The sequence below is a fragment of the Mesorhizobium sp. WSM4832 genome (assembly GCF_055811115.1).
Genome location: NZ_JBVVQH010000015.1, coordinates 55,303 through 164,992, shown reverse-complemented (window position 1 = coordinate 164,992; position 109,690 = coordinate 55,303). Strand labels below are relative to the sequence as shown.

At 62.5% G+C, this 109,690-nt stretch carries 112 protein-coding genes, 1 tRNA gene and 3 pseudogenes (1 of these 116 cut by a window edge); 59 read left to right on the top strand and 57 right to left on the bottom strand.

Annotated features, from left to right (window positions below):
• Positions 1 to 268: hypothetical protein (locus tag AC0L2L_RS21585; RefSeq protein ID WP_473580988.1), on the top strand; the 268-nt coding region annotated here is incomplete at its 5' end.
• Positions 256 to 1,935 (top strand): formate--tetrahydrofolate ligase, encoded by a 1,680-nt coding sequence (locus AC0L2L_RS21580; protein ID WP_473580986.1) that lies wholly within the window; start codon positions 256 to 258, stop codon positions 1,933 to 1,935. The genes AC0L2L_RS21585 and AC0L2L_RS21580, both read left to right, overlap by 13 nt.
• Before the next feature lie 67 nt (positions 1,936 to 2,002).
• On the opposite strand, the gene AC0L2L_RS21575 is transcribed toward AC0L2L_RS21580, so the two are convergent.
• Both AC0L2L_RS21575 and AC0L2L_RS21570 read right to left on the bottom strand, forming a co-directional pair.
• Positions 2,003 to 3,316: a hypothetical protein gene (locus AC0L2L_RS21575; RefSeq protein WP_473580984.1), complete on the bottom strand. Its 1,314-nt coding sequence runs from the start codon at positions 3,314 to 3,316 to the stop codon at positions 2,003 to 2,005.
• A gap of 394 nt (positions 3,317 to 3,710) precedes the next feature.
• Positions 3,711 to 4,352: a cysteine hydrolase family protein gene (locus tag AC0L2L_RS21570; protein ID WP_027165014.1), complete on the bottom strand. Its 642-nt coding sequence runs from the start codon at positions 4,350 to 4,352 to the stop codon at positions 3,711 to 3,713.
• 130 nt (positions 4,353 to 4,482) lie between these two features.
• On the opposite strand from AC0L2L_RS21570, the gene AC0L2L_RS21565 reads away from it, so the two are divergent.
• Complete coding sequence (locus AC0L2L_RS21565) at positions 4,483 to 5,469, top strand: helix-turn-helix domain-containing protein (protein ID WP_473580982.1); 987 nt, start codon at positions 4,483 to 4,485, stop codon at positions 5,467 to 5,469.
• Here AC0L2L_RS21565 and AC0L2L_RS21560 read toward each other — a convergent pair.
• Positions 5,456 to 6,013, bottom strand: coding sequence for a sugar O-acetyltransferase (locus AC0L2L_RS21560; protein WP_473580980.1), 558 nt, complete (start codon positions 6,011 to 6,013; stop codon positions 5,456 to 5,458). The two genes, AC0L2L_RS21565 and AC0L2L_RS21560, sit on opposite strands and share 14 nt — an antisense overlap.
• Before the next feature lie 134 nt (positions 6,014 to 6,147).
• Between AC0L2L_RS21560 and AC0L2L_RS21555 the strand changes: the two genes are divergently transcribed.
• The 4 genes from AC0L2L_RS21555 to AC0L2L_RS21540 all read left to right on the top strand — a co-directional run bounded on the left by AC0L2L_RS21555 (position 6,148) and on the right by AC0L2L_RS21540 (position 10,424).
• Positions 6,148 to 6,609, top strand: a complete 462-nt coding sequence (locus tag AC0L2L_RS21555) for a DUF4126 domain-containing protein (protein ID WP_473580978.1) — start codon at positions 6,148 to 6,150, stop codon at positions 6,607 to 6,609.
• The gene (locus AC0L2L_RS21550; RefSeq protein WP_473580976.1) at positions 6,606 to 7,982 is read left to right on the top strand and encodes an FAD-containing oxidoreductase; all 1,377 of its coding nucleotides are present in this window, start codon (positions 6,606 to 6,608) and stop codon (positions 7,980 to 7,982) included. Before AC0L2L_RS21555 ends, AC0L2L_RS21550 begins: the two co-directional genes overlap by 4 nt.
• A 122-nt stretch (positions 7,983 to 8,104) precedes the next feature.
• Complete coding sequence (locus tag AC0L2L_RS21545; RefSeq protein ID WP_473580974.1) at positions 8,105 to 9,277, top strand: MFS transporter; 1,173 nt, start codon at positions 8,105 to 8,107, stop codon at positions 9,275 to 9,277.
• A gap of 91 nt (positions 9,278 to 9,368) precedes the next feature.
• Positions 9,369 to 10,424 (top strand): M14 family metallopeptidase, encoded by a 1,056-nt coding sequence (locus tag AC0L2L_RS21540; RefSeq protein WP_473580972.1) that lies wholly within the window; start codon positions 9,369 to 9,371, stop codon positions 10,422 to 10,424.
• Between the two features lie 30 nt (positions 10,425 to 10,454).
• Here AC0L2L_RS21540 and AC0L2L_RS21535 read toward each other — a convergent pair whose 3' ends face one another.
• Genes AC0L2L_RS21535 through AC0L2L_RS21505 form a run of 7 tightly spaced genes read right to left on the bottom strand, consistent with a single transcriptional unit; the run spans position 10,455 to position 16,467 of the window.
• The gene (locus tag AC0L2L_RS21535; protein ID WP_473580970.1) at positions 10,455 to 10,736 is read right to left on the bottom strand and encodes a UxaA family hydrolase; all 282 of its coding nucleotides are present in this window, start codon (positions 10,734 to 10,736) and stop codon (positions 10,455 to 10,457) included.
• Positions 10,733 to 11,779 (bottom strand): NAD(P)-dependent oxidoreductase, encoded by a 1,047-nt coding sequence (locus AC0L2L_RS21530; protein WP_473580969.1) that lies wholly within the window; start codon positions 11,777 to 11,779, stop codon positions 10,733 to 10,735. The genes AC0L2L_RS21535 and AC0L2L_RS21530 overlap by 4 nt, the downstream gene beginning before the upstream one ends.
• A complete protein-coding gene (locus tag AC0L2L_RS21525) occupies positions 11,670 to 12,902 on the bottom strand; it encodes an ABC transporter substrate-binding protein (protein ID WP_473580968.1) in 1,233 nt (410 codons plus the stop codon). Before AC0L2L_RS21525 ends, AC0L2L_RS21530 begins: the two co-directional genes overlap by 110 nt.
• 22 nt (positions 12,903 to 12,924) lie before the next feature.
• Entirely contained in the window at positions 12,925 to 13,725 is an 801-nt protein-coding gene (locus tag AC0L2L_RS21520; RefSeq protein WP_473580966.1) for an ABC transporter ATP-binding protein, read from the bottom strand.
• Entirely contained in the window at positions 13,722 to 14,474 is a 753-nt protein-coding gene (locus tag AC0L2L_RS21515; protein ID WP_473580965.1) for an ABC transporter permease, read from the bottom strand. Before AC0L2L_RS21515 ends, AC0L2L_RS21520 begins: the two co-directional genes overlap by 4 nt.
• Positions 14,471 to 15,268 carry an ABC transporter permease gene (locus tag AC0L2L_RS21510; protein ID WP_473580964.1) on the bottom strand — a complete coding sequence of 266 codons (798 nt, stop codon included), beginning with the start codon at positions 15,266 to 15,268 and terminating at the stop codon, positions 14,471 to 14,473. Before AC0L2L_RS21510 ends, AC0L2L_RS21515 begins: the two co-directional genes overlap by 4 nt.
• A gap of 2 nt (positions 15,269 to 15,270) precedes the next feature.
• Positions 15,271 to 16,467: a UxaA family hydrolase gene (locus AC0L2L_RS21505; protein WP_473580963.1), complete on the bottom strand. Its 1,197-nt coding sequence runs from the start codon at positions 16,465 to 16,467 to the stop codon at positions 15,271 to 15,273.
• Positions 16,468 to 16,607: 140 nt separating this feature from the next.
• Between AC0L2L_RS21505 and AC0L2L_RS21500 the strand changes: the two genes are divergently transcribed.
• Complete coding sequence (locus AC0L2L_RS21500; protein ID WP_051333843.1) at positions 16,608 to 17,267, top strand: GntR family transcriptional regulator; 660 nt, start codon at positions 16,608 to 16,610, stop codon at positions 17,265 to 17,267.
• Complete coding sequence (locus AC0L2L_RS21495; protein ID WP_473580961.1) at positions 17,264 to 18,145, top strand: SMP-30/gluconolactonase/LRE family protein; 882 nt, start codon at positions 17,264 to 17,266, stop codon at positions 18,143 to 18,145. The genes AC0L2L_RS21500 and AC0L2L_RS21495 overlap by 4 nt, the downstream gene beginning before the upstream one ends.
• Before the next feature lie 12 nt (positions 18,146 to 18,157).
• Here the strand turns inward: AC0L2L_RS21495 and AC0L2L_RS21490 are convergent, their stop codons facing one another.
• Positions 18,158 to 18,991: an SDR family NAD(P)-dependent oxidoreductase gene (locus AC0L2L_RS21490; RefSeq protein WP_473580959.1), complete on the bottom strand. Its 834-nt coding sequence runs from the start codon at positions 18,989 to 18,991 to the stop codon at positions 18,158 to 18,160.
• Positions 18,992 to 19,460: 469 nt separating this feature from the next.
• Here AC0L2L_RS21490 and AC0L2L_RS21485 point away from each other — a divergent pair, with 469 nt between their 5' ends.
• The gene (locus AC0L2L_RS21485) at positions 19,461 to 21,650 is read left to right on the top strand and encodes an anthranilate synthase (protein WP_473580957.1); all 2,190 of its coding nucleotides are present in this window, start codon (positions 19,461 to 19,463) and stop codon (positions 21,648 to 21,650) included.
• Between the two features lie 5 nt (positions 21,651 to 21,655).
• Positions 21,656 to 22,603: a cation diffusion facilitator family transporter gene (locus AC0L2L_RS21480; RefSeq protein ID WP_473580955.1), complete on the top strand. Its 948-nt coding sequence runs from the start codon at positions 21,656 to 21,658 to the stop codon at positions 22,601 to 22,603.
• 45 nt (positions 22,604 to 22,648) lie between these two features.
• Here AC0L2L_RS21480 and AC0L2L_RS21475 read toward each other — a convergent pair whose 3' ends face one another.
• Positions 22,649 to 23,749 carry a hypothetical protein gene (locus tag AC0L2L_RS21475; RefSeq protein WP_473580954.1) on the bottom strand — a complete coding sequence of 367 codons (1,101 nt, stop codon included), beginning with the start codon at positions 23,747 to 23,749 and terminating at the stop codon, positions 22,649 to 22,651.
• A gap of 100 nt (positions 23,750 to 23,849) precedes the next feature.
• Here AC0L2L_RS21475 and AC0L2L_RS21470 point away from each other — a divergent pair, with 100 nt between their 5' ends.
• From AC0L2L_RS21470 to AC0L2L_RS21450, 5 genes are all read left to right on the top strand, one after another.
• A complete protein-coding gene (locus AC0L2L_RS21470) occupies positions 23,850 to 24,284 on the top strand; it encodes a DsrE family protein (RefSeq protein ID WP_473580952.1) in 435 nt (144 codons plus the stop codon).
• Positions 24,285 to 24,353: 69 nt separating this feature from the next.
• Positions 24,354 to 25,127, top strand: a complete 774-nt coding sequence (locus tag AC0L2L_RS21465) for an SDR family NAD(P)-dependent oxidoreductase (RefSeq protein WP_473580950.1) — start codon at positions 24,354 to 24,356, stop codon at positions 25,125 to 25,127.
• Positions 25,128 to 25,178: 51 nt separating this feature from the next.
• Positions 25,179 to 25,487, top strand: coding sequence for a putative quinol monooxygenase (locus AC0L2L_RS21460; protein WP_473580949.1), 309 nt, complete (start codon positions 25,179 to 25,181; stop codon positions 25,485 to 25,487).
• A gap of 117 nt (positions 25,488 to 25,604) precedes the next feature.
• A complete protein-coding gene (locus AC0L2L_RS21455) occupies positions 25,605 to 25,850 on the top strand; it encodes a type II toxin-antitoxin system Phd/YefM family antitoxin (protein ID WP_473580947.1) in 246 nt (81 codons plus the stop codon).
• Positions 25,847 to 26,233 (top strand): type II toxin-antitoxin system VapC family toxin, encoded by a 387-nt coding sequence (locus AC0L2L_RS21450; protein ID WP_473580945.1) that lies wholly within the window; start codon positions 25,847 to 25,849, stop codon positions 26,231 to 26,233. The genes AC0L2L_RS21455 and AC0L2L_RS21450 overlap by 4 nt, the downstream gene beginning before the upstream one ends.
• A 24-nt stretch (positions 26,234 to 26,257) precedes the next feature.
• Here AC0L2L_RS21450 and AC0L2L_RS21445 read toward each other — a convergent pair whose 3' ends face one another.
• Positions 26,258 to 27,145, bottom strand: a complete 888-nt coding sequence (locus tag AC0L2L_RS21445; protein WP_473580943.1) for a LysR family transcriptional regulator — start codon at positions 27,143 to 27,145, stop codon at positions 26,258 to 26,260.
• Positions 27,146 to 27,288: 143 nt separating this feature from the next.
• On the opposite strand from AC0L2L_RS21445, the gene AC0L2L_RS21440 reads away from it, so the two are divergent.
• From AC0L2L_RS21440 to AC0L2L_RS21430, 3 genes are all read left to right on the top strand, one after another.
• Positions 27,289 to 28,824, top strand: coding sequence for an MFS transporter (locus tag AC0L2L_RS21440; protein ID WP_473580941.1), 1,536 nt, complete (start codon positions 27,289 to 27,291; stop codon positions 28,822 to 28,824).
• 191 nt (positions 28,825 to 29,015) lie between these two features.
• Positions 29,016 to 31,127, top strand: a complete 2,112-nt coding sequence (locus AC0L2L_RS21435; RefSeq protein WP_473580940.1) for a TonB-dependent siderophore receptor — start codon at positions 29,016 to 29,018, stop codon at positions 31,125 to 31,127.
• Positions 31,127 to 32,344 (top strand): MFS transporter, encoded by a 1,218-nt coding sequence (locus AC0L2L_RS21430; RefSeq protein ID WP_473580938.1) that lies wholly within the window; start codon positions 31,127 to 31,129, stop codon positions 32,342 to 32,344. The genes AC0L2L_RS21435 and AC0L2L_RS21430 overlap by 1 nt, the downstream gene beginning before the upstream one ends.
• Before the next feature lie 12 nt (positions 32,345 to 32,356).
• On the opposite strand, the gene AC0L2L_RS21425 is transcribed toward AC0L2L_RS21430, so the two are convergent.
• The 4 genes from AC0L2L_RS21425 to AC0L2L_RS21410 form a co-directional block, all read right to left on the bottom strand.
• The gene (locus AC0L2L_RS21425; protein WP_473580936.1) at positions 32,357 to 33,430 is read right to left on the bottom strand and encodes a siderophore-interacting protein; all 1,074 of its coding nucleotides are present in this window, start codon (positions 33,428 to 33,430) and stop codon (positions 32,357 to 32,359) included.
• A gap of 159 nt (positions 33,431 to 33,589) precedes the next feature.
• The gene (locus AC0L2L_RS21420; RefSeq protein WP_473580934.1) at positions 33,590 to 33,904 is read right to left on the bottom strand and encodes a nuclear transport factor 2 family protein; all 315 of its coding nucleotides are present in this window, start codon (positions 33,902 to 33,904) and stop codon (positions 33,590 to 33,592) included.
• A 64-nt stretch (positions 33,905 to 33,968) separates the two neighbouring features.
• On the bottom strand, positions 33,969 to 34,745 hold the full coding sequence (locus AC0L2L_RS21415) for an esterase family protein (protein WP_473580932.1): 777 nt from the start codon (positions 34,743 to 34,745) through the stop codon (positions 33,969 to 33,971).
• Positions 34,746 to 34,749: 4 nt separating this feature from the next.
• The gene (locus AC0L2L_RS21410) at positions 34,750 to 35,916 is read right to left on the bottom strand and encodes an ATP-grasp domain-containing protein (RefSeq protein ID WP_473580930.1); all 1,167 of its coding nucleotides are present in this window, start codon (positions 35,914 to 35,916) and stop codon (positions 34,750 to 34,752) included.
• Positions 35,917 to 36,383: 467 nt separating this feature from the next.
• On the opposite strand from AC0L2L_RS21410, the gene leuA reads away from it, so the two are divergent.
• The 4 genes from leuA to AC0L2L_RS21390 all read left to right on the top strand — a co-directional run bounded on the left by leuA (position 36,384) and on the right by AC0L2L_RS21390 (position 42,204).
• Complete coding sequence (leuA, locus tag AC0L2L_RS21405) at positions 36,384 to 38,114, top strand: 2-isopropylmalate synthase (protein WP_473580928.1); 1,731 nt, start codon at positions 36,384 to 36,386, stop codon at positions 38,112 to 38,114.
• A 418-nt stretch (positions 38,115 to 38,532) separates the two neighbouring features.
• On the top strand, positions 38,533 to 40,317 hold the full coding sequence (locus AC0L2L_RS21400; RefSeq protein WP_473580926.1) for a tetratricopeptide repeat protein: 1,785 nt from the start codon (positions 38,533 to 38,535) through the stop codon (positions 40,315 to 40,317).
• A 311-nt stretch (positions 40,318 to 40,628) separates the two neighbouring features.
• A complete protein-coding gene (locus AC0L2L_RS21395; RefSeq protein WP_473580925.1) occupies positions 40,629 to 41,432 on the top strand; it encodes an alpha/beta fold hydrolase in 804 nt (267 codons plus the stop codon).
• Positions 41,433 to 41,586: 154 nt separating this feature from the next.
• Positions 41,587 to 42,204 carry a hypothetical protein gene (locus AC0L2L_RS21390; protein ID WP_473580923.1) on the top strand — a complete coding sequence of 206 codons (618 nt, stop codon included), beginning with the start codon at positions 41,587 to 41,589 and terminating at the stop codon, positions 42,202 to 42,204.
• Positions 42,205 to 42,459: 255 nt separating this feature from the next.
• On the opposite strand, the gene AC0L2L_RS21385 is transcribed toward AC0L2L_RS21390, so the two are convergent.
• Positions 42,460 to 43,401: a metallophosphoesterase family protein gene (locus AC0L2L_RS21385; protein ID WP_473580921.1), complete on the bottom strand. Its 942-nt coding sequence runs from the start codon at positions 43,399 to 43,401 to the stop codon at positions 42,460 to 42,462.
• A gap of 68 nt (positions 43,402 to 43,469) precedes the next feature.
• Between AC0L2L_RS21385 and AC0L2L_RS21380 the strand changes: the two genes are divergently transcribed.
• Complete coding sequence (locus AC0L2L_RS21380; protein ID WP_473580919.1) at positions 43,470 to 43,973, top strand: NUDIX domain-containing protein; 504 nt, start codon at positions 43,470 to 43,472, stop codon at positions 43,971 to 43,973.
• 67 nt (positions 43,974 to 44,040) lie between these two features.
• Positions 44,041 to 44,523: an ABZJ_00895 family protein gene (locus tag AC0L2L_RS21375; protein ID WP_473580917.1), complete on the top strand. Its 483-nt coding sequence runs from the start codon at positions 44,041 to 44,043 to the stop codon at positions 44,521 to 44,523.
• Between the two features lie 6 nt (positions 44,524 to 44,529).
• Here the strand turns inward: AC0L2L_RS21375 and AC0L2L_RS21370 are convergent, their stop codons facing one another.
• Positions 44,530 to 45,516: a glutathione S-transferase family protein gene (locus AC0L2L_RS21370; protein WP_473580915.1), complete on the bottom strand. Its 987-nt coding sequence runs from the start codon at positions 45,514 to 45,516 to the stop codon at positions 44,530 to 44,532.
• 300 nt (positions 45,517 to 45,816) lie between these two features.
• Here AC0L2L_RS21370 and AC0L2L_RS21365 point away from each other — a divergent pair, with 300 nt between their 5' ends.
• From AC0L2L_RS21365 to AC0L2L_RS21340, 6 genes are all read left to right on the top strand, one after another.
• Positions 45,817 to 46,422: a GNAT family N-acetyltransferase gene (locus AC0L2L_RS21365; RefSeq protein ID WP_473580913.1), complete on the top strand. Its 606-nt coding sequence runs from the start codon at positions 45,817 to 45,819 to the stop codon at positions 46,420 to 46,422.
• 27 nt (positions 46,423 to 46,449) lie between these two features.
• On the top strand, positions 46,450 to 47,211 hold the full coding sequence (locus AC0L2L_RS21360) for a 3-hydroxyacyl-CoA dehydrogenase (protein WP_473580911.1): 762 nt from the start codon (positions 46,450 to 46,452) through the stop codon (positions 47,209 to 47,211).
• A 5-nt stretch (positions 47,212 to 47,216) separates the two neighbouring features.
• Positions 47,217 to 48,404 (top strand): CaiB/BaiF CoA transferase family protein, encoded by a 1,188-nt coding sequence (locus AC0L2L_RS21355; protein WP_473580909.1) that lies wholly within the window; start codon positions 47,217 to 47,219, stop codon positions 48,402 to 48,404.
• Positions 48,405 to 48,440: 36 nt separating this feature from the next.
• Complete coding sequence (locus AC0L2L_RS21350) at positions 48,441 to 49,211, top strand: HugZ family pyridoxamine 5'-phosphate oxidase (protein ID WP_473580907.1); 771 nt, start codon at positions 48,441 to 48,443, stop codon at positions 49,209 to 49,211.
• A 158-nt stretch (positions 49,212 to 49,369) separates the two neighbouring features.
• On the top strand, positions 49,370 to 49,708 hold the full coding sequence (locus AC0L2L_RS21345; protein WP_027165048.1) for an ArsR/SmtB family transcription factor: 339 nt from the start codon (positions 49,370 to 49,372) through the stop codon (positions 49,706 to 49,708).
• Positions 49,709 to 49,761: 53 nt separating this feature from the next.
• Entirely contained in the window at positions 49,762 to 50,568 is an 807-nt protein-coding gene (locus AC0L2L_RS21340) for a TrmH family RNA methyltransferase (RefSeq protein ID WP_473580904.1), read from the top strand.
• Positions 50,569 to 50,691: 123 nt separating this feature from the next.
• Here AC0L2L_RS21340 and AC0L2L_RS21335 read toward each other — a convergent pair whose 3' ends face one another.
• Both AC0L2L_RS21335 and AC0L2L_RS21330 read right to left on the bottom strand, forming a co-directional pair.
• Entirely contained in the window at positions 50,692 to 51,834 is a 1,143-nt protein-coding gene (locus AC0L2L_RS21335) for a coiled-coil domain-containing protein (protein WP_473580902.1), read from the bottom strand.
• Between the two features lie 134 nt (positions 51,835 to 51,968).
• Positions 51,969 to 52,505: a DUF1134 domain-containing protein gene (locus AC0L2L_RS21330; RefSeq protein ID WP_473581025.1), complete on the bottom strand. Its 537-nt coding sequence runs from the start codon at positions 52,503 to 52,505 to the stop codon at positions 51,969 to 51,971.
• 386 nt (positions 52,506 to 52,891) lie between these two features.
• Here AC0L2L_RS21330 and chpT point away from each other — a divergent pair, with 386 nt between their 5' ends.
• Both chpT and AC0L2L_RS21320 read left to right on the top strand, forming a co-directional pair.
• Positions 52,892 to 53,521, top strand: a complete 630-nt coding sequence (gene chpT, locus AC0L2L_RS21325) for a histidine phosphotransferase ChpT (RefSeq protein WP_027165052.1) — start codon at positions 52,892 to 52,894, stop codon at positions 53,519 to 53,521.
• A 230-nt stretch (positions 53,522 to 53,751) separates the two neighbouring features.
• A complete protein-coding gene (locus tag AC0L2L_RS21320; RefSeq protein WP_473580901.1) occupies positions 53,752 to 54,120 on the top strand; it encodes a response regulator in 369 nt (122 codons plus the stop codon).
• Positions 54,121 to 54,188: 68 nt separating this feature from the next.
• Here AC0L2L_RS21320 and ctrA read toward each other — a convergent pair whose 3' ends face one another.
• A complete protein-coding gene (gene ctrA / locus AC0L2L_RS21315) occupies positions 54,189 to 54,884 on the bottom strand; it encodes a response regulator transcription factor CtrA (RefSeq protein ID WP_006203583.1) in 696 nt (231 codons plus the stop codon).
• A 449-nt stretch (positions 54,885 to 55,333) separates the two neighbouring features.
• On the opposite strand from ctrA, the gene AC0L2L_RS21310 reads away from it, so the two are divergent.
• Positions 55,334 to 55,711 (top strand): flagellar export protein FliJ, encoded by a 378-nt coding sequence (locus AC0L2L_RS21310; protein WP_027165054.1) that lies wholly within the window; start codon positions 55,334 to 55,336, stop codon positions 55,709 to 55,711.
• An 83-nt stretch (positions 55,712 to 55,794) separates the two neighbouring features.
• Here the strand turns inward: AC0L2L_RS21310 and AC0L2L_RS21305 are convergent, their stop codons facing one another.
• Complete coding sequence (locus AC0L2L_RS21305; RefSeq protein ID WP_473580899.1) at positions 55,795 to 56,193, bottom strand: winged helix-turn-helix transcriptional regulator; 399 nt, start codon at positions 56,191 to 56,193, stop codon at positions 55,795 to 55,797.
• 90 nt (positions 56,194 to 56,283) lie between these two features.
• Here AC0L2L_RS21305 and AC0L2L_RS21300 point away from each other — a divergent pair, with 90 nt between their 5' ends.
• Positions 56,284 to 57,210, top strand: a complete 927-nt coding sequence (locus tag AC0L2L_RS21300; protein WP_473580897.1) for an NADP-dependent oxidoreductase — start codon at positions 56,284 to 56,286, stop codon at positions 57,208 to 57,210.
• Between the two features lie 63 nt (positions 57,211 to 57,273).
• Here the strand turns inward: AC0L2L_RS21300 and sciP are convergent, their stop codons facing one another.
• On the bottom strand, positions 57,274 to 57,549 hold the full coding sequence (sciP, locus tag AC0L2L_RS21295) for a CtrA inhibitor SciP (protein WP_006203587.1): 276 nt from the start codon (positions 57,547 to 57,549) through the stop codon (positions 57,274 to 57,276).
• 252 nt (positions 57,550 to 57,801) lie between these two features.
• On the opposite strand from sciP, the gene mnmA reads away from it, so the two are divergent.
• Positions 57,802 to 58,992 (top strand): tRNA 2-thiouridine(34) synthase MnmA, encoded by a 1,191-nt coding sequence (gene mnmA / locus AC0L2L_RS21290; RefSeq protein ID WP_473580895.1) that lies wholly within the window; start codon positions 57,802 to 57,804, stop codon positions 58,990 to 58,992.
• Between the two features lie 135 nt (positions 58,993 to 59,127).
• Here mnmA and AC0L2L_RS21285 read toward each other — a convergent pair whose 3' ends face one another.
• The gene (locus AC0L2L_RS21285; RefSeq protein ID WP_027165058.1) at positions 59,128 to 60,093 is read right to left on the bottom strand and encodes a Gfo/Idh/MocA family protein; all 966 of its coding nucleotides are present in this window, start codon (positions 60,091 to 60,093) and stop codon (positions 59,128 to 59,130) included.
• Positions 60,094 to 60,347: 254 nt separating this feature from the next.
• On the opposite strand from AC0L2L_RS21285, the gene AC0L2L_RS21280 reads away from it, so the two are divergent.
• Positions 60,348 to 60,424, top strand: a tRNA-Met gene (locus AC0L2L_RS21280).
• On the opposite strand, the gene AC0L2L_RS21275 is transcribed toward AC0L2L_RS21280, so the two are convergent.
• Both AC0L2L_RS21275 and AC0L2L_RS21270 read right to left on the bottom strand, forming a co-directional pair.
• Positions 60,381 to 62,063, bottom strand: a complete 1,683-nt coding sequence (locus AC0L2L_RS21275) for a recombinase family protein (protein WP_473581023.1) — start codon at positions 62,061 to 62,063, stop codon at positions 60,381 to 60,383. The genes AC0L2L_RS21280 and AC0L2L_RS21275 overlap by 44 nt on opposite strands.
• Positions 62,064 to 62,452: 389 nt before the next feature.
• Positions 62,453 to 63,190, bottom strand: coding sequence for a hypothetical protein (locus AC0L2L_RS21270; protein ID WP_473580893.1), 738 nt, complete (start codon positions 63,188 to 63,190; stop codon positions 62,453 to 62,455).
• Between AC0L2L_RS21270 and AC0L2L_RS21265 the strand changes: the two genes are divergently transcribed.
• On the top strand, positions 63,189 to 63,563 hold the full coding sequence (locus AC0L2L_RS21265) for a helix-turn-helix domain-containing protein (protein ID WP_473580891.1): 375 nt from the start codon (positions 63,189 to 63,191) through the stop codon (positions 63,561 to 63,563). The two genes, AC0L2L_RS21270 and AC0L2L_RS21265, sit on opposite strands and share 2 nt — an antisense overlap.
• Before the next feature lie 76 nt (positions 63,564 to 63,639).
• Here the strand turns inward: AC0L2L_RS21265 and AC0L2L_RS21260 are convergent, their stop codons facing one another.
• Both AC0L2L_RS21260 and traA read right to left on the bottom strand, forming a co-directional pair.
• The gene (locus AC0L2L_RS21260) at positions 63,640 to 63,843 is read right to left on the bottom strand and encodes a helix-turn-helix transcriptional regulator (RefSeq protein ID WP_140581367.1); all 204 of its coding nucleotides are present in this window, start codon (positions 63,841 to 63,843) and stop codon (positions 63,640 to 63,642) included.
• A gap of 131 nt (positions 63,844 to 63,974) precedes the next feature.
• Positions 63,975 to 67,019 carry a Ti-type conjugative transfer relaxase TraA gene (traA, locus tag AC0L2L_RS21255; RefSeq protein ID WP_473580889.1) on the bottom strand — a complete coding sequence of 1,015 codons (3,045 nt, stop codon included), beginning with the start codon at positions 67,017 to 67,019 and terminating at the stop codon, positions 63,975 to 63,977.
• Between the two features lie 172 nt (positions 67,020 to 67,191).
• Between traA and AC0L2L_RS21250 the strand changes: the two genes are divergently transcribed.
• The 3 genes from AC0L2L_RS21250 (at position 67,192) to AC0L2L_RS21240 (ending at position 68,826) form a co-directional block, all read left to right on the top strand.
• Positions 67,192 to 67,518, top strand: coding sequence for a conjugal transfer protein TraD (locus tag AC0L2L_RS21250; protein ID WP_473580887.1), 327 nt, complete (start codon positions 67,192 to 67,194; stop codon positions 67,516 to 67,518).
• Position 67,519: 1 nt separating this feature from the next.
• On the top strand, positions 67,520 to 67,768 hold the full coding sequence (locus tag AC0L2L_RS21245) for a conjugal transfer protein TraD (protein WP_473580885.1): 249 nt from the start codon (positions 67,520 to 67,522) through the stop codon (positions 67,766 to 67,768).
• Between the two features lie 527 nt (positions 67,769 to 68,295).
• Positions 68,296 to 68,826: a Ros/MucR family transcriptional regulator gene (locus tag AC0L2L_RS21240; protein ID WP_473580883.1), complete on the top strand. Its 531-nt coding sequence runs from the start codon at positions 68,296 to 68,298 to the stop codon at positions 68,824 to 68,826.
• Between the two features lie 84 nt (positions 68,827 to 68,910).
• On the opposite strand, the gene AC0L2L_RS21235 is transcribed toward AC0L2L_RS21240, so the two are convergent.
• Positions 68,911 to 69,231: a DUF736 family protein gene (locus AC0L2L_RS21235; RefSeq protein ID WP_473580881.1), complete on the bottom strand. Its 321-nt coding sequence runs from the start codon at positions 69,229 to 69,231 to the stop codon at positions 68,911 to 68,913.
• A gap of 334 nt (positions 69,232 to 69,565) precedes the next feature.
• On the opposite strand from AC0L2L_RS21235, the gene AC0L2L_RS21230 reads away from it, so the two are divergent.
• Positions 69,566 to 69,793 carry an SOS response-associated peptidase family protein gene (locus tag AC0L2L_RS21230; RefSeq protein ID WP_473580878.1) on the top strand — a complete coding sequence of 76 codons (228 nt, stop codon included), beginning with the start codon at positions 69,566 to 69,568 and terminating at the stop codon, positions 69,791 to 69,793.
• Positions 69,794 to 69,957: 164 nt separating this feature from the next.
• On the opposite strand, the gene AC0L2L_RS21225 is transcribed toward AC0L2L_RS21230, so the two are convergent.
• The 13 genes from AC0L2L_RS21225 to AC0L2L_RS21165 form a co-directional block, all read right to left on the bottom strand.
• Positions 69,958 to 70,245: a hypothetical protein gene (locus AC0L2L_RS21225; RefSeq protein ID WP_027168526.1), complete on the bottom strand. Its 288-nt coding sequence runs from the start codon at positions 70,243 to 70,245 to the stop codon at positions 69,958 to 69,960.
• A gap of 282 nt (positions 70,246 to 70,527) precedes the next feature.
• A complete protein-coding gene (locus tag AC0L2L_RS21220) occupies positions 70,528 to 70,776 on the bottom strand; it encodes a cytochrome C oxidase subunit IV family protein (RefSeq protein WP_473580876.1) in 249 nt (82 codons plus the stop codon).
• Positions 70,773 to 71,408 carry a cytochrome c oxidase subunit 3 gene (locus tag AC0L2L_RS21215; protein WP_473580874.1) on the bottom strand — a complete coding sequence of 212 codons (636 nt, stop codon included), beginning with the start codon at positions 71,406 to 71,408 and terminating at the stop codon, positions 70,773 to 70,775. The genes AC0L2L_RS21220 and AC0L2L_RS21215 overlap by 4 nt, the downstream gene beginning before the upstream one ends.
• Positions 71,405 to 73,045 carry a cytochrome c oxidase subunit I gene (gene ctaD, locus AC0L2L_RS21210; RefSeq protein WP_473580872.1) on the bottom strand — a complete coding sequence of 547 codons (1,641 nt, stop codon included), beginning with the start codon at positions 73,043 to 73,045 and terminating at the stop codon, positions 71,405 to 71,407. The genes AC0L2L_RS21215 and ctaD overlap by 4 nt, the downstream gene beginning before the upstream one ends.
• On the bottom strand, positions 73,042 to 73,995 hold the full coding sequence (coxB, locus tag AC0L2L_RS21205) for a cytochrome c oxidase subunit II (protein WP_473580870.1): 954 nt from the start codon (positions 73,993 to 73,995) through the stop codon (positions 73,042 to 73,044). Before coxB ends, ctaD begins: the two co-directional genes overlap by 4 nt.
• Entirely contained in the window at positions 73,992 to 74,732 is a 741-nt protein-coding gene (locus tag AC0L2L_RS21200; protein WP_473580868.1) for an SCO family protein, read from the bottom strand. The genes coxB and AC0L2L_RS21200 overlap by 4 nt, the downstream gene beginning before the upstream one ends.
• Before the next feature lie 8 nt (positions 74,733 to 74,740).
• Positions 74,741 to 75,187, bottom strand: a complete 447-nt coding sequence (locus AC0L2L_RS21195) for a hypothetical protein (protein ID WP_473580866.1) — start codon at positions 75,185 to 75,187, stop codon at positions 74,741 to 74,743.
• Complete coding sequence (locus AC0L2L_RS21190; RefSeq protein ID WP_473580864.1) at positions 75,180 to 76,292, bottom strand: hypothetical protein; 1,113 nt, start codon at positions 76,290 to 76,292, stop codon at positions 75,180 to 75,182. The genes AC0L2L_RS21195 and AC0L2L_RS21190 overlap by 8 nt, the downstream gene beginning before the upstream one ends.
• Entirely contained in the window at positions 76,289 to 76,825 is a 537-nt protein-coding gene (locus tag AC0L2L_RS21185; protein WP_473580863.1) for a c-type cytochrome, read from the bottom strand. The genes AC0L2L_RS21190 and AC0L2L_RS21185 overlap by 4 nt, the downstream gene beginning before the upstream one ends.
• Positions 76,822 to 77,349 carry a DUF3341 domain-containing protein gene (locus tag AC0L2L_RS21180; protein WP_473580861.1) on the bottom strand — a complete coding sequence of 176 codons (528 nt, stop codon included), beginning with the start codon at positions 77,347 to 77,349 and terminating at the stop codon, positions 76,822 to 76,824. The genes AC0L2L_RS21185 and AC0L2L_RS21180 overlap by 4 nt, the downstream gene beginning before the upstream one ends.
• Entirely contained in the window at positions 77,346 to 78,704 is a 1,359-nt protein-coding gene (nrfD, locus tag AC0L2L_RS21175) for an NrfD/PsrC family molybdoenzyme membrane anchor subunit (RefSeq protein WP_473580859.1), read from the bottom strand. The genes AC0L2L_RS21180 and nrfD overlap by 4 nt, the downstream gene beginning before the upstream one ends.
• A complete protein-coding gene (locus AC0L2L_RS21170; RefSeq protein WP_473580858.1) occupies positions 78,697 to 81,672 on the bottom strand; it encodes a TAT-variant-translocated molybdopterin oxidoreductase in 2,976 nt (991 codons plus the stop codon). The genes nrfD and AC0L2L_RS21170 overlap by 8 nt, the downstream gene beginning before the upstream one ends.
• Positions 81,656 to 82,312, bottom strand: a complete 657-nt coding sequence (locus AC0L2L_RS21165; RefSeq protein WP_473580857.1) for a cytochrome c3 family protein — start codon at positions 82,310 to 82,312, stop codon at positions 81,656 to 81,658. Before AC0L2L_RS21165 ends, AC0L2L_RS21170 begins: the two co-directional genes overlap by 17 nt.
• Before the next feature lie 197 nt (positions 82,313 to 82,509).
• Here AC0L2L_RS21165 and AC0L2L_RS21160 point away from each other — a divergent pair, with 197 nt between their 5' ends.
• The 3 genes and pseudogenes from AC0L2L_RS21160 (at position 82,510) to AC0L2L_RS21150 (ending at position 86,347) form a co-directional block, all read left to right on the top strand.
• Positions 82,510 to 84,966, top strand: coding sequence for a membrane-bound PQQ-dependent dehydrogenase, glucose/quinate/shikimate family (locus tag AC0L2L_RS21160; protein ID WP_473580855.1), 2,457 nt, complete (start codon positions 82,510 to 82,512; stop codon positions 84,964 to 84,966).
• Between the two features lie 304 nt (positions 84,967 to 85,270).
• A pseudogene (locus AC0L2L_RS21155) lies at positions 85,271 to 85,794 on the top strand (FAD-dependent oxidoreductase).
• Positions 85,709 to 86,347: an FAD-dependent oxidoreductase gene (locus AC0L2L_RS21150; protein ID WP_473580854.1), complete on the top strand. Its 639-nt coding sequence runs from the start codon at positions 85,709 to 85,711 to the stop codon at positions 86,345 to 86,347. The pseudogene AC0L2L_RS21155 and the gene AC0L2L_RS21150 overlap by 86 nt, the downstream one beginning before the upstream one ends.
• A 30-nt stretch (positions 86,348 to 86,377) precedes the next feature.
• On the opposite strand, the gene AC0L2L_RS21145 is transcribed toward AC0L2L_RS21150, so the two are convergent.
• A complete protein-coding gene (locus AC0L2L_RS21145; RefSeq protein WP_348631184.1) occupies positions 86,378 to 86,545 on the bottom strand; it encodes a hypothetical protein in 168 nt (55 codons plus the stop codon).
• Positions 86,546 to 86,865: 320 nt separating this feature from the next.
• Here AC0L2L_RS21145 and AC0L2L_RS21140 point away from each other — a divergent pair.
• Positions 86,866 to 87,305: pseudogene (locus tag AC0L2L_RS21140) on the top strand (PPC domain-containing DNA-binding protein).
• Positions 87,306 to 87,314: 9 nt separating this feature from the next.
• Here AC0L2L_RS21140 and AC0L2L_RS21135 read toward each other — a convergent pair.
• Entirely contained in the window at positions 87,315 to 87,923 is a 609-nt protein-coding gene (locus tag AC0L2L_RS21135; protein ID WP_473580852.1) for a cysteine hydrolase family protein, read from the bottom strand.
• 177 nt (positions 87,924 to 88,100) lie between these two features.
• Here AC0L2L_RS21135 and AC0L2L_RS21130 point away from each other — a divergent pair, with 177 nt between their 5' ends.
• The 4 genes and pseudogenes from AC0L2L_RS21130 (at position 88,101) to AC0L2L_RS21115 (ending at position 92,341) form a co-directional block, all read left to right on the top strand.
• Positions 88,101 to 88,523 carry a GFA family protein gene (locus AC0L2L_RS21130; protein WP_473580850.1) on the top strand — a complete coding sequence of 141 codons (423 nt, stop codon included), beginning with the start codon at positions 88,101 to 88,103 and terminating at the stop codon, positions 88,521 to 88,523.
• Positions 88,517 to 89,524 carry an ATP-dependent DNA ligase gene (locus AC0L2L_RS21125; protein ID WP_473580848.1) on the top strand — a complete coding sequence of 336 codons (1,008 nt, stop codon included), beginning with the start codon at positions 88,517 to 88,519 and terminating at the stop codon, positions 89,522 to 89,524. Before AC0L2L_RS21130 ends, AC0L2L_RS21125 begins: the two co-directional genes overlap by 7 nt.
• Positions 89,525 to 89,597: 73 nt before the next feature.
• Entirely contained in the window at positions 89,598 to 89,876 is a 279-nt protein-coding gene (locus tag AC0L2L_RS21120) for a hypothetical protein (protein WP_027168543.1), read from the top strand.
• 157 nt (positions 89,877 to 90,033) lie between these two features.
• Positions 90,034 to 92,341 (top strand): annotated as a pseudogene (locus tag AC0L2L_RS21115) (FdhF/YdeP family oxidoreductase).
• A gap of 410 nt (positions 92,342 to 92,751) precedes the next feature.
• On the opposite strand, the gene AC0L2L_RS21110 reads toward AC0L2L_RS21115, so the two are convergent.
• Together AC0L2L_RS21110 and AC0L2L_RS21105 are read right to left on the bottom strand one after the other, a co-directional pair.
• Positions 92,752 to 92,979 carry a hypothetical protein gene (locus tag AC0L2L_RS21110; RefSeq protein ID WP_473581021.1) on the bottom strand — a complete coding sequence of 76 codons (228 nt, stop codon included), beginning with the start codon at positions 92,977 to 92,979 and terminating at the stop codon, positions 92,752 to 92,754.
• Between the two features lie 296 nt (positions 92,980 to 93,275).
• Positions 93,276 to 93,923, bottom strand: a complete 648-nt coding sequence (locus AC0L2L_RS21105; protein WP_473580846.1) for a hypothetical protein — start codon at positions 93,921 to 93,923, stop codon at positions 93,276 to 93,278.
• 324 nt (positions 93,924 to 94,247) lie between these two features.
• Between AC0L2L_RS21105 and AC0L2L_RS21100 the strand changes: the two genes are divergently transcribed.
• Entirely contained in the window at positions 94,248 to 95,165 is a 918-nt protein-coding gene (locus AC0L2L_RS21100; protein ID WP_473580845.1) for a DUF4142 domain-containing protein, read from the top strand.
• Complete coding sequence (locus AC0L2L_RS21095) at positions 95,048 to 95,578, top strand: hypothetical protein (RefSeq protein ID WP_473581020.1); 531 nt, start codon at positions 95,048 to 95,050, stop codon at positions 95,576 to 95,578. The genes AC0L2L_RS21100 and AC0L2L_RS21095 overlap by 118 nt, the downstream gene beginning before the upstream one ends.
• A gap of 393 nt (positions 95,579 to 95,971) precedes the next feature.
• Here the strand turns inward: AC0L2L_RS21095 and AC0L2L_RS21090 are convergent, their stop codons facing one another.
• Positions 95,972 to 96,235 carry a hypothetical protein gene (locus AC0L2L_RS21090; RefSeq protein WP_473580844.1) on the bottom strand — a complete coding sequence of 88 codons (264 nt, stop codon included), beginning with the start codon at positions 96,233 to 96,235 and terminating at the stop codon, positions 95,972 to 95,974.
• A gap of 389 nt (positions 96,236 to 96,624) precedes the next feature.
• Positions 96,625 to 97,647, bottom strand: coding sequence for an alpha/beta fold hydrolase (locus AC0L2L_RS21085; RefSeq protein ID WP_473580842.1), 1,023 nt, complete (start codon positions 97,645 to 97,647; stop codon positions 96,625 to 96,627).
• A 16-nt stretch (positions 97,648 to 97,663) separates the two neighbouring features.
• On the opposite strand from AC0L2L_RS21085, the gene AC0L2L_RS21080 reads away from it, so the two are divergent.
• Positions 97,664 to 99,424 carry a thiamine pyrophosphate-dependent enzyme gene (locus AC0L2L_RS21080; RefSeq protein WP_473580840.1) on the top strand — a complete coding sequence of 587 codons (1,761 nt, stop codon included), beginning with the start codon at positions 97,664 to 97,666 and terminating at the stop codon, positions 99,422 to 99,424.
• 207 nt (positions 99,425 to 99,631) lie between these two features.
• Here the strand turns inward: AC0L2L_RS21080 and AC0L2L_RS21075 are convergent, their stop codons facing one another.
• A complete protein-coding gene (locus tag AC0L2L_RS21075; RefSeq protein ID WP_473580839.1) occupies positions 99,632 to 99,976 on the bottom strand; it encodes a hypothetical protein in 345 nt (114 codons plus the stop codon).
• A 155-nt stretch (positions 99,977 to 100,131) separates the two neighbouring features.
• Here AC0L2L_RS21075 and AC0L2L_RS21070 point away from each other — a divergent pair, with 155 nt between their 5' ends.
• Positions 100,132 to 100,497: a DUF2934 domain-containing protein gene (locus tag AC0L2L_RS21070; protein WP_473580837.1), complete on the top strand. Its 366-nt coding sequence runs from the start codon at positions 100,132 to 100,134 to the stop codon at positions 100,495 to 100,497.
• 23 nt (positions 100,498 to 100,520) lie between these two features.
• On the opposite strand, the gene AC0L2L_RS21065 is transcribed toward AC0L2L_RS21070, so the two are convergent.
• Positions 100,521 to 101,123, bottom strand: coding sequence for a diguanylate cyclase (locus AC0L2L_RS21065; protein WP_473580835.1), 603 nt, complete (start codon positions 101,121 to 101,123; stop codon positions 100,521 to 100,523).
• A gap of 444 nt (positions 101,124 to 101,567) precedes the next feature.
• Between AC0L2L_RS21065 and AC0L2L_RS21060 the strand changes: the two genes are divergently transcribed.
• Positions 101,568 to 102,113, top strand: coding sequence for a response regulator (locus AC0L2L_RS21060; RefSeq protein WP_473580834.1), 546 nt, complete (start codon positions 101,568 to 101,570; stop codon positions 102,111 to 102,113).
• A gap of 61 nt (positions 102,114 to 102,174) precedes the next feature.
• Here the strand turns inward: AC0L2L_RS21060 and AC0L2L_RS21055 are convergent, their stop codons facing one another.
• Positions 102,175 to 102,600 (bottom strand): hypothetical protein, encoded by a 426-nt coding sequence (locus AC0L2L_RS21055; protein ID WP_473580832.1) that lies wholly within the window; start codon positions 102,598 to 102,600, stop codon positions 102,175 to 102,177.
• A gap of 226 nt (positions 102,601 to 102,826) precedes the next feature.
• Complete coding sequence (locus AC0L2L_RS21050) at positions 102,827 to 103,189, bottom strand: response regulator (protein ID WP_473580830.1); 363 nt, start codon at positions 103,187 to 103,189, stop codon at positions 102,827 to 102,829.
• 623 nt (positions 103,190 to 103,812) lie between these two features.
• Between AC0L2L_RS21050 and AC0L2L_RS21045 the strand changes: the two genes are divergently transcribed.
• A complete protein-coding gene (locus tag AC0L2L_RS21045) occupies positions 103,813 to 104,133 on the top strand; it encodes a hypothetical protein (RefSeq protein WP_473580828.1) in 321 nt (106 codons plus the stop codon).
• Positions 104,134 to 104,414: 281 nt separating this feature from the next.
• Here AC0L2L_RS21045 and AC0L2L_RS21040 read toward each other — a convergent pair whose 3' ends face one another.
• The 4 genes from AC0L2L_RS21040 to AC0L2L_RS21025 form a co-directional block, all read right to left on the bottom strand.
• Positions 104,415 to 105,452: an AI-2E family transporter gene (locus tag AC0L2L_RS21040; RefSeq protein WP_473580826.1), complete on the bottom strand. Its 1,038-nt coding sequence runs from the start codon at positions 105,450 to 105,452 to the stop codon at positions 104,415 to 104,417.
• Between the two features lie 678 nt (positions 105,453 to 106,130).
• The gene (locus AC0L2L_RS21035) at positions 106,131 to 106,400 is read right to left on the bottom strand and encodes a DUF3606 domain-containing protein (RefSeq protein WP_473580824.1); all 270 of its coding nucleotides are present in this window, start codon (positions 106,398 to 106,400) and stop codon (positions 106,131 to 106,133) included.
• Positions 106,401 to 106,546: 146 nt separating this feature from the next.
• On the bottom strand, positions 106,547 to 106,789 hold the full coding sequence (locus tag AC0L2L_RS21030) for a hypothetical protein (RefSeq protein ID WP_027168558.1): 243 nt from the start codon (positions 106,787 to 106,789) through the stop codon (positions 106,547 to 106,549).
• A gap of 187 nt (positions 106,790 to 106,976) precedes the next feature.
• Positions 106,977 to 107,249: a hypothetical protein gene (locus AC0L2L_RS21025; RefSeq protein ID WP_027168559.1), complete on the bottom strand. Its 273-nt coding sequence runs from the start codon at positions 107,247 to 107,249 to the stop codon at positions 106,977 to 106,979.
• 186 nt (positions 107,250 to 107,435) lie between these two features.
• Between AC0L2L_RS21025 and AC0L2L_RS21020 the strand changes: the two genes are divergently transcribed.
• The 3 genes in view from AC0L2L_RS21020 to AC0L2L_RS21010 are tightly spaced (each overlapping or abutting the next) and all read left to right on the top strand, a layout consistent with a single transcriptional unit that may run on beyond the window.
• Positions 107,436 to 108,542 carry an NAD-dependent epimerase/dehydratase family protein gene (locus AC0L2L_RS21020; protein ID WP_027168560.1) on the top strand — a complete coding sequence of 369 codons (1,107 nt, stop codon included), beginning with the start codon at positions 107,436 to 107,438 and terminating at the stop codon, positions 108,540 to 108,542.
• Entirely contained in the window at positions 108,539 to 109,612 is a 1,074-nt protein-coding gene (locus tag AC0L2L_RS21015; RefSeq protein WP_036259371.1) for an NAD-dependent epimerase/dehydratase family protein, read from the top strand. Before AC0L2L_RS21020 ends, AC0L2L_RS21015 begins: the two co-directional genes overlap by 4 nt.
• Positions 109,609 to 109,690: the beginning of a TIGR04295 family B12-binding domain-containing radical SAM protein gene (locus tag AC0L2L_RS21010; RefSeq protein WP_473580821.1), read on the top strand. 1,211 nt of this gene lie beyond the right edge of the window; the window shows 82 of its 1,293 coding nt (coding positions 1-82); its start codon is at positions 109,609 to 109,611; the stop codon falls past the right edge of the window. Before AC0L2L_RS21015 ends, AC0L2L_RS21010 begins: the two co-directional genes overlap by 4 nt.

Here is a 109,690-nt window from a genome sequence, read left to right as displayed (position 1 = left end):
TGTTTTAAAATTTTTTTCATTTAATTTGCCCCCCGGGCCTGCCACTGTTTTAAAACAGGCCGGTTTGGGTTTTTTATTTTTCCGGGGGGTACCCCCTTTAATTTTTAACCCGCCTCCAAATCAAAGAGAGAGCATGATGTCGTCCGAAAACCGCTTCACACTTTTCGGCATCATGCTCTGGCCCGCGCGGCGTTTCGAACATGCACAGATGATCAAATCCGTCCCTTCCACCGCCCAATCCAGAGGAAAGCCGTCATGGCCGAAGTGAAGTCCGACATCGAGATCGCGCGCGCCGCCAAGAAGAAACAGATCCAGGAGATCGGCGCCAAGATCGGCATCCCTACCGAGCATCTCCTGCCCTATGGCCATGACAAGGCGAAGATCTCGGCCGAGTTCATCAAGTCGGTGAAAGGCAACAAGGACGGCAAGCTGATCCTGGTCACCGCCATCAACCCGACGCCCGCCGGCGAAGGCAAGACGACCACCACGGTCGGCCTCGGCGACGGCCTGAACCGCATCGGCAAGAAGGCCATCATCTGCATCCGCGAAGCCTCGCTCGGCCCGAATTTCGGCGTCAAGGGCGGTGCCGCCGGCGGCGGCTACGCACAGGTCGTGCCGATGGAGGACATGAACCTCCACTTCACCGGCGATTTCCACGCCATCACCACTGCGCATAATTTGCTTTCGGCGCTGATCGATAACCACATCTACTGGGGCAATGAGCTCGGCATCGACACCCGTCGCGTGATGTGGCGCCGCGTCATGGACATGAACGACCGCGCGCTGCGCGAAATCATCTGCTCGCTCGGCGGCGTCGCCAACGGTTATCCGCGCGAAGCCGGCTTCGACATCACCGTCGCTTCGGAAGTCATGGCGATCCTCTGCCTGTCCACCGACCTCAAGGACCTCGAGAAGCGCCTCGGCGACATCATCGTCGCCTATCGCCGCGACAAGTCGCCGGTCTATGCCCGCGACCTCAAGGCGGACGGCGCCATGGCGGTTCTGCTAAAGGATGCCATGCAGCCCAACCTGGTGCAGACGCTGGAGAACAACCCGGCCTTCGTGCATGGCGGCCCGTTCGCCAACATCGCGCATGGCTGCAACTCGGTCGTCGCCACCACGACGGCGCTGAAGCTCGCCGACTATGTCGTCACCGAAGCCGGCTTCGGCGCCGACCTCGGCGCGGAAAAGTTCTTCGACATCAAGTGCCGCAAGGCGGGATTGAAGCCGTCGGCGGCGGTCATCGTCGCCACGGTGCGCGCCATGAAGATGAATGGCGGCGTCAAGAAGGAAGACCTTGGCAAGGAAAACATCGAGGCGGTGAAGAAGGGCTGCGCCAATCTCGGCCGCCACATCGAAAACATCCGTCAGTTCGGCGTGCCGGCGGTGGTCGCCATCAACCACTTCTATTCCGACACCGATGCCGAGATCCAGGCGATGAAGGACTATGTCGCCTCGATGGGCGAAGAGGCGATCCTGTGCAAGCACTGGGCCAATGGCTCGGCCGGTATCGAGGATCTCGCCAACAAGGTGGTGGCGCTGGCCGAATCCGGCGCCTCGCAGTTCGCGCCGCTCTACCCCGACGCCATGCCGCTGTTCGAGAAGATCAACACCATCGTCCAGCGCATCTATCGCGGCTCGGAAGCGATCGCCGACAAATCGGTGCGCGACCAGTTGCATGCCTGGGAGCAGGCCGGCTACGGCAACCTCCCGGTCTGCATGGCCAAGACCCAGTACTCCTTCTCGACCGACCCGAACCTGCGTGGCGCGCCGACCGGTCACACCGTGCCGGTGCGTGAGGTCAGGCTCTCGGCCGGCGCCGGCTTCGTCGTCATCATCTGCGGCGAGGTCATGACCATGCCCGGCCTGCCCAAGGCGCCGTCTTCGGAAAAGATCTTCCTCAACGAACAGGGGCAGATCGAGGGGTTATTCTAAGCATCCACCAGGCTGGGAGAGATCAAGGGCGTCGCGCTATCGCGGCGCCCTTTTGCTTGCCGGATCCTTACGCCACCGTGGGCGAACCGAACTTTTTGATGGCTGCGACCGACATAGAGACGAACTGGTCGAGGATGGCGAAGAAGATGTCCAGGCTGAAGCCGAACAGGAACGCGAAGGTGAACAGGCTGAAGCCTATGCCGGTGACCTCGCCGCCGAGCTTGGTGCCGGGCGCCATGAACCAGGCGAGGATCATGCCGGCAAGCCCGCCGAGCGCGATGCGGTGAATGAGCCGGGACAGCGGCGGGTTGGGCAGCAGCGGATTGAGGATCATACGCATGTGGAACATGATGCCGCCAAGCGCGCCGTAGAGCGCGGGCAGGATCCACAGTGCATAAGGGCTGAGAACCTCGCTGAGCGTCTTGGCCTGCAATGTCAGCGTCGAAATCGAATTCGGCGTGATCGTGATGACACCGTCGCACTGCAGGTTGCGTGTCGCCTCATCGAAGTCGGCGTTCACGTCTTCCGCCTGGCCGGACATGCCGGTGGCACTGACGACTTGCGTGCCGCCTTGAGCATTGCCGTTGCTCCTGCAATCGAAATCGGACTGCTTGAGCGGTTGGCTGTTCTCAGCCCCGCCTTGCTGTTGCGCCAGCGCGACCTCCTGGCCACAGAACTGGTCTATGGCCATCTGCCGGGGGTTCGAGAAATCAAGCGGCGCGCCGGCTTTTGCCGAGGAAGCCGAAAGCTTGCAATAGGCCCATTGCATGCCCCAGAACGGAAATGGCGCCTCCTGCGTCATGAACCCCTGCGCCCTCACCAGCAGCGAGGAAAAACGCTGATCGAGCGAATGCAGGCTGTCGACGGAATTGTAATAGGCGTCCTTCAAGAGCGTAAGGTCGGTCGCTGACGCCTGCTGGGCGGTGGCCGAGCTCAGTTGCTTCTTCGTCGCCCAGACCTGCCTGATCGACTGCCCGAAGCGGGCGCTGAAATCATTGTTGTCGATCTCCTGCAGCTCGGTGCTGATCGCGATGCCTCTGTTGTAGACATAGGTCAGCTTGCCGATGACGATCATCATCGTCACCGACAGGGCTATGAGAAAATAGGTCGCGAGCGCGGTCCGCCGTGACATGTCGCCCGGCGACCAGCCGGTTCGCAGGGCAGCCAGGGTGGAAAACGGCACGGTGCCGGAACAGTCGTTGAGCACCGTCTGCAGTTTGACGACCTCGGGCTGGCTTGCCGTCGCATCTTGGAGTTTTTCCGCATCGCCGATCGCGGCGAACAGCGCGCTGTCCTTGAACACGCCGTAGCGGCCATAACCGGCGACCAGCTTCGCATCTGCCAGCAACCCGGAGACAAGGGGATCGTGGGATGTCGTCATCGCGCGCCCCTCCGAAGACTAACCCAGGTAACCCGGCACGAAGCCATATTGCGACGGGCATCCGCAGGCATAGCCGGGAGGCCCGGGCGGCTGCGCCCAGCACCAGAAGAATTGCGTGAAGCAGATCGTTCCGGGTGCGTGCGGCGGGACTTGCGCCAAGGCGGGCCAGGGCAGCAGCGCCGCGCCGACGGCGAGAGCCAGGACAACCAAGCTTCGTGCAACGCGCGCTTTCAATTCAGCCCCCAGCCAACCGCGCTTATTCACATGCGCGGTGACTCTCCGGAAGAACCGGGACGACTTCCGTGAAATGGGTCACGCTGTCCTGGATAATTTCGTCGCCAAAGCAAAGGCGCCGCATCCTGGCGGCGCCTTTGCCGTTCGAAGGTGGGCCGAGCTACGCGGCGTTGCGGGCAAGCGCCCGCTGGTTCGATGCGTAGATCGTGTCGCGTTCCGGCAAGGCGCCGGTTTTCAGGCAATCGACCCATTCGGCGGTCTTCAGCACCGCCGCGAAGCGCGACTGCAAAACGACGCTCACCACCCGGTGGATATCCTCTGCCGACGCATAGCCGGCACTGTTGGCGTAAGGCACCGAGCCGCTGGCATCCGAAAGGAACTCGACGGCAAAGCCCATATGCACGGCGTGGATGATGGTCGACAGATCGCAATTGTGGGTCATGTAACCAACGACCGCGATCGTATCGATGGCATTGGCGCGCAGCCAGGCCTCCAGATCCGTGCCGGTGAAGGCCGACGGCAGCGTCTTTTCGACATAATGGTCGCGTGCGCGCCTGGCGATCTCGGGATGCAGTTCGCCGCCATGGCTGCCCTTGGCGAAGATCGGCGAGGTCTCCGGCGCCATCTGCTTGACGACGACGACCTTGATGCCGGCCGCGGCGGCCGCATCCATGGCGCGCGCCACGTTGGCGACACTGTCGGTGAATGGCGGATGTTGGATGGCGAGATTGCCACCGTTGTAGTCGTTCTGGACGTCGACGACGACGAGCGCGCGGCGTGGCTGGATGGCAGGTGCTGACATGGCGGTTTCCTTTCGATCGGGTTGATGGGCCAAAATTAGGCGGATGCTTCGCGAGTCGAAAGTGTCCCGATTGACATCATTCGAAAGAATTGGGACATTCATCAATCAATCAACCCAAACGATGTCTGCCATGAAGAACCCGATCATTGCCGCTGTCGCCTTCGATGGCATCAGCCCGTTTCACCTCTCCGTCCCTTGCCTGGTGTTCGGCGCGGACCGCACCAAGCTTGGCCTGCCGCGCTTCGACTTCCGCGTCTGCGCGATGGAGGAAGGACCCATTCACACCGATGCCGGACTGAGCATCCTCGTGCCGCATGGACTATCCGCGCTCGACGAGGCCGACATCGTCATCATTCCAAGCTGGAAGGACCTCGAGGCTCCGCTGGCCGCGCCGTTCAAGGACGCGCTGCAGCGCGCGCATCGGCGCGGCGCGCTGATCGTCGGCTTGTGCCTCGGCACCTTCGCCATTGCCGGCGCCGGCTTGCTTGCCGGGCGGAAGGCGACGACCCACTGGGCCTATACGGATCAGCTGCAGGCGCTGCATCCAGACGTAGAGATCGACGCCGACGTGCTCTATGTCGACGAGGGCGACATCATCACCTCCGCCGGCGTCGCCGCCGGTCTCGACTGCTGCCTGCATATCGTGCGCGCCCGCTATGGAGCCGAGGCAGCGCTTCGGCTTGCCCGCCACGTCGTGCTCTCGCCGCACCGGCAGGGCGGCCAGGCGCAGTTCATCGAGCGCCCGCTTGCGCCGACGCCAAACGCTGACCGGTTCACGCAGGCTCTCGACCAGGTGCGGGCAACACCCGGCGAACCGCACAGTCTCGACAGCGTAGCCGACATGGCCGGCCTCACCCGCCGTACCTTCACGCGCCGGTTCCAGAAATCGATCGGCACCAGTTTCGGCGACTGGCTTGTCGACCAGCGTGTCGCGCTGGCGCAAAGGCTGCTGGAGCAGACGGACAAGTCCATGGACATGGTGGCCTTCGAAGCCGGCTTCGGCAGCGCCACGTCGCTGCGCCAACATTTCGCCACGCGGCTCAGAACCTCGCCGATGCAATACAGGCGCGAGTTCTCAAGAGTTGTTCAAACCGCAGACGCGCTCAGTGGCGCTTAACCGCGCGCGCCGGATTGCCAACCACGGTCGTGTTGGCCGGGACATCGCGCGTCACCACTGCGCCCGCACCGACGATAGCACCCTCGCCTATGCTGACGCCGGCCAGGATCACCGCGCTGCCGCCGATCCAGGCATTGTCGCCGATCGTCACCGGCCTGGCGACCTCCAGTCCAGCCAGCCGGCCGGAGGCTTCGCGGTGATGCTCGGCGCAGTAGATTTGCACGTTGGGGCCAAGCAGCGTCCCGTTGCCGATGCGCACCGGCGCCGTGTCGAGGATGGTGCAGCCGGCATTGAGGAAAGTGCGATCGCCAAGGAACAGGTTGAAGCCATAGGCGCAGTGGAACGGCGCCTCGATGCGCGCGCCTTCGCCCACGCCGCCGAGCAGCGCCCGCAAGGCAGGACCCATATTGCCACGCTGCCGGGGCGGCAGGCCGTTGTGCTCGAACACCGCGTCGCGGGCCGTCACGCGCAGCGCCTCCAGCTCTTCGTCGATGCAGCTGTACCATTCGCCCGCCGCCATCTTCATGCGTTCGCTTGTCGTCACGGCGGCGCCACCAGATTTTCTCTGCTGCCAAAGCATAATCGATTGTCAGACAAAAGCCCCGTAGCCAAAAGCTTGGCTTGTGCTAGCCTGCCGTTGCGGGACCATGCGACGGTCTTAATTTGAGGGGGTCGATCATGCTTTACATCCTTGCACTGCTGATAGGTGTCGTTGCCGGCCTGCGCGCCATGACCGCGCCGGCGGCCATTGCCTGGGGCGCCTGGCTCGGCTGGCTGCCGGTTGCCGGCACCTGGGCAAGCTTCATGGGCCACTGGATTGCCGTCGGCATCTTCACCATCCTGGCGATCGTCGAGCTGATCACCGACCAGCTGCCGTCGACGCCGAGCCGCAAGGTTCCGCAGCAGTTCGGCACGCGCATTGTCGTCGGCGCCTTCTGCGGCGCGGTGATCGGCGCCACGGCCGGCGCCACCATCGGCGGCCTGGTCGCCAGCGCGATCGGCGCGGTGATCGGCACGCTGGGCGGCGCCGAGGCGCGCGGCCGGCTGGCCGCCGCCTTCGGCAAGGACCCGCCCGCCGCCTTCATCGAGGATGCCGTCGCCATCATCGGCGGGCTGCTGATCGTGGCCGCGGTCGCATGAGCGCAAAGACCTTCGACGCCATCGTCATCGGCGCCGGCCAGGCCGGCCCGCCGCTGGTCGGGCGGCTCGAGGCCGCCGGCATGAAGGTTGCGCTGATCGAGCGCAAGTTCATCGGCGGCACCTGCGTCAACACCGGTTGCATGCCGACCAAGACGATGGTGGCGAGCGCCTATGCCGCGCATCTCGCCCGCCGCGCCGCCGATTATGGCGTCACGCTCTCAGGCCCCGTCGGTGTCGATTACAAACGGATCAAGGCGCGCAAGGACAAGGTCACCAACGACGCCCGCGGCAATCTCGAAAAATGGATCGCCGGCATGCAGGGCTGCACGCTCTATCGCGGCCACGCGCGTTTCGAATCCGCCGACACCGTGCGCGTCGGTGACGAGCTGCTCACCGCGCCAAAAATCTTCCTCAACACCGGCGGCCGCGCCTCGGTGCCCAACCTGCCCGGCGTCAAAGAGGTGCCCTACCTCACCAACGCCTCGATGATGGATCTCGATGTGCTGCCCAGCCATCTGATCGTTGTCGGCGGCAGCTATATTTCGCTCGAATTCGCCCAGATGTTCCGCCGCTTCGGCTCCGAAGTCACGGTGATCGAGAAGGCGCCGCGGCTGACCGGCCGCGAGGACGAGGACATTTCCGCGGCCATTCTGTCGATCCTCGAAAACGAAGGCATAACCGTTCATGTCGGCGCCGGCGATATAAGCTTCGCCAGAAAGGGCAGCGATATCGCCGTCAGCTTCGCCGCCGGCAGGCCGGCGGCGGTGGGCTCGCATGTGCTGCTGGCGCTGGGACGCACGCCCAACACCGACGATCTCGGTCTCGACAAGGCCGGCGTCGAGGTCGACCAGCGCGGCTTCATCGTCGTCGACGACCACCTGCGCACCAATGTGCCCGGCATCTGGGCGATGGGCGACTGCAACGGCAGGGGCGCCTTCACCCACACCTCCTATAACGACTTCGAGATCGTCGCCGCCAACCTGCTCGACAATGATCCGCGACGGGTGAGCGACCGCATCGAAGCCTACGCGCTCTATATCGATCCGCCGCTTGGACGCTGCGGCATGACGGAAGCCGCCGTGAAAAAATCCGGCCGCCGCGCCCTTGTCGGCCAGCGGCCGATGACCCGTGTTGGTCGCGCTGTCGAAAAGGGCGAGACGCAAGGCTTCATGAAGATCCTGGCCGATGCCGATACCGGCGAAATCCTCGGCTGCTCCGTGCTCGGACCGGGCGGCGACGAGGCGATCCACAGCGTGCTCGACCTTATGTATGCCAAGGCGCCGATCTCGACGCTGGCGCGCGCCATGCACATCCACCCGACCGTCTCGGAGCTGCTGCCGACCATCGCCCAGGAGCTGAAGCCGCTGGCTTAGCTAGGTTCCGTCCGCAAAGCCGCTCTCGCCTTTCTGCATTGCTGCGTTGCAACAATGGCGCTTGTGCGCCCGGCGCATCCAGAGCCAGTCTCGATTTTGAACCGATTCAGTCCGGACACCCCATGCCGCTGCCGATCCTAGCGCTTGCCATTGCATCCTTCTGCATCGGCACCACCGAATTCGTCATCATGGGCCTGCTGCCGGAAGTCGCGGCCGACCTCCGCGTCTCGATCCCCTCGGCCGGCCTTTTGGTGACCGGCTACGCGCTGGGCGTCGTGTTCGGTGCGCCGATCGTGGCCATGGCAACAGCGCGCCTGCCGCGCAAGCCGGTGCTCGTCGGCCTCGCCACCCTCTTCGTCATCGGCAATCTCTTCTGCGCCCTCGCGCCGAACTATTGGCTGCTGATGGCGGCGCGCGTCTTCACCGCTTTCGGCCACGGCGCTTTCTTCGGCATCGGTTCGGTGGTTGCAGCGAGCCTGGTGCCGCGCAACAAGCGGGCGAGCGCCATCGCCCTGATGTTCGCCGGCCTGACGCTTTCCAACATCCTCGGGGTTCCCGCCGGCACGGCGCTCGGCGAGGCTTTTGGCTGGCGCGCCACATTCCTCGCAGTGGTCGGCATCGGCCTGATCTCGGTCGCGGCTATCGCCTGGCTGGTGCCGTCGGATGTCGCGGAACCCAGCGGCGGCGGTCTGCTCGGCGAATTGCGTGTGCTCGGCAAGCTGCAGGTGTGGCTGGCGATGCTGATCGCCTCGCTCGCCTCCGCCAGCCTGTTCGCGGTCTTCACCTACATCAAGCCTTACCTGACAGACGTCTCCGGCCTCTCGACGGCGACCGTCACCTGGGTGCTGCTCTTGTTCGGCGCCGGCATGACCATCGGCAATATCATCGGAGGCAGGCTGGCCGACTGGAGGCTGATGCCGACAGTGATTGCCACGCTGCTCGCCATGGCCTTGCTGTTCGTCGTCTTCACCGGGTTCGGCGCCATCGCAAGCGTAGCCGTGGCGATCGTCTTCCTGTGGGGTATGCTGATCTTCATCGTCGTGCCGCCGTTGCAGATACGCGTCGTCGAGGCGGCTTCCGAAGGGCCTAATCTTGCAGCCACGCTCAACCAGGGCGCCTTCAATGTCGGCAATGCCGGTGGCGCCTGGATCGGCGGCCTCGCCATCTCCTGGGGCGTATCCTACGCCAACCTGCCGCTGGTGGGCGCCGCGCTCGCCCTTATGGCCGTCGCCGTAGCCGTGCTGTCTCAGGCGCTCGACCGCAGAACGGTCCTGCAGCCGCAGCCGGCCGAGTAGTCGCACCCAGCGCCGACAGCACGCGGCTGGACCACTCGACAGTCCGATCGCAAAAATGCATGGGTGAAACCTCTTCAGGCGGAGATGTCCCATGCAGAAAACGATCGAACGCATCGCCGGCGACAGCGAGGGCGTCGCTTACGAATTTCCGGTCTTCCGCTTCGAGGGCAAGGACAAGGCGGCCCCTTCCGCCTATCTGCAGGCGGCGCTGCATGCCGGCGAACTGCCGGGCGTCGTCGCCATCGACGCGCTGATGCCCATGCTGGTCAAGGCGGAGGCCGAGGGCCGCATCAAGGGCGCGATCGCGATCGTGCCCTGGGCCAATCCGATCGGCCGAGCGCAATATCATTTCGGTGAGCATCAGGGCCGCTTCAATCTCGGCACAAGGACCAATTTCAACCGCTCCTTTCCGCTGCTTGCGGCGCCCGACGCCAGGCTCTTGCCGAATGTCAGCCTTGGCGGCGCCGATCGCCGGCTGAAGAACCGGCTCGTCCAGCTCTCGCTCGGCAACGACATCGTCCTTGACCTTCACTGCGACGATGAGGGCCTCGCCTATCTCTACATCCACACCAGCCTGTGGCCGCATATGGCCGACTGTGCCGCCGCGATGGGCGCCGAAGCCGTCTTGCTGTGGAGCGAGGACAATACCGGCACCTTCGAGGGCGCTTCGATCATGCCCTACCAGAACGTGCCCGCAGGCGTCGCGCGCTTCGACCGGCGCGTCGCCACCACGGTCGAATATCGCGGCATGCTCGATGTCGATGGCGCCCTGGCTGCGTCCGATGCCGCGGGACTCTACCGCCTGCTGGTGACGCGTGGCGTGGTTCAGGACCCGTCCGTCCCGAAATTCGAGAAGTTTTCAGGCTCTGTCGTCCCGATCGAGAACATCGACATGACGCCCTCGCCTCGGGCCGGCGCAATCCTTTACGACGTCAAGCCCGGCGACCGCGTCAGGAAAGGCGATAGGCTGGCGACGATCGTCCATGCGCCCGGCGAGGCCGGCGGCCGCACGGAAGTGTTTGCCCCGCAGTCGGGCTTCATCTTGACCCGCCGCTCGCGCCGCATCATCCGCGCCGGCGAGGATCTCTTGAAGCTCGCCGGCGACGGCAGGAGCAGCGATGCGCGCTCGGGCACGCTGGAGGACTGAGGCCCTCATCCGTCGACGGGAAGCCTCGGATCAAAGGCCGCGCAGGCTTTCCAGATTGTGCACATGGACATGGTCGCCGGCGGCGACGGGTGCCGTCAGCCGGCCGATGACTTCGCCATATTTGCGGATGCTGGCACCGGCCGGCAGATCGCGCAGCGCCAGCTTGTGCCCGGCATCGAGCGATGCGCCGGCCGTAAGCAAGAGCCCTTCGTGGGCGCCGCGCGTCGCCACGCCGGCCCCTGCTTCGACCGGCCCGACCAGCACCGCGACATCGTCGTCGGCATGCAGCACGATGGCACCGGAGACGGTCATGCGCTTGCCAGCCGAACCTGCACGCCGGCCGCGTCTTCCCTGAGTTTCAGCACCGCGCCGACATCCTTGCCGGCCATGCCGGCGTCCATCGTCTCAGCGAGCACCGCAAGCGTGGCGGCGCCGACCGGCGCTTCCAGGCCGAGCGCCTGGTTCATCGCCAGCGCCAGGCGGCAGTCCTTATGTGCCAGCTTGACCATGAAGCCGGGTTCGAAGTCGCCCTTGAGCGCGCGGTTGTGCATGGCGACCGCGAGCTGCTGGTTCCAGGCCATCGTCGTCTTCAGAACGCTGATCATGGTGTCGAGCGTCAGCCCCGCCTTGGCGCCGGCGACCAGCGCCTCCGAGCTAGCGGTGATCAGCACGCTGGCCAGAAGATTGTTGGTGAGCTTCATGGCCTGGCCCATGCCGAGCGCACCGCAATGGATGAGGTCCGTGCCCATCGCCGACAGGATGGGACGGGCGCGCTCCAGCACCGCGGCATCGCCGCCGATCATCAGCGTCGACGTGCCGGCAATCGCGTGCTCGACGGTCTTGCCCACCGGGCTGTCGATCATGTCGACGCCGCGCGCGGCGAGCCACGCCCCGATCCGTTGCGTGGTCTGCGGGTCGATCGTGCTCATGTCGACATAGAGGCTGCCGGATTTCAGCCCATGACCGATGCCGTCGTCGCCGAGCACGGCCGCCTCGACGTCGGGCGCGTCCGGCAGCATCGTGATGACCACGTCCGATCGCTCGGCCACCTCACGCGGCGACGCCGCCGCACGGGCGCCCGCGTCCACGAGCTTCGCCACCGACGCCGGATTGAGATCGAAGACGGTGAGCCCAAATCCCGCCTTGAGGACATTGCGGGCCATCGGAGCGCCCATGGTTCCAAGCCCGACAAAACCTATTTCGGTCATCAATGTTTCCTTTTCCCGGAATTTCTGGGTACGCGCCTCAGGAAGGCGCTTTCCACCGGTCGAGCTGCCAGGCCGGCAGGCCACGCAGGTCCTTGGCGCTCTTGTCGGTGAAGCCGCTCTCGTCCGGCACCTTGCCGGTCCCCTCATAGGCCTTCTGCAGCAGCGGAGCCGCCTTGCCGAAGGCGGCCTTGACCTGATCCCAGCTCAGCGCTTCGGGGATCATCTTGCCGGCGACCATGAACTGGGAGATCTGGCTGACCGCGGCCGCATCGCCTTCCGTCGGCCAGATCCAGCCGCGCTGGAAAAGCACTTCGTCGCCGATGACCTTGGCGCCAAGCGCGGGGTCGAGCCCCCAATATTTGTTGACCGATTGCGAAATGTCCTTCGGATCGATTTTCTGCAGTTCCGCCAGCGCCCGCTGCGCGGCGACCAGGAAGGCTTGGCCGATCGGCGCGTCATCGCCGACGATGCGGTCGCTGCAGATCCAGAAGGAACGGTGCAGATAGTAGCCGTCGGGGTAGAATTTCGACTTCTTGACGCCCGGCAGCAAGTGCCCTTCGCCCTCGCCCGCCGGTCCGCTGTAGCCGGCCTCGGTGTAGCCGAAGGAATTCATGATGCCCGTCAGCCCGGTCTCGGCATTGGCCTTCAAGAAGGCCGGATAGATCACGACCGACGCGTCCATGCCTTCCGGCAGGGATGCGGCCACCGCCTGCGTCGGCGTGTTGACGATGTTGATGTTGAAGGCGCGCGGATCGGCGTCGCCCAGTTCCTGCAGCAGCATCTGCGAGAGCGCGTTGTAGGGGTCGCCGCCGACCAGCGCGCCGACGGTCTTGCCCTTCAGGTCCTCGATGTTCCTGATCGGCGAGCCCTTGCGGGTGGCCAGCACCATGCGCATGTGGCCTTCGCCCACGGTCAGGATGTTGATCGGCTGCGCCTGCGATAGCAAGCGCACGATCGGCGTGTTGCCCCACATGCCGATGTCGAGATCGCCCGAGACGAAAGCCTCGACCATGGGCAGGGCTGAAGGATAGTCGCGCCAGTCAACCGTCAGGTCATAGCCGAGTTCGGCCGCCGCCTTCTCCAGCATCTTCTCGTTGATCATGCGCTGTGTCAGCGGCGAATTGCCGGCGGCGTAGGGCTGGCGGCCGATCGAGACTTTCGCCGCCTTGCGGTCCTGCGCCCGCACGATCGCGGGCATGGCCAAGGCGCCTGCGGCGGCGCCCGCAAGGAACATGCGCCGGGTGAAGATGCTCTGTGTAAATCTTGTCATGACATTCCTCCGTCCTGTCGTGTCAGTTCATCGTTGCGCGATATGCTTCTTCGCGGATCAGCTCCCAGATCGACTGGCAAAGCCTGGCGAAATCGCCCGAGCGGCGGGTCGCGTCTCCACGCGGCCTCGGCAGGTTGATGTCGACGATCTGCTTCAGCCGGCCGGGATGGCTGCTCAGCACCGCCACCCGATCGGCCAGGAACACGGCCTCGTCGATGGCATGGGTTATGAAAACGACCGTGCGCCGTTCCGTCGCCGGGCGGTCCTGCCCCCAGATCCGCAGCAATTCGTCCTGCAGGATCACGCGCGTCTGCGCGTCAAGCGCGGCCAGTGGCTCGTCCATCAAAAGGATCTCCGGCTCGCTCGCCATCAGCCGCGCCAACGCGACGCGCTGGCGCATGCCGCCTGACAATTGGTGGGGATATTTCTCCTGCGAGCCCGTGAGCCCGACCATCTCGATGGTGCGCTCCACGCGCTCGGTGCGCTCGGCCGGCGAAAGCCCCTGCCCGGCCGGCCCGTAGACCAGTCCGAACTCGACATTGCCGCGCACCGTGCGCCACGGAAACAGCGCGTAGTCCTGGAACATCACGCCGCGCTCGGCGCCTGGTCCTTCGATCGGCTTGCCGTTCAGCGTCATAGTGCCGGAGGTCGCAGGCTCGAGGCCGGCCAGCATGTTGAGGACCGTCGTCTTGCCGCACCCCGAGGGTCCGACAATGGCGAGGAACTCGCCGTCCCTGATGTCCAGCGACAGCTTCTCGACGGCGACGACCGAGCCGCCGAAGGACTTGCTGACCGCATCGAGCCGGATTTTCGGCGTGCTCATATCCGGCTCCACGGTACGGTGATGGCGAGTGCCCAGCGCAAGGCGCGGTCGAGGGTGAAGGCGACGATGCCGACCGCTATCATGCAGACGACCATGCCGTTCAGATCGATCGAGTAGGCGTAGAAGACGAACATCATCTGGCCGATGCCGCCGCTGCTGCCGGACTTGGCACCGACCGCAAGCTCGGCGGCTATGATCGCCGTCCAGGCAATCCCCAATCCGATGCGCATGCCGACGAGGATCGATGGCAAGGCCGCCGGCAGCAGCACCACGCGCATGCGCGTGAACGGCGTGAGCCCCATGGTGAGCGCGGCGCGCATCAGGCTGGGTTCGATGCGCTTCACGCCCGAGATGGCGTTGATCAGGATCGGGAAAAAGGCGGCATAGGCGACGATCGCGACAGCGGCGCCCGAGCCCGAGCCCAGCCAGAGGATGACGAGCGGCAGGATGGCGAGGGCGGCGATCGGGCGGAACGTCTCCACCAGAGGATCGAGATTGCGCTCGACCGTCGGCATGCTCCCCATGGCAATGCCGAGCGGAACTGCCAGGCACGCGGCTATCGCAAAGCCGGCAAAGACGCGTCCGAGACTGGTGGCGAGGCCGGAGAGGAGATCGCCCGTCCGCACCATGGCAATCGCGGCTTCGAGCACGGTGCTGGGGCGCGGCGCCTGGACCGAGCCCGAAGCGAGAAGCTGCCAGCCCACAAGGAGCAGCAGCGGAACGAGGAGGCGAAGCGCCACGCGTTTCATCGCGCCGCTCCCGTCTGCGCCCACGGGGTCAGGACCCTCGAAAGCTGGCGCAGGCCCTTGTCGGTCAGGAAGCCGAGCAGGCCGATCGTAACGATGAAGGCCATCACCGTCGGTGTGGACAACATGCTGCGATAGTACTCGATCGCATAGCCCAGTCCGTTCGGCGCGCCGACCAGCTCGGCGGCGACGACGGCGGTCCAGGACGCCGCCACCGCAAGCCGCGCCGAAACAAGGATCGCCGGCAGCGCCGCCGGCACGATGACGCGCCGCATGATCGTCGACCCGGACAGGCCCATCGTGCGCGCAGCGGCGATGAGGCGCCTGTCGACGGCGGCGGCGCCCGCGGCGGTGCCGATCAGCAACGGAAAGAACGCCGTGTAGAACATGATGAACAACGGCAGCCGATGGCCGATGCCGAAGAGATAGAGCGCAAGCGGTATCCACGCGATGCCGGCGATCGGCCGCAGCATCTCGACCGGCAGTTCGAGCAGGTCGTTCCACAGGCGGCTGCGGCCCATCAGCAGACCGAGCGGGACGGCAATGGCGGCCGCGGCCAGCAGGCTGGCGGAAAGCCTTGCCAGGCTGATCAGCGCATTGCCGAACAACTCGCCGTTGAGCGCGGTGTCACGAAGCGCCGCAGCGACGGCCAGCGGCGACGGCAGCAGGAGTTTCGATGGCACGAGCAGCGATCCGGCGTACCAAGCAAGCACGAACAGTGCCATCGTGCGCAGATAGACCAACACTCCACCCAGCCGCGTGGGGCCGGCCGCCTTCACGTTCGTTGAGGAGACCACGCTCAAAGCGAACCCCGTATCCGGGTCGGAACTTCCAGTCCCTCTCCCAATATCTCGCCGAAGGTGAGCGTGCCGCCGGCGACATTGAATATCGTTGCGAGCAGCCGTCGAGCGGCCTCGTCTATCGTCTCGGCTCCTTCCGAGACCGGGCTGGCGTCGAAATCGATCTGCTCGAGAAGCCGGCGCGCAGTCTCGCGCCTGGCCGTGATCTTGATTGTCGGCGCGAGCGCGCTCGCGGTGCTGTTGCCGGGCCCGGTGGTGAACAGCATGAGCTGGGCGCCGGCCGCGGTGAAGCCGGTCATCGATTCCGGCGAGAAGGACGGGCCGTCCATCAGATAAAGCCCGCCGGCGGCCGGTGGCTCGGCGACGGCGAGCATCCCGTCGATGCGGCAGCTCCCTGTCTTTGCCACCGCCCCGAGCGATTTTTCCTCGATCGTGCTCAGCCCGCCCCGAATATTTTCCTCGCCGGGATTGTTGCCGGTCAGGCTGCGGCCCGACGAGCTGGCAAAGCCTTCCCTGCGCTCCACCGCCCGCAGGATTTCTTGCGCGATCGACGGATCGCGGGCGCGACCGGCCAGGATGTGCTCGGCACCCAGCCACTCGACTGTCTCGCCGGCAATGACGGTCGCGCCATGCGACACCAGGAGATCGACCACGGCGCCGACGACCGGATTGCTGATCAGACCGGAGGTTGCGTCGGAATGACCGCATTCGACGCCGACGACCAGTTTTGTCCCCGGCAGAGTTTCGCGACGGGCGCGGGAGGCCTCGCGCAGCAGCGCGGCACCTCGCCTGATGCCCTGCTCCAGGACCGAAAGCATGTCTTCCTCCTGCTCGGCGAAAGAGACGCTGGCGGCCGGCTTGCCGCTCTTTGAGATGCGGGCCGAAACCACCGCGGTCGTCGCCGCGTCGACACCAACGACCAGCACCGCGCCCACGTTGGGGTTGCAGCCAAGGCCGACAAGTTGATCAACGTGCAATCCGAGATCCGGTTCGACATGGCCCCTGCCGCTACTCGTGGCTGCCAGGAGCGCGCCCTCTAGGCTGGCGGCGATCCGCTCGCTGACCCGCAGCGCAAGCCCGTTGATGCACAGGATGAGCACGTGATTGCGGATTCCGGCGCTGCCATCGGGCCGCTTGAAGCCGCAGAAGGACGGCAGGCGATCGATTTCCCCGTTATCGGAGGCAAATGGAGGCATCTGGCGTTTCCATGATGTCGCTCAGGGCGATCTGTTGGCAAATCTCATATTTGATCAAATGTTCCGTTGGCAAGGGCAAAATTGACTTCTCTTGACGGCCATGCGAGCAATATTTGCTCAAATCCGGGTAGCGGGGACATATGGCGCGGATTCCCGACGTTCAAAAACTGCTTCGTGACGACATCATCTCCGGAGTCATTCCGTTCGGTTCGCGGCTGAGGATCGACGAGTTGGCGAGCCGCTACGGCGTGAGCCACATGCCCGTGCGCGAGGCACTGCGCGCGCTGAGCGGCACCGGTCTGGTGGTGCTGGAGCCAAATCGCGGCGCCCGCGTCAGAACTGTCCACATGTCCTTCGTTGTGGACCTTTTTGACATCCGCAGCGCTATCGAGACCATGCTTGCGCGGCGCGCCAGCGAGCGCCGTACCGCCGAGCATTTGCGCGACTTGAAAGCAGCCGAGGAATTGCTGGAGGCACGTGTGGCGAGTGAGGACTTTCTTGCCGTCCCCCATGCCAACAACATCTTCCACGGCGTCATCAATGAAGCCGCCGGCAATCCCGGCGCCCTGTCGATGGTGGATCGCAACTGGCTCCTGGTGGCGGCGATCTGGCAGCGCTACGGCTATGACGAGGCGCGCTTCCACGGCGTCATCGACGACCACCGCCACATCATTCACGCCATCGAGCGCCAGGATGCGGGCTCGGCCGCCTTGCTGATGGGAGCGCATATCGAGAAGGCCAAGCACGACCTTCTGGACAGGATCGCCGTCAATCCCAAGCCAGACATCGGCCTGCAATGACTGTCGCCACAGAGTTCGACGTCGCCGCGAAGACCGGCGACACGCTGGGCGAAGCGCCGACCTGGCATCCGCATACCGGCGAGTTCTTCTGGATCGATCTGCGCCGCCCTTGCCTGCATAGACTGCAGCCGGAAAGCGGGAGTGTGACCTCATGGCCGATGCCGGACGTGATCGGCTCCGTCGTGCCGCGGGCGACGGGCGGCGTGGTCGTCCCGCTCGGCCAGAGCCTTCGCCTTTTCGATCCGGACAGCGGCCGGCTCACCCCGTTGACCACGGTCGAATACGGGCCGCCGCAACATCGCCTGAACGACATGAAGTGCGATCCCGCCGGCGGCATAATCTGCGGCAGCATGTGGGACTACGGATTGCATCCATCGGGCGCGCTGTACCGGGTCGACGCGACAGGGCGCCCGACTCTGCTCCGCGAGCGGATCGCCGTGCCCAATGCGCTCGCTTTCAGCCCGGATGGACGCACGCTCTACTTCGCGGATACCAGGAAGGGCGACATCGAGCGCGCGGATTTCGATCCGGCGAATGGGCGCGTCGGCCAATGGTCGAAGTTCGTCGCCGCACAGGCGGCGCCGGGCCGGCCCGACGGCGCGACGGTCGATGCGGAGGGCTTCCTGTGGAATGCACGTTACCAGGGCGGCGCTCTCGCACGCTTCGCGCCCGACGGCACGCTCGACAGGCTGGTGCACCTGCCGGTCAGCCAGCCGACGTCATGCGCCTTCGGTGGCGAGGGACTGCGAACCCTTTATGTGACCACCGCGACCCAGACGCTGAATGAGATGGAACGAGCAGAACAGCCGCTTGCCGGCGCGCTGCTGGCGCTCGACGTCGGCGTGGCGGGTCTGCCTGAGCATAACTTCGCCGGCTAGAGCAAATCGCCGCTATTGCCAGCCGAGGTGACGTCCGCCGGTTGCCTGGAGGTCGATGCCGGTGATGAAACTGCCGGCATCGGAGCACAGAAGCAGTGCCGCTCCAGCCATCTCGCTTGCCTCCCCCGCCCGCTGCATCGGCGCTGAATTCTTCTGGATGTCCGCCCACTTTGCCGCATCCTGGCGCCGCCAGCGATTGCGCTCGGTGATGACAAGGCCCGGCGACAGATTGTTGATCGTCACGCCGTGCGGTGCGTAGTCCTTGGCGAGATTGAAAGACAGATTGTGCTGCGCGCTCTTCAGCGCGGCATAGACGGCAAGGTCGGATTCGGGGCGGGTCTGGTTGATGCTTCCAATCGTCAGCACCCGGCCCCAGCCATTGTCCTTCATAGCGGGCAGCGCAGCCTGGAAGAGTTCGATCGTCGCTCTGAAATTGATCTGGATCTGGCGCTCGACCTGATCGGCCGGCAGTTCGAGAAAAGGCGTCCGGTACTGGATGGAGGCGCAAACGACGAGCACGTCGATGCCGCCGAGCGCCTTGATCGCATCCTGGACGCAGCGTGTCGCCTCGCCGGGCTCGGCGAAATCGGCGTCGATCGCGGCCCCTTGCCGGCCCTTTTCATGGACTTCACGCACCGCGTCGGCGGCCGCCTCGGGTTGTCCGAACGCAATGTCGGCGGCGCGGGCGGAATGGACGGCCACATCGGCGCCAGCCTCCGCGAAAACCCTGACGATCTCGCGGCCGATGCTGACGCTGCCGCCGGTGACGAGCGCGCGTCGCCCCGCCATCGAGAAGCGGCGGGCCAGGAGCAGCGCGTTTTGAGTATCGATTTCGTCGTGCGGCATTCCAGTAGGCCCTTCGATGATTTGATCATACCTATTCGTCGAACGTCACAGGACGCGCCGAGATGTCAAGGACGTATAATCCAGCTTTTCATATTTTTGATCAAACTTGCGCCTCATGAGCTCGCATGCGGTCGATTGCTGGTCCGACCGCGAGGATCGGCTGACCGCCCATCTCTGCCGGCCGCGTGAGATATCGAAGCCTGCTTAAGCTCTCTTGCGCCTCGCACCGCAGGCGATTGCCTCGTCCGACGAGTTCCCTGATTCCGCTTGCCGATCCAGTCATTCGCCGCTATGGGAGTCGCCATGAACATGCGTTCGAACAAGACCGTCTGGTGGTGGGCTCGCTGACAGCGGCCGGTTCGAACGCGCGTGCGTAAAGAGAGGGTGGCCGCAGCGGAATGTCCGGGCGGCCATTTGTTTTTTCAAGCCATTCCCGGGTCCGTTGCCCAAAACGCTGATGGAGACGGCAATGACGACTAAAGTTCTGGACAACGGGGCGGAGCGCTTCGTCACCGCGGGCGGCGTGACGATCACTCGTGAGCGGCATGGCAGGCCCTATGAAGGCGCGATCGATGCCTATGTCGACGGCCTGAATTCCCGCCGCGGCGCGGTGTTCTCCTCCAACTACGAGTATCCGGGCCGCTACACGCGTTGGGATACCGCCATCATCGATCCGCCGCTGGTGATTTCGGCGCGCGGCCGCACGATGCGCATCGAAGCGCTGAACAAGCGCGGCGAAGTGTTGCTGCCGGTGATCGGCAAGGCGCTGGCCGGCTTGAGCGAAGTGACGATCGCCGAGACCTCGAAGACGCTCATTCGTCTCGATGTCGCCAAGCCAGGCCGTGTCTTCACCGAGGAGGAGCGCAGCCGCGTTCCATCGGTCTTCACCGTGCTGCGTGCCATCACCGCTTTGTTCAAGACCGCCGAGGATGCCAATCTCGGCCTTTACGGCGCCTTCGGCTATGACCTCGCCTTCCAGTTCGACCCTGTCGACCACAAGCTCGAACGCAAAGAAGGCCAGCGCGACCTGGTGTTGTTCCTGCCCGACGAGATCCTCGTCGTCGACCATTATTCGACCGCGGCCTGGACGGACCGCTACGACTATTCGGGCGATGGTTTTTCGACCGAAGGCTTGCCCCGCGACGCCCATGCCGAGCCGTTCAAGACCGCCGACCGCATCCCGCCGCGCGGCGACCACGAGCCGGGCGAATACGCCAAGCTGGTGCGCCGCGCCATGGAGAGCTTCAAGCGCGGCGACCTGTTCGAGGTCGTGCCCGGCCAGATGTTCTACGAGCGCTGCGAGACCCAGCCCTCCGACATCTCGCGCAAGCTGAAATCGATCAATCCCTCGCCCTATTCCTTCTTCATCAATCTCGGCGAAAACGAATATCTGATCGGCGCCTCGCCGGAGATGTTCGTGCGCGTCAACGGCCGCCGCGTCGAGACCTGCCCGATCTCGGGCACCATCAAGCGTGGTGACGACGCCATCTCCGACAGCGAGCAGATCCTGAAGCTGCTCAACTCCAAGAAGGACGAGTCCGAGCTCACCATGTGCTCGGACGTCGACCGCAACGACAAGTCGCGTGTTTGCGAGCCGGGCTCGGTGCGCGTCATCGGCCGCCGCCAGATCGAGATGTATTCGCGCCTGATCCACACCGTCGACCATATCGAGGGGCGGCTGCGCGAAGGCATGGACGCGTTCGACGCGTTTCTCTCGCACGCCTGGGCGGTCACCGTCACCGGCGCGCCGAAACTGTGGGCCATGCGCTTTATCGAGCAGAACGAGAAGAGCCCGCGCGCCTGGTATGGCGGGGCGATCGGCATGGTCAATTTCAACGGCGACATGAACACCGGACTGACGCTGCGCACCATTCGCATCAAGGACGGCATCGCCGAGGTGCGCGCCGGCGCCACGCTGCTTTTCGACAGCGTTCCCGAGGAAGAAGAAGCCGAAACCGAACTGAAGGTATCCGCCATGCTCTCCGCCATCCGCGACGCCAAGACCGGCAACGCCACCGGAACCGAGCGCGCCACCGCGCGCGTCGGCGACGGCGTCAACATCCTGCTGGTCGACCATGAGGACTCCTTCGTCCACACGCTGGCGAACTACTTCCGCCAGACCGGCGCCAACGTTTCCACGGTGCGCTCGCCGGTGCCGGAGGAAGTCTTCGAGCGGCTGAAGCCGGACCTCGTCGTGCTGTCGCCCGGCCCAGGCACGCCGAAGGATTTCGACTGCGCCGCCACCATCAGACGAGCGCGCGCCCGCGACCTGCCGATCTTCGGCGTCTGCCTCGGCCTGCAGGCGCTGGCCGAGGCCTATGGCGGCGAGCTCAGGCAATTGCACATCCCGATGCACGGCAAGCCGTCGCGCATCCGCGTCTCCAAGCCCGGCATCATCTTCTCTGGCCTGCCCAAGGAAGTGACCGTCGGCCGCTATCATTCGATCTTCGCCGATCCGGTGCGCCTGCCCGACGGCTTCGTGGTCACCGCCGAGACCGAGGACGGCGTCATCATGGCTTTCGAGCATCGCAAGGAGCCGATCGCGGCGGTGCAATTCCATCCGGAATCGATCATGACGCTCGGTCACAATGCCGGCATGCGCATCATCGAGAACATCGTCGCGCATCTGCCGCGCAAGGCCAAGGAAAAGGCCGCGTAGGAAACATGGCCGCAACGCGGGACACGACGGCGGCCGCGGCGAAAGCCGCGAGCCGGGAGAAGGTTGCCAGGCTCGCCTTCTGGTCGATCCTCGTCGCCTGCGTCGTGCTGGTCTTGAAGCTTGCCGCCTGGTACATCACCGGTTCGGTCGCGCTCTATTCGGACGCGGCGGAATCGATCGTCAACGTGATTGCTTCGGCGGCCGCGTTCTGGGCGATCCAGGTCAGCTACAGGCCCGCGGACCAGGACCATCCCTTCGGCCATCACAAGGCCGAATATTTCTCGGCCGTGCTCGAAGGGGTGCTGATCGTCGTCGCGGCATTGCTTATCCTCAACGAGGTCTGGCAGTCCTGGCAGCATCCGGCCCCGATCGAGCAGCCCTGGAAAGGTCTTGCCGTCAACGGTGTGGCGACGGTCATCAACGCGATCTGGGCCTGGACGCTGATCCGCGCCGGACGGAACGCGAGGTCACCGGCGCTTGTCGCCGACGGTCAGCACATCATGACCGACGTGGTGACCTCCGTCGGCGTTTTTGCCGGCCTTGTCGGCGCGGTGCTTACCGGCTGGCAGATCCTCGACCCGGCGCTTGCCGTGATCGTCGCGCTCAACATCCTGTGGCAGGGCTGGCATGTCATCGGCTCGTCGATGAACGGGCTGATGGACCGCGCCGTCGACAGCCAGGAGAACATGCAGATCCGCGACATCATCTCGGCCAATTCGAAGGGCGCGCTGGAGGTGCATGATCTCAAGACGCGCATAGCCGGGCGCGCCACATTCATCGAGTTCCACCTGGTCGTCGACGCCGACATGACGGTCGGCGCCAGCCATGTCATCTGCGACCGCATCGAGGACGCGCTGAAAGCCGAGCTCCCCTCGGTGCGCGTCACCATCCATGTCGAGCCGGAGGACGAGGCGAAGCTGCCGAAAGGCACCACGGCGGTGCCTTTCGCGTGACTGTGCTAGCATGGCGGGTCGGCTGGAGCCTCCCAACTTCGCTAGTTACGGCGTGCAGGCCGACTGCGGCATCGGATTGAGCCGGTAGACCTTGTCGTCCGACTTCGTCTTGCCGTCTGCGGTCTTCGAGCAGAGATCGACGACCGCGACCGCATTGTTGGGATTGGCCAGCATCATCATGCCACCAGCGCCGCGCTTCAGGAAAATCTCCTTCTGCGAGATGTCGCAGGCAAAATCGCTCATCTTCGAGCTGGCCGAGCAGCGCCACTGGTCCGCCTCGCCCTGGCAGGAATAGGTCTGCGTGACCTTGGCCCCCTTCCCCCTGGTCGTCACCGACACGGCGATGTCCGCCCCGTCCGGCCAGTTTGCGATATCCCCGCTTGCGGCAAAAGAGGCGAGCTCGACTGACCTGCGGAAGACGCGGATCGATTGCGTCAGCTGGTTCGGATGCGACTTCAGATGCGCATCGTCGTAGTCACGGCCAAAGCAGAAGGGCTGGTCGGGCCTAAGCCGCACGCGCAACGGGTCGCCGAGCGCCGGGTCGATCGGATCGATGCGCGCGAACTCCGCCTTGCAGCTCTCGGCCGGCATGGGATCGAGCTTGAAATTGTCGTCCTCGCTGCCCAGCGCCTGCTCGTTGTATTTCGCCTTGCCGATATCCTCCTCAGCGCCTGCGTCAAGATACACGTCAGGCTGTACGTTGGTGAGGATCAGCCGGCCCCTGTCGTCGACCTTGAGCGAGGCCAGCGTGCGGTCGCATTCCATGCCGCAGCGGATGCCGCTCGACGGATCGCTCGGGTCGTTCTTGTTGCACCAGCCGCTGGCCCATTCCGGCGCCTTGGCGCCGCGCACCGTGGTGGTGAGAAAGCCGTTATAGGAGCTGTCGGCGTTGGTGGCCGGCTCCTCGTTCGGCCGGCTGACCGGGTCATGACCATAGAAGAAGAAGATGCGCGCCACCTTCTGTTGCGGATGCGCCTTGAGATGAGCGGCGTCGTAGACGCGGCCGAAGCAGGCGTCCGCGCCGTTGGAGCTGAGTTCTTTAAGGCCGAGCGCGTCGTCGGCGCGCGCCGCCCCGGCAAAAATGGCAAGGGCAGTGCAAAGCGCCGCGCCCGCCGCGGTTCTCGCTACCACGCTCCACAATGTCATGTGATCCTCCTCCCGCCTACAGGACTGGCATTATGCTAGTCTAGGAGTGCCGCCCGGACCATGCGAAATTGCGCGAGCGGGTGAGCGAAGGGAGGATACCATGCTGCGCCGTGATATTTTTCGCGCCGGTCTCGCAGGCGCTGCAAGCCTTTTCGGCCTGAGCCGGGCAAATGCGGCAACAGCCGAGGAAAGGCTGAAAGTCGCCTATCACCTCAGCGACGCGGACAAGGTCAACTTTGTCCTCGGCAACATCAAGAACCACTATGAAGGCACCGGCGGCAATGTCGATATCGTGCTTGTGGTGCACGGTCCGGCTCTCGCAGCCTTCAAGTCCAAAGGCGCTTCCGGCGCGGTTTCCAGCCGCTTTGCCGGCCTTGTCCAGCAGGGACTGGTCCCGCAAGCCTGCGGCAACACCCTGCACGGCATGGACATCACGCTGACCGACCTGCTGGCGGGCTTCGAGGTCGCCGAGAAGGGTGGCGTCGTGAAGCTCGCCGAGCTGCAGCACCAGGGCTATGTCTATCTCAGGCCCTGAATACGCTCGGACTTGAATGGCAGGCCGGCAATGGCCTACGAAAGACGCCAACCCTGGAGGCCAGCCGACATGACGACACTTGCCATCCCCGATCTTGCCGGCAAGGCGGTGCTGGTCACCGGCGCTTCTACCGGCATAGGCGCGGCACTTGCCCGTGCCTACGCGGCGCAGAAATGCCTGGTCGCGCTGCACTACAATGCGAGCCGCGAGGCCGCCGAAAGCCTGGCCAAATCGATCCGCGACGATGGCGGCGAGGTGTTCCTGACCCAGGGCGACTTCTCGATCGCCGCCGATGTCGGGCGGGTTGTCGAGGAAAGTGCGACGCATTTCGGCCGGCTCGACGGCCTCGTCAACAATGCCGGCGGCATGCTCGGCCGCGTCGCCTATGCCGACCAGACCGAGGCGCATTACGACGCCGTGATGGACCTCAACGCCCGCTCGGTGCTGACCGCCTCGCGCAAGGCGATCCCGTGGCTGAAGCGCCAGGGCGGCTTCATCATCAACACGTCCTCGATTGCCGCCCGCAACGGCGCCGGCGGCGGCGCCGGCCTCTATGGCTCATCCAAGGCCTTCGTTTCCAACGTGACACGCGGCATGGCCAAGGAGCTGATCGGCTTCGGCATCCGCGTCAACGCGGTGGCGCCGGGCACTATCCTGACGCCGTTTCACGAACGTTATTCGAACGCCGAGCAGATCCAGGCCATGGTCGCCACCATTCCGCAGGGTCGCGCTGGCATGGCGCAGGATTGCGTCGGCGCTTATCTGTTCCTGTCGTCCGATCTGTTGAGCGGCTATATCATCGGCCAGGTGATCGAGGTGAATGGCGGCCAGTTGATGCCGTGAGCCGGCGATTGCATACTTGATGCAGCCTGCAACCTGGAGGGAGATCAAGGCATGTACGGACTGATCGGCAAGATGCGGGCGGCGCGTGGCCAGCGCGATGCGGTCATGGATGTGCTGCGCGAAAGCACCGGCGCGCTCCCCGGCTGCCTGAGCTACATCATCGCCATCGATCCGGTCGACGCCGACGCGATCTGGGTCACCGAGGTGTGGACCGACCAGGCGAGCCACAAGGCCTCGCTGCAATTGCCGGAGGTCCAGGCCGCGATCGCCAAGGCGCGTCCCTTCATCGCCGGCTTCGAATTCCAGATCGAGACCCAACCGGTTGGCGGTTTCGGGCTTCCCGAAGCCAAAACCGCCTGAGCTGAGAAGCTGCTTTTACAGCGCACGCGCTAAACTCGAAACCGTCGCCGGTGGCATCTTGCAATGTCGCCAGGTATGAACTAAGTCTGATGAACTAAGTCTGTCTGGAGAACCTTGATGCAGACTGTGAACATCCACAATGCGAAGACCAATCTTTCGCGCCTTGTCGACCGGGCCGCCAAAGGCGAGCCGTTCATTATCGCCAAGGCAGGCAAGCCGTTGGTCAAAGTCGTACCCTTCGATCAGCCGACCACGGCACAGATGCGGCGGGTGGGCTTTATGGCCGGCCAGTTTTCCGTCCCCGATGATTTCGACCGCATGGGTGACGATGAGATCGAGCAGCTATTCGGCACGAACTCGTGAAGCTGTTGCTCGACACCCATCTGCTGCTGTGGGCAGCCGGCGAACCGGACCGGCTGCCACTTTCGGCCCTTGCCGAGATCGAGGATCCGTCGAACGAGTTGCTGTTCAGTCCTGCCAGCCTTTGGGAGGTCGCAATCAAGCGTGGCCTTGGCAGGGACGGCTTTACCGTGGATCCTCGTTTGCTGCGGCGCGGCCTTCTCGACAACGGTTATCAAGAATTGCCCATTACCAGTGAACACGCCGTGGCCATCGACGTGCTTCCGGCGATCCATAAGGACCCATTCGACCGCATCCTCGTTGCTCAAGCCATTGTCGAGGGCGTTACCTTGCTTACGGTGGATGAGGTAGTGGCCGACTATCCTGGCCCGGTTCGAAAGCTCTGACGGACCGGCAACGCTAGAGCTGGACTATCGCCCTGCCGCAAGCCGCTCTGGGAGGAAATCGACGAAGACGCGGACCTTCGGCGAAAGGTGGCGATTGGATGGCCACAGCATGCGGAACTGGCCACGGCCGTCGACATGGTCGTCAAGCACCGTGCGCAGCTTTCCGTCATGCAACGCCTCGCGCACCAGGAAATCGGGCATGCAGGCAATGCCGAGACCGGCGAGCGTGGCGCCCTTCAACGCTTCCATGTTGTTGCAGGTCAGCATCGAGCGGATCTGCGGCGCGGCGCTCCCGGCAGTGAACGGCCAGTGCAGCAGCCTGCCGCTGTTGAGAAAGCGGAAATGTATGCCGAAATGCGCCGCGAGATCCGCCGGCGTGCCAGGCGTGCCATGGCGATCAAGGTAGGAAGGGGCCGCGCATAGGATCATTCGAAAGGGCGCAACCGGCCTCGACACCAATCGTGAATCGGGCAGCTCTCCGCTTCTGATCGCGACGTCGATACCCTCTTCGATGACGTCGACGATGCGATCGTTGAAATCGATGTCTAGCTCGATCTCGGGATAGCGGGCCATGAACTCCGACAGCACCGGCAAAAGCAGATGATAGGTGACGATCGGGGTCGAGATGCGTAGCCGGCCATGCGGTGTTTCGCGTGTCCGCGACAGCATCGCCTCCGCGTCTTCGATGTCGTCGAGGATACGGCGCACCCGCTCGTTGAACAGCTTGCCCTCCTCGGTCAGGCCTATGCGCCGCGTGCTGCGTTGCAGGAGCCGTACGCCGAGCTCCTGCTCGAGCCTGGCGACGCTCTTGCCGACTGCGGAAGCGGAGATGCCGAGCGCTCGCCCAGCGGTGACGAAACTGCCGAGCTCGGCGGTACGGGCGAAAGCCAGAAGGCCGTTCAGACGATCCATGGTGAGCCTATTCGAGCATTTCAGTCCGGGATGACTGGAGATCTAATACTATTTTGCTGGAAATGTCGCAGCCCTATCTTGTCGTTGCGATCGGCGCCGTCATCCGCGGCACGCCAAAAATTCCGCCTCAGATAGGAAAATCCATGACTTTGATGACCAGAACCGGCTCCGCCGGCAGATGGCTTGTGTTGCTGTCGGTTTGCCTTGCCGCCATGACGATGCCGTTGAGCTTCACCGGTCCCGCCGTGGCGCTCTCGCGCATTGCCGCCAATCTCGGCGGCAGTCCGATCGAGCTCAATTGGGTGACGAATGCCTTCATGCTGACCTTCGGCGCCGGCCTGATGGCTGCAGGAGCGCTGGCCGACAACCATGGCCGCAAGCGGATCTTCCTCGCTGGCCTCGCCACCTATGTCCTTGCCGCGCTGGGCTCCACACTGGCGCCCGGCATCGTCTGGTTCGACATTTTCAGGGCCTTGCAAGGCATCGGCGGCGCTGCCGCCTTCGCCGGTGGCGCCTCCGCGCTTGCCCAGGAATTCGACGGGCAATCGCGGTTGCGCGCCTTCAGTTTCCTCGGCACCAGCTTCGGCATCGGCCTCGCCTTTGGCCCCGTTGCCTCCGGCCTGCTCATCGACGCATTCGGCTGGCGCGCGATCTTTCTTCTGGTGGCGGTGCTTGGCGTTGCCGCCGCCGCCCTCGGTCTGCGCACCATAACCGAATCGCGCGACCCGGATGCAACCGGGCTCGACTGGGCGGGAGCCGGCACCTTCACGATCGCGCTTGCTGCGCTGACCTGTGGCGTGCTGCAGGCGCCGCAGAGCGGCTGGGCCGGTCCTCTCGTTATCGCGCTTCTCGGCCTGGCTGCCGTCGGCTTTGCCGCCTTCGTCATTGTCGAGCGGCGCATGCGCCGGCCGATGCTGGACCTGACGCTGTTTCGCTTCCCGCGTTTCGTCGGCGTGCAGTTCCTGGCCGCCGCGCCCGCCTATGCCTTCGTCGTCCTGCTTGTGCTCTTGCCGATCCGTTTCATCGGCATCGAAGGAATGAGCGAGATCAAGGCGGGGCAATTGATGATCTGCCTCTCCGGACCGCTGCTTGTATTGCCGCTGCTCGCCGGCCAGGCGGCGCGCTGGATCGCTCCGGCCACGATCTGCGGTGTTGGCCTGCTCGTCGCGGCGGCCGGCCTTGTCTGGCTGAGCCGCGTGCCGGCGGCGGACGGCGCGCTGGTGGCCCCGCTGATCCTGATCGGTATCGGCATCGCCTTGCCCTGGGGACTGATGGACGGACTTGCAGTCAGCGTCGTGCCGAAGGAGCGCGCCGGCATGGCGGTAGGCATCTTCAACACCACCCGTGTCGCCAGCGAGGGCGTGGCGTTGGCGATCGTCATGGCGACGCTGTCGGGCTTCACCGCCACGCAGCTCGGCGCCCAGGGATTGGCCGCTCCTGCCGAAGCGGCCGCGGCGGCCCAGCTGCTTGTCACCGGCAGTATCGGCGAAACGGCGCAGCATCTGCCCACGGCCGGCGCTGCCTTGCTGGTCCATGCTTACGAGACAGCTTTCGACCGGCTGCTCCTGGTGCTGGCGACGATCACCGTGATTACCGCCGTCATCGTCTTTGTCGGCCTGCGTCGCGGATCGGCGGCGGAACAAGACGTCACTCCTCTCCCGGCATCCCAGGAAGGTTAGCCGCAGCCAAAGCGAGGCATCGCTGCCGGCCTCTCCGGCGGGCATCCAGCCCATCGGCCGCGACCGACCCGTGCCGACTGACGTAACGCGATGTCATCAACTTTGGCGCGGGCAACGGAAAATACTTGACTCTCTTACTCATATTTGAGAGCGCGAGCGCGCAGTAAAACATGATAACTGGAGGCAAGTTTATGCGCGAGCGGTCGAGGACATGGCGCCGGGGACTATCATTGCTGGCGGGCACCGCCGTCCTCGGCCAGACCTGGCCGGCGATCGCGCAGGATGGCGGCGATGCTACCGTTCTCGACAGGATCGAGGTTACCGCCGAGAGCAACGAAATCCTCGTCCAGGACGGCTACGTCGCCAAGAAGGACCGCATCGGCACCAAGACCGACACGCCGATCGCCAAAATCCCGCAAGCGGTTTCGGTCGTCACGCAAAAGCAGATCGAGGACCAGAAGCCACGCACGCTGAACGATGCGCTGGGCTATACGGCCAGCGCCAATCCCAACAGCTTCGGTTTCGATACGCGCTACGACGCCTTCTTCCTGCGCGGCTTCCAGGCCTTCTACAACGGCATGTTCCGCGACGGGCTGCGCCAATACAACGGCCCCTCGGCGTGGTTCAAGACCGAGCCTTACGGCATCGAGGGCGTCACCATCCTGAAGGGCCCGGCCTCTTCGCTCTACGGCGTCAGCGGTCCGGGCGGCATCGTCAACGTCGTCACCAAGCGGCCCAAGGACGAGCCGTTCCACGAGATCGAGTTGCTGGCCGGCGAGCACAACCGCTTCCAGGCGGCGCTGGACGCCTCCGGGCCGCTCAACGACGACGGCAGCATCCTCTACCGCTTCACCAGCCTCGGCCGCTTGAGCGAGACCGGCCTGCCGGCCTATCCGGACGACAAGCTCTATCTGGCGCCGGCCGTCACCTTCAAGCCGGACGAGGACACCAAGCTCACCGTACTCGGCGAGTATTCGAAGTCGGTCAGCGGCGGCACGGCGGCCTTCTACAACTCGGCCTACGGTGCTCTGTCGAACGTCTATGAGGGCGATCCGGCCTGGAATGATTTCGACCAGAGCCAGGGGCGCATCGGCTATGAGTTCGAGCACCGCTTCAACGACTGGCTGACGGTGCGTCAGAACCTGCGCTACAACGCCGTCGACTCGGACATCGAATACAGCGGCCATTATTCGACCGGCGCCGATCAGCCGCTGCAGCGCTACTGGGGCCACTACACCGAGACGATGAAGAACTTCGTCGTCGACAACATGGCGCAGCTCGAATTCGACACCGGCCCTGTCAAGCACACCGCGATTGGCGGCATCGACTATGCCTGGTCGGACTATGACGCCGGCAGCGGGCTCTCTTATGTCTCGGTCGAGGACATCAAGGCCGCTCCCGTTCCCCATTCCGGCGGGCAGGAGATGAACCAGCTCGGCGTCTACCTGCACGACCAGATGGAGTGGAACGATTTCACCCTGTTCACCAGCGGCCGTTACGACTGGGTCGACACGACCTCCACCGCCGCCGATTTCAGCCGGTCGAAGCAGACGGACAGCGCCTTCTCCGGCCGCGTCGGCCTCTCCTACCGGACCGAATGGGGCATCATTCCTTACATCAACTATTCGACCTCGTTCTCGCCCAACATCGGCTTCGTCTATGACGACGTCGCCAGCCCCGTCGGCCGCGTCGCTCGCCCGACCATCGCCACGCAGAAGGAGATCGGCGTCAAATATGAGATTCCGGACCACAACGCGACCGTTAGCGCCGCGCTGTTCGACATCGACCAGAAGGATGGTGTCGTCTTCGACGCCTCGACCGGCATCAACAAGCAGCGCCAGCTCGACCTCAACTCGCGCGGCGTCGAATTGGAGGCCAATGCCTCGCTCGACAACGGCTTCAGCGTCATCGCCTCCTACACCTATCTGCGTGTCAGGATCGAACGCGGCGCCGAAGGCACCGACGGCAAGGAGCTGTCGGCGACGCCGAACCACATCCTGTCGCTCTGGGGCCATTATCAATTCGAGAACGGCACGCTGGAAGGGCTTGGGCTCGGCGCTGGCGTGCGCTTCGCCGGCGCGAGCTACGGCGACGACACCAACTCTTTCAAGAACGACGCCCGCGCCTTCGTCGACGCTTCGCTGTCCTATGATTTCGGCTACCGCAACCCGAAGCTTGAAGGGGTGAAGCTGCAGGTCAATGCCAAGAACCTGTTCGACAATCAGCAGACGATCTGCTCGGCCGGCTATTGCTATCGCGACGAAGGGCGCTCGCTGTTCGGCAGCCTGCGTTACCGCTTCTGATGTCGGTTTCCGTCTCGAACCGGGCCGCGTCGTCGCCGGCCGCCATCGTTGCGGCGATCGGCGGCCTCTACGTGGCGCAGAGCGTGATCGGCGGCATCACCTGGACGGGTCTGCCGGCCGTCATGCGCGACCAGGACCTGCCGCTCGACCGCATCGGCCTGCTCACCCTGATCGCCCTGCCCTGGGCGCTGAAGTTCCTGTGGTCGCCAGCGGTGGAGCGTTACCGGCTTCCGCCGGCTGGCAGGAGCCGCACCGGCGCGATCGTCCTTGTCGGCGGCCTAGTCTCCATCGCCGGGCTGCTGGCCGTGGCTCAGCTCGGCCCGGCCGCTTTCTGGCCCGTGGTCGCCTGCCTGACGGTGATCGCCTTTGCCGCCTCCACAGTCGACATCGCCTGCGACGGCTTTGCGGTGCAGAACCTTGCCGGCCGAAATCTCGGCTGGGGCAATGCCGCCCAGGTCGGCGGCGCCTACCTCGGCTCCGCGATCGGCGCCGGCCTGTTCCTCTATCTGGTCGAAATCCACGGCTGGCGCGCGGCGGTCTCGGCCATGGCCGCGCTGCTTGTGCTGCTCGGCCTCCCCTTCCTGCTCGGCATCGCCGCCAAATCGCGCGAGGAAGTGCGCGAGCATGTGCCCTCGCTTGCCACGGCGTTGCGACGTCCGCAGATACGCCGCGGCCTGGCGGCGTCGGCGATTTATGTGCTGGCGCAGAAGGCGGCGCTGACCATGCTCGGCCCGTTTCTCGTCGATGCCGGGCTCAGCCTTTCCACGATCGGGCTGGTCAACGGCGCCGGCAGCATGGTTCTCGGCGGAGCGGCAGCACTTGCCGGCGGCGCTCTCGTCAGATGGCTGGGCACGCGCAGCGTCCTCGTGCTCGCGCTCGTCCTGCAGGCCGGATCCCTGTTCACTCTCTCGGCCTTCGCGCTTTCGGGCACTTTCCCGGCGGGCCCTCTGGCGGCGATAGCGATGCTGAGCTCCTCGGGCATCATGGCGCTCGGCTTCGTGGCGCTCTATGCGCAGTTCATGCGCTGGTCGGATCCGAGGCAGGCGGGGGTCGATTTCACGCTTTTCCAATGCATGGACGCGTTGGTCAGCATGGCCGGCGGCATCCTGGCCGGCTATGCGGCGCAGCATCTGGGTTATGGCGTGCTGTTCGGCGGCGCGGGCGTGGTCGCGCTGCTGGCGGCGCCGGCGATCGCCATGGTCAGCGATCGCGACTGAGAAACGGCAACCTTACTCCTCGCCAGCCCCGTCCTCGCCTTGCGCATCGCGCCGCCAATAGGCGGTGACCAGGTGCCGGTCGCGCGGCAGTCCCCACTCCTTGCGTGCGATCCTGCGGATCTCACGGAAGTCGGTGAACTCACACCCGGCCCAGACGTAGAGATTTTCGGCTGCGGGGCCGCGCTCGCGCAGCGCCGCGGGCAGCAGGCCGGCAGTGCCTGCTTCGCGACCGTGCCGGTAAAGCCAATGTATGGCAATGTTCCTGCCCGTCGCCAATGCGATCCGGTCCTGCGGACCATCGACTTCGATGAAGGCCTCGGCGCGGGTCGACGGCGGAAGCTCTTCGAGGATCCTGCCGATTGCCGGCAGCGCAGTGTCATCGCCGGCGAGAAGCAGGTTTTCCGCTTCCGGCACGCCGCCGCCGCCAGGGCCGATCATGCCGATGACGTCGCCGAAGCGTGCGTTCTGGGCAAAGGTCGCAGCCGGCGTCTCGGCGCCGGGATGCAGCACGAAGTCGACATCGAGCCAGCCGCTCGCCGCGTCGAGCGCGCGGATCGTGTAGACGCGGACGGTCAGCGCATCCTCGCCCGATGGCCAGACGATCAGGCCGTCGGCGCCCATGCTTGGCCAAACCGGGTGCCGTCTGGCCGGCGGCAGCAGGAGCCGGACATGCAGCCCGCCATGGGCGAAGCGGCCGAGGTCGCGGCCCGAGAAGCGCACGCGCTGCATATGTGGCGACAGCCGCGTCGAGGACAGGACCGAAATCTCGCGGAAGAACACCGGCGTGCCGGCATCCTCGCCGTCGCCTTGCCAGCGCAGGCCTTCGGTCGTGCGCAGATGCGCTGCAATGTGGCCGGCAAAGATCATCTTCATGTAGGAGAGGCAGGTCTCGTCCTCCGCCACGACGCGGACCAGCACGCCGCTGTCGTCGAACACGGCGTTCAACGAGCCGTAATGCATGCGAAATTCCCATTGGCCGGTAACGCCGGTGTCTATCTCGCTGTCGCCGTGCTCCTCGCGCAGCCTGTCCATCACCGCGCGGATGTCATCGTTTTGGATACGGGTTTGCGCGCTCAAAATATCCATCGCCGGGCCCTTCGATACCGATTGCGACGGCATCGGCCGAAGCTCGATGCCGCCACGGCGCCGGCATGCCACAGCATCGGCGGCATTGCCATAAAAACATGATTACAAAAGTCATATTTTTGAAGACTAGACTGAAGAAGCGGCGCGGCGCCTCCGGCCTCAGCTGATGACCAGGCTTGCGATCCGGTCGCCGTCGAGCGTGAAGGCCATGTCGCCCTCGCCGTTGAAGCCATTGCCGGTCACGGCGACGCGGGCATGGTAGACGCCGTCGCGCTCCGCGACGCGCACGATGCGAAGATTGGACTGCGCGCCGATATTGTCCGACTGGTTCCACCGCGCGACCCCGTCGCGGCCATGGAAATCGCGACCCCAGTCGCTCAGGAACGCGTCGTCGGTGAAAGTGTCCAGAAAGGCCTCGGTATCGCCGGCGTTGGTGGCTTCGACAAAACGGCGGATCGGATCGGGCGTGGTCATTGGTCTGTGCACTTAAGGTGTGTTGAGATTCAGGTCAGGCCGGCATCACCTGAATAGGCATAGCCTAGTCGAGCCTGTGCATCAGGTCGTCATCCAGCCAGCGGCCGAAGAAATAGACCAGTTGCTTGTGCCACCACGGCCAGTCATGGCTGACGTCGCCGCCCCAATAGTCGACCCAGGCGGGAATGGATTTGTCGCGCAGCACCTGTTCCAGTTCGCGCGTCTCGACCAGCATGCGCTCTTCCCAGGCGCCCTGCCCGCAGCAGAAGATCAGCCGCAGCGCCCTGAGCCGGCCGAGCAGCTTCTGGTCGACGATGCCGGGCAGATAGTCGAGCGGCGAGTTGAAATAGATGTTGCCCTCCAGCGTCCGGCCGAAAAAATCGCGGGCCGAATAGACGCCGGACAGCGAGATCACGCCGCTCGCCAGTTCCGGAAAGCGGAACACGAAATTCGACGAGTGGTAGCCGCCCATCGAGCAGCCGCAAAACAGCGGCTTCAGGCTGCGTCCGCCATTGGCCTTGGCGGCGATCGCCTGCAGCTCCGGCAGCGCCTCCTCGCGCACATAGCGGAAATAGGCCTCGTGGCGGGCGATGCGATGCGCCGCATCGGCATGCTTGTCGAAGAAGGATTCCGAATCGATGCCGTCGAGCGTGAACAATTGGATGCGGCCGGTGTCGATGAACTCGCCAAGTGCTGCGACCCCGCCCGAATCCTCGAACTGGTAGAACCGCCCCTGCGAGGTCGGGAACACCACCACCGGGCGCCCGGCATGGCCGTAGCGCTTGTATTCCATATCGCGGCCGAGATTGCGGGCATGGCCCTTGTGATAGGAGACGTCCATCGGTTCAGGCCTTTTCCGCGTGGATATAGTCGACCGCCTGGCGCAGCGCCTTCCGATCTTTCGAACGCATCTGATAGGCGTAATTGCCCATGGCGCGGCTGAAAACGTCTTCGATGGCCTGATGATGGACGATCTTGTCGCCATGAGCGGCTAGCACGTCCGCATGGCTGTGCAAATAGTCGATATGGCGCTTGCGGCTGGCATAGGCGGTGAAATACTTGCCCTTGTAGGGGCCGCCGGCGGCATCCTTGACCACCATGTCGGCCCATGCGGCATAGACGTCGATGTCGAACGTGTAGTTGATGGCGTCCGTCATCCACGCGCCCGGCGGGCGCATGTTGACCTCGAGCGCGATGACGCGATTGTCCTTGGTTTCGAACAGCTCGATGTGGAAGAAGCGCTCGCGCACATCGAACGCTTTCAGGATTTTCCGGCCCGCCTCCTCCACCGCAGGCGTGATCTCGGGAAAGCAGGTGTAGCTCATGTGGCGGTCGCGGTTGACAGCGTCCATGATGCTCTGATCGTAACGGTGGCTGGCGGCCAGCACCACCTCGCCGTCCCGATTGACCAGTCCGTCGAAGGTCACCACCAGCCCCTCGATGAACTGCTCCATGACGAAAGTCACGCCCTCCGGCTTGTCCCTGAAGAACTGCTCGAGTTCCCTGGCGTTCGATATCTTGAAGGTGTTGGAGGCGCCGGAACCCGAATCCGGCTTGACCACCACCGGGTAGCCGACCCGGCGGATGAAGGTCATGGCGCCCGCGCGGTCGGAGCATTTGCGTTGCGGAATGGTTTCGACGCCGCTCTTGCGGAAGAAGGCGCGCATGCGGCTTTTCCGCTTCAGGTTCTTCACGAAGTCGAGCTTGGTGCCGAAGATGTTGAAATCGGTGCGGATGTTGGCTTCAAGCTCCAGCCAATGCTCGTTGAGCGACTCGAAGCGATCAATACGGCCCCATCTGTGGATGAAGTGTCCCATCGCGCGGAAGACGCCATCGTAGTCCTCCATGTCGGCGATGCGGTAATATTCCGAAAGCGCCGCCTTCAGCTTGCTGTTCAAGGTCTCGTAAGGCGCGTCGCCGATGCCGAGCACGGTGGCGCCGGCCTTCTTCAGCCGGTCGCAGAAATCGGTGCCATTGGCTGGAAAATGCGGCGAGAAGAACACGAAATTCATGGACGGCCCCTCCCCGGAGCTTCGCGCGGTAGCCAAGCCTTCGTAGTCAAGTCTTCGTGGTCAAGTCTGGCGCATTTGCGAGGCGCGGGGAAGACTATCCGCATCGGCGATCTATTGGACACAATGCGTTCGTCCATGCGTTCCGCCCATGCGTCCCGCTTGCCTCCGCCGGGCCGCTCCTGTAAGAGAACCGCCATGACCACGCGCGTCCGCTCCGTCGCTTCTCCTCGCACCGGCTTTGCCGGCGAGACCGCGCGCGCGCTCGCCTCGACCCTGCTTCTTCTCGGCCTTATCGGCGATCGCCGGGTTCGCTGAAGGAGCGCCCGGCGGTCGAAACCGCCGCCTAAGGCGCATGCTCCTTGGCCAGACTTTGGCAAAGTCACATCAAGCGAACGAATTTTTGGTAAAGGCGACGCTCGCCACCGATCCGCCTGAAGCGGACATGCGGGCCGCCGGGAGAAATGACGATGAACGCACGAGAAGAAATCCGCACCGGCGAGGCTGAAAGCCGGAAGCGCGCGGCCGGCCACATGCCGGATGCGGCACGTAAATATCAATCCTACCCGACCGTCGGCCTGACCGACCGTACCTGGCCGAACAAAATTATCGACAAGGCGCCGATCTGGTGCTCGGTCGACCTGCGCGACGGCAACCAGGCGCTGATCGATCCGATGGGCCATGAGCGCAAGGCGCGCATGTTCGCGCTGCTCATCGACATGGGCTTCAAGGAAATCGAGATCGGCTTCCCCTCGGCCTCGCAGACGGACTTCGACTTTGCCCGCTGGTGCATCGAGGAAGGCGGCGTGCCGCAGGATGTGTCGCTCCAGGTGCTGGTGCAGTGCCGGCCCGAGCTGATCACCCGGACCTTCGAGGCGCTCAAGGGCGCGCACCGCCCGATCGTGCATTTCTACAATTCGACCAGCGAATTGCAGCGCCGCGTCGTCTTCGAAAAGGACGTCGCCGGCATCAAGCGCATCGCCACCGACGCCGCCAAGATGATCACCGACATGGCCGCCAGGGCCGGCGGCGGCTACCGCTTCGAATATTCGCCCGAAAGCTTCACCGGCACCGAGCTCGACGTCGCGCTGGAGATCTGCAACGCCGTCACCGAGATCGTCAAGCCGACGCCCGACAACAAGCTGATCATCAACCTGCCCTCGACGGTCGAGATGTCGACGCCAAACATCTATGCCGACCGCATCGAATGGATGTGCCGCAACCTCGACAACCGTGAGAACCTGATCGTCTCGCTGCATCCGCATAACGACCGCGGCACCGGCATCGCCACCACCGAGCTCGGCCTGATGGCTGGCGCCGACCGCGTCGAAGGCACGCTGTTCGGCAATGGCGAGCGCACCGGCAATGTCGACATCGTCACGCTGGCGCTCAACATGTTCACCCAAGGCGTCGATCCGGAGCTCGACTGCTCGGACATCAACCGGATGAAGGATGTCTACGAATATTCGAACCAGCTGAAGATCCCGGAGCGACATCCCTACGTCGGCGAACTGGTTTACACCGCCTTCTCCGGCTCGCATCAGGATGCCATCAACAAAGGCATGAAGGCGCTGAAGAAGGCCAACACGCCGATCTGGGAAGTGCCTTATCTGCCGATCGATCCGGCGGATGTCGGCCGCACCTACGAGGCGATCATCCGCATCAACTCGCAGTCGGGCAAAGGCGGCATCGCCTATGTGCTGCATGCCGACTACGGCCTCAACCTGCCACGCAATCTGCAGATCGAGTTCAGCCAGGCGATCCAGGCCATCACCGATGCGGAAGGCAAGGAAGTGCCGGTCAAGCGCATCCATGAGCGCTTCCTCGAAACCTATGTCGACCAACCCGGCGCGCGGCTGAAATTCCTCGATCACCGCACCTATCCCGACACCGAGGTGAAGGGCCGCCGCATGGTCGAGGCGGACATCATCGACAATGGCAAGGAAGTGACGATCACCGGCTCCGGCACCGGCCCGATCGACGGCTTTGTCGACGCGCTCTCGCGTCATGTCGGTGTCGACATGTCGGTGCTCGACTATTCCGAGCATTCCCTGCAGCGCGGCTCCAATGCCTCGGCGATCTCCTATGTCGAGATGGAGTATCCGGGCGGCAAGCTGTTCGGCGCCGGCATCAACACCAACATCGTCGCCGCCTCGCTGGAGGCCGTTGTTTCGGCCGCCAACCGGATCATCGGCCGCTAGACAATTCCTGGAAAGCGTGAAGCGTCAGGCTTGGCGACTTCGCCGTAACCTCCGTCCGGAATTGCGATAAGACAAAGAGATAGAGCGGTTTGCCGTTTCCGTGAAACGGCAAGCCGCTCTAATGCATGTCGCCCAAAAGTGCGCAGCGGTTGGGAGAACGACATGCATCAAAACAAAGGCTCAAAAGCGCGTCGCCTGAATCCGTTTCGACGCGACGCGCTTTAGGCCGCCTGATCTGATCCAGCTATGGAGCGTGGCGCACGCGCTTCAAAGACGGACGCCAAAGCCTGCCATTCGTTAACCGGCGGGGGAATTTTCAGTGGGCTTACGCGATCGCATAATAGAAGCATCCTTGTGCGCCGGCGTGAGCACTATATGATCGCTCCCTAACCTGTGCCGACTTCGAAAGGTTCGACACTTGGAGCATGCCCCGCCTGCCGCCCCCGCAGTGCGCGAGACATTGGAGCGACTGCTTGCCAGCGAAACGTTCGGACGCTCCGAGCGTGCCCGCAGGCTTTTACGCTATCTGGTCGAACGCGAGCAGGCCGGCGAAGCGGACAGGCTGAAGGGCGTTTCCATCGCCATGGACGTCTTCGGCAAGGACGGCGATTTCGACGCCTCCACCGACGCCGTGGTCAGGGTCCAGGCCGGTCGCCTGCGCGAACTCCTGGAGCAGTATTTCGCCAATGAAGGTGTCGCCGAGCCGGTGCGCATCGCGATTCCGCGCGGCGGCTATGTCCCTTCCTACGAGCTGAACGCAATCCGGTTGCCTCGCGACGCCAGGTCCACTACCGGCAACATCGCGCAGCGCCCCGACGCATCGGCCGAAGCCGCTCCTGCCGCAACCGAATATTTCGATAGCCCCGCGCCGGGCGAGCCCGTGGCGCTCATGGCGCCGGCGGCGCCTGCCCAGTCGCTCACGCGGCAATTGCGATTCTTCTGGGCTGCCATGGTTCTTGTCATTGTCATGCTCGGCGTGCTCATCGTTCGTCAGAGCAATGCCTTCCTTGGCGGCGACGCGGCCGCGACGGTCGAAACGGCGGCTATAGGCGGCGCCGCCCAGCCGGTATTCGACTCCCTGCCGCTGATCTACATTGCCGTGAAAGCCGATGGAGCGGAGGCGGCTCGCGTCGCATCCTCGCTGCGCGCCGGCCTAGCCGGTTTCGACACCATCGATTTCATCGGGCGCGATGCGGATTCAACGCGCGACCGGTCCGCCGATCCGATCAGTTTCGTCTTCGATGTTGTTCCAGGGCCCGCCACCGGTGACGTCACGGTCGAATTGCAGAGCGTTGCGACGGGCCGGGTTCTGTTGTCGCGCAACCTTACCTCTACCGACACCGCGCCTTCGGCTGTCGAAAGCAGCATCGCCGGCCTGCTGACCTCGACCATTCCAGCGTCCGGCGCGATCTACAGCTATATCGATCAAAGCGGGGTCCGGACGAGCCAGATCGGATGCCTGGTGCTCAGCGATCGGTACTATCTCGACCAGAGCGCCAAGACGCACGAGGCCGCCTATCGTTGCCTGGAGAAGCTGGTCGGCGAGAACACCAAGTCGTCCCTGGTCTATTCCGAGCTCGCCTCCCTGCATCTGGAAGCGGCGACGAACCACTACACCTACCCGCCCGGCGCCAGCATCGAGCAGGCCATGGCATTCGGCCATCGCGCCATTCAGATGGGACCGATGAGCCCGCACGCGCACCGTGCTTACGGCTTTTTCAACAGCCGCCTGGGCAATACGGACGAAGCGACCCGATGGATGCGCAAGGCCTACGAACTCAACCCATACGACCTCGGCATGGCCGCAGCCTATGGCTACGGACTGATCTTCGCCGGCAAGTATGACGAGGGAACGCCGATCCTGGGCCGCGCGGTCGAAGCCTTCAGCGGCCACCCGACATGGTGGGATTATGGCCTGTTCGTCGGAGCCTTCATGCAAGGCGACTTGAAGAAGGCCGCTACCGCCAGCGAGTCGCTGCGTACGACGGCATCCAAGCCGCATTATCTGGCCGCGCGCCTGATCGGCGCCAGGATTTCGGGCCGTGACAAGCTGGCAAACGAGCTTGCCAACGAACTCACCGCCGAATTCCCGAAGTTCGCCGCCGACCCGCGCGCGACATTCGCCGACCGCAAATACCCAGCCGATCTCACCGATCGGCTGGTGCAATCCTTGCATGCTGCAGGGATCGGCAACCCGAGCTAATGCATGTCGCCCAGAAGTGCGCAGCGGTTTTGGGGAACGACATGCCATCAAAAATAAAGACTTAAAAGCGCGTCAGCGGAATTCGTTTCAACGCGACGCGCTTTATGCCCGCCTTCCGTCCGTGTTTGGGCCACTCGATCCCCGGAGCGCGGAAGTATGATACCGGAATTCTGAAAATATTATGATATGCTAATGTATTGTACCGTACGAATGGCCTCGGTCGCGAAAATTTTACTGGCCATCGGTCTCGATCGGGAGCAATTCAGCCACAATTTGAAATAGCTACCTGCCTTGCTCAGCGTTCCATTTTCATGCCTCCATTCCCCTATGCCGTCGAAGGCGGCGCTGGTTCCAGGACGATCGTCTTTCTGCACGGCTTCGCAGCTTGCAGTGAGATCTGGCGTGACGTTGTGGCGTCGCTTACCGCGGAGGCGAGAGTATTGGCCTATGATCTGCCGGGTCATGGTCATTCGCTGGAATGGGATGGCATGGGCGGCGCCAAGCCGGCCGCGCGAGCCATCCTCGACGATCTTGCCGCCCGCCAATTGGTCAAGGTCCATCTCGTCGGTCATTCCATGGGCGGCGCGATCGCGACATTGATGGCGCTTGCCGACCCCGGCAGGGTCGCCTCGCTCACGCTGTTGGCGCCCGGCGGCTTCGGCCAGGAAATCAACGCAGCCTTGCTGCGCCGTTACGCTGCCGCAGCTGGCAGGAAGCAGGTCCGCGCGTGCCTTGCAGCCATGTCTGGCCCGCGGAGCGTGCCGCCTGACCACGTCGTGGATGCCCTCAGCCGGATGCGCAAACGGCCGCGCCAGTTGCAGACGCTGATCGATATGGCCGCAGCGATGACCAGGGATGACAGGCAAGGGGTCATCCCCGGCGCACAACTGGATACGCTCGACATGCCGGTGATGGTTGTTTGGGGAGCGGAGGATCCGCTCCTGCCTGTCGAGCAGACCGAGACCCTGCCGTCGCACTTCCATCTGCACCATGTGCTTGATGCGGGTCACATGCTGGTCGAGGAAGCTCCGGACCTGGTTGCCGAGATCGTGCGCCGCAACATGCGACGGCGCGCCAGACGGTTGCGTCCGGTGCTGGGTGCCGCTGCGAGCTGATTGCAAAGCGATTTCCCTGCCGGCTCCGGACCAACCCGAAAAGATCCATGACGGGTCTCCGGCTGGATCGAAGCAGTCGTGTGGCTTGTCGTCGGCAGTGCATTTTGCCGGCGACTGTGTTAACTCGCTGTTAACCAACAGCGAGGCTGCCGCCATGAAGGATGCAGGCGACAAAATCACCCCGGCCGAGCCGTCGCGAAAGCTTTCGGACGCCATACGCGACGTCAAGAACGCCTTCGCCGACCGCGATGACGTGGTCGTCGACATGCGCGAGGCGCACCGCATGCGGCTCGATCTCTTGGCAGCCGAGCTTGCCCCGGTCTTTGCCGATGTTCCGGCCGAAATGGACAGCTTCGACTTCGCCGTCTCGTCGGGCCTGCAGCCGCGGCTATGGATCGATGCGGTGAGCCACGTCGCCATGGGACGCGACCGCCGCACCTACCGCTTTCTCAAGGATACCCGCGTCGGCCGCGTGGTGCTGGCCGAATCGACCGAGATGAAAACCGTCGCCGATGCGGTGACGCGCTATGTGGCGGAGCGTGTCGTCGAGCGGCAGCATATGATGGAGGGCGGCATGGAGAGCGCCGTTCCCGGCCTGCATCGTCCTGTGGTCCAGGAAGCGGAGCCGCCTATTCGATCCGAGACCCGTCGCAACGGCTGGACGACCTTCTTCGCCGGCCTCGGCCTCATCGCCGCCGGCGCCCTTGTCGGTCTGGCGATTTCGCTGGCGTTGTTCTGGGACCGCATCATGCAGATGAAGATCAGCTTCTGACCCGGGCAATTCCAGGAGAAGCGTGAAACGGTTGGGCTCGGCCCCTTCGCCGTAGCCCTGCGTCCGCAATCAAAACAAAGAGACGGGTCAGTCCGCCGTTCCCATTAAAGCGTGTCGCGTCTAAAGCGCGTCGCTCTGAAACGGATTCAAGCGACGCGCTTTAAGTCTTTGTTTTGATGCATGTCGTTGTCCCAGAACCGCTGCGCACTTCTGGGCGACATGCATTAAACGCTGCGCACTTTTGGGCGACATGCATTAAACTGCGAGCTGCCCTATCCGGCGCGCCGCGCCGGCCGGTACGTCGAGGTCCATGGTCTGAAGGTCCGAAGGCGGGATAGCCGGGCCGGTCAGGCCGCGGCGTATCAGGCGAAGACGCCAGCTACCCTTCTCGCCATCGATTTCGAACATGTTGTACTGCGCCGCCGGGTGCTTGCCGCCGGGCGCCTGGCCAGCGGCGGCAACCCCGACCACCGGCACCTTGGCGCCACGTGCGCCGATGGTGAACAAGGACGGCAGGTGCGAGTGGCCGTGCAGCACGAGTTCCGCGCCATGCCGACGAATGACCTTGTGGAAACGGGCAATGCCGAACAGCCGCTTGTGCTGCGGGACCGCGCCGCGCACCGGCGGGTGGTGGATCATGATGGCCCGAAACAGCTCTTGTTTCGACGTATCGTCGAGAATCTGGCCGAGCCGCTCGGCCTGCCCCTCCATGAAGAAGCCGTTTGCCATGAAGGGCGCGGTGGCGCGCGCCGTGGTGATGCCGATCAGCGCGACGTTGCCGCGCACGCGCAGATACGGAAAGGAATTGCGGTCGACCGGGCTGTTGACCCCGTCGCCCGTCATCCAGAGAGCCCACGCCCGGCAGACCTTGTCGAAGGCGCCCGGCACATAGGCGTCGTGGTTGCCGGGAACCACGGAAACGTCGTACGGCGATCCAAGCGTCTCCAGCCAGTGCTTCGCCATCTCGATCTCGCCGTCGAGCGCCAGGTTGACGAGGTCGCCGGTGACGGCGAGGTGGTCGGGCGCGCTGGCCTTGATGTCGGCGACGAGAGTGTCGATCACCGCGTCATGCATATAGCGGCGGCGGTTGCGCTGCCAGTTGACATAGCCCAGCACGCGCTTGGACGCGAGGTCGCGATAGGTTACATCGGGCAGCGGTCCCAGATGAGCATCGGAAATATGCGCGAGCCTGAACATCGTCCCTTCTTAAGCGACGCCGACGACGCTTTCCACTCACCGTTTGCTGTTCGCCTGGGGATCGTTGGATGAATGGCCGAGCCGATCCGGACGAGGTATTCCGCCAGACCGGCTGGCCGGGGCTGCGGGCGCGGCTGTTCCATTTCTATTTCCTGCTGCGCCGGCCGATGACGCTTGGCGTGCGCGGGCTGGTTTATGACCGTGCCTCCAATTCGGTTTTCCTGATCCGCCACACCTACGTTCCGGGCTGGCAACTGCCGGGCGGCGGCGTCGAAGCGGGCGAGACACTGGAAGAGGCGTTGGCGCGCGAGCTCGCCGAGGAAGGCAACATCGCCCTCACCGCTCCCCCGGCGTTCAAGTCGATGCATTTCAACCGCCGCTCCAGTCGGCGCGACCACGTCGGCTTGTATCTGATCGAGGCCTTCAGCCAGACCGCGCCGAAACTGCCGGATCATGAGATCGCCGAGGCGGGATTTTTCCCGCTTGAACGCCTGCCGGAAGATACGACGCCGGCGACGAGGCGACGGTTGGCTGAGATTTTTGAGAGTCGGCCTGCTTCGGCATATTGGTAGGCTTGCTTTCTCCTTCGTCGAAACCCTATGGTCTACTTCGGGTGATTTTGGAGCTTGGGGGAAAGACATGAGCAACGGCGATGAGCCTTACGTAAACGTCTGGCCTTATGTTGGATACTATACTCTAACGATGGTGGCGTTGACGATTGCGCTTGGCATATTGGTGGTCCTCATCCCAACGTTGTCAGAGGCACTCGGCAAAGCCGCAGGATTCGCAATAAGTTTCGGATCGGCCAACATTGCGCTCTATAACTTCATAAGAAGAAACGGCCGATTGTTCAATCGAAGGGAATATTGGACGACAGTTCTTCTCTCGACCCTGGCAGCCTTTTTGATTTCGGCGCCGCTGGGTTGGTTGGCCATCGTAGGGGAAGCGAAGCAGCGCGACCTGAGCAGCGTTCCCCTGGCCGTGTGGGTTGGAAGCGTTCTGTTAGCTTTCCTGCTGACGTTTGGCTTGAATGCCGCTTGGTACTCGAGCCGATTTGGGAAGACTCTGCTGAAAGCCGAACTTGCCAGACGAACCCGGACCGACACCGAGGCCTTCCGTTAGATCAGGTCACGCAGCCTTCCTGAACCTGCCCCGATCATGCGGCGTGGCATAGTCGAGTTCCGGCCCCAGCGGAACGATTCCCGTCGGATTGATCGATCTGTGGCTGCCGTAATAATGCGCCTTGATGTGATGCAGGTTGACGGTGCCCGAGACGCCGGGCACCTGGTAGAGGTCGCGCAGATAGTTCGACAGGTTCGCATAGTCGGCGATGCGGCGCAGATTGCATTTGAAGTGTCCGACATAGACCGGATCGAAACGAGCCAGCGTGGTGAACAGCCGCCAATCCGCCTCGGTGACGCGATCGCCCGCCAGATAGCGCTGTCTCGACAGCCGCTCCTCGATCTCGTCCAGCGCCGAAAACAACGCGCTGAACGCTTCCTCATAGGCTTTCTGCGTGGTTGCGAAGCCGGCGCGATAGACGCCGTTGTTGATCGCCGGATAGACCAGCGCATTGATCTTGTCGATCTCCGCGCGCAGCGCCGCCGGATAGAAGTCGAGGCCCGCATCGCCCCACTCGTCGAAGGCGGAATTGAGCATCCGGATGATCTCGGAGGACTCGTTGTTGACGATCGTCTTTTCCTGCTTGTCCCACAGCACCGGCACCGTCACGCGGCCTGAATAGGCCGGATCGGCCTTGGCATAGATCTGGTGCAGGAAATCGAGGCCGTAGAGCGTGTCCCCGGTGGCGCCGTCCTCGGCTTTGAAGGTCCAGCCGTTTTCGCCCATGAAGTGATGCACCACCGACACGGAGATGATGCGGTCGAGCTTCTTCAGGGCGCGGAAGATCAGTGTGCGGTGTGCCCATGGGCAAGCGAGTGAGACATAGAGATGATAGCGGCCGGGTTCCGCCTTGAAACCGCGTGTGCGGCCTTCTGCCGGCTTACCGTCGCGCGTGATCCAGTCGCGCCATTGCGACTCCGTCCGCACGAACCGTCCGCCGCTGTCGGTATTGGGCGAGCGATCCTGCCATTTGCCTTCGACAAGCAATCCCATACGAAAATCTCCCTGGTGGCTTGCGTTATGTAGGCTAACGGCCGGACTGGCGAAGCCCCTCAGGCGCTGAACAGTTCGTCAAATGACGAACCAGTTCGTCAAACGACATGAAGCGACATGAAGAAAGGCGAAAGCGCCGATTGCAGCGGCGCAAAATTGGTGCTAGCGGAGGCGCCCATGTTCGACTTTGCCTCGATCCGGTTTGACCGACGACGACAGGGCGCCCGCGCTTAGCAAGCGCTGACTGGCGAACGCTGCCGCTTTGCAGCAACCTTCCTCGCATACCGGAACGCAAAGACCATGAGCCTTGCCGACGTGAAATACCTGCCGGAAACCCCGGCGCATGATGCTGAAATCGAAGCCATCAACGACGAGGCCTTCGGCCCCGGTCGTTTCGTGCTTGCCGCCTATAAGATCCGCGAATCGGGAGGGCATGACCCCTCGATGTCGTTTGTCGCCGTCAAGGACGACGCGGTGATCGCTTCCGTGCGCATGACGCGTGTGGCGGCGGGCGCCGGACGCGCCATGATGCTCGGCCCGCTTGCGGTGCGCCCTTCCTTCAAGAATCTCGGCATCGGCCGCAAGCTGGTCGCGATTGCGCTGGAAGCGGCGAGGAAGGCCGGCGCGCCTGCCGTTATTCTGGTCGGTGACGAGCCATATTACGGACCGCTCGGCTTCAAGCGCTTTCCGCGCGGGCAGATAACCCTGCCGCGCCCGGTCGATCTCGACCGGCTGCTGCACCATGAAATCAAGCCAGGCACCGTCGCCCGCTTCGCCGGCGATGTCTGTCACGCCGACACGACAAGGATTGCAGAATTTGCCCCGGCTTTGGCGCGGCCGGCCGCCAATGCGCAGCCATCGATGGACCCTGGTATTGCGATTGCGCCTCCTTTGCAGGCTTCGTAGCATAACCCGAAATCCTGGGAGGCTTGCATGAACCCGAACGGCCAGATCGCGATCGTCACCGGCGGCGGATCGGGCCTTGGCGAGGCGACGGCGCGCGCGCTTGCGGCCAAGGGTGCCCGTGTCGCCATCCTCGACGTCAGCATCGAGCGCGCGGCAAAAGTCACGCCCGACATCGGCGGCATTGCCGTGCAATGCGACGTCGGCAGCGGCGACAGCGCCACGGCCGCGATCGCCGAAGTGGCTGAAAAGCTTGGTGAACCGCGCATTCTGGTCAATTGCGCCGGCATCGCCATCGGCGTGAAGACGATCGGTAAGGACGGACCGCATCCGCTCGACCAGTACCGCAGGGTGATCGAGATCAACCTGATCGGCACGTTCAACATGATCCGCCTCGTCGCCGACCGGGCTGCCAGGCTCGATCCGTTGAGCGGCGGCGAGCGCGGCGTCATCGTCAACACCGCTTCGGTTGCCGCCTATGACGGCCAGATCGGCCAGGCCGCCTATGCGGCTTCCAAGGGCGGCGTTGTCGCCATGACGCTGCCGGTGGCGCGCGACCTCGCCCGCTCCGGCATTCGCGTCTGCACCATCGCGCCCGGCATCTTCAAGACGCCGATGATGGCCGGCATGCCGCAGGAGGTTCAGGATTCGCTCGGTGCTTCCGTGCCCTTCCCGCCCCGGCTCGGCGAGCCGTCGGAATATGCGGCCCTTGCCCTCCACATCGTCGAGAACCAGATGCTCAACGGCGAGACCATTCGGCTCGACGGCGCCATCCGCATGGCGCCGAAATAAGCGGGATGACTGGCTCGCCGACAGGCGCCGGTGTTTCCACCGAAAAGACCGGCCCGCTCGCCGGCTTGAAAGTGATCGAGCTGGCCGGGCTCGGTCCGCTGCCGCTTGCCGCCCTGATGCTGTCCGAGATGGGCGCCGAGGTGTTGCGCATCGAACGCGCCGACGCCGGCCAGCCGCTGCTCAGCCTGCCGGAAGAATACGATCTCGACCGCCACGGCCGTTCCATCCTCAAGCTCGACCTGAAGCGTCCGGCGGGCGTGGAACTGTTGCTGCGCTTGGCGGCAGGCGCCGACTTGCTTGTCGAAGGCTTTCGTCCCGGCGTGATGGAGCGGCTTGGCCTTGGGCCTGACGACCTGTTCCAACACAATCCGGCGCTGATCTATGGCCGCTTGACCGGCTTCGGCCAGGATGGGCCGCTGTCCGGCCAAGCCGGGCACGACATCACCTATCTCGCCTATGCCGGGCTGCTGCACGCGATCGGCAGGCGGGAGGCGCCGCCGGTGCCACCGCTCAACCTTGTCGCGGATCAAGGCGGCGGCGCCATGACGCTGGTCGCCGGCGTACTCGCCGCGCTTTTCCAGCGTTCACTGACCGGGAAGGGCCAGGTCATCGATGCCTCGATGATCGAGGGCGCCTCGATGCTCGCGGCGCCGATCCACGCCTACCTGGCGGCGGGTCTCTGGAGCGACAGGCGCGGCGAGAACCTGCTCGATTCCGGCGCGCCGTTCTACGACACCTATGAGACGGCGGACGCAAGGCACATTGCAGTCGGCTGCCTCGAGCCGCACTTCTTCGCCGAATTCGCCAGGCTGCTGCCGCTCGACCGGCATTTTGTCGGCGGCCAATACGACAAGTCGCTATGGCCCGCGATGCGCGCCGCCATTGCCGGCCGGATCAGGGAGAAAACGCGCGACGAATGGGCAGAGCTTTTCGCCGCGACCGATGCCTGCGTGGCGCCCGTGCTGTCCCTGGTCGAAGCCAGGCACCACCCGCACAATCGCGCCAGGCAAGCCTTTGTGAAGTCCGGCCGGCTCGAGCGTCCGGCGCCGGCGCCGCGTTTCTCGCAAGGCTCCCAAGCGATTGCCGCGGTGCCTACCGCCGCCGATCGCGAGCCCGCAGGAATATTGGCCCGCTTCGGCTTGAGCGAACAGGAAATCGAGGCCCTTGCAAAGGCGGGTACACTCGGCCGATAACCGGACAATAGAAATCAACTTATCCCGGGTGAGCTTGTGACCGAGCCGAAGAAAGATGTCATTCGCAAGACCGACGCCGAGGCGATCAGGCTGGCGAAAACCCTGATCCGCTCGGCGCGTTTCGGGGCGCTCGCGGTGATCGAGCCCGGCACCGGTGCACCGCTGGCAAGCAGGGTTGGCGTCGCCACCGACATCGACGGCGCGCCGCTGATCCTGATCTCGATGCTGTCCGCGCATACCGGCGCGCTTATCGCCGATCCGCGCTGCTCGCTGCTGCTTGGCGAACCCGGCAAGGGTGATCCGCTTGCATATCCGCGCATCGGCCTGGCATGCCGGGCACGGCGGCTGGAACGGGGATCGGCCGATCAAATCCGCGCCGAACGGCGCTACCTCAACCGCAATCCGAAAGCAAAGCTCTATGCCGGGCTCGGCGACTTCTCGTTCTTCCGGCTCGAGCCTGAGCGCGCCAGCCTGAACGGCGGCTTCGGCAAGGCCTATCTTCTCGACCGCGATGATTTCATCACCGGCGGTCCCATTGTCGAAGAGTTCGCCGACAGCGAACAGTCCGCGCTCGACCATATGAATGCCGATCATCGCGACGCGATTGCCCTTTATGCCCGTCATTTCGGCCGCGCCGAAGGCGACGGCTGGATCGCCACCGGCTTCGACACCGACGGCATGGATCTCGCCGCCACGGATGCGACCTGCAGGGTCTTCTTTCCCAAGCCCCTGCAAACCGCGCGTGAATTGCGTTCGGTGCTGGTCGAGATGGCCAAGACGGGACGCGCGGCAGAGCAAGAGCGATAGTTGATCGCGCGCCGGCGAAAGCAACGCTTGAGATTTAAACGAAATGATCTACCCTTGTTGTGACGCTGATTCAGCAGCGCCTATCGACATCTGAACATTGTGGAATCAGGCGCCATTGCCCCCTGGCGTCAGGATGAGCCAGGACCCTTGGGGGATCTATGATCTCAAATAAGCTAATCGCCAATGCGGAATCGGCGGCAGCCTTTCTCACTCTCATGGGCAACGAAAAGCGCTTGCTGATCGTGGCCCATCTGATCGACGGCGAAATGTCGGTCGGCGCCATCGCCGAGAAGGTGCAACTCAGCCAGTCCGCGCTGTCGCAGCATCTCGCCAAGCTGAGGGCGCTCGATCTCGTCGAGACCCGGCGCGACCGCCAGATGATTTACTATTCCTGTAAATCCGAGGCGGTTCGCGAATTGCTGCGCATGCTGGAAGGCATTTTCGGCGACGGCGATCTTTCCCAGATGGCCTATCGGTTGCGCCGCGCCGGGGCTTGACCCGCGGCTCCAGTCGCTCATTACCTCGCTGACGAACCCTCGGCGAGGCATGCATGAACCTCATCCCTATCGACGATCCCCGGGACCCGCGCGTCGCCGCCTATCTCGACATCCGCGAGCGCGACCTCGTCGGCCGGCATGGCCGCTTCGTCGCCGAAGGCAAGGTGGTGCTGGACCTCTTGCTGTCGACCGGGCGCTTCGCCGCCGAGTCGGCCCTTGTCCTCGAAAACCGGCTGGCCGGCCTGCAGGCGATCTTGCGCAAGGCTCCTGCGGATTTTCCGGTCTATGTCGCCGGCGGCGAGGTCATGGACCGGATCGCCGGCTTCCACATGCATCGCGGCATCCTGGCGATCGGCGTGCGTGGCGATCCGGCACCCGCCGAGGTTCTGGTGGAAACCTTGCCCCGGCGCGCCTTGGCCGTCGTCCTGGTCGGCATATCCAATCACGACAATATGGGGGCGATCTTCCGCAATGCCGCGGCCTTCGGCGCGGACGCGGTGCTGCTCGACCGGACCTGCTGCGACCCGCTCTACCGCAAGGCAATCCGCGTTTCGGTCGGCGCGGCGCTGAAAGTTCCCTTCGCGTCCTTCGGCGATAGCGCAACCTTCATCGCGGCGCTCGACCGGCTCGGCTTCAGCCAGTTCGCCCTCTCGCCGCGCGGAACCGTCGATATCCGTGCCGCGGAACGTTCGTCCAGGCTGGCGCTCTATCTCGGCACCGAAGGCGAAGGCCTGCCGCCGGATCTGCTCGCCCGGCTGCACACGGTGAGGATCGGCATGGCCGAGGGCTTCGACAGCCTGAACGTCGCCGCCGCGTCGGCTATCGCCCTGCATCACTTTTCGAAGGCTGTGGATCCTTAAAGCGCGTCGCACTGAAACGGATTCAGGCGACGCGCTTTAAAGTCTTTGTTTTTATGCATGTCGTTGTCCCGGAACCGCTGCACACTTCTGGGCGACATGCATTAGACTGGATAGCCGCAGGGCTCAGTTGGCCGAGCCGGCCTTCTGCAGCGCTCTTACCCGGTCGGCAAGGCTGATGCCGCGCCCATTTTGCTGCCCGTCGCCTGCCAGGGCCTTGGCGATAGGCGAATCCGGCCCGTCGAGTTTCATCGTCAGGTTGACGACCTCGGCCGCCAGTTCGTTCATTTGCTCGCGAAGGCCGGCGCCGGGGCGCGCGTCGCCTGCCGGTTCGGACATTGCCGTCCCCGAGGCGGCAAGATCGGTTTTCAGCTGCTTGTTCTCGCGCGCCAGCGCCGTCAGCCTTGCCTCCAGCCGTTCCCGGTCGCCCTCGAGCCTGGCGATTGCCCTGTCGACATCGTCACCGTTCGCATCGGCGCCGGCAGCCAGCCGCGCAACGCCGTTCGCGGCGGCGGTCTCCTTCGAACGTTCGCGCAGTCGAGCGAGGTCCTTCTCGCGCCGGTCGAGCTTTTCCTCGCGGTCGGCGAGCGTGGCAAGCAGCCGCTCGACCTTCTTCTCGAGTTCGGCCGTTTTCCGCTTCTCGGCCTTCAACGCTTCGCGCGCGGCCCTGCTCTCCGAAGCGATCTCCTGGTTTCGCCTGTCTGCCTCCTTGCGCTGGCCGCGCAGCGTCGCGATGTCGCTGGCGAGTTTTTCCAGCTCCGATTCGCGTGCAACCAGCTCGATCTGGCGGTTCGAGGACGAAAAGCTGGCGTCGTCATACATCTGCTCGAGCTTCTGCAGCTCCAGCGCGCGCTTCTCCAACGCCCGCTCCGTCTGCGCATGCTTTTCCGACAGGCGGTGCAAATCCTCCTCGCGCTGCCTGAGCTCCGCATTTTTAGCCTGCAGATCGGAGAGCGCCTGGTTCTTGTCCTTCTTTTCGACCGCGAGCCCCTTCAAGGCCTCGCGCCCGCGACCGATCTCGACCAACTGCTCGGCCACCTTCTCCTGCAGGTTTTTGACGGTTATCTCCAGCCGGCGCGTCGTCATGGCATATTCCGCCCGTATCCGGTCCTTGTCCGCCAGGATTTCGGCGGGCGTCAGCGGCAGCGAGGCCTCGAGGCGCCTGCGTGTCAGGACAACGGCCCGCCGCCAGACCGCCGGCGCGATCAGCGACACCAGAAAAACGGCGCAAAGGAAACCGAGTACGAAGAACAGAACCGACTGGACCAAGGCGTGCTATCCACTTTACGGAGCGGCAATCGCTGGATTGTGTCATCTTGGCATGGCGGAAATTCAACGCCGCGGCAAGAGCTTGCCGCGGCGCGATCAGCACTGTCCGAGCGATTGCAACGGGCAGAACCCGATCAGAACGGGTTCCAGGTCGGCCTCTCGGTGAGCTTCAGATAGCCGAGATTGACGCCGAGTCGGGCGCCGACGCCGGTACGGATCGGCACGATCAGCACGCGGTTGCTTTGCAACACGTTGAAGCCGACGCCCGCAATGACATAGGCGGAGCCGGCAACGCCGCCGAAGCGGTTATAGAGGCTGCCGATGTCGTCGAGGTTATAGACCAACATCATCACCCGCGATCCCTCGCCGCCGAAATCCCAGCCGAGCGACGGACCTTGCCAGAACACCTTATGGTCGCCGGCGTTCTTGGTGTAGAGCGTTCCCTCGCCATAGGTCAGGCCGCCGATCAGGGCGCCGGAACCTTCCTCGCCCAGCAGGTAGCCGTTGGGCAGCCCGTAGGAGGCAAAGATCTTCTCGACGACTGTGGCCAGCCCCCCGGACGTCTCGCCGAAAAATTTATGACCGGAATCGACGATCTCCTGGGCGGTGTACTGTTGAGCCCTTGACGCCGAGGTCGAAAGGATAAGAGCCCCCAGGAGTGTAATGGTCATGGTGAGGACACGGACGAACGTCCGGTCGTAGTATCGGGAAAACATGCTTCCAATCTCCGTCAGGGAGCACTTTCGCCGACGCCTCGCACTCCTGCGGCTCTTGGCGGCCGTTCAAAGTGGCTATCACGGGCAAACTATGCCGTAATCCTTTTTCAACCATTAAGCTCTCACAGGAAGATGGCGGTTCGAAGGCTGCGCTTTCGCCCTGGAGACGGGTTTTCCCCCTGTGAACACACCATTTTCGCCATCGACAATTTGGGATTTGTTGATGCGCGCTCTGGCGCTGTGTATTCAGAAAGCCTTGGAAAAGAGCGTGATTCGCGTGGAGGGGGGCGTGAAGACGGTCGCTCGGCCATGAACAAGAGATTTAAGCAGGGATTTCACCGATGGCCGAGCTCTTTACCCTCTCCGCGCCCGATCTCGCGGCGCTGCTTTGCAGCCGTGTCTGCCACGACATCATTTCGCCGGTCGGCGCAATCAACAACGGACTGGAACTGCTGGACGAAGGCGGCGCCGACGAAGACGCCATGAAGCTCATTCGCCAGAGCGCCAAAAACGCCTCGGCGCGACTGCAGTTTGCCCGCATCGCCTTCGGCGCCGCGGGTTCCGCCGGCATGATGATCGACACTGGCGATGCCGAGGCCGTGGCCATCGCCTTCTTGAAGAACGAAAAGCCGGAACTGGTATGGAACGGCCCCCGCGCGCTTTTACCCAAGAACAAGGTCAAGCTGCTGCTCAACCTCATACTTGTCGCACACGCGGCCATCCCGCGCGGCGGCAGGCTGGTGATCACGCTGGAAAATCTCGAAACCGAACCGCGTTTTTCGCTGTCGGCCAGCGGTCCGATGCTGCGCGTGCCGCCGAAATTCCTCGAACTGCATTCCGGGCACAAGCCGGAAGAGCCGATCGACGCCCATTCGGTCCAGCCCTATTACACGCTGCTTCTGGCGCGCGAGGCCAATATGACGATCTCGATCCACGCGACCGCCGACGAGATCGTGCTCACGGCTGCCTAATATCAAGAAACGACAAAGTATCGCCTGTTGCTGATATTTGTGCCGGCAGCCCGGGCGCAGCAATGTTTGCGTCCATTGCCGTAACGGCGCCACGGGCCAAAACGGCGCGGCATGTCTTTTTGGAAAAACTTTACCTAACGGCTTTTCGGCTTCTTTACCAGATTGGGCCTATGGTGCTTTCCGGTTACCCGGAGGTTGCCGGTTCGGCAGATGGCAAAGAGGACCCGGACATGAAACGCTGCCTGTTCGTCGATGATTCGAGCGTCATCAGGAAGGTCGCAAGACGCATTCTTGGCGGCTCGGACATAATTGTCGTCGAGGCGTCGACCGGAGTCGAGGCCGCAGAAATCTGCGCCAGCGACATGCCGGACGTCATCGTCATCGATGGCGGACTGACCGACGTCCGGGCCGTGGACCTTATTCGCCGCATTCGTGCTATCGAAGCTCCCACCAAGCCGCAGATCCTGGTCTCGCTGGTCGAGGTCGATGTCGCAGCGATCATGCGCGCCAAGCGCGCCGGCGCTCAAGGCTATCTGCTGAAGCCCTTCAACCGTGCGCAATTGCTCGAAAGCTTCCGCGTCCTGAAGATAGCCGCCTGATTCGCAGGACCCGCTTCAAACAAAAAACCCGGCCTGAGCCGGGTTTTTCTTTGAAATCATCAGGTCGCTCAGGCGCTGACGCGGATATCTTCCGGTTCGCGCAGCACGTAACCGCGACCCCATACCGTCTCGATGTAGTTCTGGCCGCCGGACGCCGCGTCGAGTTTCTTGCGCAGCTTGCAGATGAAGACGTCGATGATCTTCAGCTCGGGCTCATCCATGCCGCCATAAAGGTGGTTGAGGAACATTTCCTTGGTGAGCGTGGTGCCCTTGCGCAGCGAGAGCAGCTCCAGCATCTGGTATTCCTTGCCGGTCAGATGCACGCGCTGGCCACCGACCTCGACCGTCTTGGCGTCGAGATTGACCACCAGATCGCCGGTGGTGATGACCGACTGGGCATGGCCCTTGGAACGGCGCACGATCGCATGGATGCGCGCCACCAGTTCGTCCTTGTGGAACGGCTTGGTCATATAGTCGTCGGCGCCGAAGCCGAGGCCGCGCACCTTGTCCTCGATGCCGGCCATGCCGGACAGGATCAGGATCGGCGTCTTGACCTTGGAGAGGCGCAGCGTGCGCAGGACTTCATAGCCCGACATATCAGGCAGATTGAGATCCAGAAGGATGATGTCGTAATCGTAGAGCTTACCGAGGTCGACACCTTCTTCGCCGAGATCGGTCGTATAGACGTTGAAGCTTTCCGATTTCAGCATCAGTTCGATGCTTTGTGCGGTTGCACTGTCATCTTCAATCAGCAGAACACGCATTTCATTCCCCTTTTCTGCTGCCGGACCGTGTTACGACCCGTCCGGGACCCGGAGCAGTGATTGCCTGAACAGAAGGTGCCACCGACTGGTTAACAAATCCTAATTTCGTGCCATCCACGATACCAGATTTTTTAACCCCTTTCTACACCCACTTGAATCTAATAACGAATCACAGACCAAAATCGCTAATGCACCACATTAAAAAGTCAGCCTAAGTGACTCCAGAGACTCGCTGGCCCGGGCTTCCCGCCGCTGCCGGAATTTTTACCCGGCCTTAAGTCCTCGCCCGTATGATTAACAATGCCCGTAAACGAATGGTTACCGCCGGCAAAAATCTTTAGGGCTTTGTTTCCCATAGCCCGGGGAAAGCCGGTGGAAACGGGCGGCGCTTGGGTCGTTCCGGGCGGATTGAACGGTATTGCAGTTGTGCGTTTGCGGAGTATCGAGTCATGAAGTCACGTGAAAACCTCGTTCGGCTGAAGCAGTTTCAGGTGAATGAGAAGCGGCGGCAGCTCTTGCAGCTGGACATGATGATCGCCGAGTTCGAACGCATGGCCGTCGAGCTGGAAGCGCAGATCATCGCCGAAGAGAAAAAAGCCGGCATCACCGACATCAACCATTTCGCCTATCCGACCTTCGCCAAGGCGGCGCGCCTGCGCCGCGACAACCTCAGGAATTCACAAAGCGACCTCGCCCAGCAGCGCAGCACTGCCGAATCATTACTCGGCGAAGCTGAAGCGGAGCTGTCCAAGGCGGAAATGCTGGAATCGCGGGACACCAAGATCCGCGAGACCGAAACAGGCGGCCGTAGCGCCATGATCGGCTGATCCGGCATCATCGGCGCCTCCGCGCAGCGCGTCACGCGATGGCTCGAACGGCTCTGGCCGAATTGTCGCGGAAGACCGCAGGTCTAAGCGACTAGTTCCCGTTCATTTGTGGCAACCGCCCTGGAACGGGCATCCTTGATCTCAGGTGCATGCTGCTCGGCCCACGACCTGATCTGGGTGAGCAGTCCCGCCAGATTCTGGCCGAGCTCGGTCAGTTCATATTCGACGCGTGGCGGAATGACCGGGTAGACCTGTCGCCGCACCAGGCCGTCACGCTCCAGCACCCGCAATGTCTGCGTCAGCATTTTCGGCGTGATGCCTTCGAGCCTGCGGGCAAGCTCGCCATTGCGCTTCCGGCCTTGGCGCAACGCGCAAACCACCAGATAGACCCATTTGCTGGCAAGCATCTCGAGCACGGTGTGCGACGGACATGTCCGCCGGAATGCGTCATAGCCCAGGCACGAGTTTTCTTCACTATCCATGAGGTGCCTATATATACAAAAGGTACATACTAGACAATAGAATATTACTATCCAAATGATAGTGGCACATCCACTCAACAGGAGACGTTCATGCGTGCCGTTATCCAGACTTCCGTCGGCGGACCCGACGTTCTTTTCGTGGCCGAACGGCCCGACCCCTCACCCAAGCCGGGTGAAGTGCTGATCCGTGTCAAGGCGGCGGGCATCAACCCAGTCGATGGCGCCGTGCGCGGCGGTTTCTACCCGCTGCTCGGTGAGCCGCCATTCATTCTGGGCTGGGACATTTCGGGGACCGTCGCGGCGCTCGGCGCCGGCGTGACCGCCTTCAAAGTCGGGGACGACGTGTTCGGCATGCCGCGCTTTCCCAAACAGGCAGGAGCCTATGCCGAACTTGCTGCGGCGCCGGCGGACGAGATCGCCGCGAAGCCTGCCGCCATTGACCATGCGCATGCCGCGGCGTTGCCGCTGGCTGGCCTGACGGCCTGGCAGGGCCTCCTCCGCCACGGCGGCCTGCAGGCGGGACGACGCGTATTGATCCATGCCGGTGCCGGCGGCGTCGGCCATCTGGCGGTGCAGATCGCCAAGGCGCGCGGCGCCTATGTCATTGCTACAGTCAGCCCGGACAAGCTCGATTTCGTTCGCTCGCTCGGCGCCGACGAGGTGATCGACTACACCAAGGACGATTTCACCCGGAAGGTCGGCAAGGTCGATCTGGTGCTGGATCCGATCGGCGGCGACCATGCCGACCAGTCGCTGGAAGTACTACGTGATGGCGGCGTTCTGGTGTCGCTGCTCAACGTTCACGACGCCACCAGGGCGAAGGCCAGCGCGCGCGGCGTCCGCGTCGAGCGCATGTCCGTGGTGCCCGATCGCGAGGGCCTTGTCGAACTCGCCAGGCTCGTCGATGCCGGGAAGCTCACGCCACACGTGGCCAAGACCTTCCCGCTCGATCAGGCGGGAGCTGCCCACGCCTTCCTCGCCACGCGGCCGATCGGCAAGGTTGTGCTGACGGTCTGAGGCTTCTGCAAAAGCGAAAGGGCGCGGAATTCCGCGCCCTTTTCTGTTTTGCGGCTATCCGGCCTAGTGCCGGTATTGCTGGATCCGCGTGGTGCGTAGCCCGGCAAGGCCGTATTCGTCGATCGATGCCTGCCAGGAGAGAAATTCTTCGGTGGTGAGCTTGTAACGCTGGCAGGCTTCCTCAAGGCTGAGCAGGCCGCCGCGTACCGCAGCGACCACCTCCGCCTTGCGCCGGATAACCCAGCGCCTGGTGTTCGTCGGCGGCAGATCGGCGATGGTAAGAGGGCTGCCGTCGGGCCCAATAACATACTTGACTCTAGGTCTAACCAGATCGGTCATCGTACTCTCTACTAAAAACTCAAAGACCCAATCCCCGCCACCGTACCGCCACAGCTTTAAAAATTGCCTAAGCGAACCCTAATCACTAGGTAAGGATCGTGAACGCCCGGTTAGGATTCCGTTTAGAATTTGAAACATCGGTCCCTGGGCCCTGATTTGCCGATCACCCGTCCTGGGCCGCAAGCTGGCGCATACGTGGCGCTTGACCTATATTCCAGCCATTGGCATTGAGCGCCGCACAGTGAAAGCATGATGAACAGCCTCGATCTCCCCGGCCGCCCCGAAGAAACCCGCGTTGTCGTCGCGATGTCGGGCGGTGTCGATTCGTCGGTGGTTGCCGGCATCCTGAAGCGCGAGGGCTATGACGTCGTCGGCGTGACGCTGCAGCTTTACGACCACGGCGCGGCCACCCATCGCGCCGGCTCCTGCTGCGCCGGGCAGGACATCGACGATGCCCGCCGCGTCTCGGAGACGCTCGGCATCCCGCATTACGTGCTCGACTACGAGGAGCGCTTCCGCAAGGCGGTCATCGATCCGTTCGCCGAGAGCTATGTCGCCGGCGAGACGCCCATCCCTTGCGTTTCCTGCAACCAGACAGTGAAGTTCGCCGATCTGCTTGCGACCGCCAAGGATCTCGGCGCCGACGCCTTGGCTACCGGCCACTATATCCGCTCGCGCGCCAATGGCGCGCATCGCGCGCTCTACCGGCCGGTCGACGCCGACCGCGACCAGAGCTATTTCCTGTTCGCCACCACGCAGGCGCAGATCGATTACCTGCGCTTTCCGCTCGGCGGCCTGTCGAAGCCGCAGGTCCGCGCCATTGCCGAGGAAATGGGGCTGAGCGTCGCCGCCAAGCAGGACAGCCAGGACATCTGCTTCGTGCCGCAGGGCAAATATTCCGACATCATCGCCAAGCTGAAGCCTGCAGCCGCCAATCCCGGCGACATCGTCCACATCGACGGCCGCGTGCTCGGCCGCCATGAAGGCATCCTGCGCTACACGATCGGCCAGCGCCGCGGCATCGGCATCGCCTCCGGCGAGCCGCTCTATGTCGTTCATCTCGACGCTGACCGGGCGCGCGTAATCGTTGGCCCGCGCGAGGCGCTGGAGACGCACAAGATCTACCTGCGCAACATGAACTGGCTCGGCGACGGACCGCTGTCCGACATTCCGGCCGGTGGGATCGAGCTCTTCGCCAAAGTCCGCTCGACCAGGCCGCCGCGCCCCGCTGTGCTGCATCACCGCAACGGCGTGACTTCGGTCGAGCTGGCCGACGGCGAATCGGGTATCGCCCCCGGACAGGCCTGCGTGCTCTATTGCGACGACGGCAACGACGCGCGGGTGTTCGGTGGCGGCTTCATCGAGCGCTCGGAACGAGGCGCCGAGGCCGAAGCCATGCTGTCAAGGCTAGCGGCAAGGCCGGCTCAAATTCCCGCCGAGTAAGTTCTCGACCTGATTACCGCTGCTTCAGGATAGCCTCAGAGCATTCCAGGAAAAGTGCGCAGAGGTTTTCCGTCCGGAATTGCGTCAAACAAAGGAATGGAGCTGTTCGTCGTTTTCGTGAAACGATGAACAACTCTATGCGGACGAACCGGTATGGATCACCGTGCCGGCGGTCAGGATGCGCAACACCCGGATCGCCTCCTCGCCGTCGGTGCGCGGTTCGGCACGCGTTTCGATGCATTGCATGAAATGGGCAAGCTCGCGCGTCAGCGGCATGCCCTCGCCGACCGGCACGTAGGAAGGCTCGTTGGCGGTGAAGGCCCACTGGCCGCTGTCCTGCCAGACCGCGTGGCGGTAGACGGCAAGCTTGCGCTCCCAGGGCTCGACGTCGTCGAACACCGCCATTGCCTTGGTGCCGACCACCGTCAGCCGCCGCTCGCGATAGGGATTGAGGCGCGAGGCGAAGAGATGGCTGCGCAGGCCGTTCGGGAAGCGCATATGCAGATGCGCGAAGTCGCTGAGGTTGTCGAGCAGCGCTGCTCCCTCGCCCCTGACCTCGATCGGCTCGGTGCCGGTGATGGCGAGGATCATCGACAGGTCGTGCGGCGCCAGATCCCAGAGCGCATCGTTTTCGGTATGGAACTTGCCAAGGCCGAGCCGGTGCGAATGGATGTAGCGCACCTCGCCGAGCTCGCCATTGTCGATCAGCGCCTTGAGCGTTTCGAAGGCGGGATGGAAGCGCAGCACATGGCCGACCATGAAGACGCGGCCATTGTCCTTTGCCGCCTTCACCGCGCGTTCGGCGTCCGCGACCGTCAGCGCGATCGGCTTTTCCACCAGCACGTCCTTGCCGCTTTCGACCGCGCGCACCGCGGTGTCGGCATGGAATTGCGGCGGCAGCGCCATGACGATGGCGTCGATATCGGCTCGCTCGAACAGCTTGTCCGGCTCGATCGCCAGGCAGTCCTGCTCGCTGGCGAAACCTTCGGCACGGGCGCGGTTGGCGTCGGAAACGGCATGGAGCGCGCCAAGCGCCTTGAGGGTGCGGATGTGGTTGCTGCCCCAGTATCCGCAACCGAGGACGGCGATGCGCGGCTTCATTCGCTCAAACTCTAGAATTTCATGGCCGAGACATAGCGACCTGCCCCGCCGAACTCAACCCCGGGACATGAGCTGAGTGCCTGCCCGACAAAGCTTGTCCGGGATGAGATTATGCTAGCCGGATTATGCCGGCACTTCGGCCGCTTCCAAGCTTGACAGGCTCACCCTCCCAACCTTATATCCGCGCGACCTTGGCGAACGCCTTGAAACACCCATCCTATTCAGGACGGTTTTTTCGGGCCATTTGCCACCCTGGCGGGGTAGCTCAGTTGGTTAGAGCACGGGAATCATAATCCTGGGGTCGGGGGTTCAAGTCCCTCTCCCGCTACCACTTCAAACCCACTATCGTACGTAATGGCGGCAATTTGGCGGCCGGCCAATGCGGTGTGCCTATCGGTATACCGAGCGCTGGGGAATGCAGCCCCGCCAATAAGAGCGGAAAGCTTGCCCTTGACCTCAATCTCGAAGCCTTTTCGTGCAGGCTTGGGGTGCACCGTGACACTGTGAACAAGGCTCCGAAAGCTTTCGGTGAGCGGGCCACGGTCATCGGCGGCAGTTGCGTGGTCAGCCAAGACCTTTGAAAGAGCATCGACGGTTTCGTTGTAACGCTGCAGGGCCGCTGGGTGGAGTGCGACGGTCGACGGTGGCTCATCGACATTCGAAAGTTGCGCCTCGATGTGAGAGAGCTGTGCCTTGAGTTCCGCAATACGTTGCTTTGCATCCTCTTCAGCAATGACGCTCCTGATCACCAGGTCGATCGTGCGCTGCCGTTCGCCTTCAATTCGATCTCGCTTGGTCTCCAGTGCTGTCCGAATTCCATTTGCCTGGGCAGCAAGCTGCCGACGCTCTTCATTGTATTTGCGGATGTAGGCTTCTATCAGGTCCGGCGCTTTCAGCTGTTCGCGCATGCCATCAAGGACCGCCTTCTCGATCTCAGGCAGATAAATGATGCGCCGGTTGGAACAGCTCCCGCTTTCACGAACTGCCGAGCACCGGAGACGCGTCTTACCCGTCTTGTCACGATCGTGAACGGACATGCCCGATCCGCACACTCCGCAACGAAGCAGACCGGACAACAGGTGGGCCGGCCGACGCTTGTTATTAGTAGGCGCGTTCACCCTTGCGCCTTTGCGAGCCTGTGCCTTCTGCCAGATTCCGTCATCGACAATTCGCAAATGCGCAACCTCTTTCGTCTGCCACTGGTCCTTCGGATTTGCCCTGGAGACGCGCTTTCCAGTATCCGGATTTTTCACCATCCGGACTTTGTTCCAGACGATTCTGCCGACATAGAGTTCGTTGAAGAGCAGTCCGACCCCACGTCGTGCATTTCCGTTGATGGTAGAACCGTTCCATCGCTTTCCCCGCGGTGGCATTATCCCATCCCGGTTGAGATCGCCTGCTAGGTCTCTTGGAGTTCGACCGGTGACATAGGCGGCAAAAATGCGCCGGACGACTTCAGCCTCCTCTTTGACAATCTCCAGTTCGCCTGGGCGGCCCACGATAGGTCGATAGCCATAGGCGCGGCCTCCCGCGTGACGTCCGTCACGGACGACTCCGGCCATACCCCTACGCACTTTTTTGGCGCCATCCTCCCTCTGCATCTGACCGACAAGTCCACGAATACCTATGAGAACTGCATCGGCAATCCCGTCATGAACAGCCTGGATTTGGATGCCGAGAAAAGAGAGCCGTTTGTAAATGCCCGCGAGGTCCGCCATGTCCCGCGACAGACGATCGAGCGCCTCGACGACCAGGATATCAAACGCGTTCTGGCTTGCCGCGTCCATCAAACGCATCAGGGCGTCGCGACCCAATACCGAAGCACCGGAGCGCGCCTTGTCCTCGAAGACGGCAATGACATCGAGGCCGTTGCGATCTGCATATGCACGGCACAGCGCAATCTGGTCTTCGGTGGACTTTTCGTTTTGCAGCTCTGTCGAAAAGCGTGCGTAGACGGCCGCCCGCCTCATCTGTCGGAACCCTTCTTCTGGCACTGATCTGCATCAAACTTGGAATGTCGGTTGTCCGCAACTCCGATTGAAATGAGATGATCGCGCCTGGCATCAGCAACGGCAAGCGCTTCGACGAACTTAACCATAGCTCTGCGAAGTTCCCCCGCCGTCGCCGCTGGGGTGGTTCCGCGGGGCAATCCACCATTGTATTTGTCTTTTGCAGCCGTCACGAAGGCCAGGATCACGATGACTACAGGCAATAAAAGGGGCCCGCTCCTTCGATCGTGCAATTGAGACCCTGCAGGATAGAAATCGGATAGGTGCCAGGCTAACGAGGTCTCGCGAGAGTCCTCGCAATACGGTTGGGAACCTTATGACCGTGAACTGGGATGCGTAGGCGAGCCTTGTCATGCCTCGGTCCCATCGTCGCCACGCACAAAAGCAAAGCCGCCCTCTCCGGGCCTTCGGCAGTGTTGCTGCTGACAAATTTCTTCGGGAAACACTTGCTCGGGCATTGCCTCCTTGGCGATCCGGACAAGGTCGTCGCGCGCCGAACGAATCTGCGGCCAGGGAAACACACTGCTGCCCTCCGAAGGTTCCCCTTCCGTCAACGCGGCATCAAGCTTGGCCGCCACGCCGGCAAGGGAGGCCGCGGGGGTTCTGGACAACAGCTCGAGCAGTTCCTCCGCTCGGTCGGCAGCCTCGCCTTCGGCGAGCAACATCGCTGAATAGCCCATCTCCCTATCGGCCGCATCCCAGCGCGCTTGATGAGCGGCCAAATCGGTCTCAGCCTTCGCGCGGTTTGCAACTTCCTCAGGAGAAGGTTTGGGCAGCGCTCCGGCTTCGACGGAATGCAGCGTTACGCCGTCCCCGTCGTGCAGCCGGATGGTCGAACAAGGCAATCCGACCGTTGCGACAAGCTTGCTCTCCATGCTCTGCTGCTGGCGGCACAGTTGTTCAGTCTTCTGTTGGGCAGCCTGCCATTTGCGCCAAGCTGCAACCGCAGGGTCAGCGGATTGGCCTACTTTCAGATCGTCGCGTCTGAATGCTGTTGGCTGCCATCCCGCAATCGCAATTGCTGTTCCCCCAAGTAGGCTCCTCCGGGTGACGAGAGACAAAGTCGTGGTATTGTCGGAATCAGCCATGATCCGAGCTCCAAACAGCTTGGGTTGTGGTCAGGCCGCACTAGGTGTAGCGAGCACCTGTGCGGCCGCACAGTCTCCGTCACTTATGTCACTTTTTGTGACTTTTAACAAGATAAATGTCATGAAAAAGGACATATTGCCCCAGCAGCTCCGCGCGGCTCGGGCCTTGATTGACTGGACAAGAGAGGACCTGGCGAACGCATCGGGCCTGACCGTTCGTACGCTTTCCAGAATTGAGAGCTCTCAAACGACCCCTAGACCGGCTACACTTGAAGCGTTAACCGCAGCATTGGAAGCAGCGGGGATCGAATTCATTTCACAGAATGGAGGAGGACCAGGCGTCCGACTTGCCCGTCGACTGGACGGCAACTGACGCAAGCGGTCATTCTGAGTGCGATGGACCCTTCCTAAGCGATCGTTTGTCGAGATCGGAAGATCCTGACTTTCAGTCAGACCTGACGCTCCGCTCGCCATGCAGTCGGATTGCCCACCCATCTATTGATATCGGATTCGCGCCAGCCCGCCCCGTTGATGCTTATCTTGATCTGAGCTGGGAACGTGCCTTCGGCGATCTTGCGATAGACGGTCGAGCGGGACAGGCCGGTCCGGGCAAGGACGGTTTTAAGGCGAATGATACGATCCGGTTCGGGCATGGCTGCGTTGCCTTTCGCTGACTGCAATTGACACCTGCTGGAACCAGACATGACGGAACGAATGCTGGACGCAATCAGGTTTGTCGCTTCAGCCGTCTGCGGCGTGAAAACGGCGGCAAATCGGAGGGGTGTCAGAGCCCAAGGCTCCGTCCCTTACCGATGCCATGGCTGAATGCCAGTTCCGCGCCAAGGCGCCGGCCGGAATCGATGTTGATGCCAAGCTCGCGCTTGCGGTTGGCGAGAAGAGATTCCAATTGCGGATCACGTTCGAGGCTCTTGGCCATGTCGGACATGGCCGAACGCGTTGACTTGTAGCCGGACATGTCGCCGGACTGATATTGCTCCCGTCCGGTACGGTCGAGCTTTTGCCAGCGTTCCACGAAACGGTCGGCCCTGCGGCCGGGATCGAGGTCCATCCCAGTGCGAATTTCCGTTTCAAGCTGGAGAGCAAGCACGATGCGGCTGACGCGGCCGGCCCCTGCCTCGCGGACAAGTTCGGGATTTTTCACATAGGCCGCTTCGGCATCGCGCCAGCCATGCGGCCGCACCTTCTCGAAAGCGTCGCGGGCTTCTTTTAGTTCGCGCATCTGCTCGGGACTGCCCTGCCCGTCCGAGTTTCCAGTACTGAGGATCGCGTCGAGAGCACGCGCGTGGCGAACAAGCGCTTTCGTACGAGCGCTGCGCAACGCCGCTTCCGCGTCCATCGGCATATCCGTGTCGCGCGACACTCCCGTGGCGGGAGTTTTCCTTTCGGGCGTGGAGTCAGACTCTCCGATTTGCGCCCCAACATTTTCCCTTGCCGGCCGACCACGTTCTTGGCCGGGCTCGCCGCCTGCGGGCGAGCGCAACTCCTCCAGCAATCCGCCGATCCTGTCGCGCAGCTTCTCCGGAACGATCCGGCGCACGATCTCGACCACGCGCTGTCTAAAGCTGATCCCGCGCTGCTCGGCATAGCTCTGCGCCGGGTCGATCTGCTCGTAGTCCGACGCCATGTCCTTGGCGCGGTCCCGTGAAAGCGTTCGGTCCAGGCGGTCCCGCGTACTGAAGTCGTCGCCGCCATAATGCAGGTCCATGCTGTCTCGATGCCGCGACAGTGCGACGTAGCTGCCATGTGCATCCATGCCCGGCGTAGCGAGCACATGCGTGCGGTCGACTGTCATGCCCTGCGCTTTGTGAATGGTCGCGGCATAGCCGTGGTCAATGTGCGCGTAGTCTTTCAGGTCGAACCGCACCGACCTGTGGTCGTCAGTGCGCACTGTCATGCTCTGTGTGCTGAGCTCCTCCACGATGCCAAGCGTGCCGTTCTTGACGCCGAGCCCGCGCTCGTTGCGCAGGAACATGACCCGGTCGCCGCTGGCGAAGTTTCTTGCACCGCGCTCCACATTCACCTGGACATCGTCGCCAAGATCTCCAGCAGCGCGCATGCGCTCGCGCGCTGCCTGGTTCAGCGCGCGCACCTCGTCGTTTGTGTGGGTGAGGATGATCCGGCTTGCCTCTGGATGCGCCTGCCTGTCGCGGTCCCAGCGCTCGACGAGTTCAGCTCGCGCTTCGTCGCGCGTTGCAGCCTGATGCACCATGCCTTGCGCATCGTAGGCGCTGATCGCGGCGCCAATCCTGCCGGTTGCCAGATCGCGCGTTGCGTCACGCTGCCAGTCCTCGCGCTGCCGGCGCACCTGGCCGATTTCGACGCCGCCATGACGCTCATGGATGGAACGGAATGCAGCGCCGGCTTCGATCGCCTGCAACTGCTGCGGATCGCCTACTAGGACGACTTTCGCGCCAACGTCCGCCGCATGGGAGAGCACGCGCTCCAACTGGCGCGTGCCGACCATGCCGGCCTCATCGATCACCAGGACATTGCGCGCGGTGAGCAAATCCCTGCCCTGTCCCCAGCTATGTTCCATACTGGCGATAGTGCGTGACGAGATGCCTGATCCGCTCTCGAGATTCTCGGCGGCAATGCCCGAGAGTGCCGCGCCTTGAACGTCGTAGCCCGCTGCTGCCCATGCCTGGCGCGCGACACCCAGCATGGCGCTCTTGCCCGTTCCGGCAAAACCGACAACGACACCAAGACCGCGGCCCTCGGTGAGATGCGCAAGCGCGTCGCTCTGCTCGCCTGAAAGGACAAACCCGCGCTGCGCAGCCCGCGCCAGCGCTGCCTCGCGATGTGCGTTACTCACCGCGTGTCGTTCGTCCAAATCGATACGCTCCGCCGCGCGGTGAAGGCGCTGTTCGGTCTCGACCATCTGCCTTGTGGTGAAGCGGTCTTCGCCGCGCCCGTCCTTGCCCAGTTCAATCAGGTCGGGTGCGTTGCTGATGGCTGCCACGACCTCGTTGAACTGCTCCATTCCGTCACTGTGGCGATGCGCAAACTTCGCGATGTCTTTTCGGGTGAAGGTCGATTGCTGATGGGTGATGGCGTCGAGCGCCACGGATGGATCGGCAACGATGCGCGCGCCATTGTTGCGCGCGATCTCGCGATGCAGTTCGGCGCGATCTGCTTCACTATCGCCAGCAGCAAGGCCGCTGCCCTCGATGCGTTGGGCCGGCGCACCAATCTGGGTCTGCGGCTCCAGCGCAATGCCCTGCGCTTCCAGACTGCGATGATCGATGCGGGCGTCGATGTCGAGTTCGGCCAGGCGTTCATTGGCAAGCTCCGCCCATCGCTCGCGCCAGCGCTCGACCAGCTGGGTAGCGTTCCAGTCTCGAACCTTCGCACCAAAACCGTTCTCGTCCACGGACCGCATGGTCAGCATGACATGAGCATGCGGCTTGGGACTGCCATCCTCTGCCCTGTCCCAATGCACATTGAGATCGGCGACCATGCCCTTGCTGACAAACTCGACTTGTACAAAGTCGCGCGCCAACTCGATGCCTTGCGCCTGGCTGAGTTCACGCGGGAGCGCAAACTCGACCTCGCGGGCAAGCTGCGCATCCTTGCGGACCTCGAACGCCTCGACATCGTTCCATAGCCGTTCGCGGTCGCGCCAGGCCTCCGGTGCATCCTCAGGCAGCATCACCTCGGAATGAATAACACCACGTTTGGCTGAAAAATCATGGCTGCGTTCGATGCGCTCGTCACGCAGCCGCGAGGCCGAGCGGTAGGCGGCTGACGCGACAGCGCTTGAGCCTGCCTTGCGGCCAATGACCTTGACGTGAAGATGATAGATCGCCATCGCGACCAGATCATTTGCACGGCAAAGCGCACGTCGGCACGACGTATAAGCGCGCCCTCCCTCGAAAAAATCTCGGGATGGACCAGCCCGTCCCGGGCTGTCTCGGCAACCCTGAAGCCTTCCGGCAGGCGCTCCCCTATCATTGCCACATTGACAATCAATGGAGACAGCCATGCGCAAGCCACGTGACTTCGACGCCGAACTAAAGGCGCTTGAAGAAAAGTCGCGAGAGCTCAAAACGCGAAAGGTGCAGCAACTTGGCGAGCTGGTGATCGCCACCGGCGCCGATCAGCTCAGCACCGACGAATTGGCCGGTGCACTGGTTGCAATCACCGAGACGAAAGACACCTCAAAGCGTGAGGCATGGGCCAAGCGTGGGGTGATGTTTTTCGAGAGCCGGTCCCGGCGAACTGCTCCGGAATCTCGGCGCAACCCTCGCAGCGCTCCAGCGCAACCGGGCAGCCCGCAATCGCCGGCAGGCGACACGGGCTCGCAATGACATGCGCACCTGGCAGGTCGAGCGACGCAAGCGGACCCGACACCTCATCGAACTCGGCGGTCTCGTCGTCAAGGCAGGCATTGTTGAGCTGGCAAATGACGATCGCGCCACCATCTACGGCGCGCTGATCTGGATGGCGGAAAAGCTGCAGAGCCATGAAGGGAAGAATGCGCGAAACCTGTGGACTGCGATGGGTAGGCAGGCCTTCGATGGTGAACGGCGTGAAGAGCAGATGGGCCGGCGAACTTAGCCACAGTTGGCGAGCAGCGGCCGGCGCGAAGCCCGAACAGCAGACTTCCGCCGGTGCGCCGGCGCCGATGCCGCAGCCAAGCGCTTGCGCAGGAAGCTTTCGGGATCTTCGTCGCCACAGGCGATAATCTTCTCTCGCGAGCCTTGATCCAGATGATGAAGGCGCAAGGCTTGAGTAGGCGAAGCTCGCCAAAGCAGACGCTGCCCTATGAGCAATCGTGTTCCCTCGAAACCTCCCACGCCCCACAGATGCGATCATGCACACTGCGCCTTGATAGAAACTCTATAGCCAGGGTGCGAGCCAGCACTGCTCTGCACAGCTGGAACGGGCGGAAAAGCAAGGGAAGCTTCTCGCTTTGTATGAGATCGGCAAGGGCACCCCAGCCGATGGAACAACAGAAGCGAAACTTACTCTTGTCATGTTGCGCAAGAGAGGTGGATTTAACGAAGAAATGTACTATTGCGTCGTAGGCAGGGCAGAAAAATCAAACGTCGCTCAATTCATCCGATACAAAAAAGGGAAATCATATGACCACTGCTCTCGAGCAAGGCAACAGCCTGGATACCGTGTCGATAACGGCTGACATTGTCGCGGCCTATGTATCGAACAATCCACTGCCGGTTGGCGAATTGCCGAAACTAATCGGCGACATCCATGCCGCCCTGAACGGCATCGGAACGCCAGCTGTAGAGCCGGTGGTCAAGCAGGAGCCTGCAGTATCGATCAAGAAATCGGTAACGCCCGACTTCATCGTCTGCCTGGAAGACGGAAAGAAATTCAAATCGCTCAAGCGGCATCTCCAGCATTTTGGTCTGAGCCCCGACCAATATCGGCAGAAGTGGAACCTGCCGTCCGACTATCCGATGGTCGCGCCGAACTACGCGGCCACCCACTCGGCCTTGGCGAAATCAATTGGGCTCGGACGCAAGGCGCCAGCGCCCATATCTGCCGCGGCAGAAAAACGGAAACCGGTCGTGCGTGCGGCGGCAGCAAGAAAAACTGCAGCTGCAATCAAGTCGCCGGTGAAGAAGGTGCGCAAGACGACTGCCAAGGCGTGACCTGGGACATCTGACGAGAGGTCGGCGCCGGGAGCTGAATATACCGAAGCCCCGTCTTTGCGGTGGGGCTTCGTGCTTGTTGGATTACTCTGCGGTGCGGCGTGACCAGATGAGCGAGAAGTCGCCCTTGGTTTCGGTCTCGGCCAGACTCGCATAAGTCGGAACGGGACAGCTGGAATCACCGAGCTTGACGGAATGGTATTCGCGGCCCTCGCGCGAGGTCGTCTTCCATGCCGCGCCCCGAACTCGGTGGCACCAGCAAGCAAGCCCGCATTGGGCCGGCCGGCCGCAACCGGCACAGTGAGGCCAGAACCTGGCAATCAGACGACGTGGTACGTTCTTCCTCTTCTTTGGCTGACGGCCGTGGATGCCAGCCGCACTTATTCGCAAGCTGGGTCGGCGCATTGAGCGAGTTGAAGGGTGGCGCGCTGCTTATGGAATCCGAGGGCGTCTATTGCATGCCGCGCGAAGTGAGTGAGCCGGGAGGGGAGGCGAGCGAGGCCCGTCTCACCTGAGGTGCCGGTAAGCCATGCTGTTGCAACAATGAGAGTGTTGCTCTATAATAACCGAAAAAATTTGCAGAATGAGTCATGATTGACAGTAAAATTGTCAATAAATACTACTATCTACTGCTGAAAGTCGCGTAATCTGTCTTATGGAACGTAGCAATATCGCATAATGTCAAAGTGTTAAGGCGATTCCCACAATATGGCCTCGAACATCTTTGACTTAGGTTCGGTTGCATCTTCGTCGCTGCGTCACCAGTTGCACGATCATCACCCAACCGTCGGCCGCGCCCGTAAACGAGATCCACAACTGCCAGCCGCTCATTGTTGAGCCCACCTACTATGATGCGTGGCTCGATCCGACAACGCCGGCCGGCGGTCTGAAGGACATTCTCAGCCACGACATTAACGGCAGCTTGCAGTTCTATCGCTTCGGCCGAGAGGTGAACCAGCTGCCGTGAACAAGCACCCAAAAACCATGACGGGACTTATCGAAGGGATCAAGCTTCTACAGCGACCCGAAACGGCCACGCGAACCCCTTCGTCGTGAGCGCCGGCCCCCCCGGTCACATTCGCCAGGAAGGCGGATTGCAAGATCCGCCTTCCTGGCTAGTCTGGAGCTTTGTTAGCCGCCCATCTTCTTGGCCATAGCGCAGAAATCGGCATGCGCCTTATTCATCGTTGCGTCACCGCAGTCTTTCAAAACCGCTGTACGTTCGTCAGGTTTCATCGCCATCCATGCGGTTTTGAAGTCACCTTCCGACCTTAACGTTTTCATGCCGGCGTCAGTAAAAAACGGCGACATCTTGGCCGGATCATCAAGCGCGGACGTTCCAGTAGTGGAACCAGCCATGGCAACACCACCCAATATGGAGAACGCTATTGCGCCTATGCTGAGCATCTTCACAATCATCGGAATACCTCCCTTTCGTCACACACTAACCGAAAACAACGTGCACCTGCCGAGCCCGGTTCCGGCGCGCAAAAGAGATTTTAACGATCGCTAATGTACGTGCGGCGGGTGCGAAGCGAAGGCCCATTGGTCCCATGTGTAACGTCTATGCGAAAGTCCTGCAGCGACGCGTGCCGCAGATCCTCTTCGCGCGCATGTGCTTCATGCGGCCAATTAGCCCCGGCTTGACCCATTGCGTCCGCGCGTCTCCTTAGCATCCGCCGGCCTACCGTCGGCTGGCTCTTATGAGCCGATGAGCGTCAGCCCGAACAAGATGACGAGCCAAAGTCCGGCAGCCGCAACGGCGAGCCGCGGCAATGTGCCGGTCAGATGCATGAACAGCATCGCGATAAGGATCGCCTTGCCGGCGGCGATCGCCAGGTTGATGGCGACGTTAAAGCCGCCGAGATCGAGGAAGGATGACCCAACCGTCAACGCCAGCAGCGCAAGGAGCCCGACATAGCCGAAGGTGAGTTTGCGAAGTTCGCTCATCGGTTGATCAGATACAGAACGGGGAACATGAACATCCATACGACGTCGACGAAATGCCAATAAAGGCCGACGGCCTCGACCCGGTGCAATCGATTGGCGGGGCTGGCGGTGCGCCAGAGCGCAATCATGCCACCAATGACGGCGATGCCGCCGATCAGATGCAGGGCATGCAGTGAGGTCATCGTGAAATAGAGGCTGAAGAAGAACTCGGCATGCACGGGATCCGGTCCTTCATAGCGGAAAGGCAGGCCGAGGAGCGGCGCCATTCCTTCGGCGATTTCCTTGCCGTATTCCATAGATTTCACCACCAGAAAGCACACGCCCAGCGCCGAGGTCGCGAGCAGCGCCCAAACCGTCGCGCGCCAACGTCTATGAAGCGCAAACATATGCGCCACCGCCATGGTGAAGCTGCTGGTGATCAAAACAGCGGTGTTGAAGGCGCCGAGCGGCAGCGAAAGATGTTTCGAGGCTGCGGCGAAAGCGGGGCCGAAATCGAGGTGCGCGACGAGGAAGACCAGAAAGATCGCGCCGAACAGCATCGCTTCCGAACCGATGAACACCCACATCGCGAAAGTGTCGGCTCGCCTTTCGCGCCGCGGGCTGTCGAAGGCGACGCTTTCGGTCCTGCTCATCTGCCGGCCTCCAGATGCGGGCTGAAGCGCTCGTGCTCCAGCCCTTTCATGTCGTAGGCATAGGCCGGCCGCGTCACGATCGGCATGCTCTTGAAGTTATGCGGCGGCGGCGGCGAGCTCGTCTGCCATTCGAGCCCGGTGGCGTTCCACGGACTGTCGGTCGCGCGAGCGCCGCGAAACAGCGACCAGCCGAGATAGAACAACGGCATCAGATAGCCGATCGCCAGTACCACTGCGCCAGCCGAGGACAACACGTTCCAGAACTGGAACTCCGGCGGGTAGGTATGATAGCGCCGCGGCATGCCGTCGAAACCCAGCACATATTGCGGAAAGAAGGTGAGGTTGAAGCCGACGAAGGTGACGGTAGCCGCGATGCGCCCCGCGGTTTCGGAATACATGCGGCCGGTGAGCTTCGGCCACCAGAAATGCAGGCCAGCCATATAGGCCGTCACCATCCCGCCGACCATGATGTAGTGAAAATGCGCGATGACGAAATACGTATCATGGACATGGACATCGACCGCCAGCGCCGCAAGGAAGAGCCCGGCCAATCCGCCGAAAGTGAACAGCCCCAGGAAAAACAATCCGTAGAGCATCGGTGTCTCGAAGCTGATCTCGCCCTTGCGCAACGTCAGGCTCCAGTTGAAGACCTTGATCGCTGACGGGATCGCAACGCAGAACGACAGGAACGAGAACACCACGCCGGCATAGGCCGATTGCCCGCTGACGAACATATGATGGCCCCAGACCAGGAAGCCGAAGACGGCGATCGCCATCGACGAGATCGCCACCGCCTTGTAGCCGAACAGTGGCCGGCGGCTGAAGCAGGGCAGCACCTCCGACACCACGCCCATGCCCGGCAGGATCATGATGTAGACGGCGGGGTGCGAGTAGAACCAGAAGAGATGCTGGAAGAGCAGCGGATCACCGCCGAGATCGGGATTGAAGATGCCGATGCCGAAGACACGTTCCAGCACGATCAGGATCAGCGAGGCGGCGAGCACCGGGGTTGCCAGCACCATCACCAGACTGGTGGCGTAGAGCGTCCACACGAAGATCGGCAGGCGAAACCAGGTAAGCCCCGGCGCCCGCAGCGTGTGTACCGTAACGATGAAATTTATGCCGGCCATGATCGTCGAGAAGCCGACGATGAAGACGCCGAACGCTGCGGTCGAGACGAAGCCGTTGGCATAGAGCGTCGACAGCGGCGTGTAGAAGGTCCAGCCGGTATCGACGCCGCCGGCGACCACCGAAAACAGCGCGAACAGGCTGCCGAAGATGAAGACATACCAGCTGGCAAGATTGAGCCGCGGAAATGCAAGATCGCGCGCGCCGATCATCAACGGCAACAGGAAATTGCCTAACGTTGCCGGGATCGACGGAACCAGGAAGAACCAGACCATGATGATGCCGTGCAGCGAAAACAGCCGGTTATAGACATCGTCGGAGACGAGATCGCCGGCCGGTGTCGCCAGCTCGATCCGCATCAGCACCGCCATTGCGCCGCCGAGAAAGAAGAATGCCGTTAACGAGACCAGGTAGAGCCAGGCGACACGCTTATGGTCGGTGGTGAGCAGCCACGCGCGGGGCCCGGCTCCCTCGCTCAGATAAGTCCCCGTCATTGCCGAACTGGTCATGGCTTTGTTCCCGCGCTTGGTTGCGGCGAAAGCGATTTCAGATAGGCAAGCAGCATCTGCAGCTCGCCTTCGTCGATCAGGCCGTCGAAGCTCGGCATGACCGGCTCGTAGCCTGCGGCGATTTCTTTCTTCGGAATGAGGATCGAGTCGCGCAGATAACGCTCGTCGGCGATCACCGTCTGCTGGTTCTCGAGCGCCACCGGCCGGCCGAAGATGCCTTCGAGGGCCGGTGCCCGAACCTTGCTGCTTGCGCCGTGGCATCCGGAGCAGCCCAGCGCGCGAAACAGCTTTTCCCCGCTTGCGGCAAGCGTCTCGCCCTCCCCCTGGCTGTTCAGCCACGCGGCATACTGCTCAGGGGCCATCACGGTCACCCAGCCGCCCATTTCGGAATGCTGCGTGCCGCAATATTGGGCGCAGAACAAGTGATAGCGTCCGGCCTCGGTAGCGATGAACCAAATGTGAGCGGTGCGTCCAGGAACGGCGTCCTGCTTTATTCGGAAAGCCGGCACAAAGAAGGAGTGGATGACGTCCTGCGCGGCAAGCGACACCACAACCGGTTTGCCGACCGGAACATGCAATTCGTTGATCTCGCGCTGGCCGCCGGGTTGTCTGAACTCCCACATCCACTGTTTGCCCAGCCCCGTGATCTCCAGCGCATCCGCCGGCGGATGGTCGCGGCGAACGAAAAGTGTCGCGCCCCAGCCGAAGAAGATGAAGGCGATGATCAGGCTGGCGATGGTCCAGCTCATCTCGAGCCACATGTTGCGGGAACGCTGGCCGGTGCGATCCGCCGGCGAGCCGACGCGGTATTTCACCGCATACCCGACAACGAGACCTGTGAGCGCCAGTCCGAGAACGGCCGAGAAAGCGAGCAGCGTGTAAAACAACGCATCGACCTGGCTGGCTTCCGATGAGGCTTCCTGCGGAAAGAAGGGAATGCCGAAGCTCATCTTCCCCTCCCGCGCGTTTGCCAAAGCACCGTCACGCCTAGGCCGAGTACCAATGCCAGGCTTGCCACTTTCAACGCCGCCCAGATGGCTGGGGTGTACTGACCTTTGGAACTGTCGAAGCCTGCGCAGAACAGGAAGACGTGATCGGCGATCGCCCCGAGCTTATTGGCCGATGCTTCGACCAGCGCAAGCTGGAGGTCGCGCGGCGTGAAGGTCAGCGCCGGCAGCACTTGCGAAATCCGACCAGCCGGAGTGAGTGCAATGACCGCGATCGGATGGACGAACTGATCTATGCCCTTGCGCCGGTCGAAGGTGATACCGGCCTCGTTGGCCAGCACCGCGCCGGAGCCGTCGCTGCCGGTCAGGAAGCGCCAGGCGGACAATCCCGTCGGGCCGGCGGCGGAGGCGATTTCGGCTTGCGCCTCGGCGGCATCGGCGGACGTCTCATCAGCGTCGATCGAGATGAATAGTGCGCGGTAATCGGCAGGAAGAAGCGACGTCTTCTTAAGGTCAGAGGCGACCGCCTGCTGTGTGACGCCGCAAAGGTTCGGGCATCTGTCGTAGCCGAAGATGACCAGCGCAGGACGCCCGCCGAGCGTTTCCCCGAGCGTCAGCTTCCGGCCGCTTGCATCGACCAATTCGCGATCGAGAGTTAGCTGCGCGCCGGGCTTCGGGTCGAAGATCGGTCGTTCGGCGGCAAGCGCCGTACCGGCAACGAACAGACAAAGCGCAGCCAACAAGCTCCTCATCGCCCTGCCCTGCTCTGCTGCTGGCAATCCTGGGCCTGAGGTGCCCGGGGAACCGCAGCCGTGACCAAGGCGCAATTTTCGGTGCTTGCGGCTCCGGCTCCTTGCTGCGACCAGTCCGGCAAACCGTTGCTGACCACCGCCCACATGGCGTCGTCGATAGGAATGCGGGCAATGCCGGCGTTGCGGTCGACCCAGCCAAGCATTTTCAACTGACGATCTTCCTCGTCGCGGAAGCTGATCAGATCCTGCTTTGGCGCGGTCTGCAAATCGGGGTTTTCCGGACTGGTGTTCGCAGTTAGCGGCAGCCAGGTCGGCGTGGTGTCGAAGGCAAGCTTGATGCCGATAGCGGCGAGAGCGATAAGGAGCAGCAGCCCGCCGCCGAACGCAAGCAGTGTGCGTGGCCAGACGTCGCGCGTCTCGGGATGGCGATGCGCCTTAGCCATGCGCCACCTCGCGCTTCCGCCAGGTGATCCGATCCGGCCGACGAAGGAGGAAAAGGAAGAGTGCCAGCCACAGCCCGCCCGATCCAATCCAGGCAGCGGCGTCATGCCACAACGCCAGCGGGCCGCCGGCGAAGAGCGCCGGGCGTGTTCGCCAGAACACATCAACGAAATGCCCGGCCAAGGTAATTCCAGCGAGCCAGATCAGGCCGGCATGGCTGCGTTTCAGGTCTCGGTTGAGCAGGCCCGCGAAGGCAGCCACCTGCAACGCGATCAGCAGGTAGAGCAGATACTGCCATCCGCTTCCGCTGCGGATGACGTACCAATGAACCTCTTCGGGCAGATCGCCACCCCAGACCACCAGCCATTGCATAAAGACGAGATAGATCCAGGTCAGCACGAAACCCAGCAACATGTTGGCGAGGTCCTCGCTTAGAGCGACGCCTTCTTCGCCGCCCGGCAGGATTTCGACCGCACGTCTTGCCGCCAGCACGATGACCGCCGTGGCGAATGCCCCGACCACTTCGGCCGACGCTTCGCAAAGCGCATAGACGGTCGAGGTGAATTCCGGCTCAAGTGACAGCATCCAGTCGATTGAAAAGACGCTTATCGCAAAAGCATGGAGGATGAGACCGAGGGCATATTTCCTGCCATCGCCACTCTTTGCGAGGTGCTCTTCAGTCGAGCTGAGCACCATCCAAGCGAGAGCGAGCCAGATTGCGGCGCAGACGGCGAAACGCAGCAGGAAGAAGGGCACGTTTAGATAGACAAGCTTCTCTCGAACCTTCTCGGCCAGCATCGCAGAATCTGCGCCGGCCCACGAGAAGATGAGATCGAGCCTTATCAGCACGGGCAAGAGCAAGATCAGCGCAAGCGGTAGTGTCGCCGCCAGGATCCGCAAAGGCTGACGGATCGCGCCGCCCCAACGCCCGCCAGTCAGCCCATGCACCATCAATATTGTCAGGGCGCCGAGCGGCAGGCTAAGCGCGAAACTCGCCGCGGCGAGCCAGGCGCCCAGCATCGCCCTGGCGTCGAGCGACACGCCGGCCGCACAACATGCCAGTCCCGCAATGCCGGCAATCAGGAAAGCTTGCTCGATGCGGCTCATGGCATTTCCTCGAGCCGCGCACTCAAGGTTTGCGGAAGCTCGGCTACAGGCGCGTCGCGCGAATATTGCAGCGCGCGGATATAGGCCACGATCGCCCAGCGGTCCCGCGGCGGCACCCGTGCCGCGTAAGAGTACATGGCGCCGTAACCGTTGGTGATGACGTCGTAGAAATGCCGGTCGGAGGCCTTGCGCAGCGCGTCCTGATGGTAGCTCGGCGGCGCCGGAAAACCGCGCTGGACGATCATGCCATGGCCATCGCCGGTGCGACCATGGCAGGGTGAGCAGAAGATGTCGAAACGTTGCTGTCCCCGCTGCAGCAACTCGATCGTGACCGGAGAGGGAATCCTGTCCAGCGTCGGCGAAAGATCGGCGTCGCGCGCAACTGTGCCGGTCACGGGCGTTCGCGCCGACGTCCCGTCGGCGAACTGATTGCTGGCCTCGAGCGGATCGTAGCGTGGTTGGTCCTCCATGTCCTGCCGGCAGCCCGCCAGCAGCAAGGCCCCAAAAACCAGTGTGAGGCGCAGGGCGCTCACGCCTCGATCTCCTCGACGATCTCGGCACCGAGCCGCGTCAGTTGGCCCTTGGTGACGCCCTTGCGGTACTTGGGATCCGTCGCTTCGATGAGAAGGTAGAACCTGCCGCCACGCGCATAGGTGAAGCTCTCGGCATTGAAAACCGGATGGTAGTAGCGGGGCAGCCCGTTGGCCACGAGCACACCCAGAAAGCCGGCGAAGGCGGCGCCGAGGATGCCGGCCTCGAAGGCGATGACGACGAAAGGCGGCCAGGAATGCAGCGGCCGTCCGCCGACATTGATGGGATAGTCGACTTCGACCGAATACAGGATCAGTGCATAGACGAGAGCAGCGCAGGTGATGCCGCCGACGAGCACAGCCCAGGGCAGTCGCGTCTTCGGGATCTCCAATATTCCGTCCAGCTCTTCCAACGGAAATGGCGAGAAGGCATCCATGCGCCGGTAGCCGCGTTCGCGCATGCCGCGCGCAGCGTCTATCAGCGCTTCCGGATCGGCAAATGCCGCCATCAGGCCGTAGAGGCTCATCGGAGCTTGCCCTCCTCCTCGGCCAGTTCCTCGACCTCGAAGATGGTGATTGCGGGCAGGATGCGGATGAACAGGAAGACCAGCGCAAAGAACGTGCCGATCGAGCCGAACAGGATGCCGAAATCGAGCCAGGTCAGCGACTGCTCGCCCCAGGCCGACGGGAGGTAGTCGCGGCTCGGCCCGGTGACGACGATGATGTAACGCTCGATCCACATGCCAATGTTGACGGCAATGGCGATTGCAAACAAAAGCGGCATGTTGCGGCGGATGCGTCGGAACCACAGCAACTGCAGCAGGCCGCAATTCAAGCCGAGCATCGTCCAGAACAGCGGCGCATAGGGGCCTATGGCGCGTTGCACCATCATGGCGCGTTCGTAGGGCTCCCCGGAATACCAGGCGAAGAACGCTTCCGAGACATAGCCATAGGCGACGACCATGCCGGCGGCGATCATCAGCTTGGCGGCATTGTCCATGTGCCTGACGGTGATCAGGTCCTCGACTGAGAAGGCCCAGCGCAACGGAATGGCGATGGTGAGCACCATGGCGAAGCCGGAGAGCAGCGCGCCGGCAACGAAATAGGGCGGGAAGATCGTCGAGTGGTAGCCGGGCGTGATCGCGAAGGTAAAATCGAGCGAAACAATCGAATGTACCGAAACCACGAGCGGCGTGGCCAGGGCCGCAAGCAGGAAATAGACGACCTGGTAGCGCGCCCAATGGAAGGCCGAGCCGCGCCAGCCGAGCGCCAGTATGCCATAGAAGAGCTGCGCCGGTCTCGATCTGGCGCGGTCGCGCAAGACGGCAAGATCGGGCAAAAGTCCCATGTACCAGAACAGCAGCGAAACGGTGGCGTAGGTGCTGATCGCCGCGAAGTCCCAGACCAGTGGGCTGCGCCATTGCGGCCAGTGCATGTGCACATTGGGAAGCGGCAGCAGCCAGTAGAAGAACCACGGCCGGCCGAGATGCAGGATCGGGAACAAGCCGGCCATGGCGACGGCAAACAGCGTCATCGCTTCGGCGAAACGGTTGATCGAAGCGCGCCATGGCTGGCGCAGCAGCAACAGCACCGCCGAGATCAGCGTGCCGGCGTGGCCGATGCCGATCCACCAGACGAAATTGGAGATCATCGTGCCCCAAACGACAGGCATGTTGATACCGAGGCCGCCGACGCCGACCGAAATCAGGTAGGTGATGGAATAGAGGAGCAGCAGCACGAGCAGGAAGCAGAGGAAGAATGCCGTCCAGAAATGGCGCGGCAGGCGCCCGCTGAGCACGATCGAGCCGATGCGTCCGCTGATCTCGGGAAAATCGTGGCGGCCACGCAAGACGGCTGGGCTGCTCGCGCTCGCTTCAGTCATCGATCGCCTCACCCGGCTTGGACAACTCGCCGTTCGGGTTGGAAATTCTGCCGAGATAAGTCGTGCGCGGCCGCGTGTTCAGCTCCTCGAGCAATGGGTAGTTCTGCGGCGCGGTCTTTTCGCGAACGACGTTGGCATCCTTCCTGTTGAGGTCGCCAAAGGTGATCGCCCGCGTCGGGCAGGCCTGCTGGCAGGCGGTGACAACCTCGCCGTCGGCGATGTCGCGATTCTCGATCTGGGCCTGGATGCGCTTGGCGCTGATACGCTGGACGCAATAGGTGCACTTCTCCATGACGCCGCGCGAGCGCACGCTGACATTGGGATTGTGCACGCCCTGCTCCGGGCCGGCTTCGTCCTTGTCGAAGGATTGATGGTCGAGAAAGTTGAAGCGCCGCACCTTGTAGGGGCAATTCTGCGAGCAATAGCGGGTGCCGATGCAGCGATTGTAGACCTGTGCATTCAACCCATCATGCGTGTGTACCGTTGCGTTGACCGGGCAGACCACCTCGCACGGCGCCTTCTCGCAATGCATGCAGGGCACCGGCTGGAAGAAGGTGTCGGGCGCATCGAGTGGGCCGGCATAATAGCGATCGACCCGAAGCCAATGCATTTCCTGGCCGCGCTCGCATTCGTCCGGGCCGACGGTTGCAATGTTGTTTTCCGCCTGACAGGCCGAAACGCAGGCCATGCAACCGATGCAGGCCGAGAGGTCGATCGCCATGGCCCAGGCTTCCTGGTTGTACGGCCAATCGGGATAGAGCGATTCCGTTGGCGACGGCGGCGCATCCTTGCGAACGAAATGCGGATCCTGCCGAAACGTATCGAGCGAAGCTTGGCGAACGATGGCGCGGCCTTCGATCGCCTGGTGATGCTGCGTGGTGATCACTCGCATATCGTTCGTGCTAGGCGTAACGGCAGCGCCGGTCGCAAACCATTCCGTGCCGCCGCGTAAGCGGAAAGCGTCGTAGCCTTCGGACAGCGCGGCTACGGAACCAACCTTGCGCCCGAAGCCGAATGAAAGCGTCACTGTTTCGTCGGGGTGACCGGGCAATATCCAGGCAGGAGCGTCGAGGCTGACCCCGTTCGCCGCAACGTTGATGACGTTGCCGTTCTCAATCTTCAGCCGCTCCGCCATTGCCGGTGAGATGAGCGCGGCGTTGCCCCAGACGATCTTGGTCAGCGGTCGCGGCAGTTCCTGCAGCCACGAGGCATTGGCAAAGCGCCCGTCGCGTAGCCAGGGATCGGCGACGAAGCGAATATCGATCCGGCCACCTGCCTGCACGGCGGGCTTCAATCCACTCAAATCCGGCGGCACCGTCATCGATGCGGGCTTGGCGGCGCTGTTCGCTATGGCGCCGTCGCGGAGAGCCTTCCTCCATGCTTCGTCATTGAGTTCCGACCAGTGCTGCCGGATAAGTGAAAGCGCATCGATTTCGAATTGACCGCCAAGCACGGCGAGCAACTGATGCAAGGTCTTGCCGTCGTAGAGCGGCTTGATCAGCGGCTGGACCAGTGACGCCGTGCCGTCATAGGCGCGGATATCGCTCCAGCTCTCGAGCTCATGCGCTGCCGGTACATGCCAGTGCGACAAGAAAGCAGTCTCGTCGCGATAGAGGCCGTGATGCACAAGCAATTGCAGGCTAGAGAATACCTTATGCGCATTAAGGCCTGCCGGGGCGGTGTGCATCGGATTTGCGCCCACCACCACGGCCGTATCGATCACGCCATCGCTGATTGCCTCACACAGCGTCGTGAGATCGCCATCGACTTGCATTGTGTCCGGTGGCTCGATCAGTTCCACCGTATTGCCAAGCGCGCCAAGCTTCGCATTGGCGGCAAGTGCGATCGCATACACGAAGGCGCTCTGATGCGCTCCCGGGATCACCAGCGCGTTGCGGCCGGCCGCCACCAGATCCTTGGATAGCGCGGTCATCCACGTCGGATCGACCGGCGACCTGGGGGCCTCAGCCTGAGCGCCAAGCTTCGCGCGCAGCGCAGCGGCCACGGCTTCGATGTCGCGTGGCTTCACCGCCAAACGATGATCGGCAGTTGCCCCGGTGATGGTCGGCGACGTCTCCACGACATAGAGCCGGCTCATCCAGTCTGCGGGACTGCGCACACGCCGCCGCGCGGCAAAGTCGCGCGCATAGGCGAGCCGCCCAGGCCCCTCGCCGAGAAAATCGGCGTCGAGGCTGAAGATCACTTCGGCGCGATCGAAGTGGTAGACCGGCGTCAGCGTGGAACCGAACAGGGCACGTGACGCCTGCCCCGCAGTCGGCCTCGCCAGCGGATCGTGGCGATAGACGTTGAGCTTCGGATAGCGCGCCCGCAGTACGTCGACCTGCGCGGCAAGGGTCGGCGATGTCGAGGCATCGAGGAGCAGAGCGCCGCCCTGCCCTTGCGATGCCGTCCACCGCGAGACAAGCGCCGCCATGTCCTTCAGGAAGTCGCCATACGACGCCGGTTCGCCGTCCTTGAGCGGCGTGCGCGAGCGATCGGGATCGAACAGCGTCAATACCGCCGCCTGCATCACCGCATCGGTCGCGCCGCGCGATGCGGGGTGGTCGGGATTGCCCTCGACCTTTGTCGGCCGTCCTTCATGGCTTTCGACCATCACGCCGACGCCGAAGCCGTCGCTCGACAGCGTGGTGGCGTAGTAGACGGGCTTGCCGGGGACGAGGACTTCCGGTTGGCGCACATAGGGCACAATACTTTCCGCCCTGCTGCAGGCCGCGAGCCCGGCAAGCGACAACGAAGCGCCCATCAGCTTGAGCAGCGTCCGCCGGTTCGGCTTTGCCGGCAGATGCTCGGCAATCGCCGGGAACTCGGCCTCGACGAAGCGGCGGAATTCCACCGTGCCGGCGATCTCGTCGAGGCTCCGCCACATGTCGCGACCGTTTGCCAGCCGCCTACGCAGGGCCGCGATGTCGATGCCGGAGCCTGACCCTTTCTCAGCGATGGCAGACATAGCAATCCGTCATCGTCTCGGGGTGGATGTCGAGCATGCCGATCAACCGCCGCCTGATATCGGCGATGTTCTCAGGCGGCTGCCAGTGCATCAGGAACACGTCCTGCGGCGGGCGCAGATTGCGCTCCGGGTTGCGATGGCAGCCGAGGCACCATTCCATGCTCAGCGTATGCGCGCGCCTCGTCAGCGGCATCTCGTCGACCTCGCCATGACATGTCTCGCAGGCGACGCCCTTGTTGACATGGATTGCGTGGTTGAAAAAAACGAAGTCGGGCAGGCCGTTGACACGCTGCCATCTGATAGGCGTGCCCGACGCCAAGCTCGCACGTACCGGCGCCAGCATGTCGGCATTGGTGAAAAGCTGCGAATGACAGGTCATGCAGACTTCGGTTGCCGGGAGACCGGCCGAAGACGAGGTTTCCACGCCGTTATGGCAATAGCGGCAATCGATGCCGAGCTGGCCGACATGATGCTTGTGGCTGAACGGCACCGGCTGCGCCACTGGCTCACCTACTCCCGTTACCAGATCCGAACGGGGAAGGATGACCCCGATCGCGGCGGCGATCAGCAGAACTGCACAACTTCCCCAGATGACAAAGCGCGCGGCGCCATTGGCGTTTTTCGAGAAGATCTGCGGCATCCCCTCGCCGATTCTGCTGAATGCAAACTCAGAGTTGACGACACCAAACGGTGCTTTCGCCACGAAGGTTCCGAAGCCGCTTTCGGATCACAGAATGGTGACCGGCACGGAGACAGGTCATCAATTTTAGTCCGCAACCACAGCCGGTCACATGCGTTCGCCAGATATCACGATCTGTTTCACGTTGGAAAAATGCCATGAGCAACATCGCTGCCGACCCCGCTCATCGTCCTGTGCGCCACCATGGCGTCGCTTTCTGGTGGAGCGTTCTCGTCGGCACCCTACTGGTCATCCTCGGCCTCCTGATCGGCGGCGGCGGCGCCTGGCTGATCGCGCTTGGCGGATCATGGTACTACTTCCCCACCGGCATCGCGCTGTTGGTGGCAGGTATCCTGATGTTGGCTGGAAACCTCGCCGGCGTCTGGCTCTACCTGCTGACATGGCTCGCGACGATCGCCTGGGCTTATTGGGAAGTCGGTTTCGACGGCTGGGCCCTGCTGCCGCGTGTCTTGGCCCCCACGATCATCCTTATCTTCGTTCTACTGGCTATCGCCGCTTTCCGCGGCGTGACAGGGCGAGGCAGCAGGAACGCTGCCTATGCGACGGGCTTGCTGCTGCCGGTTATTGCCGCGGCGGCGTTCAGCCTTTTCCACATCAACGCCTTGGCTCAGTCGCAACCTGCTCAACCGCCGGCGACGTCCACCCCACCTGCATCGGTCGGCGCGCTGGCATCGCAAGGCACAGCAATCCACCAGGCCGGCAATAACTGGCCCGTCTATGGCGGGTCTGAACTTGGCACACGCTATTCGCCACTCAACCAGATCACGACGGCCAATGTCTCCAAGCTCACTCGCGCCTGGTCCTTCCACACCGGCGATATGCCGAACGAGGCGACCAAGGACCTCTACTCGCCCGAAAACACCCCGCTGGAAATCGGCGGCCATGTTTATGCCTGCTCTGCCAAGGACATCGTCATTTCCGCCGATGCGCGCAACGGCAAGCAAGAATGGCGTTACGATCCGAAGGTGCCCGACAACGCCATACCCTACGGCGCGAGCTGCCGCGGCGTGGCCTATTTTTCCGTTCCAGGCGCGAAGGCCGATCAGGCCTGCGCCACCAGGATCATCTTCGGAACGCTGGACGCCCGGCTGATCGCCATCGACGCCAAGACCGGGAAACCCTGCTCGGATTTCGGCCAGCAAGGCAGCGTCGACCTCAACCAGGGCATCGGCGAGACGGTGCCCGGCTGGTATTCCGTCACCGCGCCGCCGACCATCGTGCGCGGCATCGCGGTCGTCGGCGCGCAGGTCAAGGACGGCCAGGCCGAGGACGCGCCTTCGGGCGTCGTTCGCGGCTATGACGCCACCACCGGCAAGCTCGCCTGGGCTTGGGACATGGGGCACCCCGATCGCAGCGGCGCGCCGCCTCAGGGCGATACCTACACGCGCGGCACGCCGAATATGTGGACGGTCGCCGCAGCCGATCCGCAGCTCGGCTATGTCTACCTGCCGCTCGGCAACGCCGCCGTCGACTATTACGGCGTCGACCGCAAGGATTTCGAGAACCAGTTCAACTCGTCGATCGTCGCCATCGATGTCACGACCGGCAAGCCCGTCTGGCACTTTCAGACTGTGCATCACGATCTTTGGGACTATGACCTTGGTTCGCAGCCGGCGCTGGTCGATTTCCCGACCGCGACCGGCAAGATCGCGGCCATCATCGTGCCAAGCAAGCAGGGCCAGATCTACGTCCTCGATCGCAAGACCGGCAAGCCGCTCTTCCCGGTCGAGGAGCGCAAGGTTCCCTCGGGCGGCGTCGAGCCTGACAAGCTGTCCAAGACACAGCCCTATTCCGGCTACGCGCATCTCGACCAGCCGGCGCTCACCGAAAAGGATATGTGGGGCATGAGCCCGCTGGATCAGCTCTACTGCCGTATCCAGTTCCATCGCGCCTTCTATCAGGGTGAGTACACGCCGCCGACAGTCGATCGTCCCTTCATCGAATATCCCGGCTACAATGGCGGTTCGGACTGGGGCAGCGTCGCCGTCGACACCGACAGCGGCGTGCTGATCGCCAACTACAACGACATGCCGAACTACGACCAGCTTATTCCGCGCAAGAAGGCGGACGAGATGGGCTTCAGGCCGATCGACAAGGGCGGCAGCCCGAAGAAGGTGAAGGACATCGGCGACCCGCAGGCCGGATCGCCATACGCTATCGCGGTCAATGCCGGCTGGCGCCTTTCGACGGGCCTACTCTGCTCGAAGCCGCCCTATGGCCATATCCGCGCCATCGATCTCAAGACCGGCAGGACGCTGTGGGACGAGCCGCTCGGCAGCGCAAACAACAACGGCCCGTTCGGCATTCCCTCGATGCTGCCGCTCACCATCGGAACGCCCAACAATGGCGGCCCGCTGGTTACGGCCGGCGGCCTGATCTTCATCGCAGCGAGCACCGACAATAAGCTACGGGCGATCGACGTCAAGTCGGGCAAGACGGTGTGGAAGGCCGATCTTCCGGCCGGCGGCCAGACAACTCCCATGACTTATGAGGTCGATGGCAGGCAATACATCGTCATCGCGCCCGGCGGCCATCACTTCATGGAAACCAAGGTCGGCGACGAAGTTATTGCCTACGCTTTACCTTCAGGATGAGCGCTCTGAGGCCGCAGGCCTTACGAAACGCCTGAAGCCGCTAGCTCGTCCGGCCGCCATGCGGTCCATTCCTTGCTCGATTTCCGTTGCGCCCTCGTGCGCTTCGGCGTCGGGCGAGGACATACATCCAGATCAAAATCAGGATCAGGAGAATGCCGGCGACAACCAGCATCCACATGCCGATGTGAAACATGAACGTCTCTCTATCGTAGAATTCGCCTTGCGATCGGACATCGGGTAAGCTCGCGCTTAGACATTCAAACCAGCGTAGGAAAAAACAGTTCCAATTCGAAAGGCGACGATCATGCCTCGAGAAACAGCTTCCATCCTCATCGTTGGCGCAGGCCCGACGGGACTGACAGCCGCCTTGGAGCTTGCGCGGCGCGGCGCCCACCCCCGTATCATAGACAAGAAGGACGGCCCCACGCCGCTCAGCAGGCCGTCGGCATCAGCGCGCATAGCCTGGATGTTCTCGAAGCCTCCGGGGTGAGCGGGAAACTTCTTGCCGACGGGCTCAAGGTCCGCCATGCGCATTTCCACGCGGAGACGCGCGAGCTCGTCACAATCGACTTCTCGCTGCTGCCGCACCGCTACAATTTCCTCTTATCGCTGCCGCAGCGCGATACAGAAAGGATCATGGCAGACACGCTGGCGACATTCGGCATCACGGTCGAATGGCGCACGCAACTGGTTGGCCTCACCCAGCAAACCGACAAGGTGGGCGCCCGGATCAAGCGAGGCGGTGGCGAGGAAAAGCATAGCTTCGACATCGCCTTCGGCGCCGACGGCGCCGATAGCTCGGTCCGCAAGTACGCGGGCATCGAATAGGCGGAAATGGAGCATCACGGATGCGGAGATCGCGTCCTGGCCTTACGAGCCGGGAGCGGCGCAGGCTTTCCTCAAGCGCAGCGGCGATGTCGGCTTCATCATACCGATCGGCGACAGCCGTTTTCGCGCGGTCTCCAATACGCCCGATGCGCTGGCGCATGTCCCGGGCAATTATCGCGTATCGCAGGTGCTGCGCACCGATCGTTTCCACATTCCGGCAAAGCAGGCGTTATCTTACCAGATCGCCCGCGTCTTCCTCGGCGGCGATGCCGCGCATGTTCACTCGCCTCTTGGCGCCCGCGGCATGAATCTCGGCATCGAGGATGCCGCATCCTTCGCCCGGCGTTTCGGCGATGGCACACTGGCCGGATATACCAATGAACGCCGGCCGGTAGGGCATCGCTGGATCGAGCTTAGCGAACGCATCCTGTCGACGGCGCAGTCTACCAACGTCTTCGTCCAGATGTTCCGCAACCTCGTCATGCGGACCATCGGTGCGGTTCCCGCCCTGCAGCGACCGCTGCTCGAGCGCGTCGCGGGTCTGAAAGAGTAGCATGGCGCGCGGTCAACCGTCGTCTCATGCTCAAGTGATCAACTGCTCGATCCTGATCGACAGGTCGCGGATACGCTTGTCGGTCGCGTGATAGACCGCGCTTGCAACGGCGGCGGCCGTGCCGACATTGCCCAGGTCCCCAAGCCCCTTCACGCCGGCAGGATTGACCGCGTGGCCAACTTCCGAGACCAGGATCACCTGCAGGTCTCGGCGTTGACCGGCACAAGGCTCGCCATGTTGGAGATCTGGCCGCTCTCGGCCAGCCGCAGGCTACCGGCATGACCCGACAGCGGCGCTTGACTTCGTTGTTGTCGGCGGCCTCGCCGTCGGCACGAGAGCGCCGAGCGGATTCCCCCTTTTCAGCGTGCCAATATTCCGAGTGGACGCGCAGAACCGCAACGCTTTACCAAAGTGTGAGGCTTCCTGCTTTGAGCCGTAGCGCCACGAAGCTTCGACGGACGTACGGAACATGCGGCTATGAGTTTTGCACCAGTCCTTCCCTCCCTTGGCAGGGCATCATGAAGTCGAAACTTGTCGCAGAAACCTCAGGACAAAGAACCTTCGTGATCGTGCTCGATCCGGGCGAGGAAGCCTTCGCGTCCCTTACCGCTTTCGCGGGTCAGGAGGGAATCGCCGACGCCTCGCTGATGGCCATCGGCGCCTTTGAGAAGGCGACGGTCGGCTGGTTCGACTTTCAGTCGAAATCCTACCGCAAGATTCCTGGAGCAATGCGAGGTGCTGAGCTGATTGGGGACATTGCCGTCGACGAGGAGGACAAGCCGAGCGTTCACATTCACGTCATGCCGGACCTCGGTGACGGATCCACGCGAGGCGGTCACTGTTGGAGGGCTTTGTGCGGCCGACGCTGGAAGTTACCGTGCTGGAATCGCCCGGCCACTTGCGCCGCAGGAAGCGTTCCGAGCTTTGCATTGCACTGATCGACCTCGAGGCTTCATAACAGCCTTCGTCAATCCCAAGCCGAGAGCACGACCTCCATTTCGACCGTCTCGACCTGCTGGGCAAAGCGCTGATGGTATACGGTCATCAACGCGTCATGGGTGGCGTCAGAAGAACTGCAAAGTGCATCCGTAACCAAGATGACGCGGTAGCCGATGTCCATCGCCCCCAGAACGGTGGCGAGCACGCAGACATCCGTTTCACCGCCGGTGATCACCAACGTATCGATCCCGCGATTGGCAAGTTCGGTCTGCAACCTACCCTCAGGCCAAGGCGAATAGACATGTTTGTCGATCACCTTCGCCGGCGGACAGAATGCAGGCAGCGGCGGAAGCAATTCGACCATCTCCGGACCGATGGCCTCCATCGTCATCGAGGCCCAGCGCTCGTAATAGCGCTTCCAGGTACCGGCGCCCTGCCCTGCCCTTGCAGCCGGGATAAAGCGGGTAAAGATCGTTCGGTCGGCCTTTCTTTCGACCAGACTCACTATTCTCGGTAGCACCCTGGTGATCCAGGGCGTCGCCCATTCAGAGGGTTCGGCGAATAGTCGTTGCATGTCTACGCAAAGATGCGCGCAGTGCTTGCCAAGCGGCCCGTAGCTCAAGCCTTGAGCCGCCATCACAATCCCCGGCAGATTCGACCCGGCCGCGGCGAGGCCAAGTGGGGAAGCGCATATTTCGACGAGCCCGAGCGGCGCCTGAGATTCAAGATCTGATCCTCTGAACGTTTGGACAAACGCGTTGCCTTGAGGCCTGTTCCGTCGGAAACCACATCTCGCGCCGAGCGTTCAAATCGGATGAATACCGCAGAGATTGCCATCCGGGCCGCTGCCGTCGAACGAACGGGCGGATGCCTATGCGGCAAAATCCGTTATCGGGTAATGGGCGATCCACGCGTGCACTACTGCCATTGCGACATGTGCAGGCGTGCGACTGACAGCGCATTCGCGGTGCTGCCTTCTGCCGGCGTGTCTTGGCCGGGCAAGGAACCTTACTTTCGGCGGTCATCACCTCTCGCCAAACGCGGCTTCTGCGGGGAATACGGCTCTCCGCTTACTCTAGCCTGCGACGCCGTCGTCAACGAGATCGCACTGCATGTCGGAACCTTCGATAATCCGGCAGAACTTGAGCCGCAATACAACTACGGATCATCGCAGCATCTCAGCTGGGTTCGCTGCGGCACCGACCTGCCTCATCTCGATACGGCAGAGCGATGGTAGCGGCTTCCGGCGTCGAGTTTCCCTTGCCCTTGAGCACGCAGCCGATGGAGGCGCGTACGGCGGAGGCATTGCCGTGGGACAATGGCCCCTGGCAGTACGAACCGAAATGGGATGGCTTCCGCTGCCTAGCCTTCAAAGATGCCAAGACCGTCGACCTCAGGGCAAAATCCGGCAAACCGCTTGGCCGCTATTTTCCTGAATTGATCGCGGCTCTTAGCGCGCTCACAGCGACCGAATTCGTGGTCGACGGTGAAATCGTGATCGAGGGGCATGCCTCTTTCGACGCGCTGCAGATGCGGCTTCATCCGGCGGAGAGTCGTATCCGCAAGCTCAGTCGGGAAACACCCGCGCAACTGGTGCTCTTCGATATGCTCGCCGCCCCGGGCGGACAGTCGCTGATCGAGCTGCCCTTGCAGGATCGGCGCGATGCAGCTGCAGATTTCGTCGCCAAGGGCCAGTCCAAGGCCTTGCGCCTCTCGCCTGCAACCACCAGCCTTGCGACAGCCGACAGATGGCTGAAGGACGCCGGCAGCGGTTCCGTGGACGGTGTCGTCGCCAAGCGGCTCAACGATCCCTACAGGCCGGGCGAACGCGCGATGGTGAAGGTAAAACGCCTGCGCACGGCCGACTGCGTGGTCGGCGGCTTCCGCCATCTGAACGGCACGAGGCAAGTCGGGTCGCTGCTGCTTGGCCTCTACAATGACAGTGGTCTGCTCGATCATGTCGGCTTCACATCGACCATCGCCAATGACGAGCGTGCAGTGCTGACGCAAAAGCTCGAAAAGCTGCGTGGCGGGCGGGGCTTCACCGGCAAGGCGCCGGGCGGGCCGAGCCGCTGGAGCACGGACCGCAGCGGAGAATGGGAACCGGTCCGGCCGGAACTGGTCGTTGAGGTCCGCTTCGACCATGTCACCGGCAACCGCTTCCGGCATGGTACCAGGCTGCTGCGCTGGCGCCCCGACAAGGCGCCGCGCCAATGCACCTTCGAGCAGATCGCGTAGCAGTGACTTGCCGGAACAATCTGTCGCCGGTGCGGTTCCTGAAAGGAGCAGTCATTGGACGTTGGAGAACGACATGGCCCCCCGCAACAGGCAGCGATCCCAAAAGCAGGAAGAAACCGAAGCGCCGACCATCGAACAGCAGGATTGGGATTCCTTCGAAGGCAACAAGGTGCTTCCCGACAGCGTGGTCACCGAGAACGGCCCGGATCTGCGGGAGACCGAGGGGGCCCTGCCCGAGGAGGACGACGACAACCCCGATCAGGAGAGCGACGAGGCCCTGCCCGACGACGAGGAGGAACGCGTGCTGTCGCGCGATCCGTCCAAGGAAGGCAGCCGCTTCGACGAGGTATAGCTGATGGCGCCCGCCCAGCCGTGACTATCCAGGCATCTTGGCGCCTGTTGGCAGGTCATCGCGCGCGACCTGAATGCGGCTGATGGGTTCGCCGGCACCGGAACATGTTGGACCCGGACGGGTTGAAGATCAAAGTAATAGCAAGCAGAGCTCCACCATGAGCCCTTCCACCACCGACCATGTTGAAATCTACAAGTACAACCATCCGACCGGCGGATGGGGATCTCTGAAGTCACTGATCCGCAAGGCGCGCGGTGAAGGTCTGCTGATGTCAGGCATCTGGAGCACGCTGCTCAAGCAGAACAAAGCCGATGGCTACATGTGTGTCTCTTGTTCCTGGGCGAAGCCCGCCGAGCCGCGGCCGTTCGAATTTTGCGAGAACGGCGCCAAGGCCACGATGTGGGACCAGACGAAACGCTGCTGCGGCCCGGCCTTCTTCGCCGCGCATCCTATCAACGAACTGCTCGACTGGCCTGATCACGATCTCGAAAAACAGGGGCCGGCTGCTTGAGCCGATGCGTTACAACGAGGTCACCGACAAATATGAGCCAATAGCGTGGGAGACGGCGTTCCGCGACATCGGCGCGGAACTCAACAGGCTCGATCCTAAATCCGTCGTCTTCTACACCTCGGGCCGCGCCTCGCTCGAAGCCTCGTTCATGTACCAGCTATTCGCGCGCATCTATGGCTCGGGCAATCTGCCGGACTCGTCCAACATGTGTCACGAGTCGACCTCGGTTGGATTGCCCGAGTCGATCGGCTCACCGGTCGGCACGGTCCAGTTGGAGGACTTCAGCCGTTGCGACCTGATGTTCTTCTTCGGCCACAACACCGGCGTCACCGCGCCGCGACTGCTGCATCCGATCGAGGAAGCGCGCCAGCGCGGGATCCCTGTCATCACCTTCAACCCGCTGCCGGAACGGGGCCTGAAGCGCTTCAAAAATCCGCAGAATCCCGTCGAGATGCTTTCGCCCGGTCCGGGCACCAGGATGTCCAGCGACTTCTACCAGATTCGCGGTGGCGGCGACATTGCGGCGATGACCGGCATTGCGAAAGCAGTGCTGGCTCTTGATGACGCCGCGAAACAGACCGGTGCCCCGCGCGTCCTCGATATCGCCTTCATCGAAGAACACACGCATGGCTTCGAGGAGTTCGAGGCCTATCTGCGCCGCACACCGTGGCAAAGGATCGAAGCCCGGTCCGGCATTGCGCGCGCGGATCTCGAACATGTAGCCGACATCTACAGCAAGGCCTCGGCGGTCATTGGCAATTACGGCATGGGGCTAACGCAGCACCGGCACGGGACCGAGAACGTCCATATGCTCTGCAACCTGCTCCTGATGCGCGGCAATGTCGGCAAGAAAGGCGCCGGCGTGTCGCCGCTTCGCGGTCACTCCAACGTTCAGGGCCAGCGAACCGTCGGCATCTCGGAGAAGCCTGAATTGGTCCCGCTCGACAAGTTCGCCGAATTCTACAAGTTCGAGCCGCCGCGCGAGAAAGGACGCGACACCGTCGAAACATGCGAAGGCGTGATCGACGGGTCGGTGAAGGCCTTCATCGGACTGGGTGGAAACTTCGTGCGCGCCGTTCCCGAAACAGGGCTGGTCGAGGAAGCGTGGCGGCATTTGAGGTTACATGTCCAGATCGCAACGAAACTCAACCGCAGCCACCTGATACCGGGAGCCGTCACCTATTTACTGCCGTGTCTCTCGCGGATCGAAAAGGACGTGCAAAGGAGCGGTGAGCAACACGTCTCCGTGGAGGATTCCACTGCCTGCATCCATGGCTCCTTCGGCTCCCGACCGCCGGTCGGACCCAACCTGCTCTCCGAGCCCCGCATCGTCGCCGAGCTCGCCAAGGCGACGGTGGCGGCAAAGAGCTCGATACCATGGGATGAGTGGGTGGCTGACTATTCGCGCGTGAGGGACGAGATCGAACGTTGCTACCCCGATCACTTCAGGGACTTCAACAAACGCTTCCTGGCGCCGGGCGGATTTCACCGCGACATAAAGGCCTCGAAGCGAGTGTGGCAGACACCCAACAAGAGGGCCAACTTCAAGCCGCCGACAATGCTGGAGACGGATCCCGATATCGACGCGTCGCGATCGGACGTGCTGACGCTGATCACCGTCCGTTCCAACGATCAGTTCAACACGACGATTTACGGCTATCGCGACCGGCTGCGCGGCATCGACGGAACACGCATGGTGCTCATGATGAACGAAGACGATATCCGACGGATGGGCCTTAGCGACGGACAGGAGATCGATCTGGAATCCGCCGCGGGCGACAGTGTCAAGCGCCGTGTGCGCGGACTGCGCGTCACTCCCTATCCAATTCCGCGCGGCGATTGCGCCGGCTATTACCCCGAGCTCAATCCGCTCATTCCGCTATGGCACCGGGCCGAAAAGGCACATGTACCGGCGGCAAAGTCGGTGCCGGTGCGCGTGGTGATGCCCGAATGACGCTGAGGCACTACACTCCAGGCCCGATCTGCGAGTTTGGTTTTTCTCGCAGAACTGATTTCCGCGAGAGCGATCTTTGCCAATCGATTTGGGAAATTGCGCGGAAACACTGGCCTGGTGCAATCGCGCGCTAGTCCTTTCGCTCGCGGCACAGGCGCTCGATCGCTCGGTCGCTCTCGCGCCGTTCAGCCGGGCTTCTGCGGCGGCTTGTGAAGGGGTAGATGATCGCAAGGGAGGATCAGCGGACCGCCGGCGACAACGAACAGCCATAATCGGTGCCGAACATGGCTTTGGCTTCCTATTGAAGGTCGTTCTCCAGCAACCACGTTGCTGTTCTTGAGCCAACCGAGAGGGTAGAAACGTTCCTTTAGTACGAGCAGTGCCGAGAGTCCGCGTGGAACCCTATAGGTCTATTCGGATTTGTCTGGCGCAGTCGGCTGGTGTTTGCCCCGTTTCGTTTTCATGGCATCACCAAGATCGCTCTTTTCGGGGTCCTTCAGATTCTCGCCGGCGGCATCGCGATCTTCTTTCGGGTTGTCCTCCGCCGGGAGATAGCCGGGAGGTCGATTTTCCTGCGGGCCTTCCCAACGTGGCTTCTGGTCGACGGTGCCTGGCGCACCGCTGCGAGAATTAGACATGGCGTTCTCCTTCGCGGTGTTCAAAAACAGTTCCAGATCTGATCCTTGGCCATTATGCCAAGTTGGGCGCGTGGCCCATTTGCAGCACATAGGGTGGCGATACGCGATCGGCGCAGACCGATTGCTGTATCTCTCCGCTGAGAGCTGTATCTCTGCTAACCCGCAACAGGGGAGACTGTTCCCCCCGAACGGAGCATTGCAGGCCAAAACCTCAGAGTTGCGTCGGCCCACTGTGATCAGGTGAGGCTTTGAATAAACGTGATGCGCTGCTGGCGGGACTTGCCATTCGCGCCACGTCACAGTTGCTCCGCAAGTTCCTTGGCCAGCTGTTTGCGCTCTCGAGCCGAGACTATTTGGCGTGTCTCTACGGTCGCGGATCGTAAGCACGCCTTGCCGCGGGCGCGGACGATCTCAAACCGGCGGGACGCACCTATCAACGTATCTTCCGAACCGTACATTCCAATGATCGTGATTTCGAACTGGTGAATCTTGCGACCCAAACTCGATTCCTCGAGATTCTTCTCGCCCGTGCTTTTATCCCCCGCCTTTTCATGGAGCGCGTACGCCAGAATGCCTTCGAAGCTTCCCATGTCGACGAGTTTTCCAGGACCGACTGGGCCCTGGCGCGTCATGTGCTTCCAGCCAGACGGCGTCCTGGAGTTCCTAAGATCTTCGGCATCGGAGATGAATACACGATGGTGGCTGGGCGGCGTTTCCAGATCGACGATGACGCTTTGAATGAAGACTGCTCCTTCGCTCATGTTGGTGACGAAGCATCGCGCGGATAACTCTCGCCCTTCACCCCAATTGATCAAGAGCTTTGGCGTTCCTCGACGCTGGTGGCTTCGCCAGAAGATGTGCAGATAAACAGACCAAATGACCAGCATGCCTATACTGGCAAAAGCCGACATCAGGGCCGCCTTGTCCGCCAACCATGCGTACATCAGTTTGCTTCGTACATCTGATGTCGAACAGGGCGTCGCCAATTTTGTTCCATGCAGCGGCTCGGCGGCCTCGCCGCCGACTTGCTGAATTGGTGCATCGGCAAAATAAGCGGAAGGTCGGCAGACGCCAGGTTACAGCTGGCGTTCGCGGCCAAGGGCCTCGCGGGAGCCAACGAAAAGAATCGTTCAGAGAGAGTCGGGTCGGACGGATCCCTTGAACGAACCCAAAGGGGGCAGTGTCATCCCAACTTCGACGGCCGCGATTGGAACATTGCCGAGAGACATTTGTTCGGCTCTCCTCCATCGAGCAAAGGAGCTTGAGTTATGGCAATGCGGACAACTCTTGCGCCATTGGCCATCGCTGCGGCGTCGCTCGCTTTTCCGGCGGTTGCCACCGACAACGCGCAGACCTTTGTCAACAAGGCCGCCATCGGCGGAATGTTCGAGGTGGATTCAAGCAGGATCGCGCAGGACAGAGCCAAGGACCAGCAGGTCAAGAATTTTGCCGAGAAGATGATTGCCGACTACGGCGCGGCGAATGAGAAACTCAAAAAGATCGCCGGTGAGCAGAAGCTGCAAGTGCCCGCTCAGCCCGACACAGCCCATAAGACCGATCTGGAAAGACTGCAGAACACCACGAAGGGATTTGATCAGCCTTACGTCGAGATGCAGCGCGGCGCGCACGCCGATGCGGTGGACCTCTTCCAATCCTATGCAAAGGACGGCGACAATCCCAGTCTGAAGGCATTCGCGGCAGAGACTTTGCCGACACTGAAGATGCATCAGGACATGATCGAGAAGATCGCGGCGGCCAATGCAGGCATGCCGGCAATCAAGTCGGCTTCCACGCCCAAACCGCCCGCGCCCGTTCCCGGCGCCAACAGCTTCACTGAAACCCAGGCAATAACCCGCATTCAGGACGCCGGCTACGCGGATGTCTCTTCACTCGCCAAGGATAGCCAGGGCGTCTGGCGAGGTCAGGCGAAGAAGAACGGAAAGAGCATCTCTGTGGCGCTGGATTATCAGGCAACGTCTTTGCCGGCCAACAGTGATTATCAACAGGAGTCATCACGATGCAAACCATTGCCGCGTTGTTCGACGATTACGACGATGCCGCCGATGCCGTGGGCGAGTTGGAGGCCATGGGAGTGCCAACATCCGATCTCAGCATCGTCGCCAACAATGCTGACGGCCGGCATTCCTCTCCTGCTGCCGCGGATGCAGCCAGCGGAGCCGGGATAGGTGCCGTGGTGGGTGGCGCGGGGGGCTTGGCGACCGGTCTCGGCGCCATGGCGATACCTGGTGTCGGCCCGGTCGTGGCGGCCGGTTGGCTGGCGGCGACCGCTGCTGGCGCGGCCGCCGGCGCAGTGGTCGGCGGGGCGGCCGGCGGCATCGTCGGAGCCTTGACGGACGGCGGCGTGTCGGAGAACGACGGCGATGTCTATGCCGAAGGCGTTCGCCGGGGCGGTACGCTGGTCACCGCTCGCGTCGATGACGATCTTGCTCCGCAGGTCGCAGGGATTCTCCGCGATTCCAGATCAGTGGACGTCGCCGAGCGGCGGAACGAATACGAAGCAGGCGGTTGGACTGGATTTGATACGGCGGGTTCCCGAGCTGAGGACGTCGATCGCGGTATCGCGCGCCGCGACCGATGATTATTGCGTCCGCTGGGAAAGGCCGGCCGCTAGCGCAGCGAATGAGGAAGCCGGCGTAAGACGAGTGCTGTTGCCGCTGATGCTGCCTGTGGTGATTCTGTTGGCGTGCTATTGGGCGTTCGTCTACGTCGAAGAAGGCTGGCCGACGACGCCGGTGAAGCGGACGCCCGAGCAGAACCAGGGCGGAAACGCGCCCCAGGACACATCTCCGCGGCCGGCATAAACAAGAATCCGCAAGACAGCAACAAGATGCCGGGCAATCAGTGATCACGGCCACTCCGAGCTGCCCGCGGGGTACCCAGACCCGTTTCACGGAAACGGCGAACCGCTCTATCTCTTTGTTTTGACGCAATTCCGGAAGGAAAACCGCTTCACACTTTTCCTGGAATTGCCCTAGTCACGCTCGACGAATTTGTTGAAGCGGCTGGTGGCGCCATCCGCCGTCATGTCCTGATGCACGAATGCCAAATTATTGGCGTCCATTATCCTGAAGAACTCTTCCCATTCGACGGGTTGCAGTTCCTCATCCGCTTCGCCGAAATCCACGCGCAAGATGGCGCCCTTGCCTGAGGTGCCCGCAACGGCCGGCCGCCCTTCCCGCGCTTCGATCCATGCCCGGATCACCTCATGGTTTGTGGTTTTCAGTGCGTCGCTCATATCGGCCTCCGTGACTGCCGGCTCGCTCACCATCCTTTGAGAGAGTAACCACACCTGAGCTTTCTTGTTCCTGAGCATGGATTCCCTCGATCAAACGGGAATCGCCAGTTGGCAGCAGCAATTCCGGTGAACGACTGCATCAATCATCCCCACCGCCATTTCGCGAAGTTGGGGTCGGCTGCTCTGTCTTCGTCGGAGGCGTTTGCTCTTGGACCTGCTGTCGCATCTTGACGGAGTTCGCCGACCCTCGACCCTGTGCGGCATCGGGAGTCTTGGCCTCTCTGTGCCGGAACCATGCCGGGACGATTTCGGCGAGCAGGCTTCGGATTGCAGCTTTCATTCTTTTCCTTTCGATATGGACAACGACCATGCCATCTTGGAGATCGGGTCTATGCTGGCGCATTGCCTTGCGCGAAGGCTGCCAGAAATTCCCGTATCGCTTCCAGCACCTGCTCGGGTGCCTCCCGAGTGGGGAAATGACCAATGCCGGCCAAAAGCCGGCGATCGTAGCTGGCGCTGAAATAGCGCCCCTTGGCTTCCGAGGAAGTGGCGAGCACGACACGATCTTCATCGCCGTGGAGCGTCAAAGTCGGCACTGCGATTGTGTTTGCAGAAATCTGTTTGCGAGCCAGTTCGGCATAGCGCGGATCGGGTTTCGCCTCGTCCCATCGTACGCGGTAGGAATGCAGCGTCACATCGACCCAGTCGGGATTTTCGAAGGATTTCGCAACGCTGTTGAAACTCTCGTCGTCAAACCATCCCGCAGGGCTCCAGGTATCCCACAGGAAACGGGCAAAGGCCCGACCGTGCTCTCGAACCGCTTCTTCCCCCGGCCTGGTTGCCATGAACCATTGGTACCAGAAAGCCATTGCCTGCTCTAAATGCGGAGTCGCCGGCAGACCGGGTTGCCACCCCAGCGAGAGCGCTGCACAGCACGTTATGCGCTCGGGGAGAACTGAAGCGAGCAGGTACGCAATGCGCGCGCCCCAATCGTGGCCGACGACAGCAAAGCGGCCGAGCCCAAGAGCGTCGGCCAAATCAATTGTGTCCTGCGCCATCGCGGCAATTTCGCCCGAGCGCATTGTTTCGTTCGACCGGAAGATGGTCTTTCCAAATCCGCGCAGCCAAGGCGTGACGGTGCGGAAACCATCGGCCTGGACGGAAGGCACGATGTCCGCGAAAGTCGTTGCGTCATCTGGCCAGCCATGAAGAAACAGTACCGGCGGGCCATCCTCCGGCCCGCCGCTCAGATAGGCGATCCGCAGAAGCGATGTATCGCAAAAGGAAACCTCCATGGATTCCACTCCGATCTCCACCCCCGCCCAACCTTGCTGACGGCGGCTTTGTTCCCGCAGTTCGGGCTCTCTGCCATTTGAAGGAACCAACCGCAGCGCTGCTGGTTCGGAAGGCATTCAGCGGAGCCTCACCATGTCAAATGCAGCGGAAATTCTCATCGACACTTTGATTGCCTGGAACGTTGAGGTCGTCTTCGGTCTGCCCGGCGATGGCATCAACGGCATCATGGAGGCTTTGCGGAAAAACGAGGACAAAATTTCCTTTGTTCAGGTGCGTCATGAGGAGTCCGCCGCCTTCATGGCCTGCGCCTATGCCAAGTGGACGGGAAGGCTCGGCGTGTGTCTCGCCACATCGGGACCAGGCGGCGCCCACCTTCTCACAGGGCTCTACGATGCCAAGCTCGATCAGGCTCCGGTGCTGGCGATTACCGGGATGCAGTTCCACGATCTGATCGAGACGTTCACCCAGCAGGATGTCGACTTGACCCGCGTCTTCAACGACGTCGCCGTCTACAACGTGCAGGTCTCGGACGCGGCGCATATGGAGAACGTGGCAAGCCTTGCCTGCCGCACCGCGCTGGCCCGCAGGGGCGTTGCCCATCTTTCGATCGCTAGCGATATCCAGGAGCAGCCGTCCGATGCCGCCGAGCGCTCCAAGCGCAACCGTCCCGCGCATACGCCACAGGACATGTTTGTCCCTCACTGCGTTGCCGAGGATGAGGAATTGGACAAGGCGGCCGCCATCCTGAACGGCGCCAAGCGCGTGGCGATCCTGGCGGGGCGCGGTGCACTTGGCGCCGCGGCAGAACTCGAGCAAACCGCGAAGCTGCTGCAGGCTCCGATCATCAAAGCGCTGCTCGGCAAGGCGGTGCTTCCGGACGACCATCCCTACACCACTGGTGGCATCGGTATCTTGGGAACCTTGCCGTCGCAGGAAGCGATGGAGACTTGCGACGCCGTTCTGATCGTCGGCTCGACCTTCCCCTACATCGAATATTATCCAAAGCCGGGGCAGGCTCGTGGCGTTCAGGTAGATTGCGACGCGCAACGCATCGGTTTGCGCTTCCCCGTTGAGGCGGGCCTCGTCGGCGAGGCGACGGAGACGCTTCGGGCGCTCAACCGGCGCCTCAAAAGCAAGGCCGACGGCGCATTCCTCGCGGCGGCGCAAACCTCCATGCGGGAATGGCGAGAGATGATGCGCCAGTCGGAAGACGCCCAGGCCCATCCGCTCAAGCCGCAACTCGTTGCCCGGGCGTTTGGCGAACGCTTGGCCGATAATGCGATATTGGCCACCGACTCCGGCCAAAACACCGAAATGGCGGCGCGCCATGTCGATCTTCGCCAGGGCCAGGCGTTCGGCGTTTCTGGCGCGCTGGCTTCGATGGCCTGCGGACTGAGCTACGCGATCGCTGCCGGCATTGCGTTCCCCGGCCGGCCGATCGCGGCGATTGTCGGCGATGGCGGGTTTGCCATGCAACTCGGCGAGTTCTCGACGGCCGTGCGTTACGGCATTCCACTGAAGCTGCTGGTCATCAAGAACAACATGCTGAACCAGATCGCCTGGGAGCAGATGATGTTCCTCGGCAATCCGCAATTCGGCTGCGAATTGCAGCCGATAGATTTTGCCAAGGCCGCCGAAGCTATGGGTGGCAAAGGCTTCAGCATCGAGCGGGCCGACGAGGTGGAGCGCGTTCTCGACGAAGCCTTTGCCGCCGATGGGCCGATCGTCATCCAGGCGCTCGTCGATGCCTACGAGCCGATGATGCCGCCGAGAATGCCGCCCGACTACGCTAAGAATTTCCGCAACGCGCTGGCGCGGACTCCAGGGCACGAACGAATCGAGCAGAACGTCGCGCGCGAGCCGGCCAAGACCATGATGGAGGCCGAGGGATGACGACGCCGAGGGATGACGTGGCCGCGGGCCCGCGGTTCCGTCTCTCTGGCTGGTTGAAGAGTTGAGGAAGCACACATGCTCGACCTGTCCTGCGCGTCGCCGAATGGTCGCTGTCCATCTCAGCCGGCGCGGCATCGATAGCGATGCGGGAGGTTCTGCGGGAAGCGTCCGTCGACGTGGCTCGTCAGCGCGCCGGATGATGGAGCGCTACGTTTTGCTCGGCCTGCGTTCGGCGTCTCGATCCTTTGCGGAGGCGTCCGGTCCGCGATCTCTCTTTGGCGCTTTCGCTTCCCTGGAGCCCTCGGCAATCGGGTTGCTGGCTCCGGAGTTTTCCTCCGCATCAAAGCTTGGTATCGTTCGACCCGGCGGATTCTGACCCTCGGACTGGCGCGTCTTGTCTTCCACCTCACCTTGTTTTCGGGCGAGTCCAAATCGACCGTGAGGCTTCTCGTTGTTCGCTGCGGCCTGTGAGAACTGGTCCGAGGGATCCGGGCCGGTGTTGGCCGGGTATTTCCTGGCGCCGGTCTCGCGGCGGTTCTTTTCTTCGCTCATGGCTAGTCTCCGTTGGCCTGTTGGATAACCGGACAGTCGGAAGAGCGTTCCTCAACTCGCGACCAGGCCGGCCGGTTCATGTCCCAATGGAACAAATCATCAGGCTACGGATTGGGCGCGTGTAGGCGTCGGCGCCGCGCGGGGAGCTAGCAGCCATGGACAGGGAAGAACGCATCAGACGCCGCGCCCACGAAATCTGGGAACGTGAGGGGCGGCCGGAGGACGGGAATAGGAGCACTGGGATCAGGCAATCCAGGAGATCGAATCTGAAGGCTCGGAAGCCGAACGAGGTTCGGTTGCTGATCCGACAGTCGGCGCCGCGTCGGATCCAAACACAAACAAGCCGGGTGGCTAGGAGCCTCAGCGGAAGGACTTCCGATGTCGCGAACCTTTGCATGGACTGCAACCGTAGCAATTGTCCTTCTACTGATCGCCGTCTGGGTTTGGGCGGGTCGAGACTCCAGGCGCCCGCCCGGCCAGCAGCCTGCGCCTCACGCGATCGATCAGAACGGCTGACATAGGCCCCAAACGCGCTGTGGGTCGCTCATCGCCTGGCCGTCTCACCTGTTTTGTTTCGACGGGCCTTAGGAGGAACCATTCGGCCGGAGTTGGCTCGCAGGCCCCTGAAAAACTCCTCTACATAAGGCAGCAATTCAAACAGCAGAATCACGGTCATCACAGTTGCAACATACGCCACGGGCAGTTGCTGCTCCTTCCAGGCGAGGCCAAAGCGCGCGCGCTCAGGCCCAAATCCGAACAGTGCCAGGAACTGGCCCCAGTGCAACGAAACCACGCTGACAAGCCCCATCAGCGGAATCATCTCAAGGAAACTGTGGACGTGCTGTTCGATCGGGCTCACGGTCCGCGCGGTCGTCGCATAGCGCACGTCCCATATCGCGGTTGCCTCGTGGATGACAAAAACGATCATCATGGCGGCAATGATCAAGGCGTTGACCTCCAGGAACATCGCCGCGAGCAAGGGCACGCCGATTTCGGCGAACATCAACAGATGGATCAGCGATTCCTTTGCTCCGGTCGTCGATTCAATATGCGTTGCGCGATGGCAGAGCCAGTCGGCAAATCCGGCGATCAGCCAGACAGGCAGGACGAAGTACATCAGAATCATCACCATCGGATCGTTCAGCATTGCAACGTGCTCCGGCGCTGAACTGATCTGGCTGTTATGGCCTCCCTGGGATCCTCACGCGAGCGGCATTTGTACCCAACTCCTGCGGGTCCGAACTGCGCGCCGGGCCAAGGGTTCCGAACGGCACAATCTTAATGTCCAAACGCAACCGGCTTTGGAACGACTCGTTCCTGACCACGTTCTACAAACAATATTCCGACGGCATGGTTCTCTGGGATCCCTGCCCACGGAAAACCCCATTGATACAAGATTTGCAGCAGCAGTTTCTCTTTCGGGAATAGGAGCAACGGAACTCCGCTGTGCAAGCCGGCTTTGGCCGGCTGCATTGGGCGCAGCAATGCAAAGGCGCGTGCATCACCAAGACTGCTACGAACTGAACAAAGGGATCACTCTGTGCGAGACTTGACAGGTGTTCGCTTACTGATCGTCGAGGACGAGTGGCTGTTGGCCGATGATCTTGCAAAATTCTTCGGCGACATGGGTGCTGTTATCCTCGGCCCCGTGGCAACGGTAGAGCAAGCCGAACGCCACACGCAGGCTGCCGAAGCCGCCATTCTGGACATAGACCTCAAGGGTCGGCGGGTGTTCCCGATTGCAGACGAACTGATGCGCCGCAACGTCCCGTTCGTGTTCTTCAGCGGTTATCGGGACATAGCCATCCCGGAACATCTGAGACATGCCAGCAGCCTTTCCAAATCAGCGACTAGGACCACAATATTCGACGCTTTGTTCACTCCCCAGTCTTACCGATCAGGAGCCAGGCCGGAGGGAACCGGTTCAGAAGATGTTTTTGCGCTTCTGCCCAAGCTGAGGCTTGCGGCCCGGCTGCTGCTTGGCGACGTGAGTGCTTCGGACCGCTTGGTCGAACGCACGCTGGAGAGAGCCCTCGTCGAGGTAGAAACGAAGCCGACGGGACAGGCAACCGCCGATTGGCTGAGTGGCATTATGGCCGAGATCGCCCGTTCATGCGGATCAAGTTTGCTGCATTGACATCCCTCCGAGCACCACCGGCGACTATCTGCAATAGTCGCTACCCAGAGCCCGCGTTCAGTCAGTGCATGATGCGACTTCTCAGCCAGGCAAAGATACGATTGCCGGTGATAATCCGGCGGACTCGTCCAGCAGCCCAACTGGCCTGCATGGTTGCGCCAGCATGACAGCTGCAGACGATTTCATGCAATTCCCAATCGGAGAGTTCAAAGAAGCGCCTGGCCTCTCCATAGGTATCGGACTGCAATCCCGAGGTCCTGAGCAGCGGGTCCTCGAAGGCGACTGTGAGTGGCGATCCTGGCGCCCGCGCCTCTGCCCGCATACTTGGATAGAGAAACTCGGTGCCGGTGAGCGCGGTGAGACAACGCAATGGATTCCGGTCGAGCAGTTCTGCCCACCTCTCTATCTTTTCAGCTTTTGTCTTGAGTGGCACGAGCGGTTTGACATCCGCGATCGCGTGCAATTGATCGAGCGTTTGGTGTTTCATGACTAGCTCCCGTCCATTCTTGTCTGACTGGTTCGTACCGGGCAAAGCGGCAGGCCCGTCCAAGGGACCTAGGCGTAGGCCCATCACGGTTGCCCACCGATCTTTGGGCAGGTGCCAATCGACGGCGCCTGCACAATGTCGAACTGACAGTCGTCTCCAATGTTCCGGAGGAAGATGGAATTCGTGCATCGGGCTGCGCCGCCAGACAGTGGCGGGGTATCGTCTTTTACAGTGCGGCGCGTTTCTCGATGATCTGGTTTGCGAGCTTGACCAAATCCGGGATAGCAGCCGGCTTCGACAGATATGGCGCATCGTGAAAGACAGGCGCCTGGAACGCAGGATCATAACCTGAGTGTACTATGAAGGGCACATTCAGCGCTTTACGGCGAGCGGCGGCAACACCGCGCTGCCCGTCCAGCAACTGAATGTCGATGATGGCCAAATCCGGCCTGTTGTCGGCCAACCAGGTTTTGGCCGCATGCTCGGAGGCTACACAGGCTACTCGGAACCCATTTTGCTTCAGTCCGTCTGCCACATCCGAAGCGACCAAATATTCATCTTCCATGATCAATGCCAATGGCGCCTTCATATTCGCCTCTCTGGGTCCACCTGCGGACCTAACAAAACGCCGGCCCGCCGGTTCCATCATAAAGTGAGGCGGAGGACTGCTCCCGACGGGAAGAGCGAGTGGGTCGCGAAGATCGCCTGACGTCCTGTTCAATTCTTCCGACGCCGGAACCTGAGGCTTTGCCGCTCGGGGAAGCGAAGCACTCCCTTTTGCGACGCTTCATCCACATTGCCGACCGGATGGGGGCCGGCTTGGACGAGGCCGTCACCTTGGGCTTGGCCGAGCACGACCACGCCAGGCGCACCCAAAATAAGATGTGATCTGAGCAGACGGGCAAGCTTGGGGTGCAGCCCGTCGCCTCTGGGTGCCGCCAATGTATCCAGCGGGAGTAAGGGATTCATCACATGCCCTTTCTTTGGCTATGCAGCCCGCGGCCGCCATCGTGGAACAGTGGAGATTAAAGGCGCGCCTATTGGAATAGTTCCGGCTGCCCTCACGATCGTCACCCGCAATAGCGGACGGAATAGCCGAAAATGCGTTTCCGAAAGGCAGCGTTGTTCTTCACCTCCAGCAGATCCATTGGAACAGCTGGGCCGTTGGAACAGCAAGGCCCGACAGATGTTTTGTTGCGAAGGAGTTGTCCGATGACCTCATCGAACAAGCGAACACCTGCCGTGGACCGGGGCGAAATCCAGGCAGGCACAACTCAAGACAAGACACCCGGGTTCGATCCAGCCGCCGCGCCCCAGGAGACGGACGCCGAGGCGGGGAGTTCCGCGAATTCGGCCCGCCCCGCCGTCCGGCATGAGCCAAATTTCACCAACCAGGCCAGCTTCGCTAACGCAATGCGGCGTCCGGAGAATGCGCCCGGTCTTCAGCCGGCCAGGACGGGACCTGTGCTGGTGATTGCGGCGTTCGTGTTCCTGGCGGCTGTCGCGTTATTGCTTGCCGCATTGCTGCGGTAATTGCCGGCGCGCCACAAGTTTGTAGCTGAAGGAGGCTATTTCGATGCCAAACTTAAGAAGGCTTCTTCGCCGTCTATGGCCACGGAAGATCCAACCGGCCGCCGATCCATCGCCTGTCGATGCGATCGTGCGGTTGCTGCGTGAGATCAACGATCAGGATTCGCGCGGCCACAAGGGATAGAGTCATACGTGTAATGTCGCGCCACACCGCTGGTTGGCTGCACGCCCGACGTGCGCCTTGCCGGACCAAGTTGGTGTCGTGCGCTGTATTTCCTTGACCATCATCGTTCCAGGAAATGGCCCACGGCTCTCAGCGACGACAGCCGATCGGAAATGATCTTGAGCATGGCCAGTAGCGGGAACGCCAAAAGCGCTCCCGGCGCTCCCCACATCCAAAACCAGAATATCAGGGACAGGACGACAAGAACCGGATTCAAGGTAAAGCGGCGCGCCAGAAGGAGGGGCGTGACCGTCTCCCCTTCGATGAGATGAATCAGGAAATACAGCCCCGGCGGAAGAAGCGCCCACCACAGACTGTCAAACCCAAGCAAGCCCACCAGCAGAAAAATACCGACCCCGAGGAGAGGACCCAGAAAGGGAACGTAATTAAGCAGAAACGCAGTCGTGCCCCACAGCAATACGTCGCCGATTCCGCACAGATACATGACTGCGGCGGTGGCCAATCCGACCAGCGCGTTCATGAGCGTTATCGTCAGCAGATAAATGGATATGTCGCTTTCGATCCGTTGGAAAATCTCGACGGCCTGTCGTTTGTCGCCGAAATTCGGCAGTACCTCGACAAGGCGCCGAAGGAACGTGTCGCCGGACAACAGGAGAAAGTAGAGAACCAGGACCGTCGTGAGCAGTCCGTCCAGAACGGCCTTGGTGCCGGCGAACAATGTCCCGGCAAGACCGAGATCGCTGCGTACCGCTACCATGGTGCGCCCTTGCGGAGGCGCGTTTGCGACTTCCTCGGCAACTTGCAAGGCGCCCTGCAGCTTGTGCATCGGGCCGCTCAGCACCATCAAATGCGCTTCCAATCTTGGCACGCCTTCGGGTAGTTTTTGAGCCCATGTCGCCGCGGGCTCGGACAGGGCGGCCACCAGGCCAACCAAGATCCCAACCACCAGGGCGATCGGCAAAATCGCTCCCAAAACCCTAGGCACAAAAAAGCGTTCCAGCAAGCTGACAGCGGGCTGCAGGAGCAACTTGAGGACGACGGCAAGCACTAGCGGAAGCACTATGGCGCTCGCTGCAAAGGAGGCCGCAAGGATTGCCAGGAGGAAGAGCCCGCCTGCAAAAAATGTCACCAGACGCAACGACCGGCTTGTGTGCGAGTTCTCACTCGGTTGCCCGATGGGCTCAGCCGTGCCTCCAGGAGCCGGCGACGATTGTTCGAGCCCGGAGCGTCCGTTCGGCGTTGAAATCTTTGCCCGCATGTCCGGTGTTGAGGCGTTCCTCCGTGCCGCTGTTGCTGTTCGTGCGTTGCTTTGACTGGTGGTTCACCGACGCCGTCGCGTCTTTCGGTGCGACCGGAACCCAAACTCCGCCGGAGCGATCTGGCAGGCTCTTGCCGAGAATGACTACGACTTGCGCATGATCACGATCACACCGCTACAAAACCGGCAAATGGCACCGATGTTCCTGCGGAACCAAGAAACAGTGAGCTTCCGACAAGGGCTTTTGCTGGCGGATGTTCGAATATAGCGGATGCTCTGTACGGAACCGGTGTCGCCGAAAAGCTCGTTCGGAACAACAGGCCGTCGGCCAAGTTGCAGGAACGACCGTGGCCGTCCGGAAGATTCGACAGGCATGAGCGCACAGCGCTTGTGGCGCGCGAACTGCTTGACACGGAACACTTGGCGCCCCGCGCAAAGACGGCGCGCTGCGCGAACCGCGCCTGCCTGGGAGTCCGGCATCAAAGCCATCTGCGGCAAATATCAGCTAGTGATTGGCTCGGTCGACGCTGCCGCGGTGGTCGCACAGGCTGGCGGGGTTCAGCCGGGCCCGGTCGTCTTGCCAAGATGCATGGGCGTGGCCTGCCTGTGTGCCTGTCTTGTCACTTTGTCGGCCCCGCTGGCATCCTGATCACCGGTTTGCTTCAGCGCCTTCGTCGCCTGGGTCAACGTAACCCGGTCGCTACCATGTTGCGCGATGAGCCGCTTCACCTGTTCGGTGGTGACCCCATTCTGGCGCGCGAAATGTTCGATCTCGTGGTCTTCGACTACCGCCAGCGTACCTCGATTTTTACCTGCGCTCTTGGTCATCTTGAATCCTCCTCGAAGGGTGTCGACGATGGACGAACGCCATCCAGCGCTATTTGTTGCCCTAGATTTCGTACGGCCCGCCGAGCGATCCACGGAAGGCGTGGCTATGTCGCGCCGGATCAGGCCTGCCGATACGCCAGCGGGTGTCACCGGTCGTCACACTCCCCGGCTCCCGGATCTCCCTCGGTCTCGTCATAGATGTGCTCGTGGATGATGCCTAGGATTTGCAGCCTCACCTCCTCGCGCGCTTCCGGCTGGATGAATGGCATAAGGAGATCTACTGTCTCATTGACTCTCTGTGGCAGATCGGCTCCCGGGTCGCTCAGGTAGTTGCCATGGGTATAGATGTTCTCGGCTAGTTTTTTGTTCAGATCGGAAAACAGTCCCATGGCGGCCACTCCGCTTTTCCGCCCGGAACGGCTGAATGCTCAAAATAGTTCCGTCCCACGGCGGCCGCCTCTGGCCAATATCTCGAACCTTGAGCGTCCGGACCCATTTCGGGCGACCGACGGCCGGTCGTGAGGTCCCGCAACGTCGATCCGCTTGCAAAGCAATGGCAGCGATCCCGGCGCGAGCTCAACTCTTCCGGCTGCGCTCGACGAACTTGTTGAAGCGGCTGCTTCCTTTGCTGCCGGCCTCGTCCTGATGGAGAAAGGCAAGATCGTTCTCATCGAATATCCGGAAGAACTCCTCCCACTCGATCGGCTCGAGTGTTTCCTCCGGCTCGCCGAAGTCGATGCGCAATATGCCGCCCTCGCCCTTCGTGCGAACTACGGCGGGATGGCCGTTCCTCTCCTCTACCCATTTACGGATTTCGTCGTGATTGGTGGTCGTCTTCGCCTCGGACATGGCTTTCCCTTTCTCACTGCGGAACTGATGCGGTTCTAACAGCACGCAAAGGGCAATGTTCCAAGCATGGCGGCCCAGCATCCAACTCGCCGTATCCGGCACAGCAGGGGGAACTTTGTTGAAGCAGGGAACAAACCTTTGGTCCCGCAGTTCGGAAGCCCAACGTCAAATCCGCAAGGAGTTCTCGTGAAACGTGTACTGGTTACGGGGGGCTGCGGTTTCATCGGCCGGCATGTCGCCCAGGAACTCGTCGAACATGGCTATGAAGTCCGTATCCTGGACGTGCTCCTGGACCAGGTGCACGGCGGCGAAACCGTCAGCATCCCAGCTGACTCCGAGCTGATAAAGGGCGATGTGCGCGATCGAGGCACAATATCCGCAGCGATTTCGGACATCGACGCCGTCATCCACCTCGCTGCCGAGGTTGGCGTCGGCCAATCCATGTACGAAATCGCCCGCTACGTCGGCACGAACGATCTCGGCACGGCGACCCTGCTCGAGGCGTTGATCAAGAAGCCTGTCGAACGGATTGTCGTCGCGTCGTCGATGAGCATTTACGGCGAAGGCCTCTACGAGACACCGGATGGACGGCGTATGAACGATGCCCGCCGCAGCCCGATCGACGTCAGGGCTGGCCGGTGGGACCTGCTATCGGCCGCGGGCGACATGCTATTGCCTGTGCCCACCGACGAGGAGAAACGGCCCGACCTCGCCTCGATCTACGCGCTGACAAAATATGCGCAGGAGCGCGCGGTGCTGATCTTCGGTCAGGCCTACGATGTAGATGCGGTAGCGCTGCGCCTGTTCAACGTCTTCGGCGCAGGACAGGCGCTCGCCAATCCTTACACCGGCGTGCTCGCCAACTTCGCCTCGCGGCTTGCCAACGGCAAACGGCCGATGATCTTCGAGGACGGCAAGCAAAAGCGCGACTTCGTCCATGTGCGCGACGTGGCCCGCGCTTTCCGGCTGGCTTTGGAGCAGCGCCCGGCCGCCGGTCACGCCATCAATATCGGCAGCGGACGATCCTACACGATCAGCGAGGTCGCCCGCCTGCTTGCCGAGGCGATGGGCGTTCCGAGGCTATCGCCCGAAATCCTCGGCAAGTCGCGCGCGGGCGACATCCGCAACTGCTTCGCCGACATCGCCAAGGCGCGCGAGCTGCTCGGCTTCGAACCCAGCCATCTGCTGGAGAATTCGCTCGGCGAATTCGCAGCCTGGGTTCGCAACAGCGTCGCCGTCGACCGTGGTGCCGACATGAAGCGCGAGCTTGAAGAGCGAGGGCTGGTGTCATGAGACAACCTCATCGCGAACTTCGCAATCAACCTGTAGCGATTGTCGGCGGCAGCGGCTTCATTGGCTCCAATCTCGCCGACAGCTTGTTGTCGGATGGCGAGCCCGTGCTGGTAATCGACAATCTCAGCCGTCCCGGCGTCGAACAGAACCTCCAATGGCTGGCGCAAAAACACGGCAGCCGTCTCAGCGTGGAAACTGTCGACATCCGCGACCAGAATAACCTGGTTTCGGCGTTGGCGCCGGCCAAGGCGATCTTCCATCTGGCTGCGCAGACCGCTGTGACAACGAGCCTGCTCGATCCTACGGAAGATCTCGACATCAATGTCAAGGGCACGTTCAATGTGCTCGAAGCGGCACGTCTGGCGAGCGTACCGGTAGTCTTTGCCAGCACCAACAAGGTCTATGGCAGTTTGCCCCAGATCGCGGTGCGGGAAGCGGACGATCGCTACGAGCCCAGCGACGAAGCCATCCGCGCCAACGGGGTGGACGAGACGATCGGTTTAAATTTCTGCACGCCCTACGGCTGCTCGAAGGGCGCGGCGGACCAATATGTCCTTGACTACGCCAAGTCCTACGACCTGCCGACCGCAGTGCTGCGCATGAGCTGCATCTACGGACCGCGCCAGTTCGGCACCGAAGACCAGGGCTGGGTCGCGCATTTCCTGCTGAGCGCGCTCAGCGGTCGTCCCATCACCGTCTACGGCGACGGCAAGCAGGTGCGCGACATCCTGCATGTGTCCGATGCGGTTGCCGCTTATCGCAACGTGATGGTCAGGATCGCAGACGTCAAGGGACAAGCCTTCAACCTCGGCGGCGGACCGCGCAACGCTGTCAGTCTGCGCACGCTGTTGTCGGAGATCGCCGCAATGACCGGCCGTGAGACTGTGGTCCGGCACGATCTCCAACGCACTGGCGACCAGCCCTTCTTCGTCGCCGATACCCGCAAGATAGAGAGAGCTCTCGGCTGGCGAGCCCATGTCGCGTGGCGCGAAGGTGTCTGCGATCTCGCAGGCTGGCTGCTACGGCACCGTCTCCAGCCGTCCCTCGAAGCCGCGAGACACGTCGCATGAAAGTCGCACTGATCAACCCGCACTGGACATACGAGCACAGCATCTACTTCGGCTGCCGACAGCCCCACCTGCCGCTGG

Excerpts from the sequence above, each read along its gene's own strand:
- AC0L2L_RS21580 (WP_473580986.1), top strand. The coding sequence starts at position 256 with ATGGCCGAAGTGAAGTCCGACATCGAGATCGCGCGCGCCGCCAAGAAG.
- AC0L2L_RS21575 (WP_473580984.1), bottom strand. The coding sequence starts at position 3,316 with ATGACGACATCCCACGATCCCCTTGTCTCCGGGTTGCTGGCAGATGCG.
- AC0L2L_RS21570 (WP_027165014.1), bottom strand. The coding sequence starts at position 4,352 with ATGTCAGCACCTGCCATCCAGCCACGCCGCGCGCTCGTCGTCGTCGAC.
- AC0L2L_RS21565 (WP_473580982.1), top strand. The coding sequence starts at position 4,483 with ATGAAGAACCCGATCATTGCCGCTGTCGCCTTCGATGGCATCAGCCCG.
- AC0L2L_RS21555 (WP_473580978.1), top strand. The coding sequence starts at position 6,148 with ATGCTTTACATCCTTGCACTGCTGATAGGTGTCGTTGCCGGCCTGCGC.
- AC0L2L_RS21550 (WP_473580976.1), top strand. The coding sequence starts at position 6,606 with ATGAGCGCAAAGACCTTCGACGCCATCGTCATCGGCGCCGGCCAGGCC.
- AC0L2L_RS21545 (WP_473580974.1), top strand. The coding sequence starts at position 8,105 with ATGCCGCTGCCGATCCTAGCGCTTGCCATTGCATCCTTCTGCATCGGC.
- AC0L2L_RS21540 (WP_473580972.1), top strand. The coding sequence starts at position 9,369 with ATGCAGAAAACGATCGAACGCATCGCCGGCGACAGCGAGGGCGTCGCT.
- AC0L2L_RS21535 (WP_473580970.1), bottom strand. The coding sequence starts at position 10,736 with ATGACCGTCTCCGGTGCCATCGTGCTGCATGCCGACGACGATGTCGCG.
- AC0L2L_RS21530 (WP_473580969.1), bottom strand. The coding sequence starts at position 11,779 with ATGAGGGGACCGGCAAGGTGCCGGACGAGAGCGGCTTCACCGACAAGA.
- AC0L2L_RS21525 (WP_473580968.1), bottom strand. The coding sequence starts at position 12,902 with ATGACAAGATTTACACAGAGCATCTTCACCCGGCGCATGTTCCTTGCG.
- AC0L2L_RS21520 (WP_473580966.1), bottom strand. The coding sequence starts at position 13,725 with ATGAGCACGCCGAAAATCCGGCTCGATGCGGTCAGCAAGTCCTTCGGC.
- AC0L2L_RS21515 (WP_473580965.1), bottom strand. The coding sequence starts at position 14,474 with ATGAAACGCGTGGCGCTTCGCCTCCTCGTTCCGCTGCTGCTCCTTGTG.
- AC0L2L_RS21505 (WP_473580963.1), bottom strand. The coding sequence starts at position 16,467 with ATGCCTCCATTTGCCTCCGATAACGGGGAAATCGATCGCCTGCCGTCC.
- AC0L2L_RS21500 (WP_051333843.1), top strand. The coding sequence starts at position 16,608 with ATGGCGCGGATTCCCGACGTTCAAAAACTGCTTCGTGACGACATCATC.
- AC0L2L_RS21495 (WP_473580961.1), top strand. The coding sequence starts at position 17,264 with ATGACTGTCGCCACAGAGTTCGACGTCGCCGCGAAGACCGGCGACACG.
- AC0L2L_RS21490 (WP_473580959.1), bottom strand. The coding sequence starts at position 18,991 with ATGCCGCACGACGAAATCGATACTCAAAACGCGCTGCTCCTGGCCCGC.
- AC0L2L_RS21485 (WP_473580957.1), top strand. The coding sequence starts at position 19,461 with ATGACGACTAAAGTTCTGGACAACGGGGCGGAGCGCTTCGTCACCGCG.
- AC0L2L_RS21480 (WP_473580955.1), top strand. The coding sequence starts at position 21,656 with ATGGCCGCAACGCGGGACACGACGGCGGCCGCGGCGAAAGCCGCGAGC.
- AC0L2L_RS21475 (WP_473580954.1), bottom strand. The coding sequence starts at position 23,749 with ATGACATTGTGGAGCGTGGTAGCGAGAACCGCGGCGGGCGCGGCGCTT.
- AC0L2L_RS21470 (WP_473580952.1), top strand. The coding sequence starts at position 23,850 with ATGCTGCGCCGTGATATTTTTCGCGCCGGTCTCGCAGGCGCTGCAAGC.
- AC0L2L_RS21465 (WP_473580950.1), top strand. The coding sequence starts at position 24,354 with ATGACGACACTTGCCATCCCCGATCTTGCCGGCAAGGCGGTGCTGGTC.
- AC0L2L_RS21460 (WP_473580949.1), top strand. The coding sequence starts at position 25,179 with ATGTACGGACTGATCGGCAAGATGCGGGCGGCGCGTGGCCAGCGCGAT.
- AC0L2L_RS21455 (WP_473580947.1), top strand. The coding sequence starts at position 25,605 with ATGCAGACTGTGAACATCCACAATGCGAAGACCAATCTTTCGCGCCTT.
- AC0L2L_RS21445 (WP_473580943.1), bottom strand. The coding sequence starts at position 27,145 with ATGGATCGTCTGAACGGCCTTCTGGCTTTCGCCCGTACCGCCGAGCTC.
- AC0L2L_RS21440 (WP_473580941.1), top strand. The coding sequence starts at position 27,289 with ATGACTTTGATGACCAGAACCGGCTCCGCCGGCAGATGGCTTGTGTTG.
- AC0L2L_RS21435 (WP_473580940.1), top strand. The coding sequence starts at position 29,016 with ATGCGCGAGCGGTCGAGGACATGGCGCCGGGGACTATCATTGCTGGCG.
- AC0L2L_RS21430 (WP_473580938.1), top strand. The coding sequence starts at position 31,127 with ATGTCGGTTTCCGTCTCGAACCGGGCCGCGTCGTCGCCGGCCGCCATC.
- AC0L2L_RS21425 (WP_473580936.1), bottom strand. The coding sequence starts at position 33,430 with ATGGATATTTTGAGCGCGCAAACCCGTATCCAAAACGATGACATCCGC.
- AC0L2L_RS21420 (WP_473580934.1), bottom strand. The coding sequence starts at position 33,904 with ATGACCACGCCCGATCCGATCCGCCGTTTTGTCGAAGCCACCAACGCC.
- AC0L2L_RS21415 (WP_473580932.1), bottom strand. The coding sequence starts at position 34,745 with ATGGACGTCTCCTATCACAAGGGCCATGCCCGCAATCTCGGCCGCGAT.
- AC0L2L_RS21410 (WP_473580930.1), bottom strand. The coding sequence starts at position 35,916 with ATGAATTTCGTGTTCTTCTCGCCGCATTTTCCAGCCAATGGCACCGAT.
- leuA (WP_473580928.1), top strand. The coding sequence starts at position 36,384 with ATGAACGCACGAGAAGAAATCCGCACCGGCGAGGCTGAAAGCCGGAAG.
- AC0L2L_RS21395 (WP_473580925.1), top strand. The coding sequence starts at position 40,629 with ATGCCTCCATTCCCCTATGCCGTCGAAGGCGGCGCTGGTTCCAGGACG.
- AC0L2L_RS21390 (WP_473580923.1), top strand. The coding sequence starts at position 41,587 with ATGAAGGATGCAGGCGACAAAATCACCCCGGCCGAGCCGTCGCGAAAG.
- AC0L2L_RS21385 (WP_473580921.1), bottom strand. The coding sequence starts at position 43,401 with ATGTTCAGGCTCGCGCATATTTCCGATGCTCATCTGGGACCGCTGCCC.
- AC0L2L_RS21380 (WP_473580919.1), top strand. The coding sequence starts at position 43,470 with ATGAATGGCCGAGCCGATCCGGACGAGGTATTCCGCCAGACCGGCTGG.
- AC0L2L_RS21375 (WP_473580917.1), top strand. The coding sequence starts at position 44,041 with ATGAGCAACGGCGATGAGCCTTACGTAAACGTCTGGCCTTATGTTGGA.
- AC0L2L_RS21370 (WP_473580915.1), bottom strand. The coding sequence starts at position 45,516 with ATGGGATTGCTTGTCGAAGGCAAATGGCAGGATCGCTCGCCCAATACC.
- AC0L2L_RS21365 (WP_473580913.1), top strand. The coding sequence starts at position 45,817 with ATGAGCCTTGCCGACGTGAAATACCTGCCGGAAACCCCGGCGCATGAT.
- AC0L2L_RS21360 (WP_473580911.1), top strand. The coding sequence starts at position 46,450 with ATGAACCCGAACGGCCAGATCGCGATCGTCACCGGCGGCGGATCGGGC.
- AC0L2L_RS21355 (WP_473580909.1), top strand. The coding sequence starts at position 47,217 with ATGACTGGCTCGCCGACAGGCGCCGGTGTTTCCACCGAAAAGACCGGC.
- AC0L2L_RS21345 (WP_027165048.1), top strand. The coding sequence starts at position 49,370 with ATGATCTCAAATAAGCTAATCGCCAATGCGGAATCGGCGGCAGCCTTT.
- AC0L2L_RS21340 (WP_473580904.1), top strand. The coding sequence starts at position 49,762 with ATGAACCTCATCCCTATCGACGATCCCCGGGACCCGCGCGTCGCCGCC.
- AC0L2L_RS21330 (WP_473581025.1), bottom strand. The coding sequence starts at position 52,505 with ATGACCATTACACTCCTGGGGGCTCTTATCCTTTCGACCTCGGCGTCA.
- chpT (WP_027165052.1), top strand. The coding sequence starts at position 52,892 with ATGGCCGAGCTCTTTACCCTCTCCGCGCCCGATCTCGCGGCGCTGCTT.
- AC0L2L_RS21320 (WP_473580901.1), top strand. The coding sequence starts at position 53,752 with ATGAAACGCTGCCTGTTCGTCGATGATTCGAGCGTCATCAGGAAGGTC.
- ctrA (WP_006203583.1), bottom strand. The coding sequence starts at position 54,884 with ATGCGTGTTCTGCTGATTGAAGATGACAGTGCAACCGCACAAAGCATC.
- AC0L2L_RS21310 (WP_027165054.1), top strand. The coding sequence starts at position 55,334 with ATGAAGTCACGTGAAAACCTCGTTCGGCTGAAGCAGTTTCAGGTGAAT.
- AC0L2L_RS21305 (WP_473580899.1), bottom strand. The coding sequence starts at position 56,193 with ATGGATAGTGAAGAAAACTCGTGCCTGGGCTATGACGCATTCCGGCGG.
- AC0L2L_RS21300 (WP_473580897.1), top strand. The coding sequence starts at position 56,284 with ATGCGTGCCGTTATCCAGACTTCCGTCGGCGGACCCGACGTTCTTTTC.
- sciP (WP_006203587.1), bottom strand. The coding sequence starts at position 57,549 with ATGACCGATCTGGTTAGACCTAGAGTCAAGTATGTTATTGGGCCCGAC.
- mnmA (WP_473580895.1), top strand. The coding sequence starts at position 57,802 with ATGAACAGCCTCGATCTCCCCGGCCGCCCCGAAGAAACCCGCGTTGTC.
- AC0L2L_RS21285 (WP_027165058.1), bottom strand. The coding sequence starts at position 60,093 with ATGAAGCCGCGCATCGCCGTCCTCGGTTGCGGATACTGGGGCAGCAAC.
- AC0L2L_RS21275 (WP_473581023.1), bottom strand. The coding sequence starts at position 62,063 with ATGAGGCGGGCGGCCGTCTACGCACGCTTTTCGACAGAGCTGCAAAAC.
- AC0L2L_RS21265 (WP_473580891.1), top strand. The coding sequence starts at position 63,189 with ATGATCCGAGCTCCAAACAGCTTGGGTTGTGGTCAGGCCGCACTAGGT.
- AC0L2L_RS21270 (WP_473580893.1), bottom strand. The coding sequence starts at position 63,190 with ATGGCTGATTCCGACAATACCACGACTTTGTCTCTCGTCACCCGGAGG.
- AC0L2L_RS21260 (WP_140581367.1), bottom strand. The coding sequence starts at position 63,843 with ATGCCCGAACCGGATCGTATCATTCGCCTTAAAACCGTCCTTGCCCGG.
- traA (WP_473580889.1), bottom strand. The coding sequence starts at position 67,019 with ATGGCGATCTATCATCTTCACGTCAAGGTCATTGGCCGCAAGGCAGGC.
- AC0L2L_RS21250 (WP_473580887.1), top strand. The coding sequence starts at position 67,192 with ATGCGCAAGCCACGTGACTTCGACGCCGAACTAAAGGCGCTTGAAGAA.
- AC0L2L_RS21245 (WP_473580885.1), top strand. The coding sequence starts at position 67,520 with ATGCGCACCTGGCAGGTCGAGCGACGCAAGCGGACCCGACACCTCATC.
- AC0L2L_RS21240 (WP_473580883.1), top strand. The coding sequence starts at position 68,296 with ATGACCACTGCTCTCGAGCAAGGCAACAGCCTGGATACCGTGTCGATA.
- AC0L2L_RS21235 (WP_473580881.1), bottom strand. The coding sequence starts at position 69,231 with ATGCGCCGACCCAGCTTGCGAATAAGTGCGGCTGGCATCCACGGCCGT.
- AC0L2L_RS21225 (WP_027168526.1), bottom strand. The coding sequence starts at position 70,245 with ATGATTGTGAAGATGCTCAGCATAGGCGCAATAGCGTTCTCCATATTG.
- AC0L2L_RS21220 (WP_473580876.1), bottom strand. The coding sequence starts at position 70,776 with ATGAGCGAACTTCGCAAACTCACCTTCGGCTATGTCGGGCTCCTTGCG.
- AC0L2L_RS21215 (WP_473580874.1), bottom strand. The coding sequence starts at position 71,408 with ATGAGCAGGACCGAAAGCGTCGCCTTCGACAGCCCGCGGCGCGAAAGG.
- ctaD (WP_473580872.1), bottom strand. The coding sequence starts at position 73,045 with ATGACCAGTTCGGCAATGACGGGGACTTATCTGAGCGAGGGAGCCGGG.
- coxB (WP_473580870.1), bottom strand. The coding sequence starts at position 73,995 with ATGAGCTTCGGCATTCCCTTCTTTCCGCAGGAAGCCTCATCGGAAGCC.
- AC0L2L_RS21195 (WP_473580866.1), bottom strand. The coding sequence starts at position 75,187 with ATGGCTAAGGCGCATCGCCATCCCGAGACGCGCGACGTCTGGCCACGC.
- AC0L2L_RS21190 (WP_473580864.1), bottom strand. The coding sequence starts at position 76,292 with ATGAGCCGCATCGAGCAAGCTTTCCTGATTGCCGGCATTGCGGGACTG.
- AC0L2L_RS21180 (WP_473580861.1), bottom strand. The coding sequence starts at position 77,349 with ATGAGCCTCTACGGCCTGATGGCGGCATTTGCCGATCCGGAAGCGCTG.
- nrfD (WP_473580859.1), bottom strand. The coding sequence starts at position 78,704 with ATGACTGAAGCGAGCGCGAGCAGCCCAGCCGTCTTGCGTGGCCGCCAC.
- AC0L2L_RS21170 (WP_473580858.1), bottom strand. The coding sequence starts at position 81,672 with ATGTCTGCCATCGCTGAGAAAGGGTCAGGCTCCGGCATCGACATCGCG.
- AC0L2L_RS21165 (WP_473580857.1), bottom strand. The coding sequence starts at position 82,312 with ATGCCGCAGATCTTCTCGAAAAACGCCAATGGCGCCGCGCGCTTTGTC.
- AC0L2L_RS21160 (WP_473580855.1), top strand. The coding sequence starts at position 82,510 with ATGAGCAACATCGCTGCCGACCCCGCTCATCGTCCTGTGCGCCACCAT.
- AC0L2L_RS21135 (WP_473580852.1), bottom strand. The coding sequence starts at position 87,923 with ATGGCGGCTCAAGGCTTGAGCTACGGGCCGCTTGGCAAGCACTGCGCG.
- AC0L2L_RS21130 (WP_473580850.1), top strand. The coding sequence starts at position 88,101 with ATGAATACCGCAGAGATTGCCATCCGGGCCGCTGCCGTCGAACGAACG.
- AC0L2L_RS21125 (WP_473580848.1), top strand. The coding sequence starts at position 88,517 with ATGGTAGCGGCTTCCGGCGTCGAGTTTCCCTTGCCCTTGAGCACGCAG.
- AC0L2L_RS21120 (WP_027168543.1), top strand. The coding sequence starts at position 89,598 with ATGGCCCCCCGCAACAGGCAGCGATCCCAAAAGCAGGAAGAAACCGAA.
- AC0L2L_RS21110 (WP_473581021.1), bottom strand. The coding sequence starts at position 92,979 with ATGTCTAATTCTCGCAGCGGTGCGCCAGGCACCGTCGACCAGAAGCCA.
- AC0L2L_RS21105 (WP_473580846.1), bottom strand. The coding sequence starts at position 93,923 with ATGTACGCATGGTTGGCGGACAAGGCGGCCCTGATGTCGGCTTTTGCC.
- AC0L2L_RS21100 (WP_473580845.1), top strand. The coding sequence starts at position 94,248 with ATGGCAATGCGGACAACTCTTGCGCCATTGGCCATCGCTGCGGCGTCG.
- AC0L2L_RS21090 (WP_473580844.1), bottom strand. The coding sequence starts at position 96,235 with ATGAGCGACGCACTGAAAACCACAAACCATGAGGTGATCCGGGCATGG.
- AC0L2L_RS21085 (WP_473580842.1), bottom strand. The coding sequence starts at position 97,647 with ATGCCTTCCGAACCAGCAGCGCTGCGGTTGGTTCCTTCAAATGGCAGA.
- AC0L2L_RS21080 (WP_473580840.1), top strand. The coding sequence starts at position 97,664 with ATGTCAAATGCAGCGGAAATTCTCATCGACACTTTGATTGCCTGGAAC.
- AC0L2L_RS21075 (WP_473580839.1), bottom strand. The coding sequence starts at position 99,976 with ATGAGCGAAGAAAAGAACCGCCGCGAGACCGGCGCCAGGAAATACCCG.
- AC0L2L_RS21070 (WP_473580837.1), top strand. The coding sequence starts at position 100,132 with ATGGACAGGGAAGAACGCATCAGACGCCGCGCCCACGAAATCTGGGAA.
- AC0L2L_RS21065 (WP_473580835.1), bottom strand. The coding sequence starts at position 101,123 with ATGCTGAACGATCCGATGGTGATGATTCTGATGTACTTCGTCCTGCCT.
- AC0L2L_RS21055 (WP_473580832.1), bottom strand. The coding sequence starts at position 102,600 with ATGAAACACCAAACGCTCGATCAATTGCACGCGATCGCGGATGTCAAA.
- AC0L2L_RS21050 (WP_473580830.1), bottom strand. The coding sequence starts at position 103,189 with ATGAAGGCGCCATTGGCATTGATCATGGAAGATGAATATTTGGTCGCT.
- AC0L2L_RS21045 (WP_473580828.1), top strand. The coding sequence starts at position 103,813 with ATGACCTCATCGAACAAGCGAACACCTGCCGTGGACCGGGGCGAAATC.
- AC0L2L_RS21035 (WP_473580824.1), bottom strand. The coding sequence starts at position 106,400 with ATGACCAAGAGCGCAGGTAAAAATCGAGGTACGCTGGCGGTAGTCGAA.
- AC0L2L_RS21030 (WP_027168558.1), bottom strand. The coding sequence starts at position 106,789 with ATGGGACTGTTTTCCGATCTGAACAAAAAACTAGCCGAGAACATCTAT.
- AC0L2L_RS21025 (WP_027168559.1), bottom strand. The coding sequence starts at position 107,249 with ATGTCCGAGGCGAAGACGACCACCAATCACGACGAAATCCGTAAATGG.
- AC0L2L_RS21015 (WP_036259371.1), top strand. The coding sequence starts at position 108,539 with ATGAGACAACCTCATCGCGAACTTCGCAATCAACCTGTAGCGATTGTC.